Below are 113,453 nucleotides of genomic sequence, written 5' to 3'. Positions count from 1 at the left end.
ACCCTTGGGAAGGCTGGTCGCCTCTCCGGCGTCACCAAGAGCCCAGAGTTCGTGCGCCAGTTCACGAAGTTCTGGCTGCCGATGGGCAAGGACGTCGTGGTGATCGGCGGGTCACTGGTGGGCCTGGAGCTCGCGGAGTTCCTCGCCGAGCGCGGCCGCAACGTCACCCTGCTGCACGAAAAGCAGCAGCTCGGCCTGCCGCTGGCCATGCCGCGACGCTGGACTGCGGTCAAGGATTCGCTGGCTCACGGTGTCAAGATCCACCGCAACGTCGCGATCACGCGCATCACGCCGAAGAGCGTCGAGTGGACAGAGGGTGAGGAGAACTTCTCTGCCCCCGCCGCCATGGTGGTCTACGCAGACGGCACCACGGCAGCGGCGCCCCTCGCCGACGGGCTTCGCGAAGCCGGTCTCACCGTGGATGTGATCGGCGACGCCAAGGAGGTCAACTACATCCATGGCGCCATCCACTCGTCATGGGAGGTCACGACCGAGCTTTAAGCCGGTCAGTCAGCTGACACGACGACGCCGCCCGGTCGACATGACCGGGCGGCGTCGTGCTGTCACGACGGAATGGTGAGACGAACTGGGCCAGCTTCACCGGGTCCGCCACATTCCTCGCTGCCACCCACGCGCTGCCATTCGAGCACGACCTCTCGTTCGGCGAGCAGTTCACCGTCCGACGACAGCGCACGAATCGTGAGCACATCCGGCGTCGTCATCCCCACCGAGACCGTCCAGCTGCTGTCGTCGGCGCGTGAAATGAAGAATGGAAAGGGAACAGCGGATGACGCCGAGGGAGTCGATAGCTCTGCCGGGGTCAGCGTCGAGAGCTGCTGCAACGGCTCATCTGATTCCTGTTGAACGGATGCCGACGACGAACAGGCACCGTCTTCGCACACCTCGATGACGGCTGCGGCGCCCGCATCCCCGTCGAGGTGAATGTTGACGATGTTGTTCCACCCGATGGCGGGGCAGGCGAACTCAGGGAGCGAACATCCCGTGACAACCAACCCCGAGAGCAGTACGGCCACAAGACCGAATGATCGAATCTTCCCCATGCCGGCCAACCATAACAGCAGGCCTGGCGGGTGATCCGCCTCAAACGTGTTAAAAGAAGAAGCGCGCCGGCCCCCCACATAATGTTCCCCGGTTTCCGGCGCACTTCCGTCCTTATCCCCCCTTGGACATGTCTAAGCCTAGCGCTATTAAACGAAAATAATCACATCGTCTACCCTCTGCTCGACTTTGTGCTCGCAGCTTCTGGACCGATCTCTGAGAGGTCGTACCCGTGGGGGTACGACGACGATGAACCGGCAGCACCGGGCACGAACCGTGCGGTGACGGGCAACGGCCTCCTGGCCGCTCTGGCGGCCCGAAGCCGGACGGTCCCTCTCACCAGAGCCGTCATGACTCTGTTGGGTTTCGGCAGCCCGACAGCGTCGCAGAACCGCCGGTCGTCGATGAGGCCACTGAGGATGCTGGGCACGAAGGGCCGAAGTGGCGCCGGCAGCCGCACCGCGGTGAGCTGCGCTGCTGCAGCCATCAACACGTGGTTCGCTGGTGCCGGGCGCACGTTCGCTGCTTCGTAGCGGTCGAAGAATTCGGCAGCTGCCTCGTAGGTGGGCGGAATATTCGTCAGGCCCATCCGCTGTCCGAGCTCCTGGTAGAACCGGTGTGCAGCGTGCACCTCAGCCGGTTCCAGCTGGCGCCATCCGTTCGTCATCATCCAACGAACCGGCAGAACGAGCAAGGAGATCAGAATGTAGAGGAAGTCGTCGCCGGTTCCCGGAACTGTGCGATGAACTCGTCGCAGAAGTCCGATCATCCGTTCACCGCGTTCGCTCTCCATCCCGTTCGCGATGATCTCGTAGATGACGATGCCGGTGTCTGAAGCCCGCTTCTGTGGACGGCCGGTCACTTCCCCCGAGCCGACCAGGACGTCCGAGATGTGCGGGACACCGAAACTGCGGTAGTAGGCGAGGAGGAACCCCACCCTCATCTCGGAGTCGAAGTGGACGAGGGCCAACGCGCGGAACGTCGCCTCCCAATCCTCTGGTGAGGCGTGTCGCACCTCGTGGAGTTGCTGGGTGCGTGTGCGGTGAATGGCGCTACTCGCCTGTCTGGCCTGGGCTGTCTGGCAGCCCGCCCTCGAGAAGCTTCGTGATCTCTCGAAGAGCGTCTGGGGAGGTGTCGCCGAGGGTTCGGGCTGCGAAGTTGATCACTCGTTTGACGCGGATCATGCGCACCAGCTCCAACTGCGAGTCGATGCGCTCCGGAAGGTCGTCGTCGGACCCCAGCAGGTACTCGGGTGCAATCCCGAAGAAGTTGGCGATCTCGGTGAGCAGTACGACGTCGCTGACCAGTGGGCCTTCGCCCCTGACCATGTACTGCCATCGGGCACGCGACAGCGAAACCTTCTTGGCTTTGAGGCCGGCGGCGATCTCGCGGTAGGTGTACGGGGTGTTTCCCTCGGCCACGACGACGTCGAGCAGCAGGTTCAGCTTGCGCGCGAGTTCTTGTTGTGGCGTGGTCTGCGGAGTTCCGGCCCCGGCAGCGTCATCGGGCGTCTTGGTACTCATTGATCCTCGAATCGCTTGTGGTCCCGGTTCGTGTATCTGATGCGTGTTGAATATGCGCTTCCACCATGCGGATGAGTTTCGCTTCGCGATCTGAGAGCGGCTGCTCTGGATGGAGAAGAAGGCTGTCACGAACCTCGACGTAACGACGGTGAAGGTGGTGAGTGTGGTTCCTGCGGAAGTAGAGGTTTACCCGTGATGTTGGTGCTTCCATACTGAGCTCAGGCACGTCAGCAAGCAGCCGCTCCCAGAGCGGGGTGAGCTGCCACAACAGTCGTCGGCTCCTGGCTGCGTCGATCATGTTCTTGACGACTCCGACCAGCAAGCGGAGGCCGAGGCCAACTGCCAAGAGAACGGATGCGACGAGCGGGCACGTCACCGACAGGAAATCAACTATCGGGCTCACGTAGGTGTCACCCGAAACACGAGCGATCGCCACGCCCATCTGCACTACGACGTAGAGGGAGATGACAACCCAACCGAGGGAGATGATCACGAGCGCTGTCTTGATCGTTCCGTCCCGCTGGCGTGTGAAGTCTGATGCGCACGCGACGATTGTCGAGATCGCAAGAACGATCAGAGCAACCCAGGTCGTGAAGCTGTAGACCAGCTGACTCCAGTCGCCAGGACCGATGAACTGGATGTTATCGATTTCCCAGCCGCTAGTGAAGAAGAGCGCAGCCTGAACAAGGATGAGTCCGGTCGAGCCCCAGAAGGCAACCCGCTTCCTGGCCCTGGTCAACCCGACCTTGGAGACAGCCGTCTGGATGAGGCCGTCGAACAGGGCCACGCAGATGATCGCCGTCGCATGGAAGATGAAGTACGTGAGGTCGACTCCCCCCAGGAGCTGGTCGACGAATGCATATGGGCCGTCGCTGATCAGCGTTATCGTGACGGCGAAAGCCAACATGAACCAGAAGAGCAGACGCCGTGTGCCGCGGAGCGCGCTGGGCACCAGGAGAAGGGTCGTGCCCCAGAGAGCCGCAAGCACCGCGTATTCAATAAGCGCGAACATCAGAGCACCTGCCCAAATCCGGTTTCGACTCCACGCCTGCTGAGTGACGCGTCCTTCCGCAGGATCATCGCGAGTTCGTCTCCAATGGCCTCAGCCAGCGCTTCTTCCTCATCGGTGAAGCTGCTTCTGGAGAGCGCTGAGACGATGGCGTTCATCGGGATGAGGGGCGCAAGAAGCGCGATCCTCTCGGCCGGCATCGTCACCTTCTTGTGGTTGAGGATCATGTGGCCGAACTCATGGTTCACGAACTGCTGGCGGTGTACAGCGGAGTCTGTGGGGGCGTAGTGGATCCGCTCGAACCCTTCACCGGCCACCTCAAGCCAGAGCGCGCAGATTCCGCTGTCGACCATCCCAGGGGGCGCCTGCATGATGACGATCTTTTTCTTGCGAACCTGCTCCATGTGGTGGTGCAAAGTCTCTGAGGTCAGGGGGCGAGGAAGGCCGATCTCCTGCACCAGTTGCTGAGCGCGTTGCTGCCGTGCTGCGTAGTTCACGTATGAATCCGATTTTCGTGGCGATCCGCTGCGTCCCCCATAACCGGATCCAGCGCACCTGAGACATGTCTGACTGCCGTCAGTATGTGATTCTTCAAGGTGCCCCATGATAGCCAGAAAAGGCGGTGACCGGCACATGTGCCGGTCACCGCCGTCAGATTCTGGGTGCGGTTTCGAGGTGAGCCGTCCGCCCCGGTCTTGTCCCGTCCTGTCTTACTTGGCCGAAACCAATTCCGGTTGCGCATCAGCTGTGACCGACATCCGCTTAGCGGCTGCGGGAATGCATGCGGCCAGGATTGCGGCGATGACAGAGATGCCAGCGCCCAGAATCAGGGCAACCCGGAATCCAGCTTCAGACGGGACAGAAACCCCGCCGAAGTCGATAGTCATCTGCGCCAGTACCAACCCGATCACGGCGGCGCCCGTGGTGGTACCCAGCGAGCGCATCAGCGTGTTGAAACCGTTGGCGGCAGCGGTTTCGCTGAGCGGAACCGCACCCATGATGATGGCTGGCATGGCGCCGTACGCCAGAGCCACGCCACCATTGACGACGAGACCCGAGGCCATCAGACCCCACGTGCTCCCCATGCCCAGCAGGCTGACACCATAGCCGAGCGCAATAACCGCAACGCCCAACACCAGGGTGAACTTGGGACCGCGCGCATCGGTGAGTCGGCCACCCACAGGAGCGAGCACCAACATCATCAATCCCGCAGGGGCCATCCAGAGACCGGCGGCGAGGATCGACTGGCCCAGACCGTAGCCGGTCTCCGCGGGCAGCTGCAGGAGCTGCGGCATGACCAGCATGCTCGCGTACATTCCGAAACCAACGAAGATTGACGCGATATTTGTCAGCAGCACGCGCGGGATTACTGCGGTGCGCAGGTCAACCAGTGGATCCTTGGTACGTGTTTCCCAGATTCCCCACAGCAGCAGAACGACCACCGAGACGCCCAGCAGACCCAGGGTCAATGGCGAAGCCCACCCCCAGGATGATCCCTTGGAAACAGCGAGGATGAGCGAGACCAGCCCGATGGTCAGCCCGATGGCACCCAACCAGTCGAAGCGCTGTCCTGCCGCACCCGCGGGCAGTACCGGAATGAACTTCCAAATGGCCACTACAACGAGCAGCGTGACGACCGCGCTGCCGAAGAACAGCGCCCGCCAGTCTGCGAATTCAACGACTGCCGCTGAGATCGGCATGCCGAGCGCACCACCAACACCCAGCGTGGCACTCACCGTGGCAATCGCCGCGGAGAGTCGCTCCTTCGGCACAAGATCACGCAGCATGGCGATGCCGAGCGGCACCATTCCCGAACCCAGGCCCTGCATGGCACGTCCAACGATCATGACTTCCACCGTGGGGGCGATGGCACACACAATGGCGCCGAGCATCAGCGGCATAGCCAAGATCAGGATCATGCGGCGTTTGCCGAACAGGTCACCCAAGCGGCCTGAAATGGGCACTGCCACCGCTGCCGCGAGAAGCGTGGCCGTGATGATCCATGCCGTGTTTGTTGCCGGGGTGTTGAAGATGGCAGGCAGCTGAGGGATGAGCGGCGTGACCATGGTCTGGGTAATAGACGAGGCGATACCGGCACTGGCGAGGATGCCAACGACTACTCCTGAGCCGGGGACGCCGGCAGAGGTTTTCTTGGACAAGTTGGCCCTTCAGAACGAATGTGCAGAGTGCACAAAATGTTCATCATACACGCGTGAAGTAGGATGTTAAGGGCCGAGGGAGGAATCCATTTAATGGAACGTCGCATCGCTGACATTGAATACGAGCAGACACTGCTCAGCCGCTATACGATCGCCCAGCATCGCGCCGAGGACGGGCTTGACCGGAGCGTCTATCTCCTGATGAGCCGGATCGATGGGGAGGGACCCATGTCGATCGGCGAGCTGAGCACGGCCTTTCTTCTCGATGTCTCGACCTTGCAGCGCCAGACGACCGTGGCGGTGCGTGAGGGTTTGCTTGAACGGATCCTCGATCCGGCCGGCAGCGCAGCGCGAAAATTCACACTGAGCGACCTGGGGAGAGCGCGGCTGGCAGAGGCACGCGGACGCTCTGTGCACGCCCTCGACAGAATTCTGGCCGACTGGCCTACTGATGACGTCAACGCCTTCGCTGACTTGATGCACAAGTTCAACGTCTCGATCGAGGAGTTCCGGGAAACACGGGCCCCGTAGCAGCGCGCTCGCTGCGACCAATCGGTGCCGGGCGCCGAGATCTATCCGGGCAGCGAACTCACCGGCCGGTTCTCCGCAGTGGCACCGTCAGCGGCCTCCAGTGCTGCAACCAGTCGCCCCAAAGCCGGCAGCGATTCTTCAAGCGCAATACGGTCGGCGTCAGAAAGCTCTTCAACGACACTGGTCAGAGCAGCCGAACTGGCCCGGTCGTAACGCTTCAGCAGCTGCAGCGCTTCTGCTGAAGCCGTGAGTACCACCGTGCGCTGATCGTGTTCGGGGCGAATCCGTTCCACCAGGCGCGCAGCGGACATCGTCCTGGCGAGGTTGCTCACCGTGGACGGCGCAACCCGTATGAGGGCAGCCGCAGAACTTGGGCTGAGCCCATCGGCAGAAGTGGAGAGCGCCCTGAGGAGTTCGATCTGCGCCTCCGGCAAGTCCGGCAGGCCCTCCGCGTTGCGGGTCGATCGAAGCACTGCTCGCCGCAAAGGACCCAGCAATCCGCCGAGTCCCGCAGCAACCCGAGCGGAAGTCGTCTTTCTGGATGCCTCATCCGACCCGACCTTGCCCGCGTTGTTCATGGCTTCAGTGTAAACCTATCAAAAGACTTTTGTCTCAAAGCTATTTTGTGACGTACTATTTTTGTGACAGTGATTGACTCGCCCCGTCCGAGGCGGGCAAACGCTGTTTGATCTCAGCAAGGAGCTTCACCATGACCACCGAGAACGCCGCTACGACCATTGAGAATCCAGTTCCTCCGCAGGATCTCTCTGGAATCGTCGGACACCGGTTCATCTACACCTACGCCAACGGCTGGCAGTACGAGATGTACCTGAAGAACGCCACCACCATGGACTACCGCATCCACACCGGAATGGTCGGAGGCCGCTGGGTGCGAGACCAAACGGTCGATCTGGTTCAGCTTGCCGACGACGTCTACAAGGTCTCCTGGAACGAGCCGACCGGCACCTCGGTCGTCGTCAACGTCTTGCCAGGACGACGCGTCCTGCACGGCACCATCTTCTTCCCGCAGTGGATCGAGCAGGACGGCAGCAAGACCGTTCTCTTCCAGAATGATCACTTGGACGAAATGCGGGCCTACCGCGATGCTGGCCCGACCTACCCGATCTACGTCGTTCCGGAGTTCGCTCGCATCACGCTCTTCGAAAACGTCGGTGAAAACAACGAGAGCGTTGTTGAAGTTGGACCGAACGAACTGCCATCGGGATTCGCCGACCGCGCAAACTGATCGGACTGCCCATTGAGCGAACGAGCTGCCCTGCGATTGCGGGCAGCTCGTCTCTGGTTGAACGTTGAACCTAAACTCCACGACGTTCCCGCACAGAACACACTCGGGGCACACACTCTGGGCCCGGTCATCACGAATTCCTCCACCGACCGGCGCAAGCGCCAAGAATCTAGGATGCTCATCATGAACGTTTCAGAAGTGAGTCACGCGTACGGTGCGCGATCGGCGGAGTACATCGAGCTGTTCGGCACGATCGACGCCGCCGCCGAAGCAGACCGGAACGCTGTTCTCACCTGGGCGCGTGGACTCACCGGACCGATCATTGATGTCGGCTGCGGTCCGGGGCAATGGACGCACTTTCTGTCCGAGCACAATCTCGAGATCGAGGGCATCGATCCCACCCCGGAGTTCGTCGCCGCCGCACAGCGTCGATATCCAGACATCCGCTTCCGAATCGGGGAAGCCGAGCACCTCGACATCGATGGCCAAAGTCTCGGCGGCATCCTCTCGTGGTACTCCCTCATTCACACGGATCCAGAGCTCATCGACTCCGCCCTGACCGAGTTCGCGCGTTGCCTGCGCCCGGGCGGCGGCCTGGCGCTCGGCTTCTTCGAGGGGCCTGAACTCATACCGTTCGACCACGCCGTGACGACGGCGTACTACTGGCCGCTGGAGCTCTTGTCCGCGCGCGTCGAGGCGTGCGGGTTTACCATCACCGGGACGGATAGACGCACCGATCCCGGAGTGCGGACGCATGGATTCATTACCGCCGCACGGAAGTCGCAGTAGGGCAGCGCCACTGACGACGCGTCTAGCGTGGCCGTAGTCCCGTCAGGACCATGGCGAGCACGCCATCGGCGAATTGGTCGTCCAGCTCACCGGTGCGCAACAGCCAACGGTGGAAAACCGGTCCGAACAGCAATTCAGTCGCAAGCCCCGGGTCCACGGACTCGTCGACCTGGCCGGCCCGGATACCGGCCGCGATCCGTGCGGCGGTCGCATCGAGCTGAGGGCGAAGCAACCGTTGCACCAGTTCTTCGGCGACGACGACATCGGTCTGGATCTCTGCGGTGATCGCGCGTTGAAGGCGGTCGTTGGCCGGCTCGGTCAGTGCGGCGACGGTTTCCCGCAGCATCAGCCGCAGGTCGGATTCGAGATCTCCGGTATCCGGCAGCGCGACTGCGCCCTCCCCTTGTGAGTTGGCATCCAGAATTGCGTCGAAGAGCACGGCAGCCTTGGATCGCCACCATCGATAGATCGTTTGCTTGCCCACACCCGCTGCGGCGGCGATTCCCTCGATGGTCAGCCTGGTGTATCCCACCTCCCCAACGAGGTCGCGCGCAGCGACGAGAATCGCCCGACGGGCTCGATCGCTTCGCCGGGCGGCATCGGGGCCCGGCGCATCGGAACGCGCGGAGCCCGAAGGAGTGGAAGTCATGGAGACATGCTACATCTCGGCGAGACGAGACGCACCGTCTTGACAGTGCGATTGGCCACATATAGCCTGACGAGACGCACCGCATCGCTGAAGGGATCTGCACCATGACCGAATCATCACGCCCTCCTCGCACATGGCTTATCACCGGAGCCGGCCGCGGGCTCGGCCGGGCATTCGCGCATGCCGCCCTGAAACTAGGAGATCGCGTCGTCGGAACCGTTCGCCGCCGCGGAGCGATGGCGGATCTGCAACGTGATCACCCGAACGCGGTGCGGGAGATCCTGCTCGATGTCCGCGACGCCGCCGCAGTCGCCACTGCTGTCGATAACGCCGCGCAGGCCTTCGGCGGCATCGACATCGTCGTGAATAACGCGGGCGGCGGGCTCGTCGGGGCTATCGAAGAGCTCGACGAACAGCAGGCCCGCGATCATCTCGACCTGAATGTGTTCGGCGTGATCTGGGTCTGTCAGGCTGCGATCCCCCACCTGCGGGCCCGTGGTGGTGGCGATATTGTGCAGATTTCGACGGTTGGTGCCATCGGCTCGATGCCGACATTTGGCCTGTACAACGCGGGTAAGTGGGCACTCGAAGGGTTCAGCGAAGCACTGTCTGCCGAGGTTGCACAGTTCAATATCCACGTAACAATCGCCCAATTGGGCGGATTCGCAACCGACTGGGCAGGGTCAAGCATGTCATTCGCGACCCCGAAACCGGAGTACGACGATCTACGCACTGCCATGTTCGGCTCTGCGGAGATACCGTGGCCGACCGTCGACCCCGATGCGCCGTCGTCGGATGGAGATCCGCGCGCTGCGGCCGACGCACTGGTCGCACACCTCTCAGACGCCAACCGCCCGCTGCGGGTGCTAATCGGTGACGATGCACGAGAGCACGCGGCCCTTGCCTACACCTCCCGCCGAGATTCCTACGGCACAGGCAGAGACTTCAACTGGCCGTCGTGACCGACCCGATCCTGCGCCCATGATCTTCACAGGGCCGGTCGAATAACGGATGCCGAACCCGATTGTGCCTGGTGTTCATTGGGTACTCTGGGGCGAGGAACCCAAGTTCCGAAGTCAACGGCGTTGAGGGCAACAGCTTTCACAGGAGCTCCTGGTCCTCGCTCATCATGAGTTCAGCCGTCCTCAGACCTCTGAAGGAAGCCATGCCCGACTCGTCACGTCCACTACGTAAGCTCGGATTCCTCACTATTGGCATGTTCGATCCGGCGAGCCCAGCCGTGGGTCACGAATCTACGTTGCAGGTCATCGAACTGGGCGAACGACTTGGATTCGATAGCGCCTGGCTGCGCCACCGCCATCTGCAGTTCGGGATCTCCTCCCCCATTGCGGTCATGGCTGCGGCCAGCCAGCGCACATCCCGGATCGAGCTAGGAACCGCGGTAACCCCGATGGGCTGGGAAAACCCGCTGCGGCTGGCCGAAGACCTGGCCACGGTAGACCTGCTCGCCGGCGGACGAATCAATCCGGGAGTGAGCGTGGGCGAACCAATGCACTACTACACCGTGCAGCACGAGCTGTACCCCGATTCCGCCGAGCTGGAGGATTTCAGCTACGAACGCGTAGCGCGGCTTGCCCGTTTGATTGCTGGGGAACCGGTGCGGGAATTTTCCGGCAAGCAGGGTGTCGTGGAGGAGTTTTCCAACCGCGTTGAGCCACACTCGCCCGGGCTGCGCGAACGCCTCTGGTATGGAGCGGCAAGCAAGAATTCGGCCATTTGGGCCGGGGCAAACGGATTCAATCTGCTCACCAGCAGCGTGATCTTCCCCGAGGTGGATCAGGAGCCGTCCTTTGCCGACATCCAGCAATCGCAGATTCGCGCCTACCGTGAAGCCGCCTCGACATCCGCTCACGCGCGCGGACCCGCCCGGGTCTCGCAAGGCCTGGTGGTGATTCCGACAGATTCGGCCTCAGCGAAACAGCAGGAAAAGTACCAGCGGTACGTCGATGAACGCACTCCCCGCACCAGTTCGCCACAGGGACCGAAGCGGATGCTGTTCGCCCCGGATCTCATCGGCACCAGCGACCAGATCGCCGAACAGCTCTACGCGCATGCCGGATTTCAGGAGGTCGACGAAGTGGCGTTCGCGCTGCCCTTCAGCTTCGACCATGAGGACTACGTGCAGATCCTCACCGACATCGCCACCAGATTGGGGCCAGCGCTGGGATGGGCACCGGTCGGCTAGGCGTCGCCCATCAGCGCGCGGCCGTCGCGTGCAGACCCGTGGATCGAAAGGTCCGCGCCGTCGTGTGGACGGATACTTAATCGTGGTTCAGAGCGGCCTACCATTGGCGCATGGCCGAAATCCAAGGACTCGACGACCTCCTGACTGCCCTGAACGCCGGGGAGACGATCCCGGGCGGATCGCCGCACCACAAGGCGATGCACGCTGCAAGCCAGGAGTCGCTGCGTATTGCAGCCGAGCTCAACGGGCGCTACAACTCCCCCGATGAAGTGCGGGCACTGCTGAGTGAGCTGACCGGGCGAGACGTCCCCGACTCTTTACAACTCTTCCCGCCGTTCACCGCCGACTTCGGTAAGAACATCCATTTCGGCGAGAGCGTTTTCGTGAACAGCGGCTGCCGATTCCAAGATCAGGGCGGAATCGAGATCGGCGACGGCTCCCTCATCGGCCACAACGCTGTCATCACGACGCTGAACCACGACATGGTGCCGAGCCGACGGGCCGATATGCACCCGGCCCGCGTCGTGATCGGCCAGGGTGTGTGGCTTGGGGCCAACGTGACGGTCTTGCCCGGCGTGACGATCGGCGACGGGGCTGTGGTGGGCGCGGGGGCGGTCGTCACGAAGGACATTCCGGCGCGGGCAGTGGTCGTCGGAGTACCGGCGAAGCAGGTAAGTACAGTTCCGGAGGAGTGATTGCCAGCAGGGACACCCTACCCAGACGGGCCCTGTCGTCCACCCCACGAGCAACTAGGCGCGCACACAGAAACGGCCCTGCCTGCCGGCGCAGGCGAGGCCGTGGACCCTTCAATAGACGTCGCGGAGCTTGACTCAATGCGTGACATCCGTCATGCCCCGTGCGGGAACCCACGCGACAGTCGGTTCCGTAATGAACGGGCGCAGGAGCACGCGTTGAAGGAAAGCGATCAGGTTCACGTCGTACCAGGCGAGACACCCGCCCAGCGCCGCCCTCTGAATCCGTGAGTGGAAAAACAACCACGCGACAAATCCAACGGGCATGACAATCCACAGAAGAACGCCGCGGATGGTAAGCAGCACCAATGCCGTTGCCCAATAGAGCTGAGGCCTCATGCGTCACCCCCAATCCACGTGGCCAATCCGAGTCCGCGAGCGAACACACTGAATATCGAACGCAAGATCGACCGGTCAGTCGCTCATGACCCTCATCGTAGGTCAGCCAAGTCCACATCGTGGAGAAACCGCCTACCCGCATACTCAGTGATCATGTTCAGACTGGAACCGTTCAGGAAGGGCGCGCTCAGGCATCCGAAGGGGCGTCGCTCGATTCCGGCACTCCGAGAGCACGCAGGGCGATCATCGCGCCGGCCTAAGCGACATCGACATCGACATCGACATCGACATCGACATCGACGGTGGCTGGAATGACATCCCACTATCGTAGATCCGCAAGGATCAGGCGTTTAGCGACTTAATCGCCGAAATCAGCGATACCGCGAGCGCGAGATGCGTTTCCAATTAGCACACGGTTGGGTCGAGCCCCGTCGCGTCGTCCCGCATAAGGGCATCGTGTCGGGTGCCTGAGGGCCCACCCACTCGTCAATTCCATCCCCGTCGACAGCCACCTGTTCCTGTGCCTGTGCCCACATCTTCTTGACGGGCTTGAAGCTGTTCATAAACATTTCGCAGTCGCAACAACAGGCACCCATCGCGGAGAGGTGCCGGAGCAGTGCCGTCGCGCGAGGTGCAACACTGTCTCGATAGTGCAATGCGAATCGATGGGTGCCATCGCACCCGAACTCGTCGAGTTGGCGAGCCACGAAGCAGACGAGACATTCGCCGGCCTTGGGAGTCATGAGCATCGTGGCGGCATCCTGAAGAATCCGCTCTGCCCGTTCGGTGATCGCTACGCGTTCCATGTCGCCACCGTGCCACGAACCACAGACATCGTTTCAGATGGGCGCGTGCGGTTCCGCTGAGCAGGCGGAAATACTGCCGCCCAAGGGCTAAACGCTAAATCCAAATTCCAAATTCCAAATTCCACCACGTTCAGTCGCCAAACAACCCCTACGACAAACTCAGCCGGCCTCGCGCGGTGGGTTGTGCATGAACTCAATCCGGATGCCGTTGTCATCCTCGACGAAGGAGGCGTAGTACCGGTCCGTGAACCGGGGGTACTCCTTCGGGTCACGCACGACCGTCCACCCGGTGTCCGTCGCGATCCGATGCAGGCGGTCCACCTCCTCGCGTGAGTCGACGGCGAACGCCAGGTGCTGCCACCCGACTCGACCGTGACGGTGCGGCCCGGTACCCGAATCCCGAGCCGGCAGCAGGATGAGCTCCGGCTCACCGTCAAGGTTCCAGGAGACCGACCCGTTGGCGTCGTGCCGGGCGAAGCCGAGCGCCGCCAGCACGGGATCGAACTGCCTGACCGCCCGCGGGACGTCGTCGACCGTGATGCCGAGATGATCAAAAATGGCCATGGTCACACGCTATCGGATGCATCCGACCGGGATCAGGAACCCCATCTGGCGAGCTGATTGACTCAACAGTGGGAGTTCATCACGCGGTGCGCACCGGACCTCTACTCCCTGCCGTCCTCGAGCGGGATGAGCATGGTGCGGAACGGCCCCGCGGCGGCGTGGAGATCCCAGATGCGAGAGGCGACGTCGTCGATGCCGTTGGGCAGCTGAAGCTTGGGAATGCCTCCCGGGATGACGAGCTGACGGACACGGATGCCCTCGTCCTCGAGCGCGTCGTGAAGCATCTCGCCGTAGGCGCTCTCAGCAGGAAAGGCCACCGATGTTCCCGCGAAGCCGGCGCGTGCTTTCACCGAGGTGCCGCCGTTGATCAGGATGATGCTGCCGTCACCTGTCTCACGCATTGACGGCAACACTGTGCGTACCGCACGAATGAGACCGAGCGCCGAGAACTGCAGCGCTTCCATCGCCAGCTCGGGAGTCAAGTCAAGAACCGGCTTCAGGTAGTCGGGCGACGGGAGTGGGCTGTACTGCAGCGTGGCGACTGGACCCAATTCGGCGGCGGCACGCGCGAGCGCGCCTTCGAGCGCCGACGGCTCCAGCACGTCCGCGGCGTAACCGCGAGCCGTCACACCATCCGCTTCAAGTTCTGCTGCCAAAGCGTCGAGCTTCAACTGGTCCCTCGAAATCAGCGCAACAGAGAAGCCCTCACGCCCGAACTTACGAGCGACCGCTGCTCCGAGACCCGGTCCAGCTCCGATGATTGCGATGACTGGCATTGTGAGCTTCCTTACGGTCGATGATGTCGGCGGGTACGCCATTCGAAAGCCTACCGGGACGCGATTTGGCGAGCGTCGCGGGCGCGCAGAAACGGCCCCGCCTGCCGAAGCAGAAGAGGCCGTCTCCGAAGTGCGCGTGACTACACGTTGAAGCGGAACTCCACCGCGTTTCGTTACGGAAACGGATGATGATTCGAGACATGACTGCACTACGGAGATATATCTGGTGTGCAGCTCCAGTGCCATCACGGCGAGGTACCGTGGGTACATGGTTGGAATTCCCGGACTCGACGCGCTTCTCACGGCATTGAACTCCGGGGAGACAATCCCCGGAGGTTCGCCACACCACGCGGCGATGCATGCCGCGAGCCAAGAGTCGCTACGCATCACGGCCGAGCTCAACGGGCGCTGTCGTCCACCCCACGAGCAACTAGGCGCGCACACAGAAACGGCCCTGCCTGCCTGCCAACGCAGGCGGGGCCGTCCTGAGAGCTCACGAGTTAGACGTTGAAGCGGAACTCCACCACGTTCCGGGTGATGGCGAACAGCGCAGGTCCGTCACTCCACTCCGACTTAGTCGAGTGAACTCAAACGCTGCGACGTTCTCGGCATTGGAGAACTAGATCAACATCGCGGCCTTGAACTGCGCTCAAGACTCACGGAACTCCGGGCAGCCACCTGGCCACGCGGTCTCTGCCGCCACCAATTAAACGATCAAGCCATGTGCGAGTCAGCCCGTCGCGCGCAAGCTGAATAATTGCTTCAACGATTCGCGAAACCTGGTCATCTTCCGTACCGGCCATAGGCTCCATGTCATAAACGCGGAAACGCCCGACCTGAAGGTCGAATGACCAGTCGGAGTTAGCGCACAGCGACACTATTACGCCGTCACTATTGGGAGGTGTGAATGTCGCCGTGGTGAACCACCGACCACTCGCCCACGGAACGAACTCGACCACGGCAGCCGGATAGCGGGCCATGACCGCGAGCGCTACGCGCTTGGCTAGACGCTCGCCAAAGTCATTCTCATCGATCACACTGCAATACAACCATGGCTTGTGAGCCGAAAGGCGGAGCACCACCGCGCTCCAAAGCTTGTCTACTCCACGGACTAATGACTGAAGTCAGGCCGAGCAAGCCAAAACAAATCCTTGATCAAGAGCGAGCTACACGTTGAATCTAAACTCCACGACGTCGCCATCCTGCATGACGTACTCTTTGCCTTCCATGCGGGCCTTGCCCTTGGCACGGGCCTCGGCAACGGAACCGGTCTCGATCAGGTCATCGAACGAGACGATCTCGGCCTTGATGAAGCCCTTCTGGAAGTCGGTGTGGATGACGCCGGCAGCCTGCGGCGCCGTGGCACCCTTCGGGATCGTCCAGGCGCGAGTTTCCTTCGGGCCGGCCGTCAGGTAGGTCTGCAGGCCAAGCGTGTCGAAGCCGATGCGGGCGAGCTGGTCGAGGCCGCTCTCCGTCTGGCCGGTGGATGCCAGCATCTCAGCGGCATCCTCGTCGTCGAGTTCTGCCAGCTCGGACTCGAGCTTCGCGTCGAGGAAGACAGCGTGCGCTGGGGCAACGAGGTCGGCCAGGGTCTTCAGCTTGCCGGCATCCTGCAGCACTGACTCGTCGACGTTGAAAACGTAGATGAACGGCTTGACCGTCAGCAGACCGAGCTCCTTGATGGGCTCCAGGTCGATGTTTGAGGCCGACAGCGGCTTGCCGGCGTCGAGGAATTCCTGCGCCTTCTTGGCCGTCTCGAGCACGATCGGCTCAGCCTTGCGTCCCTTGACCTCTTTCTCGAAGCGCGCGACGGCCTTCTCGAGGGTCTGCAGGTCGGCGAGGATCAGCTCGGTGTTGATGGTCTCCATGTCGCTGGCCGGGTTCACGGCTCCGTCGACGTGTACGACATCGGGGTCTTCGAATCCACGGATGACCTGGGCGATGGCATCCGCTTCACGGATGTTCGCCAGGAACTTGTTGCCGAGACCCTCTCCCTCACTCGCACCGCGCACGATGCCGGCGATGTCGACGAACGACACCGGTGCAGGCAGCAGGCGTTCGCTGCCGAAGACTTCGGCCAGCGCGGCGAGACGCTTGTCAGGCAGGTTGACCACACCAACGTTTGGCTCGATCGTGGCGAACGGGTAGTTCGCTGCGAGCACGTTGTTCTTGGTGAGTGCGTTAAAGAGGGTGGACTTGCCAACATTGGGCAGACCGACGATTGCAATAGTAAGAGCCACGAGGGTCCATCGTACCGGCTGAGAGTGAGGGAGCGCTGAACGCCACCACCCGCACGGCGCGCTTCCTACCTGAACGGGACTGTCAGTGCCGCGTGAGACGATAAATATGTGCCACTGAACTTCACTGCAATCGATTTCGAAACCGCCAACTCCTCAAGTGCTTCTGCCTGCTCCGTCGGGCTCGTGAAGGTTCACGACGGCAAAGTCGTCGATCGGGCGTCGTGGTTCATCCAACCCGCACCAGGACACGACGCATTCTTGGAATGGAATATCAAGATTCATGGCATCACCCCAGCGGATGTCGTCGGCGCGGCCACCTGGGGCGACCAGCTCCCCGACCTCGTCGCTTTCGCCGACGGCGATCACCTTGTCGCTCACAATGCCGGCTTCGACCTCGGCGTGATCTCGAAGGCGTCGACCGTCGCTGGACTCAGCGTGCCTGATTTCAACTACGTCTGCAGCCTGCAGGTCGCTCGCCGCACATACCACCTCGACTCCTACCGACTGCCCGTCGCCGCCATGGCCGCCGGCTTCGAAGACTTCGCGCACCACGACGCACTCGCCGACTCTGAGGCCTGCGCAGCGATCATGATCCACGCGGCCCAGCGTCACGAGGTCGACACGATCGAGCAGCTGGCCCACGTCACCCGCGTGAAGATCGGCGCCATCGGCCCGGTCGCCACCAAGGAGCACGCCTCGACGCACGGCCCCATGGCTCTGGGGTAACTCCCCGCTCCCGAGCTTCCCCGAAGCCCGACGCACTGCGCGCTTCGCGCCATGAACGCAGCTGCGCGGTAGCTGCAACACCCGCGTAGCTGCGTTCGACCCGCGTGGCTGGATTCGCGGCTAGTCGTGCTGCCCGCGCGGCTCTGTCGGTGGTCGCTGCGAGGATAGAACCATGGATCCCGTACTCAGTCTTCTCCTCGGCCTGGTCATCGGCGCGCTCGTCGGCGCGCTGCTCACCGTCGTGATCGTGCAGCGCCGGCACGGGTCAGGTGCGCACGGTGCTGGCGCCAGCGAGGCTCCGGCCGTCGTCGAGGCTCGGCACCAGCTCGAGCTGGCAGCGGTGCGCTCCAATGAGGCCGCCGTCGCCTCGCTGCTGCGCGAAGAACTCGCAGCCATCCAGGCCACCTCGGATGGTCTCCGCAGCCAGGTCATCGCCGCGCAGCAGCAGTACAGGGAACTGATCGAACGCCAGCGCGCCGAGCAGGAGAAGGCTGCCGCCCAGGGCGAGCAGGAGAGCCGGGTGCTGCAGGCACTCGCCCCCGTTCGCGAGAGCCTGCACGACATGCAGAAGAAGGTCACTGACCTCGAGGCGCAGCGCAGCTTGCAGCACGGCGAGCTCAGTCAGCAGCTGCGCTCTGCCACAGAGTCAGAGGAACGGCTGCGGAGCACGGCGGAGTCGTTGGCGTCAGCCCTCCGCGCAAACAGCACGCGCGGGGTCTGGGGCGAGACCCAGCTGCGCAGCGTCGTTGAAGCGGCCGGGCTCATCGAGCGGGTCGACTTCGACCTGCAGTCCAGCATCACCTCCGATGCCGGCGCCGGGCGCCCAGACATGGTTGTCCATCTCCCCGGCGGCAAGAACATCGCTGTCGATGCGAAGGTTCCGTTCACGGCATACCTCGAAGCCAGCCAGATTCCGGCCACGGCCACCGGCGTGGAAGGCGCCCAGCGCGCGGTGCTCATGAAGGCTCACGTCAAGGCCGTACGCGACCACATCACCGCGCTCGGCAGCAAGGCGTACTGGCAGGGCCTCGACGCATCCCCTGAGCTGGTCATCGCCTTCATCCCCAGTGAGTCGCTGGTGTCGTCGGCGCTTGAGGCCGACCCGTCCATCATGGAGTTCGCCTTCAGCAAGCGCGTCGCGCTGTCCTCCCCCGTCACGCTGTGGTCGGTGCTGAAGACTGTCGCCTTCAGCTGGCAGCAAGACGTACTCACCCAGGACGCGCAGGTCTTGTTCGACCTCAGCCGCGAGCTCTACTCACGGCTGGCCACCACGGCCACCCACATTGAGAAGCTGGGTCGCTCGATCGAACGCACGGTGAAGGACTACAACGGCTTCGTCGGCTCCATGGAACGCCAGGTGCTGCCAACCGCCCGCAAGCTCAACGCTCTCGACGAGTCGAAGGTGCTGGCTCCCCTGGTCGGCATCGAGGAAACACCACGCGAGATGGTCGCCTATGAGTTCGTGGCCGAGCTCGGGACAGAGTTCGTGGCAGAGCTCGGGACTGAGCTCGGGACTGAGAACGGAACGGAGAACGACTACCTACCGGTAGCGGTGGCGGCCGCCGAGTAATTCTCCTGGCAAAAGCGTCTCGTCGCGCACCCGCCGTCCGGGGATCGCGTCCAGCAACTCACGCGTGTACTGCTCGACCGGATTCGACAGAATCTGGTCGGCGCTGCCCAGCTCGATCAGCTTGCCGAACTTCATGACGGCAATCTGATCAGAGACCTGCCGGATCACGCCGAGGTCGTGCGAGATGAAGAGATAGCTGAGCCCGAATTCAACCTGCAGGTCGACGAGCAACTGCAGGATCTGCTCCTGCACCGACACGTCTAGAGCCGACACCGGTTCGTCCAGAACCAGCAGTTCCGGCCCCAGGGCCAATGCCCTGGCGATAGCGATGCGCTGGCGCTGTCCGCCAGAGAGCTGAACCGGCTTGCGCTCGGCCAGTGCCGGGTCGAGGCGCACCGCGTGCAGCAGCGCTCGAACCGTCTCAGCACGCTCAGCGCGGGTACCAATTCCGAATGCGCGCAGGGGCTCTGCGATGATGCGCTCGACTGACATTCTCGGATCAAGCGAACCGAACGGGTTCTGGTAGACGACCTGCACGCGGCGACGCAGCTGGCGCAGCTCCTCGCCGCGCAATCCGCTGATGTCGACACCGTCGAAGTGGATGGTGCCGGAATCGGGCGAGATGATGCGGGCAGCAATCCGCGCGGTCGTGGTCTTGCCTGAGCCGGACTCCCCCACGATCGAGAATGTGCTGCCGCGCGGCACGGCGAACGACACTGCATCCACGGCCGTCAACGTCGAGGCAGGCGCTCCACTGGGGCGCAGCGTGTAGGTCTTGGTCAGTTTGTCGACGACGAGAATGTTCTCCGAAGCCGTCACGACGGATGCTGTCGGTGCGGCGGCCCGGAAGCCGAGGGTGAGACCGGTGCGTGCTGCGTTGGCTGCGACGTCGTCACCGTCGATGACAGTCGGAACCAGGCGCTTGCTCGAGAGTCCGGGCGCTGCGGCCACCAGTTCCCTGGTGTAGCTGTGGCTCGGCGACCCGAGCACATCGGCCGGGGTGCCCTGTTCGACGATGCGACCCTGCTGCATCACGATGATGTGGTCGGCGCGGTCTGCGGCAACGGCCAGGTCGTGCGTGACCAGGATCACGGCGGTGCCGTGGTCGCGGGCGAGCGTCTCGATTCGGTCGAGAACCTGTCGCTGCACTGTCACGTCGAGAGCGCTCGTCGGCTCGTCGGCGATGACGAGGCGTGGCGTGCACGCCCAGGCGATGCCGATGAGCACCCGCTGCTTCATTCCGCCTGAGAGCTCATGCGGGTACTGCCCCGCCCGGCTTTCGGCGTCCTGGATTCCGACCTGGTCGAGGATCCGCACCGCCTCTGCTGCGGCATCCTGCTTGCTCAGCTTCAGGTGCAACCGCAGGGTCTCTGCAATCTGCTCCCCCACTTTGAGCAGGGGGTTCAGCGAGTTGCTCGGGTCCTGGGGAACGAACCCGATCTCGGCCCCGCGGATGCGACGCAGCATCCGCTCTGGCATCTCCGTCAGGTCGTGTCCATCGAATTCGATCGACCCTGAAACGATGCGCCCGCCCTCAGGAAGGCGACGTACCAATGCCTGAGACAGGGTGCTCTTTCCCGAACCCGATTCACCGACGATCGCGACAATCGAGCCCCTGGCCACCGTGAAGTCGAGGCCACGCACGGCCTGCGTGATGGTGCGGCCGTTCGAGTATTCGATCTGGAGGCCACTGACCCGAAGCAACGGGGAACCGGTGGCATCACTCTTCTGCACGATCATCGTTCTTCTCCGATCAAACGCGCCAGCCGATTGACGGCGAGGACAACGACCAAAATCACAGCGCCTGGGATCAGGCTCAGCCACCATGCCGTCGCGACGTAGTCACGGCCAGATGAGACGAGCGCGCCCCACTCCGGCGTCGGCGGCTGGGCGCCGAAACCGAGGAAGCTCAACGCAGACACCGAGAGGATTGCCGTGCCGAGTTCGAGGGCTGCCAGTGCGATGACCGGCTTCGCCGAGTTCGGCAGTACATGTTCGAACACGATGTACGGCCACCGCACGCCGAGGGTGCGCGCCGCCTCGACGTATTCTTCGTTGCGAATGCGCACGACTTGCGAACGCATGATGCGGGTGAACGATCCTGCAGCGCCGAGACCGACGCCGAGCGCCACCGACCAGGGGCCGAAGCCGAGGCCGGCCACCACGATGAGGGCGAGCAGCACGCCGGGGACGGCGATGAGAACATCGACGAAACGCATGACGACGAAGTCGAGCTTGCCGCCGATGAAGCCGGAGATCAGGCCGACGACCGCTCCGATAGTCACACCCACGAGAACGGCGGCACCCGCCGACGAGAGTGAGAGGAATGCGCCATGCACCACGCGGGAGAAGACGTCACGGCCGAGGTGGTCGGTTCCGAACAGGTACGTCGAACTCGGGGGAAGCAGCTTGTCGGCGGCGACACCCTCGAACGGATCCTGGGTGGCGATCAACGACGGGAAGAACATGGCAGCCAGGGCGGCCAGGATCACCAGGGCGGCGATGATGACGCCGGGCTTCTGCAGATTTCTCATGACTCAATCCCCGCCTGGGCGCGAGCGGTTTCAGTGGCGGATGCTGGTGCAGGTGCAGGTGCAGGTGCAGGTGCAGGTGCAGGTGCAGCAGGTGCAACAGGTGCAGCCGTGCGGCGACCGAGCGCACCACGCGTGCGCGGGTCGATGATGCCGTACGACACGTCGACGATCAGGTTCACGACCGAGTAGACGAGGGCGACGACGATGACGACCCCCTGGATCACCGTCGCGTCGCGAGCAAGCACGGCGTCAACGGTGAGGCGACCGATTCCATCTCGGGAGAACACGGTCTCGACGACCGCGGTGCCGCCGGCGAGGTAGCCGATCAGCAGGCCGAGGATGGTGATCGACGGCAGTAGGGAGTTACGCAGCACGTGGCGCAGGAAGATGTTGCGCGGCGAGACTCCCTTGGTCACTGCCGTGAAGACATAGGGACTTCTCATCGCGTCGAGGACCGCGGCGGAGAACACCTGGAAGAAGATGGCGCCAATGGGAAGAGCGAGGGTGATCGCGGGCAGGATCACCGCTGTCGGGTTGCGCGTGCCTGAGGCCGGCAACCACCCCAGCCAGAACGAGAACACGCTGACCAGGATGAGTCCGCTGAGGAACGCGGGAATCGCCACACCGAGCGGCGGAATCTGCAGCAGCGTCTGGCGCAGCCAGCGCGACGGTGTGAGGAAGGCCAGGAAGGTGAGCACCACGGAGGTGACCACGCCGAAGATCAACGCGAGCACGGCAACGGATGCCGTGTTGGGGAGCGCCCTGGCGATCATCTGGTCAACCGGCTGACCGGTGGCGATGGACGTGCCGAGGTCGCCACGGAGAGCGGACAGCAAGTTTCCGATGTACTGGTCCCAGAGCGTGCCGTCGAGGCCGAATTTCTCGCGCAGCACGGCGAGTGTCGCTGGGTCGGTGGTTGTCCCGTCCCCGCCCTTCACCGAGAGCGCGGCGAGCAACGGGTCTCCTGGCAGGAGATGGATCAGCAGGAACGTCACCGTGTATGTCGCCCAAATCACGAAGGCGAATTGAACGAGCTTGGGCGCTACGTATCGCAGCACCGCCAGAATTCTCTGCACGGGTGACGTTCCTACTGATTCCATGAGTTACCGAATGGGTGCGGCGTTACTCAGCGACGCGAACGTCGTAGAGCAGCACGCGGGAGGCGGAGTCGAACGTGAGGCCTTCGACATTGGCCCGTGAGGCGTGCAGCTGCACGGTCTCAAGGGTCGGGATGAGGTACGCGTTGTCCACGATGATCTTCTGCGCCTGGGCGACGAGCTTCGAGCGCGCGTCGGGGTCAGCTGTCGTCGCCTGCTCGGCGAGCACGGATTCCAGTTCGGCATCGTCGACTATTGCCCAGCGGGCCTGCGAGTCGGCGGAGAACAGCACACGCAGCGCATCGGGGTCGGTGCGGGTGAGGGCTGCACCGAGGAAGTCGTAGTCGCCAGACGCGACGGCGCCGAAGAAGTCTCCAGCGGTCACCATGTTCAGCTGCAGGTCGATGCCGATCTTCTTGAGCTGCATCTGGGTCGCCTCCAGCACGTCCTGTGCGTAGAAGGCGGTCACCGCGACGGAGAGCTTTGTGCCGTCCTTTTCACGGATGCCGTCGGCCCCCATCGTCCAGCCTGCCGCCTCGAGCACGGCCTCGGCCTTCTTCGGGTCGTACTCCATGGCATCCGCCTGGCTGGCAAATCCCGGCGTCGTCGAGGTCAGCGCGCTCGTCGGTGCCACGCCGCTGGTCGAGCCGGCCACCTCGTTGATCTCTGCACGGTCGGTGCCGAGCAGCATCGCGGTACGAACAGCGATGTCGGAAACGATCGGACGTGACGTGTTCGGAATGAGGCTGTTCGGGATGCCGGGGTTGGCCTTCGAGTACACGTTGAAGTCGTCGGTCGTGAAGCGAGCCTCATCGGCGTACGGGAGGTCCTGGATGATGTCGAACTCGCCGGAGTCCAGTCCACCGGTACGCACGCCGTTCTCGACGATGATCGGGAATTCGATGGTGTTGACCAGAGCTTCGCCGGTGTGCTCGCGCAGGCTCGATGCCCAGTCGTAGCCGACGCGCTTCTCGATCACGACGGAGTCGTTCGGCACGTACGACTGGTAAACGAACGGGCCTGCGCCGGTGACGGTCTGGCAGCGCTCTTCGGGCGTCATTTCCGTGGTCGCCTCTGAGACCAGGCCAAGTGTCATGGTCGATGCACCCTGCAGGAACTGCGCGTTCGGCTGCGAGAACAAGACGGTGAAGGTCTTGTCGTCGGTCACGTCGACGCTGTCATAGCCCGAGAGGTACTGCGAGGCCAGCGATGCCGCTGAGCCCATGTCGTACAGGGCGTCCAGGTTCGCCTTGACCACGCCGCTGGTCAGCGCGGTGTCATCGCTGAACGTGACACCGTCCTTCAGCGTGAAGGTGAATGCCGTGAGGTCAGAGTTGGATTCGAAGCTCTCCGCGAGCCATGGCACGATCTCGCCCGTCTCCACGTCCTGGTCGACCAGGGAGTCGACCACCTGACGGCCGATGTTGAGCGCCGTCGTCACCGTCGTCTGCTGCGGGTCGAGGCAGGTGGGGTCTTCCTTGAGGGCGAAGATGACGTTGTCCTTGGACGACTCGATGCCGGCGCTGCACGACGCGAGGAGGCTGACAGCCACCAGTGCGCCAATCGGGGCGGCCGTCAAACGCATGATTCGGTTGGTCTTGCTACTCACTATGGTTCCCTCCGAGGGACTGGATGTGTGACGTGTGATGCGTGATTGGTGGGGAATGCGAGGCGACACGCGCTGTGTGGCGCTCCGTGGGTAGCGCTGGATCAGGATGCGCGTCGCGTTGGCAATGCGCCGGAGATGACGACGCCGCGGGAGACGACGGCCACGATGTTCTCCGGACGAAGAGTGTCGAGATCTTCCCAGGGGCGTCCGGCGATGACGACGAAATCGGCGCCGAAGGACGGCGCGATGGTGCCGACCGTGTCGCCCATTCGGATCGCATCCGCTGCATCTGACGTGGCGGAGACGAGCGCGCGCTCATCGCTCCAGCCGAACATCTCCTTCATCAACCGCACCTCTTCGAGCTGGTCGCCGAACTGCACGAAGACACCGTTGGCGTCGGTGCCGAGAACAAAGCGCACTCCGGCCTGCCCCGCAGCGGTGAAGTTGCGGTTGCGCTCTGCGACAACGTCGGTGGCCTTCTCCTGCGCTTCAGCGCTGACGGCGACGCGGCCCTCTGCGATGACATCGTTGATCATCAAGGTCGGGGCGACGGGGATGTTGCGCTCCAGCAGGCGCGCCCAGTGCGCTTCAACGATTCCCGTGCCGTGCTCGAGGGAGTCGACGCCGTGGTTCAACGCGATCTCGACGCCGATCTCGGTGTGCGTATGCGCTGCGACCAGCATTCCAAGGGCATGTGCCTCGTCGACAGTGGTGCTGATCTCCGCATCGGTCTGGTTGCGCCAGCCCACCTTGTCGCCCATGGAGAGGACGCCGCCGCTGGTGTAGATCTTCACGCCGTCGGCGCCGGATCTGGCCAATTCACGCACGCGCTTGCGGCATTCGTCAGGGCTGTCTGCGACAGGGTCGCGGTGCGGGTAGTGGGGCGGAATGAACAGGTCGCCGTGCCCTGCTGTCATGCCGACCTGGCCGTGTACGACAACGCGGGGACCCTGCTGGATTCCCTCGTTGAACACCCGGGCGACCGCCATCTGGTGCTGGTCTCCGGCCAGGTCGCGCAGGGTGGTGACCCCGGCACGGGCTGCACGCTGCGCATTGGCGGCAATGTGGAAGACCCGCTCTTCACTGGGCGTGATCAGCGGCCAGCTCGACCAGTCGACGGTGCGCTCACCGGCGTACGCGCCGAGGTGAACGTGCGTGTCAACGAGGCCGGGAATGACGCTGTACTCGCTGAACTCCGGCAGAGCCTCTGCAGGTTCGACCGAGACAATGCTGTCGCCACTCCAGCGGAGCGCGCTGGCTCCCAATGCGGTGTGGCCATCCCAGACCTGGATGCCGTCGAGTTCGCTCAGCACGCTCACGACAGGCGGCCGGGGGCGTGCACGAGTGGCGTGTTCGAGAGCATGGGGGAACCTCCGCGGTTGTCTGCTGACTCAGTGTGAGAACTGGTACGGCGACCCTGCCGCGAAAAAGGAAAATGGTGTCGGCCTTGGGCCGCTCTTTCAGTAAAGCCGTCGCGGGTGTCAATCTCTACGACAGCACCTACGAAGAATGGGGGCCGGATGCCCCGTTGGTTTGGTGGATCATCCGAAAGGCCCTTCTCTATTGTTTCAAACTCTGGCCGACGTCTTGTCCTTTGTCGGATTCGCCAGCGCGGACACACCGATGAGCGCCGAACCTTGGCGGATCATCCGTGTACCGCTGCATGCGCCTGTGATTAGCTCGGAACAATGCCTCATCGACGCTGATGTGCCGGGCATTCATCCGCACTCGTCAATGTCAATCATCAAGAGGAATCAGCACCGTGTCGCACCGTGTCACCCCGCCCGTCCCGTCGATCCACCCCCTCCAGGTCGCTGATGTTCAGCGCTGAGATCACGACCGGCCGCCGATTTGCCGTTGTACTGCAGCCCGGAGACGACGTGATGGACTGCCTGGCGCGGTTCTGCCGCGACAACGATGTGGAGCAGGGCTATCTTCCGGTCTTCCTCGGCGCGTTCAGCGAGCTGTCGATGATCGGCACCTGCGAGCACGTCGAGGACGAGTTCGAACCGATGCCGAAGGCGGTCGATCTCGGCAACGTCGAGGGAATCGGCTCTGGCACCATCGCCTGGGATGCTGATGCAGGGCGCGTGCTTCCGCACCTGCATGTGGCCGTTGGCCTCAAGTCGTACTCCGCGACCGCCTATGCGGGTCACCTGCTGTCCGCAACGGTCCAGTACGTCACTGAGGTCATCATCGAGGAGGTCACGGCACCGCGATTCAGCCGTGTGCCAGACCCCGCAGCGCGGGGCATCCCGAATCTCAGCTTTCAGGCGTAGCGACGGACTCTGGGTTCAGGATCGACAGGGCGAGGTAGAGGTCAACGCGATCTCGCATGGTCGAGAGGTCGCGATCGGTCAGCGCCTCGATGCGTCCGATGCGGTACCGCAACGTGTTCACGTGCACGTGCAGGAGACCCGCGGCCTGCTGCCAGGCTCCCCCTGAATCGAGGAACACGCGCAACGTCAGCACGAAGTCCGAGCCGTGGCTGGTGTCGTAGTCCAAGAGCGGGGCCAGCAGGCTCTCGGCGAACGAGCGCCGCGCCCGTTCGGGGAGCATGGCGAGCAACGCCTCATGCGACGGTGGCGTCGAGCCGGTACCCCAGGTGATGGTTCCCGTTCCGGTGACCGACAGCATCCGCCCCCTGGCCGTTGACACGGCCAACGCCAGCTGGTCGATCGATGTGACCTGCTCGCTCACTCCGAGACGCATCCGGCGTGAGCCGAGCATCACGCTCTGCTCGCCTGTGCGTGTGTCAGCGAGCTGGATCAGCCCTTCCGGAGTCGCATCATCCCCACTGATCAGTGCGATCGCCTCCGAACCGCGCTCTGCGCCAAGCAGGGTGTGCGTCTCATCGGCGACCAGGGCTGTGACCGCCCCAAGCACGGCGCGGGGCGACGAGAAGCGGTCGTCGATAGTCGCGGCGACCACGACCATCGGGTTCGACGGGTCGATGCCGAGCAGCCGGAGGCGGGCAGAGGCCTCCCCCGGCGATACTGCGTCGTCGATGAGCATCGAGACGAGCTCGCCGACCTGCTCGAGTTCGATGGAGCGGCGGTAGTTGGCCAGCTCCAGTTCAACGCGCACCACGGCAATCAGAGTGCGGATGACGCGCTCCAGGTCGGCAGGCCACTCACGATGATCGCCAGAACAGACCAGGTACCCAGCGGGGTGATCGCCGTCGGCGATGATCGGCCAGACGGAGGACGGGCGACCCTCCTCGTCGGGGACGACGGCGACTCCCCTGCCAGATCCGAGCATCCGGTTCCAGACCGCGGCGCGCCACTCAACGCTGGGATCAGCACCGACGACAGCCGTGATGGCGCCACCGGCTTCCAGCACCCAGCATCCGACGGCGAAGTCCTGGTAGAAGAGGTCCAGTGCCCCCTGGGCGCCTGGGCCAGACGCGAGCGTGTCGAGCAGTTTCCGGTCGAAGCCAACGCCGCGGGAGAATTCCGGCCAGTGCCCGGTCGCCACCGAGGATTCGATGAACTGGGCGATCGATTTGAACGACACGGTCTTCGAGACCGTCAGCAAGGCCACACCCCAGCGACGGCAGGCGCTCTCGACGTACTCGGGCACCTCACCGATCACGATGCGTCCGACGACGACGGCCGGTACCTTCTTGCCGGCCAACTCCGAGATGAAGAGCTCTGCGCTCTCCGGTCCCTGCGCCCACAGCGCGCCGGTGAGCACGAGATCGCCTGCAGTCAGGAAGTTCCCCGGGCTTGGCAGGTCGACGATGTACGCGCCGTCGACCGACAGCGCGAGCAGGTCTGGGGTCGCCCAGATCAGGCTCAACCCCAGCTCTGCTCGCTCCAGGAGATCGGAGACGTTCACCGGCTCGCACTCATCTCGGGCCGGTTCCCGCCTCCGGTCATTCTGGGGTTACAGCCACTTCTCGGCGAGGTGCTCCGCGATAACGCGACGCTGTGTGCCTGAACGCGAACGCAGCACGATGCTCTCGGTGCGAATCATCGGGCCGACGCGGCGAACACCCTCGACCAGGGCGCCGTCCGTGACGCCGGTGGCGACGAAGAAGGTGTTGTCTCCACTGACCATGTCGTTGATCTCGAGCAGCTTGTCGACGTCGAGCCCTGCAGCCTTGGCGTTGGCACGCTCGATGTCGGTGCCCGGCGCCAGACGCGCCTGCATGTATCCGCCCATGGCCTTCAGAGCGCAGGCGGTGGTGATGCCCTCAGGGCTGCCACCGATACCGATGCACATGTCGATGCGGCTCTCGTAGCGGGCGGCGTTGATGCCACCGGCCACATCGCCGTCGAGCATCAGCAGCGTGCCGGCGCCGGCAGAGCGGATCTCGTCGATCAGGCCCATGTGACGCGGACGGTCGAGCACAGCAACGACAATCTCACCGACCGGCTTTCCAGCGGCCTTGGCGAACTCGCGGATGTTGTCGCCCACCGACTGGTCGAGGCTCACGACGCCACGGCCGATGGAACCGGTGGCGATCTTGTCCATGTAGAAGACGGATGACGCGTCAAGCATGGTGCCGCGGTCAGAGACGGCGATCACCGAGAGGGCGTTCTGTCGACCGGCGGCGGTCAAGCTGGTGCCGTCGATCGGGTCGACAGCGATATCGCAGGACGGGCCGCGGCCGTTGCCGACGTGCTCGCCGTTGTAAAGCATGGGCGCCTTGTCTTTTTCGCCCTCGCCGATGACGATGACGCCGTCGAAGTTGACGGTGCCGAGGAACTTGCGCATGGCGTCGACGGCAGCGCCGTCAGCGGCGTTCTTGTCGCCACGGCCAATGAATGGCACCGCGCGAATGGCTGCGGCCTCTGTGGCACGCACCAATTCCATCGCAAGGTTGCGGTCGGGGTGCTCGAAGAGCGTGGCGGAGTCTGAGCTGGTCACTAAATGGTCCTTCCCGGACGAGTCGTGTGATGTGGCGGAGCCCTTCGTTGGGCCGGCGCTGAGCTCTCAGTGCCGCCAGGATCAGCCTACTCGCCCGCCCTCTCGGGGCCCCGACTGGAATCAAACCGTGCACATGCGTGCAGGTATATCGCGCTCAGGTGTCGAGAGCTCAGGTGTCGAAAACTCAGAGCGACGATCCCATCCGCTGCCTAGAGACCAGACGGATGCCGCCACCCGGCGAGATCATCACAGATTCTGTATGCGCACGCTCGCCGTGCAGGCGCACTTCCCGCAGGTCGATGCCGGGGGTGATCCCCGTCGTCTCTGTGACAGCAGTAAGGAAGAAGTACCCGTCGGCCGACACGAGGTCGTCGAGTCGGAGAACCCGGCCGATGTCGAACCCGCGTTCGGTGGCCAGCCGCGTCTCCTCCTCGGATTGCGGCGCGAGCCTGCCTTCCATCTGACCGCCAAGCGCACGAACGGCGACAGCGGTCAGCACTCCCTCCGGCGCACCGCCGATGCCCACCTGGAGATCGATGCCGCCATCCGGCTGCGCAGCGCGCAGCGCGGTGACCACGTCACCGTCACGGAAGGTGACGACGTGCGCGCCGACGGAACGCACGGCATCCGCATAGGGCTTGTTCCGTGCCCGTTCCTGGATTGCGACACGGAGCGACGTGAGCGGCCGGTCCAGTTGAACCGCCATCATCTGCAGCGTCTCCGTGAGCGGCACATCCAGTGTCAGCGAATGGGTGTCGCGTGAGCTGATCAACTTCTCCAGGTAGAAGACGGGGCCTGGGTCGAAGAGCGTTCCGCGCGGCGCCAGCGACATGACGGCGATCGCCCCTGTCTGCTCGTAGGCGGCCAGCGCCGTGCCATCGACGGGATCAACGGCGATATCGACGAGCGGCCCGGCCTTCGTTCCGACACGGTCGCCCGTGAACAGCATCGGCGCCTTGTCCTTCTCCCCCTCGCCCACCACGATCACACCGTCGATGGGCACCGATTCGAAGGCGAGTCGCATTGCGGCAACGGCCGCGCCGTCAACCGCGTTCTTGTCGCCGCCGCCGACGAAGGGGGTCGCCGCTATCGCTGCGGCCTCCGTCACGGCAAGCACCTGCAGCAGGAGTTCATTTGGCATCGTCAGCTCTGGCACAGTCCTATCATTCCCGCTACTCGGCCTTTCGGCAGGCGTAAGGCTTCCACGATCAATAGAATTTGAACAGTAGGCACTTTAAAAGCGCGTGATAACAGCGCACGTTCGCACTTCAGAGGAGAAGCAATGCCCATCGCAACCCCCGACCAGTACGCAGAAATGCTGAACAAGGCCAAGGACAAGGGCTTTGCATACCCCGCCTTCAACGTCTCGTCGTCGCAGTCGATCAACGCCGTGCTACAGGGACTCACCGAAGCCGGCTCAGACGGCATCATCCAGGTCACGACGGGTGGCGCTGACTACTTCGCCGGCCACACCGTGAAGAACCGCGCATCAGGCGCGCTGGCATTCGCTCGTTTCGTGCACTCCGTTGCCGACAACTACCCCATCACCGTCGCGCTGCACACCGACCACTGCCCGAAGGGCGCGCTCGACGACTTCGTGCTTCCGCTCATCGCCGCCTCAGAAGAAGAGGTCAAGGCCGGTCGCAACCCGATCTTCCAGTCGCACATGTGGGACGGGTCCTCCGTGCCGCTGGCTGAGAACCTGGAAATCGCTGAGCAGATGATCAAGCGCACCCAGGCGATCAACGCCATCCTCGAGGTTGAGATCGGTGTCGTCGGCGGCGAAGAAGACGGTGTCAGCCACGACATCAACGACAAGCTCTACACAACCCTTGACGACGCCATCGCCATGGTCGAGGCGCTCGGCCTCGGCGAGAAGGGCCGCTACATGGCAGCCCTCACCTTCGGCAACGTGCACGGTGTGTACAAGCCGGGCAACGTGAAGCTGCGCCCAGAGCTGCTGAAGGGCATCCAGGACGGCATCCAGGCCAAGTACGGCACAGCTGCCAAGCCGCTCGACCTCGTTTTCCACGGTGGATCAGGCTCAACGGATGCCGAGATCGCCGAAGCAGTCGCCAACGGCGTCGTGAAGATGAACGTCGACACCGACACCCAGTACGCCTTCACTCGCTCCATCGCTGACTACATGTTCAAGAACTACGATGGCGTACTGAAGGTCGACGGCGAGGTCGGCAACAAGAAGTTGTACGACCCGCGCGCCTGGGGCAAGGTCGCAGAATCGGCCATGGCCGCTCGCGTCGTCGAATCGACACGCCAGCTCGGCTCTGCCGGGCACTCAAACAGCTAACGGATGACTATGACACAGAACCCAGGATCGTCAGGGCCAGACAAGCCCCCGGCAGATTCCCGCCCGCAACCACGCTACGGCGAGCTCGCACCAGAAGGGTGGACCTGGCAGCCACCGGCGCCCGCCGCTCCGGCAGCGGATGCCACGGATGCGCCCTCTTCGGCGCACCCGGATCGGGTTCCCGTGTCAGCGCCGAGCGCGCCGAACGGTGTGGCGTCTCACGCCGCACCGTTCGGCGGCGTCCAGGCCGCAAAGCCCGCTGCACCAGCCTGGGATCGGCCGGTCACGCTGGCGCTCCTGGTACTCGGACTGTTCGGCACCTTCTTCACCGTCGCGGTGCTGAATTCCATTCCGCAGGCGTTGCAGATGCTGTACACGCAGGAAGGCCTCGGCACATACACAGCTGCGGCATCCGTCGCGACTCTGATCCTGGCCGGCGTCATCACACAGGGCGCCCTCTGGGTCGTCACTGCTGTGGTGTCAGTACTGGTCACGCTGCGTCGCCGACGGGCGTTCTACATTCCGCTGATCGGCGGGGTGGTGTCGTTCATCGCCATCTTCGTGTTCCTCACGTTTGTGCTGACCACGGATTCGACGCTGCTGGACTTCTACGGCCAGCTGTAGATCTGGTTTCGAGACGGCCTGGCGGCCTCCTCAACCAACGGAGACCCGTTGGTCGAGGAGGCCGTTCACGGCCGTCTCGAGACCCGGTGACCGCTAGTCGTTGCAGCCAGGAGCGCTGCTGGTGCGGCCACCGAGAGCACGCTCATCCGTTGCGCCGCTGCGCGTCTTCCGCAGTTCCTTGGGGAGCGAGAAGATCAGGTCTTCCTCTGCGGTCTTGACTTCCTGTACGTCGCCGTAGCCGGCGTCCGCGAGGTCGCGCAGCAGTTCCTGCACCAGTTCGTCTGGCACGGATGCCCCGCTGGTCACACCGACAGTCTCAACGCCGTCGAGCCATTCCTGCTTGACCTCGCTGGAGTAGTCAACGCGGTATGCGGCCTTCGCACCGTACTCGAGTGCAACCTCAACGAGGCGCACGGAGTTCGACGAGTTGGCCGACCCAACGACGATCACCAGATCGGCATCCTTCGCGACCTTCTTGATGGCAACCTGACGGTTCTGGGTGGCGTAGCAGATGTCATCGCTCGGCGGGTCCTGCAGGTTCGGGAACCTGGCGCGCAGCCGGCGAACCGTCTCCATGGTCTCGTCGACGCTGAGGGTGGTCTGTGACAGCCAGACGACCCTGTTCGGGTCGCGCACGACAATGGTGTCTGCTTCGTCCGGGCTGCCGACGAGCGTCGTGTGTTCGGGGGCTTCACCGGCGGTACCCTCGACCTCTTCATGGCCTTCGTGGCCGATGAGCAGGATCTCGAAGTCGTCACGGGCGAAGCGCACGGCTTCGCGGTGCACCTTGGTGACGAGCGGGCAGGTGGCGTCGATGGCCTGCAGGCCGCGGTCTGCAGCAGCATTGACCACGGCGGGCGACACCCCGTGCGCGCTGAAAACGATGTGGGAGCCGGCGGGCACCTCATCGACCTCGTCGACGAAGATCGCGCCCTGCTTCTCCAGCTCGGTCACCACGTGGATGTTGTGCACAATCTGTTTGCGCACGTAGACGGGCGAGCCATAGTGCTCAAGGGCTTTCTCGACGGCGATGACCGCGCGGTCGACGCCGGCGCAGTAACCGCGGGGCGCTGCGAGCAGCACCCGCTTGTGTCCGACGACCGGGGTATCCTTGAGTCTGCCTGGCGCGCTCATAATTCGGGGCATGCCAAGGCCGATCACTGGCGAATTTGTACTGATGCTCACAACCCCAGTCTATGCGGGCACGCCTGAACAGCCCGTGGGAGGAAGACCGTATGACAGACGCACCACCCACCCTCGATGCGCCATGGCCGGTCGCGCTCCTCTCCAACAAGATTCGCGGCTACATCGACCGCCTCGGCACCGCATGGGTGGAGGGTGAAGTCACCCAGTGGGGCGTGAGCGGCGGCAACGTCTACGGCAAGCTCAAAGACCTGAACGAAGACGCGACGGTGAGCTTCACCATCTGGTCGTCGGTCAAGGCGAAGCTCTCTGAGAACTTCAAGCAGGGCGACAGGGTCATCGCCCTCGTCAAGCCCAACTACTGGGTCAAGGGCGGCTCGCTCACCATGCAGGTGTTCGAGCTGCGGCACGTCGGCCTCGGTGACCTGCTCGAGCGACTCGAGCGTCTCAGGGCACAGCTGAAGAGCGAGGGCCTGTTCGACGCGTCGCGCAAGCAGCCGCTGCCGTTCCTGCCGCACTGCATCGGCCTCATCACCGGCAAGGACTCCGACGCGGAGAAAGACGTCATCCGCAACGCCCAGCTGCGCTGGCCTGCCGTGAACTTCCGGGTGGTGCACGCCGCCGTGCAGGGTGACCGCACGGTCGGCGAAGTGACCGCCGCCATCCGTCAATTGGATGCAGACCCCGAGGTTGACGTCATCATCATCGCCCGCGGTGGCGGAGACTTCCAGAATCTGCTTGGCTTCAGCGACGAGACCCTGGTGCGTGCCGCTGCGGCCTGCACGACACCCATCGTCAGCGCAATCGGACACGAAGCCGACCGCCCGCTGCTCGACGATGTCGCCGATTTGCGTGCATCCACTCCAACGGATGCCGCCAAGCGCGTCGTTCCAGATGTCTCAGATGAGCTCAACCGCGTGCAGCAGGCGAAGGCACGTCTGTCCAACCGGCTCACCAGCTTCCTGTCGTCGGAGATCGATCGCATCTCACAGCTGCGTAGCCGCCCCGTGCTGAGCAACACCACGTGGATCGTTGACTCGCGCTCCGAAGAGCTCACCCGCACGGTTGCTCGCGGAACCGAGCTGGTCGAACGCATCGTCGACCGCGCAGGCACCCAGATCGTTGAGCTCAGGTCGCAGCTGCGCGCGTTGTCACCGCAGGGAACGCTGGATCGCGGCTACGCGATCGTGCAGCTGCCGAGCGGCCATGTGTTGCAAGACCCCGCAGAGGCGCCGAGTGGCACAGACCTCAGGCTCACGCTCGCTGCGGGAACCCTTACAGCTACGTCGAAATAGAATGGATCCCATGAGTAAGCCTGCAGACGACATCACCGCCCTGAGCTACGAGCAGGCGCGTGACGAACTGGTCCGCGTGGTCAACGAGCTGGAACAGGGTTCTTCGACACTTGAGCAGTCGCTGGCCCTGTGGGAACGCGGCGAGGCACTGGCCAGTCGCTGTGAGGAATGGCTGATCGGCGCCAAGGCCCGTCTCGACGCCGCGCGCGCCGGCCAGGCGGCCGCAGCGGAATGAGCACGGTGAAAGCACCCAAGCCCCCTCGCGTTGTTGCAGAACTCGGTCGACCTGAGACGCCGGACGAAACCGCAGCGCGCCTGACAGAGAACTCGCGCAAGTACCGCGCACACAAGACGATCAACAATCTGGTCCTGTCGCTGCTGGTCACTGTCGGCATGGTGTTCATCATCGTGCTCGCCGTTCCCCGCAGCGACACCCCGATCGACCGCGACGTCGATTACTCGGCCACCGCGTCCCAGCTGCAGCCCGGTGTCGAAGAGCCCATTGCCGATCCGACCCTGCCAGACGGATGGCGAGCCAACTCGGCAGACTGGCGCACGGCATCCGGTTCAGGCGGCGTCGAGTCGTGGAACATTGGCTTCCTCACCCCGACCGACCAGTTCATCGGGCTGACCCAGGCGTTCGACGCCGACCCCAGCTGGATCGCCGACCAGCTGCAGCGCCAGGCCGCTGTCGAGACAACCGTCATCGACGGCATCACCTGGGACGTTTACCGCAACACGGTTCCGGCGAAAGACCGCGGCAATTTCGACTACGCCCTGGTGACCCAGGCCGGCACCACCACCTACCTGCTGATCGGCACCGCCGTCGAAGAGGAGTTCGCCGTGCTGGCGAGTTCACTCACCGCCGACATTGCCGCGGCCGAATAATTGAGAGAGAGCAATGCCTGATCAGGAAGAGACCTCCACTCCGCAACGAACTCCCGCCCAGGTGTGGGAGGAGATGCGTCGTGGCAACGAGCGCTTCGTTGCCGGCGAGCCGCGCCATCCGCGCCAGGACGTCGACCGCCGCGAAGAGCTCGGCCACTTCCAGGCCCCCCATGCCGCGCTGTTCGGCTGCAGCGACTCGCGACTAGCTGCAGAGATCATCTTCGACAAGGGCCTCGGCGACCTGTTCGTCGTGCGCAACGCCGGCCAGGTCATTTCAGACTCCGTACTCGGCTCGCTCGAATACGCCGTCGGTGTGCTTCAGGTTCCCCTCATCGTGGTGCTCGGCCACGACGAATGCGGTGCGGTGCGTGCCGCCATCGACTCGCAGGCAGCGGATGCCCCTCAACTGCCCGTGCACATCGGCACCATCATCGAGAAGATCGTGCCGGCCGTTCGACGGGTGACGGGTGCAACCGACACCGTGCACATCGATGCAGCCACGGTCGACGCCTCAGCAGTGGGCCGCGAACACCTGCGCGACACCGTCGCCGAGCTGCTGGAGAAATCAGAGCTCATCAGCGCCGCGATCGCAGAAGGTACATTGGCTATCGTCGGCGCGAACTACCGACTCGTCGAAGGACGTGCCGACACAGACATCGTCATCGGCGATATCCAGGCGCGCTAGCGCCGCCTACAAAACGCGCTACAACCGAAAGGGAAATCACACCGTGGTGGACAACTCCTCACAAGCCGGATACCGGATCGAGCACGACACGATGGGCGAGGTGCGTGTTCCCGTCGACGCGCTGTACGGCGCCCAGACGCAGCGTGCCGTCGAGAACTTCCCGATCTCCGGATCGGTGCTTGAATCAGCCCAGATCGCGGCCCTGGCTCGCATCAAGAAGGCTGCAGCCCAGGCCAACGCGCGTCTCGGCGTGCTCGACGCGGCCATTGCCGACGCCATCGCAACGGCAGCGGATGACGTCATCTCCGGCCGCTACGACAGCCAGTTCCCGATCGACGTCTACCAGACCGGCAGCGGAACCTCCTCGAACATGAACATGAACGAGGTGCTCGCGACGCTGGCGTCACGCATCCTCGGCAGCAGCGTTCACCCGAACGACCACGTCAACGCCTCGCAGTCGTCGAACGATGTCTTCCCGACATCCGTTCACATCGCGGTGACCGCCGCACTGATCGACGATCTGGTCCCGGCGCTCGACCACCTCGCTGTGGCCTTCGAGGCCAAGGCCGTACTGTGGGCCGAGGTCGTCAAGGCCGGTCGCACCCACCTAATGGATGCCACCCCTGTGACCCTCGGGCAGGAGTTCGGCGGCTACGCCAGGCAGATCAGGCTCGGCATTGAGCGCGTGCGCACCGCTCTCCCCCGCGTCGCTGAGGTTCCGCTCGGCGGCACCGCCGTCGGTACCGGAATCAACACTCCGGCCGGCTTCCCGCAGCTCGTCATCCAGCTGCTCTGCGACGAAACAGAGCTGCCGATCACCGAGGCACGCGACCACTTCGAGGCGCAGGCCAACCGCGATGGCCTCGTCGACGCATCCGGTGCCCTTCGCACCATCGCCGTCAGCCTCACGAAGATCTGCAATGACCTCCGCTGGATGGGCTCAGGCCCGAACACCGGCCTCGGCGAGCTGTCGATCCCCGACCTGCAGCCTGGGTCGTCGATCATGCCTGGCAAGGTGAACCCGGTCATCCCTGAGGCAGTCCTCATGGTGGCCTCCCGCGTCATCGGCAACGACGCCACCATCGCGTGGTCCGGCGCATCAGGCTCGTTCGAGCTGAACGTCGCCATCCCGGTGATGGGTACAGCGCTGCTCGAGTCGATCCGCCTGCTCTCCAACGCCACCCGCGTGCTGGCTGACAAGACTGTCGACGGCCTCGAGGCCAACGTGGAGCGTGCGCGTGCCCTCGCAGAGTCGTCGCCGTCAATCGTGACGCCGCTGAACCGCGTGATCGGCTACGAGGCTGCAGCCAAGGTCGCCAAGCACTCCGTTGCCGCCGGCCTGACCGTGCGTGAGGCCGTCATCGACCTCGGCTTCGTCGAGCGCGGCGAGGTCACGCTCGAGCAGCTCGACACGGCGCTCGACGTGCTGAGCATGACGCGTCCGCCGCAGGCCAAGTAGTCACCAACGCACCACACACGTCGAGCCTGTCGAGATCCCGGAAGGGAGTCGGCAGGCTCGATTCGTGTGTGGTGGTCTACGCCAGCTCGTTGCCCTCCAGCATCTCAGTGACGAGGGCTGCAATGGCGCTCCGCTCCGAGCGGGTGAGCGTCATGTGGGCGAACAGCGCATGCCCCTTCAACGCCTCGATGACCGAGGCGACCCCGTCGAAGCGGCCGACACGCAGATTGTCGCGCTGGGCCACATCGTGGGTGAGCACCACCCGCGAGTTCTGGCCGATGCGGCTGAGCACCGTGAGCAAGACGTTCCGCTCCAGCGATTGCGCTTCATCCACGATCACGAAGGCATCGTGCAGGGAACGACCGCGGATGTGCGTGAGCGGCAGCACCTCGAGAATGCCACGCTCCACCACCTCGTTCAGCACGTTGTCAGACACCACGGAGCCCAGCGTGTCGAAGATCGCCTGACCCCACGGGTTCATCTTCTCGCTGGCGTCCCCAGGCAGGTAACCGAGGTCCTGGCCGCCCACCGCGTAGAGCGGGCGGAACACCATGATCTTCTTGTACTGCTGGCGTTCGAGCACGGCCTCAAGTCCTGCACAGAGTGCGAGCGCGGACTTCCCCGTCCCTGCGCTTCCTCCCAGCGACAGGATGCCGATCTCCGGGTCGAGCAGCAGGTCGATGGCCAGCCGTTGCTCGGCGGAGCGGCCGTGCAGCCCGAAGACATCTCTGTCGCCGCGAACGAGCTTCACCTCTCCCCTGCCCGTCACGCGTCCGAGCGCAGAGCCGCGGTCGGAGTGGATGACGAGGCCGGTGTTGATCGGCATGTCCTGTACGAGCCGGGTGTGGATCATCTCGTTGTCGTACAGCTCGTTGATCTGGTTGGAGCCGAGCGTGATCTCGTCGAGGCCCGTCCAGCCGGAGTCAACGGCGAGCTCATGCCGGTACTCCTCCGCCGCCAGGCCGATGGATGCTGCCTTGACGCGCAGCGGGAGGTCTTTCGAGACCACGGTGACGTTCAGCCCGTCATGGGCCAGGTTCATCGCAACCGCGAGGATGCGTGAGTCGTTGTCACCCAGCTGCAGACCGGACGGCAACACTGACATGTTCGAGTGGTTCAGTTCCACCCGCAGGCTACCGCCGTCGCCGACGGGGATCGGGAAGTCGAGTCGCTCATGCTTGATGCGCAGTTCATCGAGATTGCGCAACGCCTGCCTGGCGAAATAGCCGATCTCAGGGTCGTGCCGTTTGGACTCCAGTTCGGTGATTATGACAACGGGAAGCACCACTGAATGTTCGGCGAATCGGAAGATCGCCTGCGGGTCAGAAAGCAGGACAGACGTGTCGAGCACGTATGTGCGCTCGATAGTGCCAACATCCGCTGTTGACGAGTCAGCGTTCTGGTAGTCGGTTCGATTCGAGGCCACAACCACTCCCACCCCGCGCTCTGCGCGGATCCTTCGGCGAGCTGGCCACGGGCGGGTTATCGAGCCGTACTTATGTGGCCGTCTCGATCAGGCGCCATACCTGATGTGCACGACGCTAAAGCCGCGGGCCCGGAATGTCGAGAGCGACACGCCAACCGCAACAAGAGATTCACATTCACGGCATGAACCGTTAGTAGGTCACGGCCGACGAGAACGACATCAGCGCGCTCCGCAGCATCTCCAGGGTCTCGCGCGACGTGCCGGCGTGCACGGAGAGGCGCACAGCGCCGAACCGGGACGTGACGTTGATGCCATGGTTGTGCAGCGAGGCGACCAGCAGCGTGAGGTGCTCAGCCGGCGGCTCGAGCACTACGATTCCGGCGCGCTCACGCAAGTCCCTCGATGAGACAACGGGAATCCCGAACTCATCGGCCAGGTCGATGACCTGGGTCACCGTGTCAGCGATCACAGCGGCGATCGCCTGGACGCCGACCGACTCGATCTCTTCCAGTGCGGTGGAGAAGCGTGCCTGGGCGATGGCGTCGCCATTGCTGACCTGGAAAGCCTTCGCGCCGTTGGCGGGCGGCGGCACCTCGTCCCACGGATCTTCGACGCTGCTGGCGTTGAATCCGGAGAACACCGGTGTCAGCTGCTCAGTGGCGCGGTCGCTGAGGGCAAGGAACCCCGTGCCCCAGCCGGAACGGACCCATTTCTGACCGCCGGACACCACGACATCCGCGAGCTCGAATGGCGCGTCGACGACGCCGAACCCCTGGATCGCATCGACGATCAGCAGCCGGTCGCCGATGACCTGCCTGATGCCCTCAAGGTCTGCGAGATAGCCGGTACGGGAATCGACCAAACACACTGCGACAGCGGTGATGCTCGACCCCAGCTGGTCTTTAATTTCGCCCGGTGTGACCCGGCCGTGGTCGGTCTGCAGCCAGGTCGGGGTGAGCACGTGCAGCGATTCTGCGGCGCGCATCGCCGCGAACGGCACGCTGGGAAAGTCAGCAAGAGACAGCAGTACGCCGCCGGTGAGACCGAACATGGCGTGCATGAGCCCTGAGCTGGCATTGGGCTGGGCGACGACCTGGTCTGCACGGAACCCGGTGACGGCCGCAACGGCGTTCTCGAGGCGCACGTTCTGTCGGAAGAGATTGTCGAGACTGCCGAACCTGGCGCGCGCAAGCACATCGGTTTGCGCTCTGTCCTCAGCGACGACCGCAGCCGACAGCGGGCCGACCCGCCCGTAGTCGAGATAGCCCGGCTCTTCAGTAAAGCCGTCAATGAACTGCTGCGTTGATGTCATGCTGCCCAACCTCTCCGCACTCATTCTTACAGAGAGCCCGTTTTCTTACAGAGAGCCCCGTGCCAACGCAGGTGCTAGCCGCCGTAGCGGCGGTGCCTGCGCGCGTAATCGCGCAGTGCGCGCAGGAAGTCGACCTGGCGCAGATCAGGCCCGAGTGCCTCCACAAAGTAGAACTCGCTGTGCGCGCTCTGCCACAGCATGAAGTCACTCAGCCGCTGCTCTCCAGACGTACGGATGACCAGATCAGGATCCGGCTGCCCTCCCGTGTAGAGATGCTTGCCGATCAGCTCTGGCGTGAGCGTCTCCGCGAGGTCTTCCAGCGTGCCGCCGTCTGCGTGGTGGGACGCCACGATACTGCGCATGGCATCCGTTATCTCTGCACGACCGCCGTACCCGACGGCCAGGTTGATGTGGAGGCCCTTGTTGCCTGCCGTGCGCGCCTCTGCGGCGTCGAGGGCCTGGACCAGTGGTTCAGGCAGCCCCTTCTTCGAACCAACGTGCTGCACGCGCCAGTTGCGATAGTGGGAAAGGTCTTCTGCGAGGTCGGCAATGATCTCAAACAGGTCGGACAGTTCGTCGCTGTCGCGCTGCAGGAGGTTGTCGTACGAGAGCAGGTAGAGCGTGACGACGGAGATGCCGAGGTCGTCGCACCACTCCAGAAACTCGCGCATCTTCGCGGCACCGGCGCGGTGACCGTGCGATACGGAATCGTAGCCGAGCTGCTTGGCCCAGCGTCGATTGCCGTCGATGATCATGGCGACGTGCCGTGGCACGACATCCGGTGTCAGGCCGCGACGAATACGGCGCTGGTACACCTCGTAGAGGAGACCGCGCCCGAGAGGTATTTGCCGCTTCTGCACGTATTTACGGTAGCCCCATTCGGCTCCTTCCGCGCACACAGTGGCGGATGCTGCTGTCGTAGTCTTGCTCTATGAGCACAGAGCGCGACATTCCAGCACTGCCTCTGCATGAGGCAGACGACCTCAGTCAGGCCGATGTGAAGCCCACCTGGCGCGGATGGATTCACGCTGGAATCTTCCCCGTGACAGTCGTCACCGGTGTCATCCTGCTCATCGTCGCCGATGGTCCTGCCGCGAAATGGTCGAGCGCCGTCTTCGTCGCGACGTCGATGCTGCTGTTCGGCAATTCAGCGCTGTATCACCGCTTCAACTGGTCGCCACGGACGAAGCTCATCCTGAAGCGGATCGACCACGCCAACATCTTCCTGCTCATCGCCGGCTCGTACACGCCCATCGCAGTGCTCGCCCTGCCGCCTGAGAAGTCGACTCTGCTGCTGTCGCTGGTCTGGGCCGGCGCGATCCTTGGGATCGCGTTCCGCGTGTTCTGGATCGGCGCCCCGCGCTGGCTCTACGTTCCGCTGTACGTGCTGCTTGGCTGGGGCTCGCTCATGTACATCGTCGACTTCTTCCAGGCCAACGCCGCGATGATGACGCTCATCCTGGTCGGTGGCCTCTTCTACACGATTGGAGCCGTCGTCTACGGTCTCAAGAAGCCGAACCCCGTTCCCGGCGTGTTCGGCTTCCATGAGATCTTCCACAGCCTCACGGTTCTGGCGTTCCTGTGCCACTGGGTCGCGATCCTGATCATCGCCACCCACCCGCTCTATCCCTAGGCGAGGAGTCAGCCCCTAGTCGAGGAGTCAGCCCCTAGTCGAGGAGTCAGCCCTGATCGGGCTTGGTACCGCTGCCATCCTGTGCCGCGTTCTTCTCGGCCAACTCAGCCTCAAGGCGTGCCGAAATCTCAGCGCGGTAGTTGGTGCGGCGAATGCGGCGAATCATGTCGATCGCGAGGAGCACGACAGCTACAACGACGAAGAAGAACAGGAAGAAGCCCCCAGGACCCGGTGTGACCGTGTCAGGGTTGAACTCCGGCGGAGGGGTTGTCGCCGCGATGAAGCCAAGAAGCGGGCTCATGCGTCATCCCGTACGCCGGCGAAAAGGTCTGATTCTGGCACGATGGATGTCACTTTCGATTCGATGAGTTGAAAATCTTCATAGGGCCAGGCTTTGCGAACGAGCCAGTTGGGCCAGAAGAAGAAACCGCTGTCAGGGGCGACCTGGCTGGCGTGGGCGCGCAGCGCTGCGTCTCGCACCTCCAGGAAGTCGCCGACCGGGATGTGGGTGGTTGCGGTGTGCGGGTAGTCCTTCATCCAGTCCCTGGCCTCCCCCAGCGGCTCGAGGAGTTCCGAATCCGGCTCGGTGGCGCTGAGTTCCAGGTACATCGCGTCGACGCGCTGCAGGTTGAAAATGCGGTCGTAGTACACCTTGTCGATCTGCCACGGTTCGCCGGCCTCTGGGTAGGCCGTCGCATCCGCTGCCGCCCGGTAGGCGGCCATCGACACGTCGTGGGTGCGAATGTGATCGGGGTGCGGATAGCCACCCTTCTCGTCATACGTGATCAGCACCTGTGGCTTGAACTCGCGGATGATTCGCACCAGTGGCTCGGCAGAAATCTCGACAGGGATGTCAGCGAAGGAATTGGGCGGCACCGAGCCGTCGTCGTTCATGCCGGAATCCTGGTAGCCCAGCCAGCGGTGCTCGACTCCGAGGATGCGCTGCGCTTCGGCCATTTCGAGTCGGCGAAGGCCGGGCAGATCCCGTTCAGCCAATGCCCGATTCGGGACGGCCTCATTCAGGATGCTGCCGCGTTCACCGCCCGTGCAGCTCACAATCAGCACTTCAGCGCCCTTGCTTCGATATGAGGCATAGGTCGCAGCGCCCTTACTCGACTCGTCGTCGGGATGGGCGTGCACCGCCAATAGACGCAGTGTCACGTAACTCCTCAGGAATGCCAGCTAATCTTGAGAGCAAGCCTAATCGTTGAACATGAGTGTGGAGTCCTGAGTGAGTGAGAACGCCGAACTCGAGTCTCGCTATGGGCGCTCGAAGCAACGGATGAAGCGTGACCGACGCCTGTACTGGCTCGTCGGCGGGGTATTCGCCGTCATCCTGGTCGCCTGGGTTGTTTGGGCAGGACTGGACGCATCCGGTCCACAGATCGAGACCCGCGACATCGGCTACACAATCATCGACGACTCAGCCGTCAGCATCACGTTCGAGCTCTCCGTGCCGAGCGGCACGGCCACGGCATGTGCCGTCCAGTCCCTGAACGAGAGCTTCACCGTCATCGGCTGGAAGGTCATCGACGTTCCCCCCTCAGACACCTACACTCGCTCATTCACCGAGGTCGTGCGCACCAGCGAACTCGCGAACACTGGATTGATTTACCGCTGCTGGCTGACCTAGACTGTTGTATTCGCCTCGACGATCATCGTCGGGGCGTCGACTGTATCTCTGGACGCTGTTCACTTTGAACAGAACCAATCTGGGGCGAAGCACCAATCTGGTACGAAGAAGCAGAGGAGAAGTATCCATGGCTACCGACACGACAGTCACCTGGCTCACCGAAGAGGCTTACAAGCGTCTCGAGACGGAACTGGAAACTCTCAGCACGACCGGACGTGATGACATCACGAAGAAGATCGAGTCAGCGCGGGAAGAGGGCGACCTCAAGGAGAACAGCGGCTACCACGCCGCGAAGGATGAACAGGGCAAGATCGAGGCCCGCATCCGCACCCTCACGCTGCTGCTGCGAAACGCTGAGGTCGGCAGCGCGCCCGAAAGCCACGGCGTCGTACAGCCGGGAACGGTCATCACGGCCACCATCGCCGGAGACGAGACCCGCTTCCTCCTGGGCAGCCGTGAGATCGCCGGCAACAGCGACCTGGACGTCTACAGCGAGCAGAGCCCGCTCGGCGCTGCGATCATCGGCCTCGCCGTCGGTGCGTCCACCAGCTACACGGCTCCGAACGGCAAGGAGATCACCGTTGTGATCTCTGAGGTCGAGACCTTCACCGGCGCCTAAAACGTACAGGCGCCTAAAACGTACAGGCGCCTAAAACGTCGCGTCACCACACGCACACTGCGGTTGTCCCACCTGAATCATTCAGGCAGGACAACCGCAGTTCTGGTTAAGCGTGCTGACGCGTGATGATTTAGGAGAAACGCGGGTCGTAGCCCGCCGAACGCAAGAGCTCGACGACCTGCTCACGATGTTCTGTCCCGCGGGTCTCGACGCTGATGTCGATCTCAACTTCGCTCAACTGGATACCGACGCCATGACGGGTGTGCAGCACTTCGATGACATTGGCGCGCGCCTGGGCAAGCAGCTCTGAGATGCGGGCGAGCTGGCCGGGGCGGTCAGGCAGCATGATGCGGAGCGTCAGGTACCGGTCGGAGGCAGCGAGGCCGTGGCTGATCACGCGCTGCATGAGCAACGGGTCGATGTTGCCGCCAGAGAGGATGGCCACCGTCCGCCCTGTCGGGGCGATCTTGCCCGCAAGGATTGCGGCAACGCCAACGGCGCCGGCGGGTTCGACCACAAGCTTCGCGCGCTCGAGCAGCACGAGCAGCGCACGCGCGATGTCGTCTTCACTCACCGTGACGATCTCATCGACGAGCTCGCGGATGATGGCGAAGTTCAGCACGCCAGGCTTGGCAACGGCGATACCGTCAGCGATCGTCGGCTGGATGACGATCTCCGTCAAGACCCCCGCGGCGATCGACACCGGATACGGGGCAGCGTGCTCCGACTGGACGCCGATCACACGAATCTCGCGTCCCTCACGGGCCGCCCGTTGCTTCACGGCGCTGGCCACGCCGGAGATCAATCCACCGCCACCGATCGGCACGATCACTGTCTCGACGTCTGGCACCTGGTCGAGGATCTCCAGGCCCAACGTGCCCTGGCCGACGACGACATCCTCGTGGTCGAACGGTGGGATCAGGATTGCGCCGGTCTCTGCGGCGAATTCAGCAGCTGCCAGCAACGGCTCGGTTACCGTGTGCCCACGCAGCATCACGTCTGCGCCGTAGTCACGCGTCGCCTGCAACTTGGGCAGCGCGACGCCGATCGGCATGAAGATCGTGGCCTTGATGCCCAGCTCCCGCGCGGCGAAGGCCACACCCTGGGCGTGGTTTCCGGCTGATGCCGCCACGACGCCCTGTGCGCGCTCGGCTGCGGTGAGCTTGGAGAGCCGGTTGTACGCCCCACGAATCTTGTATGACCCCGTTCGCTGCAGGTTCTCGCATTTCAGGAAGACCGGCATCCCGAGCACCTCTTCGAGGTACCGCGAGCTTTCCATGGGCGTCACCTGCGCCACTTGGCCCACAATGTCGCGGGCGGCTTCGATCTCGGCAAGTGACGGACCGGCGACGTGGGTTTCAGTCATTCGTGGTTCTCTCTGTATCGGCGGCGCCCTCACTGGGCGATGAATCGGGGGATGTGGCAGCGGAGGTGGCGGGAGGTGACTTCTGGTCAGGCTTCGACACGAGCACGCGGCGACGGTACCGGGGTGGTTGTTGCGGCACCGTTTGCCAGAGGTTGGATTGTGGCAGTCCGCTCGACAAGGGGGCATCGCCTCGCCAGACCCCGCTTGCGATGTAGTTGATCATCACGTTCAGCACGGCGGCGACAGGGACCGCGAACAGGGCGCCTGGGATGCCGGCCAGCAACGACCCTGCAGCTACGACGAGCACGACCGCCAGCGGGTGCACCTTGACGGCGGTGCCCATGATGAGCGGCTGCAACACGTGACCCTCCACCTGCTGCACCAGCAGTACCACCCCGAGCATTGCCAGCGCGACTATCCAGTTGTTGAAGATAAGGGCGATGACCACCGCGATTGCCCCCGTCGCGACGGCACCGACAATCGGAATAAAAGCGCCGAGGAAGACGAGTATGCCGATCGGAATGGCCATCGGAACACCAAGGAGCGCGGCGCCGACCCCGATGCCAACGGCATCGATGGAGGCCACGAGAATCTGCACCCTGACGAAGTTGCCCAGTGTCTCCCAGCCTGCCCGCCCTGCGCCATCGAGGGCGACTCGTGCACGCTTGGGGAAGATCCGGACGATCCAGCCCCAAATGCCTTTACCGTCAATGAGGATGAACAGGAGACTGAACAGAGTGAGCAGCAAGCCGGCCAGGAAGTGCCCAAGCGACGAGCCCACCGACAGTGCGCCACTGATGAAGACCTGGCTATCGGCCTGGATCGCATCCCATATTTGGCTGACGAAACCGTTGAGCTGGGATTCGGAGAATTGGAACGGCGGCGCAAGCAGCGCATCCCTCAGGCTCACATACGAGGACTGGAGTCGGGACGTGAGCCCCACGGATCCGCTGGCGATCTGGGTGGCAGCCAGGGTGATCAGACCGGCGACCACGGCAATCGTCAAGATCAACGCTGTCGCGACAGCGAGACCCTTTGGCCATCTATGCCGCGTCAGGAATGTAACGAGCGGAACGAGCAGGGCAGAGAGCAGCACGGCAACCAGCACGGGAATGACAATGAGCCGCAGCTGGATGACGAGGTAGATGAAAACGGCGATGGCGGCGGCGATAACGAGCAGCCGCCACGACCACGCTCCGGCCAGACGCACGCCCTTCGGCATGGACTCCTCGACGGTCTCAGGCACAGGTTCTCCCTTGGAGCGCGCTGTGCCGCCGTTGGTTCCCGTGGAATCCGTCACGTGCTCAGTCTAGAACTGTGATGGCCATGCTCCGTTCAGTTCCTTGCTCCGTTCAGCTGCTGAGACGCACAGACACCGGGTTGCCCCGAAGTCGGAGGTGGACGAGCTCACCCACCGTCGGAACGGTTCTCACGTCGTGTTGCACGAGTACGTGCTGGCCGTCGTTCATGGCGATAGTCGTGCGCCGCAGCGATCCATGAAAGCTCGACGCGGTGACGATCCCGCTGACGACCGCGTCGCCATATTCGCCGTCCGCCGGCAGCAACTCGATATCCTCAGGGCGCACGAAGACGGCACACTCACCGTCATCCTGCGAGGGGTCCAACAGCGGCAGCCGAGTGCCGTAGACCTCGGCCGTGCCGTGTGCGACCGAGCCGCGGATGGCGTTGCTGAGCCCAACGAATTCAGCGACGAAGGCCGTCGCCGGGCGGGCATACAGTTCCTCAGGGCTTCCGATCTGCTCGATCACGCCCGCTTTCATCACCGCGACCCTGTCGGCGACGGCGAGCGCCTCGTCCTGATCGTGGGTGACGAACAGGGTCGTGATGCCGAGATCAGACTGGATGCGCTTGATCTCATCCCGCAGCTGTACACGCACCTGTGCATCGAGGGCAGACAGTGGTTCGTCAAGCAGCAGGACGCGTGGCTCCGTGACGAGGGCGCGCGCCAACGCAACGCGTTGCTGCTGGCCGCCGGAGAGCTGATGGGCATAGCGATCGGCGTGCGCTTCCAAACCGACCATGGCCAGCGCCTCCCGTGCGCGCTGACGTCGTTCATCGGCGCCGACCCCGCGCATCCGCAACCCGAACTCAACGTTCTTGCCCACACTCAGGTGGGGGAACAGCGAATAGGACTGGAAGACCATGCCCATGTCGCGCTTGCTGCTCGGCAGCTGAGAGACGTCGCGGCCGTCGAGTGTGATCGTGCCGGCATCCGTTGATTCAAGCCCGGCCAGCACCCGAAGGGCCGTGGTCTTTCCGCACCCGCTTGGCCCGAGCAGGGCAACGAATTCACCGGAATGCAGCGTGAGGTCCACACCGTTCAGCGCCGGGTGACCGGCGAAGTCTTTCACCACGCCAGAGAACTGCACGGCTGCTCCCATACGCCGCGGTTCAGAGTGTTGCGGTTCACGGTGTTGCAGTTCGCTGTGTTGCAGTTCGCTGTGTTTCAGTTCACTGTGTCGTTGCGTGGTCATCGGGTGCCTTTCATGGTGAAAACGGATGCCGCACGCCGCGCCCGCGTTGCGCGCGACACACGCCTGGTGCCGGGAGTGATGGCGCCGAGACGTCCGATCACGAGCAGCAGGACGAAGGCGAACAACAGAGCCAGCAGTGACAGGATCACGGCGGTGTACGGGTCGTTCTTGCTGACCACGACCAGCGCCGTCTGCAGGTTGGTGCGGTTCAGCAGCGAGGCAATTGTGAATTCACCGAGCACGACGGCGACGGCGATGAACGACGCAGCCAGGACGCCGCGCTTCAGGTTCGGCAACAGCACTGAGAGGAAGACCGTGCGCGGCCCTGCACCGAGCGTCTGCGCCGCCTCACTGAGGGTTCTGACATCGACCGCATCGAGGTTCGACTGGATCGCCCGGTATGCGTACGGCAACACCGTGATTCCGTACGCGAATGCCAGCGTCCACACGCCGCTGCCGAACATCCGTGAGACCACCGAGTAGACCGGCGCCAGGCCGACCACGAGCACGATCGCCGGGATGCTGATCGGCAGCACACAGATGATCTCAAGGGCCCGTCGCAGGCGAGGGAACCGTACCTGTACCAGCACCATGGTCGGCACAAGTATGAGCAGCATGATCGCCACCGTGCCGATGGCCAGCGCCACGGAGTTTCCGAGAGCGGTGAGCACCGGCCGGTACTCCCCCGTCAGCCCACCACCGAACAGGGCTTGCCAGCGCGAGAAGTCGTAGCCGCCACCGAGCCCCTTGCGCAGGGTGAATTCGAGCATTGCCACGAAGGGGATCACGAACACCAGTCCGAGCAGACTGAGGATCAGGCGTTGAGTGCGCGATGTCGGCGCGTGCGCGACACCGTTCTGCATACCGAGCCCTGGCTGGCGTGCCTGCGGCGTAGTGCGGCTCATCGCTGCCACCTCGATGCCCGTGATGTCAGCATGGAGTAGCCGAACATGACGACGGCCACCACGATGACCATACCGAGCGCGAGCGCCCCTGCGAGGTTCTCCCTGCCGAGCATTGTCTCGCTTGTGAGCGCAGCCCTGATCTGCAGTGGAACGATCTGCGAGCCCTGGCTGGTGAGAGCCGCTGCCGTGGCATATGAGGAGAACGCGTTGGCGAACAGCAGGAGCAGGCTGCCGAGGAACGAGGGTGCAAGCACCGGGAACGCGATGCGCAACCAGTATGAGGCCCTGCTGCCGCCCAGGGTGGCATTCGCTTCGGCCCACTGCGGCTTCAACGCGTGCAGCGCCGGCATGAAGGTGATGATCATCAGCGGAACCTGGAAGTACAGGTAGGGCAGGATGAGGCCCGGTAGTTCATACAGCCACACTCCGTCGGCGTAGATGTCGATTCCCATCGTGTCGCGCAGGAGCACGGTGACCATGCCCTGGATGCCGATGGTCGCCACGAAGGCGAACGCGAGCATGACACCGCCGAACTGGGCGAGTACCCCGCTCAGCGAGTCAACAGCTGATCGGAGCGCACCGTCGGGGGCGGATCCGAGCAGGGCGTAGCAGGCGACGGCGCCGGTGATCGCACCGACGATCGCGGTCAATGCCGATAGCCAGAATGAATTGAAGAAGGTCTGCAGGATCAGCGGATCGGCCAGTGCGGCGACCGTGTCCCAGGTGAAGGCGCCGGACGCATCGAAAAACCCCGTGCTGATCGCGATCAGCGTCGGGATGGCGAGGAAGAGTACGACGTAGGCCGCGAACGGCAGCAGCCAGAGGGCTGCTGCCGCATCGCGGGACTTACTGGACAGCCGCCGCCCACTTGTTGCCGAGCAGCGTTGCTGCAGCGTCGCTCTGTGCCGCCGTTGGCACGACTGTCTCCTCCGGAGCGGCGGGGAGAGCATCAAAGAGCTTGGCGTCGATGGTTCCGGCCTTGGCCATTGCCTCTGCGCGCACCGGGCGGGCGCCACCCTCGAGCCACAGGTTCTGCGCGTCGTCGCTGTAGAGGAACTCCTGCCAGAGTCGTGCAGCGGCCGGGTGCGGGGCGTCGACGTTGATGGCCTGGTTGTAGTACCCGGCGTAGCCGGTTCCGGGGAACACGACTACTTCCCAGTTGCGCTGACCATCGAGCTGTGCGCCGTAGCCGACGTTCAGGTAATCCCAGTCAAAGACGACAGGGGTCTCACCCGACGCAATGGTCGCGGTGGTCGGGTCGATCTTGACCAGGTTTCCCGCCGCATTGAGCTTCTGGAAGAAGTCGATACCGTCCTGGAAGTCATCGACTGTGCCACCGCTCTGCACTGTCGCAAGGCCGACAGCGGCGAATGCCGCACCGGCCTGGGTGGGGTCGCCGTTGATGGAGACCTTGCCCTTGTACTTCGCGCCCAGGAGATCATCGAGCGAGGTCGGTGCCGGAACTGCATCCGGGTCATAGCCAACGGCCATGTATCCGCCGTAGTCGCCGACGTAGAGGCCGCTCTCTTCCTTCAGGGCATCCGGGATGTCGGCCCACGTCGCGACCTGGTACGGCGCAAAGTGATCCGTGCTCGACAGCGCGACGGCAAGCCCGAGGTCGAAGACGTCCGGGGCCGTGTCCTGGCCGGCGAGGTTCTCTGCCGCCTGGATCTCCTCTGCACTTGATCCGTCTGGCGATGCCTCTGTGATGGTGATCTCAGGGTACTTCTCTGCGAAGGCGTCGAGGACTGCGCCGTAGTTCGCCCAGTTGCGCGGCAATGCGATGACGTTCAGTGCGCCTTCGGCTTTGGCGGCTTCCTCGAGCCCTGCCAGATCGCCGAACGCGCTCAGGCTGGTAGCGGATGCTGCATCGACGCCGTCTCCGCTAGATGCAGTCGTAGCACTCGCGCATCCTGTGAGCGTGAGGGCGAGTGCAGCAGTGGCAGCGAGTGTCGCGACCAGGGTGCGTGTGGTGATCACAGTTCCTCCAGACCCACGCCTGGCCGTTCGCGCTGTGGAGCGAACTGTTGGATGCCGAGTTGTCGGGTCGATCAGAGGTTAGGAAGCACAGGCATCCAGTTGGAGCCCACCTGCTGAACGGCACATGAACGTCAGTGGTCAGCGCTACTCTCGAAGCGATGACACAGACAACGGAGTTGCGCCCCGCAACGCAGAGCATTTCACCCGCGCTGGCACGGCGTATTGCGCTGGCCGCGCAGGGCTTTGACCGACCCACCGCGCCTGCGCTCGGTGTTCGCCAGCCCAGTGTTCGCCAGCTCGGCGTTCGCCAGCTCGACGCACTGGTGAACCGACTGCAGCTCCTGCAAATCGACTCTGTCAACGTCTTCGAGCGCAGCCACTATATGCCGGCCTTCAGTCGACTCGGCACCTACGACAAGGCGCTGCTCGACCGGCTCACGTATGGCACTGGCACGTCGTCAGGCGGCGCCAAATTCACCGAGTACTGGGCGCATGAGGCCTCGTTCGTGCCGCTCGACACCTGGCCACTCCTCCGCTGGCGGATGCAGCACTATCGCGACAAATGGTCTGTCGACGCCGACTCCTGGGCGAGTACACACCGGCCGATGCTTGAGTGGCTGCGTGCCGAACTCGCGGAGAAGGGGCCGCTCCGTGCGAGCGAGATTGAGCACGACTCCAACAAGCGCAGTGGCCCGTGGTGGGGATGGTCAGACGTCAAGACCGGACTGGAAGTGCTGTTCCGCTGGGGCGACGTCGTCAGCGCCGGCCGCACGCGCTTCGAACGGGTCTATGCCCTGCCAGAACAGGTCTTCCCTGCGGCAATCCTCAATCGGGACGTGAATGCAGCGGATGCCCACCGCGAGCTCATTCGCAGGTCGGCTCTCGCCCACGGCATCGGAACAGCCGCCGACTTCGCCGACTACTTCCGGCTGAAGAGCGTGCCGGCTCTGGCTGCGATCCGGGATCTCGAAGACAGCGGTGAGCTGCTGCCGGTCACGGTGCCCGGCTGGGGAAAGAACGACAGGCCGGTGCAGGCGTGGTTGCATTCCGCGGCCAGGCTCCCCCGCCGCATGGATGCCGCGGCAGTGCTCTCGCCGTTCGACCCCGTGGTCTGGGAACGAGCCAGGGCGCTCCGCATATTCAACTTTCACTATCGCATCGAGATCTACACCCCGGCTCCGAAGCGGGTCTTCGGCTACTACGTGCTGCCCGTCCTGATCGGCGATTCCATCGTCGGTCGAGTCGATCTCAAGAACGATCGGCAGGCGGGCGTGCTGCGCGTACAGGCAGCCTGGGCCGAAGACGACGCCCCGCCAGAGACCGCGGCCCGCCTGGCTGCTGTGCTTCGAGAGACAGCAACCTGGCAGGGACTCGCCGATATCGAAGTCATGCAGCGCGGCAACCTGGCGACGGCCCTGGCCGCAGAGCTCAGCTGACCTGGATGTTCGCTAGAACTTCCGGCCCATCGTGTGCAGACGCTCGATGCGCTCTGCAATCGGCGGGTGGGTGCTGAACAGCTTGTCGACCAGACCCGGCTTCAGCGGGTCGGCGATCCAGAGGTGCGACATCGAGGTGTTCTGCTTTTGCATCGGACGGCCATACGCTTCGAGCTTTGCGAGGGCGCTGGCCAGTGCATCCGGGTGCCTGGTCGTCATCGCGCTCGTGGCGTCGGCGAGGTACTCGCGCTGACGGGACACCGCCAGCTGCACCATCGTGGCCACCAAAGGGGCAACGATCATCGCGGCGAGACCGAACACCAGCACCACTGGGTTGCTGTTGTTGTTATTGCGCCCGAAGAACGCCATGCGCATGAACATGTCGGCGATGAAGCCGACGGCGACAACCAGCCCAAACACGATGGTGGAGACCCTGATGTCATAGTTCTGCACGTGGCCCAGCTCGTGAGCCATGACACCCTGGAGTTCAGAGTCGTCCATGATGTCGAGCAGACCGGTGGTCGCTGCGACGATGGCGTGCTCAGGATCGCGCCCTGTCGCAAAAGCGTTGGGAGCTGGGTCGTTGATGATGTAGATCTCCGGCATGGGTGTTCCGGTGGTGATCGACAGGTTTTCAACGGTGCGCCACAATCGCGGGTGATCCGCCTGGCTTTCGAGCTTGATCCCGCCACTCATCGCCACGGCCTGCTTGCCTGCCATGTAGTACTGGAACAGCGCGTACAGCGCGGCGATCACGATCGTCGAGATCATGATTCCGTAGCTGCCTGGTCCATAGACCACCTGGGCCAGCCAGCCAAGGGCGCCGATCAGGACGAAGAAGAACAGCAGGATGAAGACCGTGTTGCGCTTGTTGCGCGCGATCGCGCTATACATCTGCGCCCGCCGCTAGAACTGGACGCGCGGGGGCTCCGCGATCGCTGCAGAGTCGGAGACCTCGAAGAAGTCGTGCTCTGTGAAGCCGAGGTTGCGAGCGAACAGGTTGTTCGGGAACGTCTTGATCTTGGTGTTGAGCTCACGAACGCCGCCGTTGTAGAACCGGCGCGACGCCTGGATCTTGTCTTCGGTGTCGACCAGCTCTGACTGCAGGTGCAGGAAGTTCTGGCTCGCCTGCAGCTGCGGGTAAGCCTCAGCCACGGCGAAGATGCTCTTCAGCGCGTTCTGCATGTGGTTCTCAGCGACGGATGCGTCGGCCGGCCCCTGTGCGGACAGGGTCTCAGCCCTGGCCTTCGTGACGTTTTCGAAGACGCCCTTCTCATGAGCCGCGTAGCCCTTGACCGCCTCGATGAGGTTCGGGATCAGATCAGCCCGTCGCTTCAGCTGCACCGTGATGTCACTCCACGCCTCTTCAACGCGAACGTTGAGCGTGACCAGGGAGTTGTACGTCGCCCACAGGTAGATACCGACGATGACGATGAGTGCCACAACAATGATGACCGGGATGAGCCATTCCATGGCAGCTGTCTCCTTGCGATTGAGCGAACTTGTACTGTGCGAAACGGGTGATCGAAACCGTGGTCTCGACGTATTCAGCACTATCCTAACGGGGCAGCTTGAGCCTCCCATCCGCTTCCCACCACACTCAAAGCTAAGTCAAGGCTGGCATCCGCCTACCTCTCCGCCTACCTCTCCGCCGACCGGCGACGTAGGCTCTGCAGATATGAGCGATCGACCGGCCGCGGTGGTGGTCACAGACCTGACGGTGCGACGCGGTCCGAACCTGGTTCTGGACGGTCTAACGCTCACGGTTCCAAGCGGACAGGTGATTGGGTTGCTCGGGCCGAGCGGCTGTGGCAAGACGACGCTGATGCGGGCGATCGTTGGCGTTCAGGTGGTGAAGTCAGGCACGGTGACCGTGCTTGGCCGGCCAGCGGGCAGCAAGTCACGGCGTGGCCGCGTCGGGTACGTCACCCAGTCCCCCAGCATCTACGACGACCTGACGGTGCGCGAGAACCTGGCGTATTTCCGCACCGTGCTTGCGGCTCCCCGCTCCGACGTCGACCGGGTGATCACCGAGACCGACCTCGGCTCCGTGACCGGGCAGCTGGTTGGCTCCCTGTCAGGAGGCCAGCGCAGCCGGGTGTCGCTGGCCGGCGCCCTCCTCGGTTCGCCAGACCTGCTGGTGCTCGATGAGCCCACCGTCGGACTCGATCCAGTGCTGCGCGTCGAACTGTGGTCGATGTTCCATCGGCTGGCCGCCACCGGCACCAGTCTCCTCGTCTCCAGCCACGTCATGGATGAGGCCACCCGCTGCGACCAGCTGTTGCTGATGCGCGACGGCGAGATCCTCGCTGACGACACCCCGGCCGGCATCCTGCTGAAAACAGGGGCAGGAGATGTCGAGAGCGCCTTTCTGACGCTCATCCGTCGTCGGCCGAGACCGCCTGCAGGCGATCTGTCATGAACCTGCAGCGCACGTTCGCCACCACGGGGCGAATCCTCACCCAGATCAGGCACGATCCACGCACGATCGTGTTGCTGCTTATCGTGCCGAGCCTGCTCATCGGGCTCGTCGCGTGGATCTTTTCCGACACCGACACGTTCCAGGTCATCGGGCCGTCGATGATCGCGCTGTTCCCGTTCATCGTGATGTTCCTGGTCACCAGCATCACCACGCTGCGCGAGCGGCGCACCGGCACCCTGGAGCGCCTCCTGTCGATGCCGCTCGGCAAGGGAGACCTGATCCTCGGCTACACGCTCGCCTTCGGGCTGCTCGCGGTTGTGCAGTCGGCCATTGCCGTGGCCTTCGCGACCTGGGTGTGCGGCCTGGAGATCGAGGGATCCATCTGGCTCCTGTTCGCCGTTGCCGTAGCGGATGCCCTGCTCGGCACAACCCTGGGCCTGCTGGCCAGCGCCTTCGCACGCACCGAATTCCAGGTTGTGCAGTTCATGCCGCTGCTGGTCTTTCCGCAGATCCTGCTCGGCGGCATCTTTCTGCCGCGCGACCAGCTGCCGCCCGGCCTGAAGGAGATCAGCGACTGGCTGCCGCTGTCGCACGCCATCGACGCGCTGCAGGCCGTCGCCACCAATTCAGAGGATGCCGGATACATCGCGGGCGAACTGCTCATCATTCTCGCCTGGGTGGTGGGCGCCGTCATCCTCGGGTCGATCACCCTGCGCCGACGGACGCCCTGACCTGCTCGCTGCGTCAGCGCGCGGACAGCACCTGCTGCAGCCAGCGGTACGACGACTTGGGCGTGCGCTTCTGGTCGGCGAAGTCAACGTGCACCAGGCCGAACCGCTGCGTGTAGCCGGCAGCCCACTCGAAGTTGTCGAGCAGCGACCACACGAAGTAGCCACGGAGGTCAACGCCATCCGCTACCTTGCCGGGAGCCACGGCGTCCACGGCGGCGAGCACGTGCTCTGCGAGGTAGTCAATGCGCGCTGGGTCGTCGACGTTGTCCCGGATGTCAACGACGTCTGGGAAGCTTGCGCCGCCCTCTGTGATGTAGACAGGGGGCAGCGAATCTCCGTACCGCTCCTTCATCTCCGCCAGGCTCACGGCGAGGAATTCGGGCGCGATGGGCCAGCCGAATCCGGTGACCGGGTACTCGGGGAAGGGCTCGAGACTGAAGGGCAGCGCCGCCATGGCTGCGGATTCGCCGTCTGGCGTCGCCAGGCTGCGTGAGCTGGCGCTGCCGCTCGCCGCTTTGACGCGGGACGGCATGTAGTAGTTGAGGCCGTAGAAATCCAGCGGCTGGGAAATGGTGGCCAGGTCGTCCTGGTCGACCTCATCGAGGAAACGGCCGAGTGCGTCGAACGGCTCTGGCAGGGTCGGGTAGCGCCCAAGCAGCACTGGGTCGGCGAAGATCCGGTTGTGCAGCGCATCGAACAGGTCGGCGACGACGACATCCTCATCGCGGTCGCTGTACGGCAACACCGGGGAGTGCACATTGGTGATGCCGATCTGACCGCTGACCCCGACAGAGCGGAGCGCCTGCACCGCAATTCCGTGGCCGAGGAGCTGGTGGTGCGCGCTCGGCAGTGCGTCGAAGAGCAGCGGATCGCCGGGGGCGTGCAGGCCGAGTGCGTAGCCGTTCAGCGTCACCGTGGCCGGCTCGTTGATGGTGATCCAGGAGTCGATGCGGTCGCCGAAGACCTCACCGACGCTGTGCGCATAGTCGCCGAAGCGCATAGCCGTGTCACGGTTCATCCAGCCGCCACGGAGGGCCAGCGGGGTGTCCCAGTGGAACAGCGTGGCCATCGGGCTGATGCCGGCGGCCAGGAGTCCGTCGAGAAGCTGGTCGTAGAAGGCGATTCCTGCCTGATTCAGCCGGCCACGGCCATCCGGTTGCAGGCGAGGCCAGGCAAACGAGAACCGGTACGCATCGACGCCGAGATTGCGGAGCAACGCCACGTCTTCGGCGTACCGGTGGTAGTGATCGGTGGCCACTGAGGCGTTGCTGCCGTCGAGCACGCGACCAGGCTGGGCGGTGAACCAGTCCCAGATCGACTCAGACCGACCGCCATCACGCGCACCGCCCTCGATCTGGAATGCCGCCGTCGATGTACCCATGACGAAACCAGCGGGCAGCCTGTCTCCGAGTTCACCCGCGCGGTGCTGCCAGGCCCTCGCCTGGCGCTTCGACACGCTGCCGTTGTTCGTGTTGCGTGGACCTGGGGCCTGTGGCGTTGTGGTCATCGACCGAGTACTCGTTCCAAATAGGGGTTTGCGAATCGGCGCTCGGGGTCGAGCCGATCGCGCACAGCCAGGAAGTCGTCGAAGCGGGGGTAGACCTCACGCAACGCGTCAGCATCCTGAGTGTGCATCTTTCCCCAGTGTGGGCGACCACCGTGGGATCGCATAATCGCCTCGACGTCCCTGAAGTACGCCGTGTGGTCCTCCCGGTAGTAACGGTGCACGGCGATGTAGCCGGTCTCCCTGCCGTGCGCCGTCGACATCCACACGTCATCGGCCGCAGCGGCACGCACCTCGATCGGGAATGAGACATTCCACCCGCGACGCTCAATCAGCGCCTTGACCTCTCGCAGGGCGTCTGGAATCACCGCGCGGGGCAGGGCGTACTCCATCTCACGGAACCGCACAGTGCGATTCGTGATGAAGACCCGGGGAGAGACGTCGGTGAACTCGCGCCTGCCGCTCAGCTTCTCCGCCATGCGGCTGAAGCTGGGAACGAGAGGCGGTACGACGGTGCCGACGGCGCAGGTGACACGATAGAGCCCGTTGGCGAGCACCTCGTCGTCAACCCATCGCGACACCCGGCCAAGGGGTGCGCGTTGCGCGCCGATCGGCAGCCGGGTATTGGTCTTGGTGAGCGCGGTTTCGGTGTGCGGGAACCAGTAGAACTCGAAGTGGTCGTTGGCGAGTACCCGCTCCTGGAACGACGCGAGGGTCTCCTCAAGGGGTTCAGCGGCTTCCACCGCGTGCAACAGATAGGCGGGAACACACTGGATGGTCACGTCGACGATGATGCCGAGAGACCCGAGACCGAGGCGTGCGGCCGGGAGCAGCTCCGCGTTCTCTGTCTCGCTGATGTGCAGCAGGGAGCCGTCGCCGACGACAAGGGTGAGGGCAACGATCTGGGTGGCGAGCCCGCCGAATTCCCCTCCGGTGCCGTGGGTGCCCGTCGACGTGGCGCCGCTGATCGTCTGCCGGTCGATGTCGCCCATATTGGCGAGGGCCAGCCCGTATGGCGCGAGCAAAGCCGGCAGCCGGTGCAGGCGTGTTCCGGCGGCCAGCGTCACCCGATGCGTCGACTCGTCAACGCTGAGCACGCCGGTGAGGTCGGTGAGGTCGAGCTGCACTCCAGGGGCCACCGCGATGCCGCTGAAACTGTGCCCGGCACCGACCGCCTTGATGCGAAGATTGCCTCGCCCAGCTGCGGCGACCGCGCGCTGCACCGCGGCGGCACTCGTCGGTCGTTCGACCCGCTTCGGTCGCACCAATTCGGTGCGGGCCCAGTTGCGCCACACTCCGCCATTTGCTGTCACAGGAATGCCTTTCCTTCGCCCCGATACGTCGGAACGATTCCAATGAGCTGGTCGCCATCGACCAGTGCGAATTCGTTGACGCGTTCGCTGAGCTCCCCCGATTTGGTGTGGCGCAGCCACACCCGGTCACCCACGGTGAGGTGCCTCGCCGCGGCTCCGGTCAGCGGCGTCTGTACCTCACCGGCCATCTCTCTGGGCATCATCGCCAGGCCCTGCGGCCAGACGATCTGCGGCAGGCGGTCGGCGTGCGGCGGCCCTGAGGCGATCCAGCCGCCGCCGAGCATGGTGGCGATTTCTGGTGCGGGCTTCCGCACAACGGAGAGCGCGAACGCGGCGGCCGGTGCCGGCTGGAATTCGGAGTAGTTGTCGAACAGGTGGCCGCCGAAGAATCCGCTGCCCGCAGCGATGTCGGTCACGGAGGCATCGGCCCCCGTGCTCTCCAACGACCCTGTGCCGCCGCCGTTCACGAACTCGAGGTCGGCGACCTGCCGCACGGCAGCGACAGCGGCGCCGCGCCGTTCGGCCAGCTCCGTGATCGAGTGCTTGCGCATCCACCGGTTGAGGCCGCCCTCAACGGGCCGGCCGATGGGGTTGTCTCCTCGCCCGGCGATCTGCGCTTCGTAGCCCATCATTCCCACGAGGGCGAACCCGGGCCTGGCCACAATCCGGAGTGCGAGTGACACCGCTTGCTCTGGCGTGTACACGGGTGACCGCCGCACCCCGAGGTGGCCAAGCACCGGTGCCTGCCAGGCCGAGTCCAGTTCGATGGCGACCCTGATGGTCTCCCGCTCGCCCGGCGCCACAACCGAGTCGATGAAGTCGAGTTGCTCGATGGAGTCCACCATGAGGGTGATGTTGGCGGCGGCCTGCGGCGAGCGCGCCAGCTGCATGGTTGCGTGCCGTTCTGCGCCGGGGTACCCGACGACGATGTCTGACACGGTGTCGGTGAGCCAGAGCGCTTCAGCCAGCGTGAATGCCAGCACCCCCTCATAGCCGGGAAGCGTGAGGATCTGTTCGATGATGCTCCGCACGCGCAGCGACTTGGTCGCCACCCTGATGGGCTTGCCCGTAGCTCTCCGCAGCATGTCGTGCGTGTTGTACCGGAGAGCATCGAGGTTGAGCGCGGCAACCGGGGTGTCGAGATCTGCCGTGGCCGTCGTCATCTGCGACCAGTAGCGTTCGGGCATCAGCCACGGCTGGGCCAGCGGCGCGGTCTCCAGGTCGATCTGCATTACCGCACGCCTTTCACTCGCGACACAGCCAGCGCGCCCGCGAATGCGAAGACACCGGCGAGGATGAAGAGCCCGGTGAAACCGCCGAGAGCGGCGACCGTGATCGCTCCGATCAGAGGAGCGATCGCCTGGGGAACTGCGGTGGCGATGTTCATGATTCCGAGGTCCTTGCCCCTGGCTGCGGGGTCTGGCAGCACCTGGGTTGCCAGCGCCTGGTCAACGGAGAGGAAGCATCCGTAGCCCAGCCCCAGGATGCCAGCGGCGATCATGGCGACGGTCAGGTCGGGGATGAAGGCGAGCATCAGCGCCGCAATACCCTGCAGGGCGGATGCCACGAACACGAACGCCTTGCGACGTTCCAGCTTGTCGCTGAGCGCACCGAGGAACAGGGAGGCGAGGATCACGAACACCATGTAAATGAGAGTCAGGATGATGAGGTCGTCTTCGGCGTTTGAATCGTTGAGCCCGAACATCAGGAAGTACAGCAGCATTGTCGTGCCGAAGGCGTTGCCGAAGTTCACCAGCACCCGGCTGAGCAGGGTCCAGCCGAAGTCTGGATAGGCCCGCGGACTGATCCACAGGCTCTCCAGGATTCCCCGCAGGCTGAGCTTCGGACGCTGGTCTGGCCGGAGCACCGCGTCTGGCTGGAAAAGGAATGGGACGATGAGCACCACCAACAGCACCGCGACGACCGCGTAGCCGGCGAACTGGCCGGTGAAGAGCATGGTGACGAGCAGCAGACCGAAGATGATGCCGATTGCCTGCGGGGCCGACAACCAGCCAGACACCAGTCCGCGCTGATTGACGGGCACCTGGTCGGAGATGGTCGCCGTCAACGCGGCCGTCAGCACACAGAACCCGGTGAGCGCCAGCGCCCAGAAGATGCCGATCCCCACCATGGTGTCCTGCACCCCGAGGGCCAGCAGCGAGAGCGCGAAGACGACGGTGCCGCCGGCGATCCAGGGGCGCCTCCGCCCGAAGCGCGAGGTCGTGCGGTCTGACAACGCGCCGGTCAGCGGGTACGCGACGACCGCGCACAGTCCAGCGATCCCGGAGATGATGCCGAAGGCGACCACGCTGTCCACCCAGTTCTCCGGGTGCAGCTGCGCGTCAATCTGGGCGGGCAGCAGGAGCTGCACCGGGGTGAGCTGCGCCATCCAGATACCGAGCCAGGCCGAGGCGAATGCTGCGATCCACCGGCCTGGCACGCGTCTGGTTGGTTCGGCGAATACAGCAACAACGGTCTGCGTACTCATACGTGTCTCGACAATCCAGCAACCGTGTCGGCCGCAAAATCAATGACGGATGCCGCGGCTGCGTCATCCCTGTTCACCAGCCAGGCAATGGTGAGCCCGTCTGTCAACGCGACGAGGATCCGCGCGACGTCGGCAACCGGGCGGTCCCAGCTGCAGCTGGTCCACTCTGCGGCCTGCTCAAGTGCAGCGGCGGCCAGAGTGAAGTAGTGGTCGTACTGCTCCTCGGCAAGGGGAGTCATACCCGGTGAGCGGAGCGCGAAGTGGGTGAGTTCGAACATCGCCTTTTCGCGCTGTGGGTCGCGGCGGAGCAGATCGAGGTAGTTGCGAAGGCCCGCAGCGATGTAGTCGCGCATGCTGCCACCGGCCGGCAGCTCCGTGACCCCACCGAGGATCGCCACCTCTTCCTGGCTGACGACGTAGCGGATGAGCTCGGCCATCATGTCGTCCCGTGACGCGAAAGCGTAGTGGAAGCTCGCCAGCGACATCCCGGCTTCTGCGACGATCGCGCGCGTGGTCGCTGCGGCCACTCCGTGTTCGGCGACAACGGTCAACGCAGCATGAACCAGCGCGATACGTCGCTCTGGTGCGGGGATGCGTGGCACGCGGCCTCCTCACGCTGTTCACGACACGAAGAAGTGGGACATCTGACCCAGTCGCAAGTATGCCCTATCGCAGGTTAACGAACGATAACGATTCCCGCAGATTACTCTCCGCGCCGCGCAGGAAGTTGACTTCACGCGTTCTACCCCGTGAAATGGAGGAGGGGTGAATGTGGCAATCATGATCAAACGCGGTCTCTTTGTCTCGCGACCTCGCACGCACGCACCGGGCCGACTCGCGGCATCCGTTGCAGTCTTCGCGCTTCTTGTCGTCGGCCTGTTGGCCGGCGGAATACTCGTCGGCACCCCTGGCGATTCGCCGGCGTACGCCGAGACGGTTCCTCCGAGCGACGTCGCCACTCCCTTGTCGACGGCCACTACCCCAGCGACAGATGCGCCCGCCAGCGCCCCGACCATCACAGCGCCCACAGCCGGCACCTTCATCGGACGCAGCACCACGAGTGTTTCCGGCACCCGCGACGCCGATCAGGAAATTCAGATCTTCGTGGCGAATGGCGCAGAACCGTCGTGCATCGTCGCCGCCGACGGTACCGGCACCTGGAGCTGCGACGAGGTGCGCCTCCCAAGCGGATCTGCCGTGCCGATCCGCGTCGTGGTGTCAGGCGATTCCAGCCTCAGCACCACCATCGCTGTCGCGGTGCTCGGCGCGCCGGTTGTAGTTGGCGGCCCGACCGGCCAGGCATCGTCCAACGGCACGGTACGCGGCACCGGATACCCGGGGGCAACAGTCTCCGCGACCCTGGCGACAGGGGCCCAGTGCTACGCGGTGGTCGACAGCGCTGGGAACTGGTCGTGCGCACTCACCGGGTCCGTTCCGAGCGGCAACCAGTCGGTCAGCGCCAGCCAGAAGTCAGACTTCAGCTCGCCATCCTCATCGAACACGAGCGCGGCGACCACCGTGCATTTCGACCTGGAACGCCCGGCCAGCCCCGTGATCCTGAGCCCAGCCACCGGCACCATCGTCGCGCTGGCCGGTAGTTCGTACTCTGGCACGGGAGAAGACGGCGCAACGGTCTCGGTCTACGCCGGCCCGTACCTGGCGTGCACGACCACCGTTTCGGCCGGCAGCTGGGCCTGCAGCACCACGAGCGTCGCTGCAGGGGCATACAAGGTGATCGCCGTGCAGCAGGACGCGGCCGGCAACCTGAGCAGCGGCTCTGAAGCCGTCACCCTCACCTTCGCCAACACGACGACGCCGCCGGCATCCGCTTCGCCAGCGCCGTCTGCGGGTGCAGGTGCGGGTACGGAGCCGCCCGCTGCCATCGTCCCCCTCGTTCCGGCGCCCGCGCCTGCCCCTGCGGAGTCGGCGGACCCTGGCACCCACAGCCCGTTTGCGACTCCCCTCCCCCGTCCGGACAGCGATGCACAGGCAGGGGCAGCGCCTGCGTTCCGCCCGCCGGGCAGCTGGACTGATCCGACCAGGTTCGCCACGGCCATCGTTCCGTTCAGCTTCACGCAGGCCATTCCGTGGCTGCAGGCCATAGCGCTCACCTTCGGCGTGCTGCTGCTGGTCGTTCTCCCTGCCCTGATGCTCGCCGGCACGATCTCCCGTGCGCGGGGCGGACGGCCGCTCTGGAGGCCGACCCGCATCGCCGGGCGCAACCGTGCGTCAGTGGAGTTTGAAACCGCGCCGACGCTGCACGTCAACCGGTGGTTCGTGGAGGTGTCGGCCGTGCTGGCCGCTGCGGCGCTTGTCGTGCTCTCCGGCCCTGTCACCGACCAGCCGGCCTACCTGCGACTGCTCATCGCTTCAGTACTCGGCGTCGCCGTCGTCAACGTCGTGAGCGTTGCGGTGCCGCTGTGGTGGAGTACCCGCGTGCTGAACACGCCGGCGAGCTACCGTTTCGTGCCAGGGTCGCTGATCCTCATCGCGGTTGCGGCTCTGGGCTCCCGGTTCCTTGACCTGCACCCGGCGTTCCTGTTCGGGCTGCTCAGTACCATCACCGTCGGGCTGGCATCAACGGATGCCGATGCGCTGCCAGACCCGGTCGCCGAAGCCCGCGCCGTCATCGCCCGTGGTCGTATTGGAGCTGTGCGCACGATCAGCCTGATCCTTGTTGGCGCACTTGCCTGGGTCGCGCTGGCGATCCTGCCTCCGGCGACCGGCGTGGTCGGCACCTTCGCCGCCGAGTTCATGAACATCGTGGCGCTCACATCGATCGGCTCAGCAGCAGTGATTCTGGCTCCCCTGGCGTGGACGAGCGGGCGCAGCGTGCTGAACTGGTCCCCGCCCGTGTGGGTCGGCCTGTCGGTGCTCGCTCTCACCGCGTTGTTCCTGGTGATGCTGCCGTCGGTCAACGCGGCCAACGCGAACGGAACCGCAGCCATCGTGTGGTTCAGCGCAATCGGGTTTGCAGCTCTCAGCGTGTGTGTCTGGGCCTGGCAGAAGTACATCGCCCCTATCATCCGCTGAATTCAGCGAGCGGATGCCTGGCCATGCGCCTGCGGCCACGAGTGCCACGCCGCATAAATGGCAACGAGTGCCACGCGTAAATAGTGGTGCCCCCACTGGGACTCGAACCCAGACTGTGACGATTTTAAGTCGTCTGCCTCTGCCAATTGGGCTACGGGGGCGGTAAATTCCTGAGCTTAGAAATTCCTAAGCGTAAGGGCTGCGGTCAAACGACCGCAGCCCTTACTCAGGAGGTGTGTCTCTTAGGAAGCGGACACCGAGTCAGACGACGGAGCGTCGGTGGCCGGTGCTGCAGCCTTCTTGACTGCAGGCCTGCGCGGAGCCCTGGCAGCAGCCGGTGCCTTCGCAGCCGGAGCCTTGACGGTCGCGGCCTTCTCGGTCACGACGGCCTTCTCGGTCACAGCCTTCTCGACGGGAGCCTTGGCAGCAGCCTTGGCTGCAGGAGCCTTGGCCGCAGGGGCCTTCGCCGTAGATGCGCGCGCTGCGGGTGCCTTGGCGACCGGTGCGGCGACAGCAGGAGCTGCCTCAACCGGGGGCTTCGGACGCGATGCGAACTCTTCGAACACGGCGCGTGGGTTCTGCACAGCAGCGATCGACACAATGTCGCGACCGAGGAAGAAGTTGTTCACCCAGCCCCAGACGACGCGAAGCTTGCGCTCCCAGCTCGGCATTGCCAGGCCGTGGTATCCGCGGTGCGCAACCCAGGCCGGGAAGCCCTTCAGCGCGAACTTGCCGGACTGGAAGACACCAATACCAATACCAAGGCCTGCAACAGCGCCGAGGTTCTTGTGCAGGTATTCCTTGGGGCCCTCGCCACGAAGAACGGCAACGATGTTCTTGGCCATGAGCTTGCCCTGGCGAACAGCGTGCTGTGCGTTCGGCACGCAGAAGCCGCCGACTCCACCACCGCTGAGGTCGGGGACTGCGGTCACGTCGCCGGCGCCCCATGCGCCCTCGATGATCTCGTCGTCGGTGCCGACGCGGAGGTCGGCGCGCACGCGGAGGCGACCGCGCTCTTCGATCGGCAGGTCGGTGTGACGCACGATCGTGGGGTTGGCCATGACGCCGGCAGTCCACACGATGAGGTCGGTGTAGAAGCTCTCACCGGTGGAGAGCTCGATCTTGCCGTCGACAGCCGAGGTGAGCTGGGTGTCGAGGTGGATCGTTGCGCCACGCTGGTCGAGGTTGTTGATGACCCACTTGCTGGTCTCCAGCGACACCTCTGGCATGATGCGGCCCATTGCCTCAATGAGGTGGAAGTGGGTGTCTTCGAAGCTGATCTCCGGGTAGCGCTTCAGCAGGTCGCTGGCGAATGAACGCAGCTCTGCGAAGACCTCGATGCCGGCGAAGCCGCCACCGACGACAACGAACGTCAGCAGGCGGTCGCGCTCTGGGCCGGCAGGCAGGTTGGCTGCCTTGTCGAAGTTGGTGAGAACGCGGTCGCGGATGGCGACTGCCTCTTCAATGGTCTTGAGGCCGATGGCCTGGTCTGCAACACCCGGGATCGGGAACGTGCGTGACACTGCACCAGCGGTGACAACGACAATGTCGTACTCGAAGTCGTATGCATCGCCGATGGGCGGCTGGATGGTCGCCTTCTTCTCCGCGTGGTTCACGTTGGTGACCTTCGCGGTGACGATGTTCGTCTTCTTCAGGTGACGACGGTGTGCAACGACAGCGTGACGCGCCTCGATGGAGCCTGCAGCGACCTCCGGAAGGAAGGGCTGGTACGTCATGTAGGGCAGCGGGTCGACGATCGTTACGTCAGCCTCCCCCTTGCGCAGCCACTTCTCAAGCTTCCAAGCGGTGTAGAAACCGGCGTAGCCGCCACCGACGATGAGAATTTTGGGCACGATGAAAAGGCCTCCTACATGAATTTTTATGCGCTTACGATCCGTGATTGCGACGTGCACGCTTGAGATGCCGAGAGGCGCCGATGCCGAACAGCGTTACTAGGATACCAAATCCCAGAAGTACACCGAGCGGAACGCTGATATAGGTCAGAGTGAACTGGTTCGGAACCCACAGGGCCGCGACATTGCTCACCGGCAGTGGTGGGTCCTGCTGCGGGGGGACGGGCGCGATCGACGTTGGAGTGTCGGTTGCGCCTGGGGATGTGTCCATGCGCCTGTGCAGGTGAATCCAGTCCTGTAACAGCTGGGCTGGGGTCTGACCAGAGGCTGCCGGAACCGAGGCCGTCACTGCGGCATAGGCGTCGATCAGTCCGTTGCCGTAGATGGGGCTTGGGACATTCTGCCCGTTCGGGTTTGCCGTCGCGATGACCCTGTTCATCACCTGGGCCGCATCGAGTTCCGGGTGTGCAGCTCGCACCAGTGCGACCAGCCCCGACACGATGGGTGTCGCTGCACTCGTGCCGTCCCAGACCATGTATTCACTCCGGGAATTGACACCCACGAGTTCCTCGCTCGGTGCAGCGACAGAGATGGTGATGCCCTGTGACGACGCATCGAAGCTTGCCTTCTTGTTCCGGTCAACACCAGCAACGGTCAGGACGCCGGGGATCGTGGCAGGGGCCCCGACCTCGGTGGTCCCGCTGCCGCGGTTGCCGGCTGCCGCTACGACGACGACATCGTTCTCGAAGGCGTACAGGAAGGCGTCGTCCCAGCTCTCAGGCCAGTCGAGCGTGTTGCGAGTGAGCGACATGTTGATCACGTCGGCGCCATTGTCCACGGCCCAGCGCACAGCCTGGGCGATCTGGTCGTCATTGCTCACCGGAGAATTCGAATTGCCGAAGGCGACGGAGATCGAGAGCAGCGAGGCAGCAGGAGCGACGCCGATGACGCCATTCCCGTTGCCCGTTCCGCGCCCGGCCAACAGCGAGGCCACCATGGTGCCGTGGTCGCTGTCTTCACCGACGGGCGTGCGGCCATCCGCTGAACCGATGCCGGAGACGTCCGTGCCGCCTGAGACGGCGCCGGACAGGTCGGCCACTCCCCTGGCAATGCCGGTGTCGATCACGGCGACCGTGACGCCGTCGCCCTGGGTCGTGTTCCATGCCTGCGCAAAGCCATAGTCGTTCAACCAGTATTCGAGGTCACGAACCTGGTCGGCCTGGGCTGGGGCAGCGACAACGGCCACCGAACTGAACAGCATCGCTCCCGCGATCACCACTCCGATTCCGAGGCCCCTGCGCCGCATGCCCGGTTTCACTCGCGCGCCGACCCCGTCGGGTTCACGTCATCCAATTCGTAGTCGAGGCACTCGCACACCAGCGGTGACCAGTTCGCGCGTTCGAGCGCCAGGTCGCCGATGGGGTTCACGCCAGGACCGGTGGCCAAAGCGTGCCCGGCCAGCGCGTGCAGGCACTTCACCCGTTGCGGCATACCGCCGGAGGAGATCCCGGCGATCTCAGGGACAGTGCCCAGGGTCTCGCGATCAGCGAGGAAGCTCTGGTGGGCGGCCAGGTATGCAGCCTTCACGTCGGCGTCTTCGGCCAGCAGCTCGTTGTACTCGTTCATGACCTGGGTGGCCTCAAGGAAGGAGATCGCCGCGGTCGCCGCCGGGTGCGTCAGGTAGTACAGCGTCGGGAACGGCGTTCCATCGCTCAGGCGGGGAGCTGTCGCGACCACGGTCGGAGCGCCGCAGGCACAGCGTGCGGCAATACCGGCGACGTCGCGCGCCGGGCGTCCGAGCTGGGCGGAGACGATGGCGATGTCGCGCTCAGTGGGCGCATCGAAGGGGGGTCTGGTCACTGGGCGGCCGCCTCTGGAACGAGGCCGGCTGTCATGACAGAGGCAAACATTGATTTGAGCCAATCGACTTGGGTGTCTTGAATATCTTTGCTCACCGGGGCGGTATCGGCCGCCTCGGTGGTCGGCAGGGCGAGGTCGTTGATCACGAGGAACGAGATATCGCCCGGCTGCACATAGGAGAGCCGATCGCGAGCCTGCGTCTCGATATAGGTACGGTCATTCCATCGCTCACGCTCCGACGTGAGCTTGTCGACCGCGGCCTGTGCGGCCTGCACGCTGTCTTGCAGCTCATCGATCTGCTGCCGTTGTTCAGCGTACGTGCGCAGGCTGGGAGCGAGCACGACGACGGCCAGCACCAGGATTCCCATCATCACGAAGGAGAAGCCAGACAAGCGGATGCCGCGCAGCCACCCCCCGGCTGCCGATTCCGCGCCGTCGAGGGCGATGGGCTGCTTCTGCGGACGAGTCCTGGCCACCGTTCTCCCCTCACGTACGTTGTTGTGCATTCGTTGCGTTGTTTCTAACAAAAAGAAGGCTCTCGAAGCGCGGATCACCGCGCTTCGAGAGCCTTACAGAGTACTTAGCCCTTGAATCGCGGGAAAGCGGAACGGCCGGCGTAGACCGCAGCCTCGCCCAGCTCTTCTTCGATCCTCAGCAACTGATTGTACTTAGCGACTCGCTCGCTGCGGGCAGGCGCACCGGTCTTGATCTGACCGGCATCCGTTGCCACAGACAGGTCGGCGATGGTGGTGTCTTCGGTCTCACCTGAGCGGTGCGACATGACCACCGTGTAGCCGGCGCGCTGCGCGAGGGAAACGGCGTCGAGCGTCTCGGTGAGCGTACCGATCTGGTTGACCTTCACCAGGATCGAGTTGGCTGCACCGATTGCGAGGCCCTTGGCCAGGCGAACCGGGTTGGTGACGAACAGGTCGTCTCCGACGATCTGCACCTTGTCGCCGAGCTGCTCGGTGAGGTGAACGTAGCCGTCCCAGTCCTCTTCCTCGAGCGGGTCTTCGATCGAGACGAGCGGGTATGCCTCAACGAGCTCTGCGTAGTACGCGACGATCTCGGTTGCGGAGAGCTTCTTGCCCTCGAAGTTGTATGCACCGTCGGAGTAGAACTCGGTTGCAGCGCAGTCGAGTGCCAGTGCGATGTCCTTGCCGGGCGTGTAGCCGGCGAGGGTGATGGCTTCGACGATGAGGTCGAGTGCCGCACGGTTGCTCGGCAGGTTGGGAGCGAATCCACCCTCGTCGCCGAGGCCGGTGGAGAGGCCCTTCGACTTCAGCAGGCCCTTCAGAGCGTGGTAGGTCTCGACGCCCCAGCGAAGTCCTTCGCTGAAGGACTCTGCACCCAGCGGCACGATCATGAATTCCTGGATGTCAACGTCGTTGTCTGCGTGCGAGCCACCGTTGATGATGTTCATCAGCGGCACGGGCAGGGTGTGCGCGTTCGGGCCACCGAGGTAGCGGAACAGCGGCAGGTTAGCGGAGTGCGCAGCTGCCTTGGCGACGGCCAGGCTGACGCCGAGGATGGAGTTGGCGCCGAGGCGCTCCTTGTTCTCGGTGCCATCGGCCGCGATGAGTGCGGCGTCCACGATGCGCTGGTCGGTGGCGTCGAGGTCTTCGATTGCCGGTCCGAGGTCGTCGATAACGGCGTCAACTGCCTTGAGCACGCCCTTGCCGAGGTAGCGACCCTTGTCGCCGTCGCGCAGTTCGTATGCTTCGAATGCGCCGGTCGATGCGCCGGATGGGACTGCAGCACGGCTGACCGTGCCATCCTCCAGCAAAACCTCGACCTCGACCGTTGGGTTGCCCCGTGAGTCGAGAATTTCGCGGGCGTCTACTGCCTCAATGAGAGCCACAACTATCTCCTGTGTTCTGGTGTGGATGGTTTGACGGAAACGACGCTGTAATCCATAGCCAGTCTAGTAAGGCCTTATCCGAGCGACTTGAACTCGAGTGAAACGGCATCCGTCGTCTCGGCGTTCACGAAGGCGAAGCGGCCGTAGCCGGCCTCCGCCGCTCGTTCGAGAAGTGCCTTCATGTTCTTCGCCCTGCGCTCAAGGCGCACCCGCAGGCCCTGGGCGATGAGCTGGCCCTTCAGCGCCACCAGCTGGGCAGGGTCTGCATCTTTTTCGTGCACGAGAACGACCGCATTCTGAGCGGATGCCGCATCTTCTTCGAGCAGGTCGACGATGCGTTCGAAGCCGATCGAGAAACCACACGCTGGAACATCTGTGCCGAGGAAGCGGCCGATCATGCCGTCGTAGCGTCCGCCACCACCGAGCGAGTAGCCGCGGGTGGGGTGGGCGATCTCGAAGATGGTGCCCGTGTAGTAGCCCATGCCGCGTACGAGGGTCGGGTCGAAAACGAGTGCGACACCGGGCAGCGCGCTCTTCAGGGCGAGCAGGTCTGCGTATGCCTCGAGGTCGAGCCAAGCCGGGGCTGGGACCTCACCGTCCGTGAGGTTCCAGCCTGCAGTGCCGATGGAGTTCAGCGTCTCTGCGATGCCGGCGGTCTCGACACCCAGCGTGCCGAGTTCGGTGACGACGCCGTCGACGCCGATCTTGTCGAGCTTGTCGATGGTGATGAGCGCGCGCTCGTTGAGCTCAACTGGCACACCCCAGTGGGCCAGCAGCGTGCTGAGGATGCGGCGGTCGTTGATGCGAATGGAACATCCGGTGAGGCCGAGTGCATCCAGCGTTGCAGCGGTGGCCGTGATCAGCTCGATCTCTGCGAGGGCGCTCGGTTCACCAATGATGTCGATGTCGCACTGCATGAACTGGCGGTAGCGACCCTTCTGCGGGCGCTCTGCACGCCAGACGGGCGCGATCTGGATCGACCGGAACACGGTGGGAAGGTTGGCGCGGTGCGTCGCGTAGAAGCGGGCCAGCGGCACGGTGAGGTCGAAGCGCAGCCCAAGGTCGGCCAGCGACAGGACATCGCCGGTCTCGGCCGCGGCGGTGAGGTCGTCTGCGCCGAGTCCGCGCTTCATCACGGCGAAGGCGAGCTTCTCGTTGTCGCCACCCAGGCCGGAGTGCAGGCGAGCTGAGTCTTCCATCACGGGCGTTTCGATCTCGTCGAAACCGTGGGCAGCGAAGTTCGTCCGGATGATCCCGAGAGCATGTTCCCTGGTTGCCTTCTCGGCTGGAAGGAAGTCACGCATGCCACGGGGAGGAGTCACAGAAGTCGCCATGACTCAATTCTGCCAGCTTGCCGCGATGCAGAATTGCGACAAGCTGGCAGACGTGGTGCGGTGTAGGCGCGCGTCGCTTAGAGAGCGCCGCCTGCGGCTCCTGGGGCATCCGCTTCAAGCCCGCCGTCACCGACGTTTTCGCGAGCGACGAAATTCTCCAGGTCAAACCAGTTGTCGTCGGCGCGCTTGGCGACGGTCAGCAGTGTCGACATGGAGGCGACCTCTTCGATCTGCTCCTTGAGGAACCACAGCATGGCCTGCTCGCCGAGGGCATCGCCATCTGCGCGAGCCGCCTTGAACATGGCCTCGATCTGGTTGGTGACCTGCTTTTCCTGTTCAAGAGCGAGCGCAATCGGCTCTACCGTGTTCAGGAAGTCGTTGCGGACGGCCGGGATGCCGGGGATCACGATGTCGAGACCGCGGTCGAGGCGGTACTGCACCAGCATCATGGCGTGATTGCGCTCTTCAATCGACTGGCGGTAGAAGTGGGCGGCCAGCTGCGGAAGGTCTTGGTTGTCGAACCAGACGGCGATGGCAATGTACTGCTGCGATGCAGCAAACTCGTTCCCGATCTGGGCGGCCAGAAGTTCGTTGAATGACGTTTCGCTCATGATCAGACGCTAACGGCAACGGAGCGCAAGCACCAGTGAGGTAAGGCTCCACGAACTTGCTTCGCTCCAACTAGACTCGCAGCCAGTATGCCGGTGACGGCAGCACCACAAGGGGGTCATGCATGAGCAGCACCGTGAGCAGCACCACATCGGGCGGCATTCACGTCGTCGGAGTCAGTCGCAGTTTCGGATCGGTGCATGCCGTGCAGGATGCCACGCTGAGCGTGGCGCCAGGATCGGTCACGGCGCTCATCGGCCCCAACGGGTCTGGCAAGACCACGCTGATGCTCATGCTGGCCACGCTGCTCGCCCCCGACACCGGAACCATCACGGTCGCCGGCCACAACCCGGTGACGGACCCCGCTGCGGTTCGCGCGTCGATGGGCTGGATGCCCGACGTGCTGGGCGCCTGGCCAAGCCTGAGCGTGCGCGCCGCACTCGAGGTGACGGGGCGGATGTATCGGCTGAGCCGCGCCCAGGCCGAAGTGCGTGCATCGGAGCTGATCGTGCTGACCGGGCTCTCCCCGTTGGCCGACCAGCCGTCGCGCGTGCTGTCCCGTGGCCAGAAGCAGCGTCTCAGCCTCGCTCGGGCGCTTGTGCACAATCCGTCGGTGTTGCTGCTCGATGAGCCGGCATCCGGCCTTGACCCCGTTGCCCGCGCCGCCCTGCGTGACCTCGTGAAGCATCTCGCCGCTGAAGGCACCGCAATCCTGGTCTCGAGCCACGTGCTCGCCGAGCTCGACGAGATGGCGGATGCCGCTGTCTACGTGACCGAGGGTCGTACGGTCAGCGCTGACCGCGTGGCCAAAGCCGGGGCGAGTGCCAGGGCGTGGCGCATCCGCTCACTGGATCCCGCCGCGTTGGCTGCAGCGCTTGGCAGCGTTGGGGTCGGACCAGAGATCAGCAGCATCGACAACCTCGGCACGCTGGTGCAGATTGCCCACGAGGCCGCAGCGGCTGACTTGTTGGCCCAGCTGGTGAGCCGAGGCGTTCCGATCACGGCGTTCGGCCCGGCCGTCGGCAACCTGGAGCACACCTTCCTCGACCTCAGCAGAACCGACCTCAGCAGAACCAGCGCAACCGGAGAGGCTGCACTGTGAGCCGCGTAGACCTGACAGAAACCCAGCCGGCAGAGCGTCCGGGATCCGTGCCGGATTCGGCGCTTCGGACATACCTCTCCGGGCTGTGGCTGATCGTCACGCTGGAACTTCGCCAGCGTGTGCGCGGAGTCGCCTGGTACGTGTTGCTCGGGATCTTTGTGCTGCTGGTCGGCGCGGTGACCGCGCTGCTGTGGGTGTCGACCAACGCGTGGGACAGCGGCGGAGGCGGCGTCTTCTCCACGATCGTGTTCTTCGTGCTGCTGCTCGGAACGCTGGTCTCCCCTGCGCTCTCCGGAAATGCGATCAACGGCGATCGGGAGGCCGGCACCCTTGCCACCACCCAGGTCACTCTCGTCACCACAGGACAGCTGGTGTTCGGCAAGTTCCTGGCTGCCTGGATCACGGCGCTGGCGTTCCTCGCCGCTGCCGTGCCGTTCCTCATCCTTGCCGTCGTACTCGGCGGGGTCTCAGCCGCGACCATCGCGATGTCGACGCTGATGCTCGCCATCGAACTCGGCGTGGTTGCGGCCGTCGGAGTGGGACTGTCCGGCGTACTGACCAGGGGCCTGTTCTCCATCGTCGTGACGTACCTCGTCGTCGCCGCACTGAGCGTTGGCACGCTCATCGCGTTCGCCCTGCTCGGCACGGCCACCAAGACCGAAACGACATATGTGAGCATCGACGTCGCGTCGGCAACCTACGACGAGCAAAGCGGGGCCGCTTCTGATGTGATCTGTGCAGCGCCCGTAACACGCACGCAGGATGTTCCGCGTTTCGACCTCTACTGGTGGATCCTCGCCGCCAATCCCTACGTCGTGGTGGCCGACGCGTCTCCTGGCGTCTTTGACGCTAGCGGCTACCCTGAGGACCTCTTCGGCTGGATTTCCGTGGGCGTTCGTACTGCCCAGGAACCGCCCGAACTCAACCAGGTGAACGACTACTGCGCGCAAACCAAGGCGAACTACCCGCCAACCGACTACCCGACCTCGCAGGAGATCTACGACGCAGCAGTGCCGTCGTGGTTCGTTGGCCTCGGCATCCACCTGCTGCTCGGTGCCGGTGCGCTCACGTGGGCGTGGCGCCGTACCCGGACGCCGGCGCGCACCCTCGCATCGGGGAGCCGGATCGCCTAGCGGCACTCGGTCCGTTCGGTCCGTTCGGTCCGTTCGGTCCGTTCGGTCGAGGAGCGAGTGTCAGCGAGCGTCTCGAGACCCCGGCTGCCGACCCTCTGGCGCGCGCACAGCATCCGCTCGCAAGAAATCGACCCGAAACTGATGCTTTGGGTCGATTTCTTGCGAGTCGAGCGCTTGAACGCTCACTACGCCTGGCGACCGATGATGCCGGCGTCGAACGGGTCGGTGTCGAACTGGTCGGCGTCGCCCTGGTACTCCCCCGATTCGCCTGCAGCGGATGCCGTCGACTCCGCTTCCGCTTCAGCTTCCGCTTCCCTGATCTCATCCTGCAGGTCGCGCAGCGCACTCCGCAGAGCACGCTCTGAATCGAGTCCAGCCGACTTGGCCGATGACACGATCGCCAGAAGCAACGGACCGAGTTCGTCTTCACTCGCAATGGGCATCGCCTGCGGCGCACTCGGGTCGAGCAATCCGATCTTGTGGGCACGCCCCAGCACCTTGTCGGCGAGCGAGAGCGCCGGCATTCCTTGCGGGATGCCATCGAGCACGCTCGTGCGATGCGGCTTCTCCGCAGCCTTGTAGCCGTCCCAGGCCTGGGCGACCTCGTCGGCGGTCTCTAGTTGGGTGCCGCCGAAAACGTGGGGATGACGGCCGACCATTTTCGCCGTCATGTGGGCGGCGACATCCTGAATATCAAAGTCTTCGCCGCTCGTGTGCGCGGCGATATCAGCATGGAAGAGCACCTGGTACAGCACGTCGCCGAGCTCTTCGAGCATCTCTTCCCGGCTGCCGGCTTCGATCGCATCGATCAGCTCGTGGCTTTCCTCGATGAGGTACTGCACGAGTGAGGCGTGGGTCTGCTCTGCATCCCACGGGCAGCCGCCTGGCGCTCTGAGCTGGGCGACCGTATCGATCAGGATCTCGAGCTGGCTCTTGCCTGACTCATCGGTCATAAAAATGCCTCCACGCTTTCGCTGTTCACAACATCGTAGACTGCCTCGCTAAGCTTGATTTTTGGTGAGCCGGGAAGTCTGGTCGGCGGGTGGAGGATTCCACTCTCGATCTCTACTCGAACCTTGACGGTTTGGAACAGGCACTCATGAAAGCCACCCGCACGAATATCTTCCGCACGAACTTCTTCCGATCAGAGCGCTACGCTGCAGCACTGCTGCTCATCGCGGCCGTCGTCGGACTCCTCATCGCAAACCTGTCATTCGGCGCCGATGTCATCACCTTCTTCGATGAACATCGCGATCTCGGCATCCTCGGACTCGATCTCTCGATCTCCCACTGGATCAGCGACGGCATCCTCGCCCTCTTCTTCTTCAACGTGGCCGTCGAGCTGAAGCGTGAACTCGTGATCGGCGACCTCAACAGTGCCGGCAAAGCCGCGCTGCCGGCCTTCGCCGCTCTCGGCGGCGTCATCGTGCCTGCTGCGATCTACCTGGTCGTGACCCGTGGCACCGACCTCGCCGCCGGTTGGCCTGTACCAACTGCAACGGATATCGCCTTCGCCCTCGGCGTGCTCGCGGTCTTCGGGCGCGGCCTCCCGACCAGGGTGCGGGTCTTCCTGCTCGCCCTCGCCGTGCTCGACGACCTCGTCGCCATCCTCATCATCGCGTTCTTCTTCACCCAGGATGCCCAGCTGGCCTACATCGGGTACGCCGCCATCACGGCCACCCTCTTCGGCATGATCAGCCGGCTGCTGAAGCCCCGATCCGGCTGGATCCTCTCCCGCAGGCCGCAGTGGCCGCTCGTGCTCACGTTGAGCGTGCTCGGAGTGCTCACCTGGTACTTCACTTACCAGTCAGGCGTGCACGCGACAATCGCCGGCGTCGTGCTCGGCCTGGTCATGGCCCGCATCCCCGCCGGGCGCGCGCACCAGGTCATCGAGCCGTACTCCAACGGCATCATCCTGCCGCTCTTCGCCTTCTCTGCCGCCCTGGTTGTCATCCCAGCGGTCAGCATCGGCGAGCTCAGCCCTGCGTTCTGGGGCATCCTCATCGCGCTGCCCGTCGGCAAGTTCATCGGCATCACGCTCGCCGGCTGGCTCGGTGCGTCGATCTCCAGAAAACGTGGAGGCGCCGTGCTGACGCTGCCCGATGTGATCGTCGTCGCCTGCCTCGGCGGCATCGGCTTCACGGTGTCACTACTCATGGGCGAGCTCGCGTTCCGCGGACACGACGTCGTCATCGACGAGGCGACCCTGGCCGTTCTGCTCGGCTCAGGCGTCTCCATCGTCGTGTCTGCGCTGGTGGTTACCGCGCGGGCTCGGCAGTACCGGTCGACTCAGCGACAACCACAGGTGGCGGGAAAATAGCACCAAGGAAGGTGCCGGTCCACTCGATGAGGGTCGCGTCATCCGGTGCCTCGCCGTGCACCCGCGGCAACGGGACAATCATCGAACCCGTCTGGGCGACGTAGCGGGTACCCGGGTACATCCGCTGCAGGCGCACCTGCATGGAGTCGGCCAGGTCGGCCGGTGCGACGCGCAGGTTCGAACCCATCGCGACGACCTCGCCGAGGCCGGCGCGCTGCGCCTGGCGGCGAAGACGCGACACTGCGATGAGGTTCTTCACCGGCAGCGGCGGCTCACCGTAGCGGTCGGTGAGTTCCTCGAGTACGAGGTCGATCTGGTCGTCCTTGGCGGCCGGCGAACTGGCACTCGACAGCTTCTGGTACGCCTCGAGACGCAGACGCTCGCTGTCGACGTAGTCTTCGGGAATGTGAGCGTCGACCGGCAGCTCAAGGCGCAGCTCGGTCTGGCCCTCAGCCACGTCGCCCCTGAAGGTCGACACGGCCTCACCGATCATGCGCAGGTACAGGTCGAAGCCGACGCCGGCGATGTGGCCGGCCTGCTCACCACCGAGCAGGTTTCCCGCTCCACGGATCTCCAGGTCTTTCAGAGCCACCTGCATGCCGCTGCCGAGTTCGTTGTTGGCAGCGATGGTCGACAGCCGCTCGTGCGCGGTCTCTGACAGTGGCTTGTTCTCGTCGTAGAGGAAGTAGGCATACGCCCGCTCGCGGCCACGACCGACACGGCCGCGCAGCTGGTGCAGCTGGCTGAGCCCGTACTTGTCTGCCCGGTCGATGATGATGGTGTTCGCGTTCGCGATGTCGAGGCCGGTCTCGATAATCGTCGTCGAGACGAGCACGTCGAACTTGCGCTCCCAGAAGTCAACGACAACCTGTTCGAGCTGGGCCTCAGGCAGCTGCCCGTGCGCGACGGCGATGCGCGCCTCTGGCACGAGCTCCTTGAGCTGCGCTGCGATCCGGTTGATGCTCGACACCCGGTTGTGCACGAAGAAGATCTGGCCTTCCCGCAGCAGCTCGCGCCGGATGGCGGCCCCCACCTGACGGTCGGAATACGGGCCGACGAACGTGAGGATCGGGTGCCGGTCTTCTGGCGGGGTGGCCAGTGTCGACATCTCACGGATGCCGGTCACGGCCATCTCCAGCGTGCGTGGGATCGGGGTCGCGCTCATGGCCAGGATGTCGACGTTGGTCTTCAGCTTCTTCAGCGAATCCTTGTGCTCAACGCCAAAGCGCTGCTCCTCATCGATGATGACCAGGCCGAGATCCTTGATGATGATCGAGTCCGACAGCAGCCGGTGCGTACCGATGACCATGTCGACGGTGCCGTCGAGAAGGCCGGCCAGGGTTTCCCGCGACTCCTTCTCGGTCTGGAAGCGTGACAGGGCCCGCAGGTGCACCGGGAACCCGGCGAAGCGTTCCTGGAACGTCTCCATGTGCTGGCGCACCAGCAGCGTCGTCGGCACGAGCATGACGACCTGCTTGCCGTCCTGGATCGCTTTGAACGCGGCACGCACGGCGACCTCGGTCTTACCGAAGCCCACGTCGCCTGACAGCAGGCGGTCCATCGGGATGGGCCGCTCCATGTCGGCCTTCACCTCGTCGATGGTCGTGAGCTGGTCTGGCGTTTCCGCGAACGGGAATGCCTCTTCGAGCTCACGCTGCCAGGGGGTGTCAGGCCCGAAGGCGTGACCCTTGCTCGCCATCCGCGCAGAGTAGAGCTTCACCAGTTCGACAGCGATGTCGCGCACGGCCTTGCGCGCCTTGGTCTTGGCCGCAGACCAGTCACTGCCGCCCATCTTGCTGAGCGCTGGGGCCTCACCGCCGACGTAACGGCTGAGCAGGTCGAGCTGGTCTGTGGGCACAAACAGCTTGTCGCCCGGATGTCCGCGCTTGGACGGCGCGTACTCAAGCACCAGGTACTCGCGCTTCGACTTCACCGGATTCCGCCCGCCGCTCGACACCTCCCGCTGTGTCAGTTCGACGAACTTGCCGATACCGTGCGTCTGGTGCACGACGAAGTCGCCGGCTTTCAGCTGCAGCGGGTCGACGACGTTCTTGCGCCTCGTCGCCAGTTTCTTCACCTGGCGGGCGTCGTAGCCAATGGTGCGGCCGTAGAACTCGGTCTCGCTCACCAGGGTGAGCATGGTCTCCGGCAGCTCAAAGCCGTGTTCAACGGATGCCTTCACCACGTACGCGATGCCGGGTTCGGCATCCGCTGGGAACTCATCGACGATACGGGCCGGCAGCTCGTAGCCGGCCAGCACGTCGGCCGCGCGCTCCACCAGGCCGATGCCACGCGCGGTGATGACGACGGTCCAGCCGTCTTTCAACCGGGTGGCCAGGTGCCCGACGGCGCCTTCGACGCTGCCCTGGAAGCTCGGCACGGCATCCGCTTGGATGCGCACCGTCAGCAGGTCGTCCATCTCGCGGTGTTCTGGCAAGACGGGCGCGTCGTCGGGTGCAGCCTGGAACGTGCTGAGCGTCCACCATGGATGATTCGGGGCACTCTGGCCAGGGGCGGAGAACGTGACAGATTCACGCAGCGCGCCGAGGGTGAGGAAGTCCCCGGAATCGAGGTCGATCGGCGCCTCTGCGCCGGCCGTCGCGGCATTCCAGGCAGCGGAGAGGAACTCGCGGTTCGTCTCGGCGAGGCTGATCGCCCTCGAGGCCACCCGCTCAGGCGAGATGACCGCAACGGCGGCGCCCTCAGGCAGGTAGTGCGTGACAGGCACCAGGCGTTCAAGCAGCGCGGGGGCCAGGCTCTCCATACCCTCGACCGGGATGCCCTCTGCGATCTTGGCGAGCATGCCAGACAAACTCGGGAACTCATGCTGCATCTCGGCGGCGCGCTGGCGCACAGCGGGGCTCAGCAGCAGTTCGCGACTGGGCGGCAGGGTGACGGATGCGATGGGCTCGGCCATCGAGCGCTGGTCGGCCACCGAGAATGCGCGGATCTGCTCGACCTCATCGCCGAAGAACTCCACGCGGTACGGGTGCGGGGCAATGGCGGGGAACACATCGAGGATGCCACCGCGCACGGCAAATTCGCCGCGCCTGGTCACCATGTCGACGCGGGAGTAGGCCACATTCACCAGTTGCAGGGCAATCTGGGCCAGGTCGTGTCCACGGCCGCCGGCCACCAGTTCAATGGGCTCATAGTCGGTGAGGTTGTCGGCCACCGGCTGCAGGGCGGCGCGAACGGATGCCACCACGATCAGCGGACGACGCGTCGCCGGGTCTGATTTCTCCCACTCGCGCATGCGGCGCAGGGCGTAGAGCCGGCGGCCCACGATCTCGGCGCTCGGGCTCAACCGCTCGTGCGGCAGTGTCTCCCACGCCGGGAAGTCGACAATCTCGGCGTGATTCTCACCGGTGGGCGTCGAACCGGGTGCGAAGCACGCCAGGTTCTCGCGGAGCGCCTCTGAGTCGCGCCCGGTTGCGGTGATGACGAAGAGCGACTGGGTGGCGCCCAGCGTGCGCCGTCGCCCGAGCAGAGCCGCAAGCAGCGGAGCACGCAGTCCCTCTGTCAGGGAGAAATCGGCGTCCCGTGCGGCGAAGCCGAGGGCCTTTTCGAACGTGGAGGCGCCAGAAAGCGCATTGATTAGGCCCTGGAGGATCACTCGACAAGTCTAAACGTCAGCACCGACACAGTCTGAGCGTTCGCTTACCGCGCGCTGGTAGGCCCTAGGCCGGGGAGTGGAACTTCTGTTGCGCAGAGGCGAGACCTTCTGCGGCAATGAGCTCAACGGCATCCGCTGAATCTGCCAGCAGGTTGGGCAGGGTGGTTCGTTCTGTCGACGCGAAGTCGTGCAGCACGAAGTCCGCAGGGCTCTGTCGCCCCGGCGGACGCCCGATGCCGACGCGCACCCGCGTGAAGTCGCCGGTGCCCGTTGCGGCGATGATGTCGCGCAGGCCGTTGTGACCGCCGTGACCGCCACCGAACTTGAGTTTGAGGGTGTCGAATGGCACGTCGAGCTCATCGTGAACGACGATGAGGCGCGACGGATCGATTGAGTAGAAGCGCAAGAGCGCAGCGACCGGCCCGCCGGACACATTCATGAACGTGTTGGGCTTGGCCAGGACCAGCTTGGGCCCACCGGGGAAACTGCGTCCCTCTGCGACCGTCGCGTTGGTCTTGTGCGACTTGAAGTTCGCCGACATGCGATCGGCGAGTTCGGCCAGAACCATCTGACCGACATTGTGTCTATTACCGGCGTAGCCGGGCCCGGGGTTACCGAGCCCGACTACGAGCCAGAGATTCTCGTCCAGGGGATTCCTCCGCTTACGACGAAACCAGTGGGGGATGACTACTCGGCAGCTGCTGCCGGAGCTTCCTCAGCGGCGTCTTCTTCGGTCTCGCCACGCGGGGTGTGTACGTAGAGCACCAGGGCGTCAGCGTCGGTGATGAGCGAAGCGCCGGCCGGGAGGGTGATGTCCTTGGCGTGGATCTGCGCGCCGTCTTCGAGTCCGTCAACGTTGACAACAACGTTCTCCGGGATGTTGACAGCTTCGACCTCGAGGAGCAGGGTCTTGGTGTCGAAGTCGACGTTGGTGCCCGCAGCTGCTTCGCCCTCAACGTGGATTGCAACTTCAACCTGAACCTTTTCGCCCTTGCGGACGACGATGAGGTCGATGTGCTCGATGATCTGGCGAACGGGGTCCTTCTGGACATCCTTCACCAGGGTCAGGTGGCTTTCGCCGTCGAGCTTGATCTCGATGATGGCGTTTGCCTTACGGAGAACCAGTGCGGTCTGGTGTGCCGGAACGGCAACGTGGACCGGGTTGGTGCCGTGGCCGTAGATGACGGCGGGGATCTTGCCTGCAACGCGAAGGCGGCGGGCGAAGCCCTTGCCGAAGTTTTCGCGCAGCTCTGCGTCGAGAGCGAAGTTGTCAGCCATGAGGTTTCTCCTTGCGGGCCTTTCGACCCAGATGATGTTCGCAGGCGGAGCCTCGCGAATCGGTGTACTGGTTCAACTCGAACGCATGTCAGCGTGAGGAAAGTCCGAAAGGGTCTTCTCGCCGCGTCGATAACGGAGCCGCATCCACTGTTTCCAGGGGTCGCGATTCCCTCGCCGAAGTTCAGTGTGCCAGTCTAGCGCAGGTTTCTGCTCATGCATTCCGGTTTCGCGGCATGGGACGAAGCGCTCCCCTCCGGCGCCCGATACAGTACGAACATGCCGTCAAGCCTCCACACCCGTGTGCTCGACGACATCGGTACCTCAATCGTCGACGGCACCTATCCCCCAGGGTCGATCATCCGCTCAGATGAGATCGGGCAGCGCCTCGGCGTCAGCCGGTCTGTGGCCAGGGAGGCGGTACGAGTACTGCAGTCGATCGGCCTCGTCGAGTCGGTCAAGCGGCTCGGCATCAGGGTGCTCCCGCAGTCGGCGTGGAACGCATACGACCCGACGCTCATCAGCTGGCGCCTGGCCGGTGCAGGGCGTGCAGCCCAGCTGCGCTCACTCACCGAGTTGCGTGCGGCCGTTGAACCCATAGCTGCGGAGCTTGCCGCAACGCACAGCCCACAGAGCCTGTCGGGTGAGCTCATGGCCGTTGCAGCCCAGATGCGCACCGTCGGCCGCTCAGGCGACCTCGAACACTTTCTTCAGCTCGACATCCTGTTCCACAAGCTCGTGTTGCACGGCTCCGGAAACGAGATGTTCGCCAAACTCGACGAACCCATCGCCGCGGTGCTCTCCGGTCGCACCGAACTCGGCCTGATGCCGACCCACCCCCACGAGACCGCGCTGCAGTGGCACGTGGATGTCGCCGATGCGATCCAGGGCGGGCACCCGTCGGCCGCGCGGGAGTCGATGGAGCTCATCATGCGACGCACGGTGAGCGAGGTCGAGTCCACCTGGGCAGACACCGCGCGGCCGTTCTTCAGTTAGAGCCCGAGCTCTCGAGCTCGGCGCCCGACGTGTAGCTCAGCGCCCGACGTGTAGCGAATACAGGATGAATCGACCATGTGTCGTCGAAAACAGGAAAAATCAGCCCAATCCAGGGCGCGCATCCTGTATTCGCTACACCCGGTCTGACGATCGCGAACGGGTTTAGAAGAGCCCGGCGATCAGGAAGATCGCGAGCGCAATCACGAAGCCGACGACGGCAACCAGGGCCTGGCCGACCGTCCACGTCTTCAGCGTGGTCTTGGTGTCCATCTCGAAGAAGCGGCTTACCAGCCAGAATCCAGAGTCGTTCACGTGACCGGCAAATACCGAACCGGCAGCGAGGGCGAGCACGATCGCAGCGAGCTGGATCGGGCTGTAGTCGCTGTTTCCCATCACGACGGGCTGCATGAGCGCCGCTGCGGTGGTGAGCGCGACGGTTGCCGACCCCTGGGCGACACGCACGACGGCTGCGATCACGAAGCCGGCGACGATGACGGGGAGGCCGATCGCATCGAGTGAGTCAGCAACAGCGTTGCCGATGCCGCTTGAGCGCAGGACGCCACCGAACATTCCACCTGCACCGGTGATGAGGATGACCGAACACACAGGGCCGAGCGCGCTGTCAACCACGGAGTCGATGAGGCTGGCCGACTTGCCCTTCCTCCAGCCGAGCAGGATCATCGCGAGCAGCACGGTGATCAGCAGGGCGACAGGGGTCTCACCGAGCGTGCGGAGCACCTGGACCCAGCCGTTGTCGAGCGAGACGAGTCCTGCGGTTGCGGCCATGTTCAGGCCGGTGTTCAGGAAGATCAGTCCGAGCGGCAACAGCAGCAGGATGAGGATGGTGCCGAGCTTCGGCTTGGACGCGAAGTCGGCGAAGTCGCCGGTGCTTCCGCGCAGAATCGACGGCACTGGAAGGTTGTACTTCTTGCCGACGTAGCGGCCGAACAGGTGTCCGACGACGTACCAGGTGGGCAGCGCGACGATGAGACCGAAGATCAGCACGAGTCCGACATCCGCCCCCAGCAGGCCTGTCGCGGCAACGGGACCGGGGTGCGGCGGAACGAAGATGTGCATCACAGAGAATGCGACAGCCGACGGGAATGCATACAAGAGGAACGATCCGCCGAGGCGACGTGCGACCGCGAAGATGATGGGCAGCATCACGACGAGCCCTGCGTCGAAGAAGATCGGGAACCCGAACATCAGCGAGGCGACGGCGAGGGCGAGTGGAGCACGCTTCTCACCGAACTTGTTGATCAGTGCATCGGTGAGCACCTGTGCGCCACCGCTGGTCTCCAGCATCCGGCCGAGCATCGCGCCGAGACCGACGAGAAGCGCCACGCTTCCGAGTGTGCTGCCAAAGCCGCCGAGCAGTGTGGGCATGAGGCTCGCGGTGGGAATACCGGTCGCCACTGCCGTGAGCAGGCTCACGATGATGAGTGACAGGAACGCGTGCACCTTGAACTTCATGATCAGCACGAGCAGTAGCCCGATGGCTGCTACGGCGATTCCGAGAAGGGCGGGTGTTGAGAGCACCCAGTTCATCTCTAGGTCGGTCATCATTGTCCTATCTGAGTGGTGATCAGCCCGACGATTTCGGCTGGGCTGCGTGTGAGATCAACCCGGGCGCCGGCCTCAGCTGGGGTCAGCGGCTCGAGCGTCGCGAATTGCGAATCGAGCAATGTGGGGGGCATGTACTCGTGGTTGCGGTGAGAGAGTCGCTCGGCGATCAGGGCCTGGCTGCCTTCGAGCTGTACGAAGTAGAGGCTGGGCACGATGTCGCGCATCAGGTCGCGGTAGCTCACCTTGAGGGCTGAGCATGCGACGACCAGCGGGTCGCCGTTCTCCAGCGCCTCTGCGATGGTCTGGGCGATCAGGGTGAGCCATGGCAGCCGGTCGACATCGGTGAGCGGATGCCCGGACGCCATCTTTTCCTTGGCTTCTGCGCTGTGCAGTGAATCGCCATCGAGGAAACGCATTCCGCGGGAATCCGCGAGTGCCTGCCCGACGGTGGATTTCCCACAGCCTTGGACGCCCATCACAATGATGGGCTGAATTACATCAGTCATTGACGCTCCGCCACTCTTATCAGACGCTTCTTTACATCAGATCATTGGGCGGTGTCGCACTCAATAAATCAGATTTCAATGAGTAAAGCTATCAGTTACGTCTGCCGTGTCAAAATGAGCGGAACCCGGCGTCGAGTGCGGGATTCGTCTTCTACCGATAGCCTTGAAAACGGTCTGGAATCCATCGACCCAAGGGAGTGAATGTGTCAGATAGCAGCGCAGCTCAGGCAAATATCGGCGTGGTCGGATTGGCGGTGATGGGCTCGAACCTGGCCCGCAACCTCGCCAGCCGCGAAGGCAACACCGTCGCCGTATACAACCGCTCCCCCGGGCGCACTCGCCAGCTCGTGAGCGAGCACCCTGAGGCCGGCTTCGTCGCTTCAGAGACCATCGAGGACTTCGTCGCATCACTGGCCAAGCCGCGCACCGCGATCATCATGGTGCAGGCCGGCAAGGGCACGGATGCCGTTATCGACCAGCTCACCGAGCTCTTTGAACCCGGCGACATCATTGTTGATGGCGGGAATGCCGACTTCCACGACACCATCCGTCGCGAGAAAGCCGTCAGCGCAACCGGCGTGAACTTCGTCGGCGCCGGCATCTCCGGCGGTGAAGAGGGCGCGCTCAAGGGTCCGAGCATCATGCCGGGTGGCTCAGCAGAGGCATACGTCACGCTCGGCCCGATCCTCGAATCGATCGCGGCGGTCGTTGACGGCGTTCCGTGCGTCACGCACGTCGGCACCGATGGTGCAGGTCACTTCGTCAAGATGATCCACAACGGCATCGAGTACGCCGACATGCAGCTCATCGCCGAGGCGTACGACCTGCTGCGCCAGGTCGGCGGCCACTCCCCCACAGCCATCGCTGACATCTTCTCCGAGTGGAACCAGGGCGAGCTCGAGAGCTACCTCATCGAGATCACCGCTGAAGTGCTGCGCCAGGTCGACGCGAAGACGGGCAAGCCGTTCGTTGACATCGTGCTCGACGAGGCCGGCTCAAAGGGCACCGGCGTCTGGACAGTGCAGAACGCACTCGACCTCGGCGTTCCCGTCGGCGGCATCGCAGAAGCCGTCTTCGCACGCGCCGTCTCCAGCCACCCCGAGCAGCGTGGACCGGTTCGCGCCGGCATCACCGCGCGTCCAGAAATCGCTGTCGTCGGCCACACCTTCCAGGAGGATGTGCGCGCTGCGCTCTACGCCTCAAAGATCGTCGCGTACGCCCAGGGCTTCGACGCGATCATCGCTGGGGCCGAGAAGTACAACTGGAACATCGACAAGGGTGCGATCGCCACGATCTGGCGCGGCGGCTGCATCATCCGCGCCCAGTTCCTGAACCGCATCAAGGACGCGTACGCGAACGACGAGACGATCACCACGCTGCTGGTCGACCCGTACTTCGCCCAGGCTGTCACCGACGGTGAAGCGGCCTGGCGTCGGATCGTTTCGACGGCCGCGCTGTCTGGCATCCCGGCCCCCGGCTTCTCGTCTGCGCTCAGCTACTACGACTCGCTCGCGAGCGAGCACCTGCCGGCCGCACTCGTTCAGGGACAGCGCGACTTCTTCGGAGCGCACACCTACAAGCGCGTCGACATGCCTGGCACGTTCCACACACTGTGGTCTGGCGACCGCAGTGAGATCGAGACAGAGGGATCGAGCCACTAGGCGCGAGCACTCACCCCTGCGTCACACGAAACCCCGCCTGCACTGGCGGGGTTTCGTCGTTAGGGCGCCGGCTGGTCTGACGCTAGAGATTCGACGACCGAGCCATCATCTGGCATCCCCCTGTCCCTCTTCAGCGGTGCACTGCCCAGCGCGGCACCACCGTCACCTCTGGAACCTGCCCGCCGTGGCCATTCGCGAAAATCACGGAAGACCATCGGGACTCCCTGCGCCACAGTCATGTCGAGACTGTCCATGACCTGCACGTGAACGTGCGGTTGGGTCGAGTTGCCGGAGTTGCCGCACTCGGCGATCCGGTCGCCAACACTGACCTGGTCTCCGACGGCCACCCGCACCGAGCGGTTGCGCAGGTGAACGAGCACGACGAAGAGTCCTGTGCCCCCGTCGGCGATGATCACGTGGTTGCCTGCGATGGCAGCGACGCCCTGCCGCATCCGCGATGCCTGCCCCAATGCATAGGACGCGAGCGCCAGCTGCGACCGCCGCGCACCGTGGTCTGGCTCACCGTCATGCACCGCAACGACGGTGCCGCCTGTCGGTGCCAGGATGGGCCGGCCGAACGACACGAACCGCTCAGGAGGTTCGGTGCCGAAAAGGGTGCGCCAGTCTTTAGCGGATGCCGCCCTGCCGGCGTCGTCCACCCCGACGAAGTCGATGGCATAACGCTGGCCGAGCAGGTCGACGCCATGACTCGGCACCCGACGCGCCGGGCTGTTTTGTACCGCCCACCGTCCCTTGAACGGCAGCGACAGGGTAACGGTCTCGCTCACGCTTGCTCCTCCCGATGGCGCCAGACTATCCGGACGCCGCGCGGCGAAGCCGGAGTGCCCGCACCACGATGCCCACCGAAAGCCAGAGGGCCGCGGCCAGGATTCCTTGCCATGGCAGGGTGAACGCGAGCAGGAGGCATCCGCCCAGTCCGACAATCTGAACGACCCGCGGCAGCCAGCGCTCATTCGGCGGTTGCCGAAACGCTGCCAGCTGCGCGATTGCGTAGTACACGAGCACTGCACAGGAGGAGAAGCCGATGAGTCGGGTGGGGTCAAGCACCAGGATGCCGAGGACGACGAGTGCGGCCACGGTGATTTCCGCGGCCATCGGAGCGCCGCGCTCCGCCGAAACTCGATTGAGCCGGCCGGGAAGGTCGTGCTCCCTGGCCATTGCCAGCGACGTACGGCTGAGGCCCGCGAGAATACCGAGCAGCGATCCTACGCTGGCGATCACCGCGATGACCCGCGTGAGAGTACTCCATTCGCCACCGACGAGATCGGCGAGAGGTGCCGCGGAATCAGCAAGTGCGCGTGGGCCGAGCACGCCAACGCACAGCACCCCGATCGCGCCATAGACGACGAGTGCGATGGCCAGGGCCAGGATGATGGCCCTGGGCAGCGTGTGGCGAGGCCGAACTGCTTCTTCACCGAGCGTCGCCATCCGCGCGTACCCGGCGAAGCAGAAAAACAGCAGACCGGCCGATTGCAGGATGCCATACCAACCACCGGCAGCCCCTGTTTCCACAACCGAGTGCGATGATTCGAGCGAACCATCACCGACCGTCACCGCAATGACAAGCAGCAGCCCGCCGATGACGATGAGCACGATCACGGAACTCACGAGCGCCGTCGAGCGGATGCCGGCAGCATTGATCGCGGCGAGGCCGACCACGATCACGACGGCGACGGGCGTGGCGGCACCAGGCCAGAGGTAGCTGCCTGCAACGAGGGCAATCGCACCAGCCGACGCTGTTTTGCCCGCCAGGAACAGCCAGCCGGCCGAGAAGCCCCACCACGGGCCGAGCGTGGCCCGACCGTACGCGTACGCGCCGCCTGAGACCGGATGAGCCATGGCCAGCTGAGCAGAACTCACGGCGTTGAGGGTCGCGATGATGCCGGCGATGAGGAGCCCGAGCAGAAGTCCTGAGCCCGCTACGGCGGCAGCGGGGGCCCAGACGTAGAAGACGCCGGCACCGATCATCGCAGCCAGGCCAACGCTGGTCGCGCTCCACACGCCGAGGCGTCGATGCAGGGCTGGCTCTGACGCGGTCATGGCGAAACACTATCGCTGCCGTGTAAACAGCAGGCGCGCTCGCGAGGCGCCCGGCGCCACAGTGAATGGCGCCGTATCGAATACAGGGCGGATTGCGACTTTGTCGCCGAATACAGGACAGATTCGCCACTCTCGAGGCGAGCATCCGGTTTTCGCGACACGACCCGACGCGAGCTGGTCTAGAGCGGTTGGCCGCTGCGCCGCTTTGTGGTGAACGCACATGCTCGACTTGTTGATCGCACCTCGTACCTCGTACCTCGGCCGGCGGATGTCGCGAAAACCGGAAACGTTGCCGCAGAGAGCGCGATCCGTCCTGTATTCGGTGACAGTGGCTCGATTCATCCTGTACTCGCTACTGGTTGAGCGCTGCGCGACCTCATGGTGACTGGATATCGCGTCGCGCTGGCGTTCTCGGCCGGCGAGGCCGGCGGCGGGACCCTCGTGCTCGTACGCATCGTGCGCTCGGAAGTGAGACTTTTGCCCAATGGCCGGCCTGGCGGATTCCCGGCACAAACGAAAAAACCCGCTGGTCGAGCGCCGAGACGGGGGTCTCAGCGGCCGAACCAGCGGGCTCGTTACACACGGACGACTACGCGTCCAGGAGAACTGTTACGCGGCGCCGTCGAACATTGACGTGACGGACGCGTCCTCGAAGACCGCGTGAATGGCCTTGGCCAGCAGCGGCGCGATCGGCAACACGGTCAGTGTCGGGAAACGCTTCTCTTCTGGGATGGGCAACGTGTCGGTGACGACAACAGAGTCGATGGCATCGCACTGCAGCAGCTCGATGGCCGGGTCGCTGAACACGGCGTGTGTCGCAGCGACGACGACGCCGATAGCGCCGGCGGCCTTCAGTGCCTCTGCGGCCTTGACGATGGTGCGACCTGTGTCGATGAGGTCATCGACGAGCAGGCAGACGCGGCCCTCGACCTGGCCAACGATCTCGTGCACGGAGACCTGGTTCGGTACCAGCGGGTCGCGACGCTTGTGGATGATGGCCAGCGGGGCCCCGAGCTTGTCGCTCCAGATATCGGCAACGCGAACGCGGCCCATGTCAGGAGACACGACGGTGATCGTAGACGGGTCGAGCTTCTGCTGCATGTGCTCGAGCAGCACAGGCATGGCGAAGAGGTGGTCGACGGGGCCGTCGAAGAAGCCCTGGATCTGCGCGGCGTGCAGGTCGACCGACATGATGCGGTCAGCGCCGGCGACCTTGAACAGGTCGGCGACGAGACGGGCAGAGATCGGCTCGCGACCGCGACCCTTCTTGTCCTGGCGTGCATACGGGTAGAAGGGGGCGACAACGGTGATCCGCTTGGCGGATGCACGCTTCAGCGCGTCGACCATGATGAGCTGCTCCATGAGCCACTCGTTGATCGGTGCGGTGTGTGACTGGATGACGAATGCGTCGCTTCCGCGAACGCTCTCGTCAAAACGGGCGTAAATCTCGCCGTTGGCGAATGTACGCGCATCGGTGGGAACGAGGTCGGATCCCAGCTCAGCGGCAATGTCTTCTGCCAGTTGGGGGTGCGCTCGTCCTGAAACCAGTACGAGTCGTTTCTCACCCTTGGCCTTGATGCCAGACAATTAGTCTCCGCTCTCTGACGCAGCGTTCGCCGCGTCTGTTCCGGGGCGGTTGGCCTGTACCCAGCCGTCCATGTTGCGCTGTGGAGCGACGTTGATAGCCAACGCCCCGGCAGGGACGCTCTTGCGAACGACAGTGCCAGCTCCTGAATACGCTCCGTCACCAATTGTAATCGGCGCGACGAAGACGTTGTGCGATCCGGTGCGCACGTACGAGCCAACGGTGGAGTGATGCTTGTTCACTCCGTCGTAGTTGGCAAAAATCGTACCGGCACCGATGTTTGAGTGCACCCCGATGACGGCATCGCCGACATAGCTGAGGTGGGGAACCTTGCTGCCTTCACCGATCGTGGCGTTCTTCGTCTCAACGAACGCGCCGATCTTGCCGTCAGCACCGAGGTGCGTTCCCGGCCTGAGGAAGGAGAACGGCCCGACGGTGGCACCGGCATCGACGACGGCGAGTGTGCCGTCTGTGCGGCGCACCGTTGCGTTCTCGCCGATCTCGCAGTCGAGCAGCGTGGTGTCTGGCCCGATGGTCGAACCGGTGCCGATAACCGTCGCACCGCGAAGCTGCGTGCCTGGCAGCACGGTGACATCGGGAGCCAGCGTGACCTTCAGGTCAATCCAGGTGGTTGCAGGGTCTTGCACCGTCACGCCGGCGAGCTGCCAGCCGCGCACGATGAGCGCGTTCAGCTTGAGGGCCGCCTCACTCAGCTGGGCACGGTCGTTGATTCCGGCGACGATCCATGGTTCTGCGACCGGAACGGCGCTCACCTCAGAGCCAGCTGCACGCAGCAGCTCAATGACATCCGTCAGGTATTTCTCGCCCTGGGCGTTGTCGGTGGTGAGGTTGGCCAGCTGGTCGCGCAGCGCGGAGGCACCGAACAGGTACACGCCGGCGTTCACTTCATTGACCGCGAGTTCGTCTGGCGTCGCATCCTTCTGCTCGACGATGCGGTCGAAGTCTCCGCCTGCAGAGCGGATGATGCGGCCATAGCCGGTTGCATCGTCCGGTACCGCAGAGAGCACGGTGGCCGCAGCATTGTGAGCGCGGTGCGCGGCGATGAAGCCGGAGAGGGTGGCGGCATCCAGCAGGGGAACGTCACCGTTGATGACGAGGACATCGCCCTCGAAATCGGCGGGCAGCGCGTCGACGGCCTGCTCGACGGCGCGGCCTGTGCCTGCGATGTCGTCCTGGTCGACGATGATGCTCTCTGGCAGCTCGGTTTCGACGACGGCGGCGAGCTTGTCGCGCTCATGCCGCACGACCGTCACGATGTGCGCGGCGCCGAGCTCATGTGCGGTCGCCAGCACGTGGCTGATGACCGGCATTCCCGCCAGTGGATGCAGAAGCTTGGGCAAGCTCGATTTCATCCGTGTGCCCTGCCCTGCGGCAAGGATGATGATGGCGAGTGTACTGTCGGTCACGTATTCTCCCTGGTGTCATTTCTCACAGCTCCGCCGCCAGGACTCGAACCTAGACCTAACAGCTCCAAAGGCTGTCGTGCTGCCATTACACCACGGCGGATTGCGTCGACTCTTGGCCGAGCGCCGCAGTCAAGTCTGCCAGATGCGAGCACCTACCCACGCGCGTTTTGCATACTCAGGGCGAGATACACAGGAGATAATAGACGGATGCCCGCCCATGATGAAGTCGACCGTATCGTTGACTCCTGGCTGCGCGAACGCCCCGACCTTGATTTTGCGCCGCTGCAGGTACTTTCTCGGGTCGGCCGCCTGTCGAAGCACCTCGACCGGGCACGGCGAAGTGCGTTTTCTCGCTCAGAGCTGGATTCCTGGGAATTCGACGTACTTTCGGCCCTGCGCCGGGCAGGTACCCCCTATGAACTGAGCCCGAAGGCGCTGCTGCAGCAGACCCTCGTCTCGAGCGGCACCATGACGAACCGCATCGATCGGCTCGTCGAGCGAGGCCTTGTCACCCGCCGCACCGACCCCAACGATGGTCGCGGTGTGCTCGTCGGGATGACAGAGAGCGGGCTCACCAGAGTGGATGCCGCCATCACGCGACTCCTTGACGCCGAGGAAGAGCTCCTGTCGACGCTGTCGTCGTCCGACCAGGAACGCCTGGCCGGACTGCTGCGAAAACTCTCGCTCGACTTCGACTAGTTCACGTCGGCAGGCATCCGCTGCTAGCGCCGCATGGCCTTTCGTGCCAGCCAGTTGCCGAGGAACTGCACGACCTGCACCAACAGGATGATCACCAGGAGAGCCGCCCAGGTTGCGATGGGGTTGAACTGCCTGAACCCGTACGTCAGCGCGAACTTACCGAGCCCGCCCGCACCGACGGCACCGACGATGGCCGCCATGTCGACGAGGGCGACGAACACGAACGTGTAGCCGAGGATCAGCGGCCCGAGCGCCTCTGGCAGCAGCACGGTGAAGATGATCCGCAGCGGGCTTGCGCCCACAGCCCTGGCCGCCTCAATCACGCCGGGTGAGACGGTGACCAGGTTCTGCTCGACCACACGGCCGATGGCGAAGCACGCCGCGAGCGAGATGGCGAAGATGGCTGCGGGGTTTCCGATTCCCGTGCCGACGACGATGCGCGACAGCGGCTGGATCGCCACGATGAAGATGATGAACGGGATCGGCCGGAAGAAGTTGACCATCACGTTCAGGGTGAGGAACACCCCACGGTTTTCCAGGATGTTGCCCGCTCGTGACAGGTAGAGGCCCAGCCCGATCAGCAGGCCGCCGAGGCCACCGAACAACAGGGAAAGCGCGACGATGTAGAGAGTTTCGACGCTGGCGGTCCAGAACTCCGGCATGAGGTTCAGCAGGTCATCCATCAGCGCACCTCCGTCACAGTCGTGAGTTGTCGTACCCGGTCGAGCGCGGTGTCGACGGTGGCGTCATCCGCTGTCAGGGCCAGGGTGAGATGGCCGAACGGCCTGCCCTGGATCTCGTTGATGCCGCCGTAGATCACCTCGAATGCAATGCCGGCAGACGCGAAGACACCGAACACCTCCGACTGGCTGACGACGCTGTCGCGGAACGACAGCGTCACGATGCGTCCGCTGTGACGCTCGCGCAGCACGGCCAGTTCCTGAGTCGTCGGCACCCCACGGATCACCGTTGACACAAAGCGAGCGGATGCCGGCTGCTGAGGATTCGAGAACACCTCGAACACGTCGCCGTTCTCGATCACCTTGCCGTTGTCCATGACGGCCACCTTCGTGGCGATGGTCTGGATGACGTCCATCTCATGCGTGATGACGATGATCGTCACGCCGAATTCCTCATTGACTCGCTTCAGGAGCGCGAGCACCTCGTGGGTTGTCTCGGGGTCGAGGGCGCTGGTGGCCTCATCGGCGAGCAGGATGTCTGGCTGGGTGGCCAGCGCCCGTGCGATGCCGACCCGCTGCTTCTGGCCACCGGAGAGCTGGTCGGGATAGGCGCGCGCCTTGTCGCTGAGACCCACGAACTCGAGCAGCTCTGCGACACGGGCGACACGCTCGGCCTTGGGCATCCGCGCGACTTCGAGCGGATACGACACGTTGCCGGCGACGGTGCGCGAGTTCAGCAGGTTGAACTGCTGGAAGATCATGCCGATGCCGAGGCGCACGGGGCGAAGCTGTCGCTCTGGCAGGCCGGCGATGTCTTGCCCGTTGACGAAGATCTGGCCGCCGGTAGAACGCTCCAGCGCATTGATGAGACGAACCAGGGTGCTTTTCCCCGCCCCTGAGTAGCCGATGATGCCGTAGACATCGCCGGCCGCAATGTCGAGGCTGACGCCGTCGATGGCGATGACAGGGCTGCCGCCCTTGCTCGTCGGCGGGTAGACCTTGCTGACGTCTCTCAAACTGACAACGGGGTGGGTAGTGCCTGTCATGCGGGGGTTTCCTGACTCAAACGGCGAAGCGGTGGTCGCGATGTTCCCTGAACACCGCGACCACCGACTCACTACAACTGGGTGCTGCTACTTCTGCGCCTTGGTGTCTGCCTGCACCTTGGCCAGCGAGGCCTCAAGGTCGGAGACGGGGGTCTTCAGCAGTACAGCGGAGCCACCGGATACCTCGAGGACGCCATCCTGCACGGCCTTCGAGTTCTGGTAGATCTCGACGAGCTTCTTGTACGTCTCGTTGTCCTTGTCCTCTGCGCGTGCCGCGAAGATGTTGACGTAGGGCAGCGCGTTTGCATCGCTGGGGTCGTCCTGCGCGATGGCGTCTTCGAAGCTGAGTCCGGCCTTCTCTACGAAGTCGTTGTTGATGACGGCCGCGGCAACGTCGGGCAGCGACGTCGCGGTGAGGGCTGCCTCGAGGGCGGTGACCTTCACCTTGGACTTGTCGGCGTCGATGTCAGACAGGTCGGAGAAGATCGTTCCGCCCGACTTCAGCGTGACCAGGCCAGCGGACTGCAGGACGAGGAGTGCGCGAGCCTGGTTGCTGACGTCATCGGGAACGGCGATGGTGTCGCCTTCCTTGATGTCGGCGACGCTGTCGTACTGCGTGGAGTACAGGCCGAGCGGGTAGATCGCGGTTGACCCGATCGGAACCAGGTCATCGCCACTCGACACGTTGTAGTCGGCGAGGTAGACGATGTGCTGGAACTGGTTAAGGTCGAGCTCCCCAGCGGAAACTGCCGGGTTCGGCAGCTGGTAGTCGGTGAAGTCAACGATCTCGACGTTGATTCCCTCGTCGGCTGCTGCCGTCTTGTAGTCGGCCCAGTACGGGTCGCTGGCTCCGACGACGCCGATCTTGACGACGTCGTCTCCACCGGCACCTGCGGCGCAACCGGACAGGGCGGCAATAAGCGGTACGACTGCGAGGGCAGCCAAAATCTTCTTGTTCACGTGTGTTTCCCTTTCGCTGTGTGCGCCTGGGCCGCACCGGAATCGGTGAGTGGGCAAGAGGGCACAGAAAAACCACGAAGACATGCAGTGGGGGTCTGTGCCGCTGCGTTGCGAGGCACGTTTTCTACGTTAGCGGGAGATTCTTCGGCACGCTGACCGTTACGTCACATGAAGTCACAGCTTCTGCGAGCGGATGTCGCCAGATCGCAGCATCACCGCAAAAAGGCGGTTTTCGACCTTTCGCAGCAGGCGGCAATTCTGCGGTGATGCAGAATTGCACCGGTTTCGAGACGGCCTGGCGGCCTCCTCAACCAACGGACACGCCGGTGGTTGAGGAGCGCCCGAGGCACGAGGACGCGTCTCGAAACCCGCGCTTAGCCGTTGATCAGTTCGGAGAGTTCAAGCCAGCGCGTCTCCAGCGCCACAACAGCGCTTTCGATGTCCTGCAGCTGCGTGGTCAGTGCGCCGAGGCCGGCGTAGTCCGACTGGTCGTGAGTGGCGATCTTCTCGTGCAGTGCCGCGATCTCGGCCTGGCGCTTCTGCACCTTGCGCTCCGTTGACGCGAGCTCCTTCTGGGCGTTGCGGAGATCCGCTCCCCCGACTGCAAGCTTCTTCGATGCGGGGGCAGAACCTGATGCCTCTGTCGGTGAGCCGGTGGCACCCAGGGCGCCGCCCTTGCTCAATGTGAGGTACTGGTCGACGCCGCCCGGCAGGTGGCGGAAGGCGCCATCCGCTACGGCGTACTGGTTGTCGGTCACGCGCTCGATGAGGTACCGGTCGTGCGAGACGACGAGCAGCGTGCCGGGGAAGGAGTCGAGCAGGTCTTCCATGGCGGCGAGCATGTCGGTGTCGAGGTCGTTAGTCGGTTCGTCGAGGATCAGCACGTTCGGCTCGTCGAGCACGATGAGCAACAGCTGCAGGCGACGCTTCTGTCCACCGGAGAGGTCTTTGACCTGGGTGGAGAGCTGCGCGCTCATGAAGCCCATGCGTTCCAGCATCTGGCCGGGCGTGATTTCCTTGCCACCGGCGACATACGAGCTCTTCTGGCGGGCAATGACGTCGCTGACGCGGTCGTTCTGGATACCGGCGAGCTCCTGGAGCTGCTGGGTGAGCACGGCGACCTTGATGGTCTGGCCGCGCTTGACCGTACCCTTGGTCGGCTTCACCGTGCCAGCGACGAGGCCGAGCAGCGTGCTCTTGCCTGCGCCGTTGACGCCGAGGATTCCGGTGCGCTCACCGGGCGCAATACGCCAGGTGATGTCGTTCAGCACCGTCTTCTCGCCGGTCTTGGTCGGGTAGGTGACGGTGACGTCGATGAGGTCGACGACGTCCTTGCCGAGGCGCTGCATGGCCATCGACTGCATCGTGACCGTGTCGCGGGGCGGCGGCTCGTTCTCGATGAGCTCGTTGGCCGCATCGATGCGGAACTTGGGCTTGGCCGTGCGGGCAGGAGCTCCGCGGCGGAGCCAGGCCAGCTCCTTCTTCATGAGGTTCTGGCGCTTGGCCTCTGAGACGGCGCTCATGCGGTCACGCTCAACGCGCTGCAGGATGTACGCCGCGTAGCCACCTTCGAAGGGCTCGATCAGGCGGTCGTGCACCTCCCAGGTCTGGTTGCAGACCTCATCGAGGAACCACCTGTCGTGGGTGACGACCAGCAGCCCGCCGGAGTTCTGGGCCCAGCGGGTCTTCAGGTGACCGGCAAGCCAGGAGATGCCTTCAACGTCGAGGTGGTTGGTGGGCTCATCGAGGAAGACGATGTCGTGGTCGCCGACGAGAACCGCGGCCAGGGCGACGCGGCGGCGCTGGCCACCAGACAGGTCGTCGACGAGCGCATCCCAGGGGATGTCGCGGACGAGTCCCCCGATGACGTCGCGCACCTTGGAGTCGCCTGCCCAGACGTGCTCATCGATGCCGCCGACGATCGCGTGACCGACGGTGACACCCTGGACGAGGTCGTCTGACTGGTCAAGGACGCCCATCGTGACGCCGCGGCGGCGGGTGACGCGGCCGGAGTCCGGCTCCATGCGGCCGGCGAGCAGCTTCAGCAGGGTTGACTTGCCGTCGCCATTGCGGCCGACGATGCCAATGCGGTCGCCCTCATCGATGCCGGCGGTGACGCTGTCAAAGATAACGCGGGTGGGAAATTCGAGGTGCAGGGACTCAGCCCCGAGCAAATGTGCCATTGTACCTTCGAGCCTACCGGCACCAGCTGGGAGGTCGGTCGCGCTCAGTCGTGGATGAGGCGGGCGCCGTGAACGGGGCCAACCGCGCGCACCACGTTCAGACGGGCGGCGGAGAGTGCGACCTGCAGGTCAAACGAGCTGTCGGAGTCCGGTACCAGGAAGGCAATCGTCGGTCCTGAGCCCGAAACGATACCGGCAAGGGCACCATGCTCCTCGCCGAGTTCGAGCACGGCGCCAAGGCCAGGCGCCATGTGCAGCGCAGGCGCCTGCAGGTCGTTGTGCATCGACTCCGCCAACATCACGGGGTCTCCTGCGCGGAGCGCCTGCAAGACATTCGGATCGACCGTCGGCTGCACTGATGCTGGGAAGATGTCCTGGGCGTGACGCTCACGATGCCGATCGAGTTCCGTGTAGACGCCGGGCGTCGACAGGCCGAAATCCGCCAGCGCGAACACCCAATGAAATTGACCCTGGGCAAGGGCAGGGCTGAGTTCATCGCCGCGCCCGGTTCCGACAGCGGTTCCGCCGGTCATGGCAAACGGGATGTCAGCGCCGAGCGTCGCGGCGATCGCGAGCAGTTCGTCCTTGGTGGCCTCAGTGCCCCAGAGCGCGTCGCAGGCGAGCAGGGTGGCGGCGGCATCCGCTGACCCGCCGCCCATGCCGCCGGCAATGGGAACATTCTTGTCGACCTCGAGTCGGACTCCCCCGCGAAACCCGGCCTTCCTGGCCAGGGCTCGTGCTGCCTTAATGGCCAGGTTGCTGCCGTCTGTCTGGAGGCCTGAGGTGTCGATCGAACCCGAGAACGACACGGAGAAGTCGTCTGCCGGGTATGCACGTACGTCTTCGAAGAGAGAAACGGCCTGGTACGCGGTTGCGACTTCGTGGTAGCCGTCTTCGAGCACGGCGCCCACCTTGAGGAAGACATTGATCTTTCCTGGAGCCCTCGCGTGCACCACCTGTGAGGAAGCCGAGACAGTCATATTTCTAACCTAGTCCAGCGCACAGGGGACGATCGACGCATGGGCTACTCCTGCTGCCAGGCCCGTGCAATAGCGAGGAAGTCGTGAACGGTGAGCTGCTCACCGCGCGCGGTGGGCTCAATCCCGGCCTTCTGCATGATGTCTGTGGCCGTCGCAGAATCGCCGAGCACGACCGACAACGCCTGGCGCAGCATCTTGCGACGCTGCTGGAACGCAGCGTCAACGAGCGCGAAGGTTGCCAGTCTGAGGTCTTCGGATTCGAGCTGGTCGGCTCGACGCTCGAACCCGACGAGGATCGAGTCGACGTTCGGCACCGGCCAGAACACCTGGCGGCTCACCTTGCCCACCGTCTTGAAGTCCCCGTACCAGGCGGCCTTCACGCTCGGGCTGCCGTAGACCTTGGATCCGGGAGGGGCAGCGAGACGCTCGCCGACCTCTGCCTGCACCATGACGACACCGGCACGAATCAGCGGGAAGTGCTCCAGCAGGTGCAGCAGCACCGGAACAGACACGTTGTACGGCAGGTTCGCCACCAGCCGGTTCGGGTCACCAGGCAGGTCCATGATGCGCAAGGCGTCTTCACGGATGACGGTGAGCGGCGCCCCAGGCTGCATCAGCTCAACGGTCAGCGGTAGCTGCTCTGCGAGGCGGTTGTCGATCTCGACGGCGACGACGCGTGCGCCTGTCTCCAGCAGGCCGAGGGTCAGCGACCCGAGCCCAGGACCGACCTCGACGACAGTGTCCCCCGCACCGACCGACGCCGACTTCACGATGCGTCGCACGGTGTTCGGGTCGATCACGAAGTTCTGGCCGAGCTTCTTGGTCGGGTTGACGCCCAGCATTTCGGCCAGGTCGCGGATCTCGGCCGGGCCGAGGAGCGCGCCGGTTGGCTTTGCGGCAGCGGACTCCGGAGTGGGCTCACTCATGCGAGACCGCCTTCGGGACCCGACGCGTGCTGAACGGGTGAGGGCAGCACCGTGACCGGCTCAGCATCCCACCGCCCGTACACGAGTTCTGTGTTTGACGAGATCTGGGCGGCGAGCACAGTGACATCCGTTTCGAGGTGTTCAGCCATGGCGCGAAGCGTGTTCGGCAGCAGGTATGGCGCATTGGGGCGGCCGCGGAACGGCGTTGGGGTGAGGTAGGGGGCGTCGGTCTCGACGAGGAGCAGGTTGCGCGGCATCACGGACAGCGCCTCGCGGAGCTCCGACGCGTTCTTGAAGGTGACGGTGCCGGAGAACGAGAGGTACCAGCCGTTCCTGGCGCAGATCCTGGCCATCTCTGCATCGCCTGAGAAGCAGTGGAACACCGTGCGTTCCGGCGCTCCGACGCGAAGCAGGGTGGAGATCACGGCGGCGTGGGCATCGCGGTCGTGGATCTGGAGCGCCAGGTTGTGTGCCTTGGCGATCTCAATGTGCGCTTCGAAGGAACGCTGCTGCGCGGCACGGCCCTCTTCCGGCGTGCGGAAGTAGTCGAGTCCGGTTTCACCGATCGCCACGACGCGGGGCAGGGCTGCCAGCAACGCGATCTCGGCGAGTGCGTCGTCGAGCGTTCCAGCCAGCTCCAGCTCAGGTGCATCGTTGGGGTGGATGGCGACGGCAGCGAGCATGCGCGGCTCGAGCGCCGCCTGTTCGGCTGCCCAGCGCGAACTCTCCACGTCTGTACCGACCTGGACGATGCCACGGACACCGACGCTCGACGCACGGTCGAGCTGTTCAGCCACCGACAGGGTTCCCTCGCCGGCTGCGTAGTTCACATGGGTGTGGTTGTCATAGACACCAACGACCAGCGGAATCGGCAGCGGCGGGTAGCTCTGGTCCCTGGTGTCAGTCAAACGTCGCCTCGATGCGCGGGAACAGTGCCTCGAGAGGAGCGACGGTGTCGCCTCCCGTCCACTGCCAGGCCTGGTCGATGCGCTGGTCTGCAACGGCTCCGGTACCACCAAGGGCGGTCCACAGTTTGGTTGTTGCCTCAGGCACGACAGGCGACAGCAGCACGGCGAGGGTGCCGAGGCCACGAAGGGCCGTGTACAGCACGGTCTCGAGGCGCTCACGGTCGGCTGGATCCTTGGCGAGTCCCCACGGCTCCTGGCTGGTGATGTAGCCGTTCAGTTCGTCGACGAGCTCCCACACGGTGGCGATGGCCTCGTGGATGGCGAGCCGGGAGATGGCCTCCCCGGCGGCATCCGTCACGCGCTTTTCGGTGGCGATGATCGCCAGGTCGTCAGCGGTGAACGCGCCAGGCGTCGGGATGGCCCCGCCGCAGTAGCGCACGACCATGGCAATGACGCGGGACGCCAGGTTGCCGAAACCGTTGGCCAGCTCTGCCTGGTACCTGGCCGACAGGTCTTCCCAGGAGAAGGAGCCGTCCTGGCCGAAGGTGATGGCGCTCATGAAGTAGTAGCGGAACGCGTCTGAACCGAACGTGTCGGTGATCTGCTGCGGCGCGATGCCGGTGAGCTTCGACTTCGACATCTTCTCGCCGCCGACGAGCAGCCAGCCGTGACCGAAGACCTGCTTGGGCACCTCGATGCCGGCGGCCATCAGCATGGCGGGCCAGATGACGGCGTGGAAACGCAGGATGTCTTTTCCGACGACGTGCGTTGCCGGCCAGAGCGAGGCGAACTTCTCGTCGTCCTGGCCGTAGCCGGCAGCGGTGATGTAGTTGAGGAGCGCGTCGAACCAGACGTAGACGACGTGGCTTTCGTCCCACGGGACCTTGATTCCCCAGTCGAAGCTGGAGCGGGAGATCGACAGGTCGGCAAGGCCGCGCTTGACGAACGACAACACCTCGTTGCGCGCCGACTCTGGCTGCACGAAGTCGGGGTTCGTCTCGTAAAGCTCAAGCAGGCGGTCGGCGAACGCGCTCATCCGGAAGAAGTAGTTCTTCTCGTGCAGCAGTTCGACAGGCTTGGAGTGGATGGCACAGACCTGCTGGCCGAGGTACTCGCCCGTGCCGTCGACCAGATCGCTCGGCTGCTTGTATTCCTCGCACCCGACGCAGTAGTAGCCCTCGTACTCGCCCGTGTAGATGTGGCCCTCGTCGTGCAGGTGCTGCAGGAACTTCTGGGTGTTGACCTCGTGGCGCTCTTCCGTGGTGCGGATGAAGTCGTCGTTGGCGATGTTCACCGTCTCGAGCAGCGGCTTCCATGCCGTCTCAACCAGGCGGTCAGCCCAGGCCTGCGGCGTGGTGCCGTTGGCGGTAGCCGTGCGCAGGATCTTCTGTCCGTGCTCGTCCGTACCGGTGAGCAGCCACGTCTTCTCGCCGGACTGGCGGTGCCAGCGCGCCAGGACGTCGGCTGCGACCTCCGTGTACGCGTGCCCAATGTGCGGGACGTCGTTGACATAGAAAATCGGGGTGGTGATGTAGAAAGAGGAGCCGTCGGACATGCTCATATCTTATTGGGAGCCGAGGCCCTTCTTCTGCGTGTTACTCCCCGTCGTGCGTGCCTGCCTGCGCATCATGACCGCCTCAACGATGTTTCTCGTCGCGCTCACGCGGTGTGAAGTGCCCGATGACCGGGGGAAGCGCTTCTTCCTGGTGCGGAACGGGAGCCCGATTCGGGCTGTCCCTTGTCGCCTCAACTTCGCGGATGTCGACGCCGTGCACCTTCTGGTGCGCATAGCCGACAGGAAGCATGCTGAGCAGGATCTTGCCGTGCGCATGGCCCGTTTCCAACTCCAGGTAGGCGTCCTGGACCAGTGCCAGGGGGTAGATCGCAGCAATGGGCAGCTTGAGCTGGCGGTTGGCGATGGCCGCCGCCACCCGACTGAGAGCCATCATGTCGGTGGAATTGACGATGCCGAGGGTTTCGTTCACATCGTGGGCCAGCTCCATGTCGATCCCCTGCGGCGCGACGGCGGCCAGGCGCTCCTCGAAACCGGGTCCGTGCTCGACGGGGATGACGCCCCACTGGCGCAGGTAGTCAAAGTTCTCTGGGAGCGCGGTGCCGATCACCGTTGCGCCCGTGGCCCGCGCGAGCTGAGCGGCCAGGGCGCCGACGCCGCCGGCGGCCGCGTGCACGAGCACGGTCGTGCCCGGCCGAGGCCGCGCGTCGTCAATCGCCTTCGTGGCTGTGGCCGCTGAGACAAAGAGGCTGCCGGCAACCTCCCACGACAGGCGCTCCGGCTTGACGATTATATTCGCGGCTGGCACGACGACAAATGTTGCCTGTGCACCCCGCACGACGTGGCCGATGACGGCGTCGTTGATCGCCCAGTCCACCACCCCGACACCGACATCCGTAATGAAACCAGCGAAGTCGCTGCCCACAGCCTCTGGGAAGTGAGCGGGCAATCGCTCTGCGAAATGGCCCTCGCGGATGCTCGAATCGATGGGATTGAGCCCGGCGGCCATCACTTGGACGACCACTTCACCGGGGCCGGGAGAGGGCTTCGTCGCGTCGACAACGTCGAGAACGTCGGGTCCGCCGTACCGCGAATACTGAACCATATGTGCCATGTCGCTGCCCCACACTCCCGAATGCGTGAGATTTACTCACATTGCCAGTGTATGCCAGCGGCGGAAGTAGGCCAGTGAGAGGCAGCAGACCAGTCGCTACGAGCTGAGCGGTGGAACGACCTTCTTGGGCTTCAGCGCTTCTTTGCTCTTCAGCGCTTCCTTGTTCTTGAGTGCTTCCTCGTAGAGGTCGCGCTTGCTCAAGCCCGTTGCGGCAGAGACATCGGATGCCGCATCCTTCAGTCGAGCGCCGCCCTCGACGAGCGAGAGCACCTCTGCAACTCCGGTGGCGATGTCCATGATCCGCGGCTCTGCGCCGGCGACAACCACGCAGATCTCCCCGCGCACGCCCGCTGCGGCCCACTCGGCAAGCTCTGCTGCCGTTCCGCGCTTGACCTCTTCATAGAACTTCGTCAGTTCACGGCACACGACGACGCGACGCTCCTCACCGAGAACTGTCGCCATATCGGCCAGCGACGCAGCCAGCCGGTTTGGCGACTCGAAGAAGACCATGGTGCGGGCCTCGTTGGCCAGTCCGCGCAGTGTGCCGCGACGGTCACCTGGCTTGCGCGGCAGGAATCCTTCGAACGTGAAGCGGTCGGTTGGGAGCCCAGAGACGGCGAGCGCGGTGAGCACGGCGGATGGGCCAGGCAGTGCGGTGACGACGACGCCGGCCGCGGCCGCGGCATCCACGAGGTGAAAGCCGGGGTCTGACACGGTTGGCATGCCTGCGTCACTCAAGACCAGGACATCCGTTTCGCGAGCAAGCTCAACGAGCTCTGCCGCTTTATCGCGCTCGTTGTGGTCGTGCAGGCTGATGAGCTTCGGCCGGTTCTCGATGCCGAGCGCCTTCAGCAGGTGCACGGTCACCCTGGTGTCCTCCGCGGCAATGACGGTCGCCGTGCCCAATGCCTCTACCAGGCGCGTCGTGACGTCACCGAGGTTTCCGATGGGAGTGGCAGCCAGAATGATCATGTGTCCAGTCTCCCAGCCTCAGGGCCAGTCTGCTCTCACTACGATGGTCAGGTGCTTCGAACACAACCCTGGTTCCGCTGGGCAGGCCCCCTGTTTGTGATGGTGGTCGCCTCCGTTTTGCGACTGTGGAACCTGGGGAACCCGAACACCCTCATCTTTGATGAGACCTTCTACGTGAAGGATGCCTGGACGCTCTTCAACAACGGCTACGAATCGACGTGGCCAGAGAACACGGATCCCCAGTTCGCTGCCGGCGACACCCAGATCTTCTCGACCGACCCGTCGTTCGTCGTGCATCCGCCACTCGGCAAGTGGCTGATCGCACTCGGCATGGCGGCGTTCGGCGCCGACAACAGCTGGTCGTGGCGGATCGTCACGGCCATCATCGGCATCCTGGCCGTCGGTCTCATCATGGTGATCGCGCGCGTCCTGTTCAGCAGCACGCTGCTCGCCACCATCGCCGGCTTCCTTCTGGCCATTGACGGGCACGCCATCGTGATGTCGCGCGTCGCCCTGCTCGATAACTACGTGATGTTCTTCGCCCTGCTCGGCTTCGGCGCCGTCCTGATGGACAGGGCCTGGCATGCGAACCGACTGGCGGCCTGGCTGGCGGAGTCGCGGGAGCGCGGCGACGAACCAACGTGGGGCCCGACCCTGTGGTGGCGTCCGTGGCTGTTGGCCGCGGGACTCGCGTTCGGCCTGACGGCATCCGTGAAATGGTCTGGCCTCTACTTCCTGGCCGCATTCGGTATCTACGTTGTCGTTGTGGATGCGCTCGCCCGGCGACGCGCCGGCGTGCCGTTCTGGTTCAGTGCGGCGATCCTCAAGCAGGCACCGGCCAACTTCCTGCTCATGGTGCCCATTGCCATCGTGACCTTCCTGGTCTCGTGGACGGGCTGGTTCGTGACGAGCGGCGGCTACTACCGCAACTGGGCGGACACAGCGGGTGCAGCCTGGACCGGTGCGCTGGCCTGGGTCCCCCACTCGCTGCAGAGCTTCTGGCACTACCAGGTGGCCGCGTACACCTATCACGTCGGTTTGCAGACCCCGCATCCGTACCAGGCGAACCCGCTCACGTGGCTGTTCATGATCCGCCCGACGAGCATGTATTACCTCGGTACGACGCGCGGCCAGGATGGCTGCGAATTCGACAGCTGTTCGGCAGCGATCACCTCCGTCGGCAACCCGATCATTTGGTGGGCGGCTACCGCGGCGATCCTGTATCTCGTGTACCGCCTGGCGCGCTATCGGGAATGGCGAGTTGGCCTCATTCTGATGGGAATGGTCGCCGGGTACGTGCCATGGCTCATGTACCTGCACCGCACGGTTTTCCAGTTCTACACGATCGCCTTCGAGCCGTACATGCTCCTCGGCCTCACATTCGTCATTGGGTTGATCCTCGGCAAACGCACAGACACGCCGGATCGGCTGGCGGCGGGTCGTCGCCTCGTGGTGGTCTTCCTCGTGGTTGCCACTCTGGTCACCGCCTTCTTCTTCCCCATCTGGACAGGGATGCAGACGCCTTTCCTGTTCTGGCAGCTCCATATTTGGCTGCCAACCTGGCGATAGCCATAAGTGCATACATTCCATTTCGGGAATATTTCGGCTGTGAAACAGATGGGAATCGCCGCGCTATGAGGAGGATTTCCCCCTAGTATGGCGAGTATCTGCACCACGAGTAATCGCTCAATTTTCGACTGAGAAGTCACGGAATCCGGAGGCCTCGATGTCGGAAGTTTCGTCTGCCGCCCCCATTGTTCGAATCGTCAAAACGCGCCCAGGCGGCGACCGAAAGAACCCCACCAGCGAGTACTCATCGCTGCTGAACACGGTCCGTAACCTCGGTCTGCTCCAGCGTCGCACCGGCTTCTACTGGATGATGTTCGCCATCCTGGTCGTCGCACTCGGTGGCGCCGTCGCCGGCTTCGTCCTGCTTGGGGAGTCGTGGTACCAGCTCCTCATCGCCGGCGCGCTCGGGATCATCCTGACCCAGTTCGCGTTCCTGGCACACGAGGCATCGCACCGCGCAGTCTTTGAGTCCGGCAAGGCCAACGACCGTGCAGGTCGCATCCTCGCAAACCTGTTCGTCGGCATCAGCTATTCCTGGTGGATGACGAAGCACAGCCGTCACCACGCCAACCCGAACGTCATCGGCAAGGACCCTGACATCGAGGTTGACGTCATCCGCTTCACCGAAGAAGACGCCTCGAAGGTCAACCGCATGACCGCCCTGATCACGCGCAAGCAGGGCTACCTGTTCTTCCCACTGCTCATGCTCGAGGGCCTCAACCTGCACGCCCACGGTTTCCGCACCGTCTTCGGCCGCGGCAAGGTTGACAAGCGCTGGGTCGAGATCACCATGCTGACCGCCCGCATTGTGCTCTACGTCGCCGCGATCTTCTACTTCCTGCCGCTCGGCATGGCATTCGCCTTCATCGGCGTGCAGCTTGCCGTGTTCGGCGTCTACATGGGAGCGTCGTTTGCCCCCAACCACAAGGGCATGCCTCAGCTTCCGCACGACAGCAAGGTCGACTTCCTGCGTCGCCAGGTTCTCACTTCGCGCAACATTCGTGGCGGCGCGTTCATGGACACCTTCATGGGCGGCCTCAACTACCAGGTCGAGCACCACCTGTTCCCGAACATGGCTCGCCCGAACCTCCGCAAGGCGCAGGAAATCACCAAGGAATACTGCCAGTCGCACAACATCCTGTACACGGAGACGACGCTTTTCGAGTCGTACGGCATCGTCGTCGAGTACCTGAACCGGGTGGGCCTCGCAGCCCGCGACCCGTTCGACTGCCCCATGGTGCGGAGCTTCCGCACGCACTAGTAGGCCAGGCAGCACGCCGCGCGCCACACCTCGCTCGCGCAGGAAGCCACACGACGACACCGTAAGGTGGAAGTCATGTGGCTTCCTGGCGTTGGTGTCGCGGCCGGAGCTGCACTCGTCGCCTGGGGAATCCACCTGCTCTTTCCTGCTGTACCGCTGCTGACGGCCGCGGTGGCTCTCGGCATCATCGTCGCCCAGATCCCGGCGGCTCGGCCCGCCGTGACGGGCGTGCTGGCTCCCGGCCTCTCACTGGCTTCCAAGCGCATGATGAGAATCGGCATCGTGCTGCTCGGGCTAAAGCTCAGCCTCTTCGACATCGCCAGCCTGGGCTGGGTGGCTGTCGCCACCACCATCGCCATCGTGCTCATCACCTTCGCAGGCACATACGGGCTGGGCCGCTGGTTCGCTCTCCCCGGGCATCAGCCGCTGCTCATCGCCACCGGCTTCTCCATCTGCGGCGCGTCAGCAATCGGCGCTATGAGCGGCGTCGTGAAGGCGAAGGATGAGGAGACCGCCACGCCGGTCGCCCTTGTCACCCTGTGCGGCACGCTGGCGATCGGCGTGCTGCCGCTGCTCTGGTATCCGCTCGGCCTGACCACACTGCAATTCGGCCACTGGGTCGGGGCCGGCGTGCATGACGTCGGCCAGGTCGTAGCGACCGCCCAAATCGCCGGGTCTGCGGCGCTGGCCGTCGCAATCGTCGTCAAGCTCACCCGCGTGCTGATGCTGGCGCCGATCGTGGCTGTGGCATCCGTCGTCGAACGTCGGAAGCATGCTGTGCTGGTGGGCAACGGCACCATCACTGCAGCGGATGCGGCGCCGACGCGTCCGCCGATCGTGCCGCTGTTCGTGGCCGGCTTCATCGCCGCCGTGCTCGTACGCACCCTGCTTCCGGTGCCGGAGATTGTATTGGACGCGGCCGATACCCTGCAGACCGCGCTGCTCGCGATGGCGTTGTTCGGCCTTGGCTCTGCGGTACGTCTCGGCTCGTTGGTGCGTACCGGCTGGCGTGCGCTGCTGGTTGGCCTGCTCTCGTGGGCCATGATCGCGGCGCTCGCCTATGGCGCGGTGCAGCTGGGCTGACAGCTGCTTCAGTGACCGCCGTCGACCAGCTTCAGGCCGATGACGCAGCCGATGAGGCCCAGGATCAGCAGCACCTTGACCAGCGAGGCTGGTTCGCCGCCGAAGATCATGGCGTAGGTCACGGTGAGTGCTGCGCCGATTCCCACCCAGACGCCATAGGCGGTGCCGGTGGAGATATCGCGCATGGCCCAGGCGAGTCCGCCCATGCTGGCGACGAGCGCCACACCGAAGATGACGGATGGCCAAAGTTTGGTGAAGCCGTCGGATTTACCGAGGGCTGTTGCCCAGACGGCTTCGAGCACGCCGGACACAATAAGGATGATCCACGACATTAGTCACTCCCGTGGCCAGTCTTGTCGCGTTCCGGGTACTGATCCGTCGTCCGGGGTCGCGGCTGCGCGACCTGTGTCCAGAGTAGCGGGAGGGGCTGTGCAGGCACTGTGCAGTATGAGGGCACTGTGCAGTATGAGGGCACTGTGCAGTGCTAGCTGGGTTCCTCCGGCCGGCGGAACTGGCTGATGGTGAATTCGGCGCCCTGTGGGTCGCGAATGTCGGCGAGTAACGTCCACATCTGGTCGTCGGTGCCGAGCACCGTGCCGCCCAGCTCGCGGACGAGATCGAGGCTCGCTGCCCGGTCGGCAACGCTGAACTTCACCCGCCAGTGCGCGTTCTCTGCGCCTGCAGTCGCGCCGGCAGTCGCGCCGGCAGCACCAGTGTCTGGCACCTGCTCGATCGCACCGATGACATCGGCGAATCCCGCCGGCGCCCCCACCTGGCGTTCAAAGATGTCAGGGTCGGATGTCGCTGCGAGGTACTCGCCGTAGCCATCGACCGCGATCATTGCCTCGACCGTCTGGCCGAAGTCGAGGTAGGTCCAGCCGAAGACCGTCGTGTAGAACGCCTTGGCGGCGTGCTCGTCTGTGGTGCGCAGGTCGCTGAAGTTCCACGAACCAGGCCCGTTGACCGCCTGCGCGCCGAGGCGACGGTTCGCCTGCCACAGCCGAAACTGAGCGCCCTGCGGATCGGCGCAGAGTGCCATGCGGCCCGCCTGGGCGACGTCCTCAGGGCCGTGCAGCACCGTGCCGCCCGCGGCTGTGATCGCGACCGCTGTCTCCTCGGCGTCATCCGTGGCGATGTAGGTGTTCCAGACTGCGACGCCAACGCCCGTCGCGATGGCTGCGGCGTCCGTGCCGTCATGCTGCGCGATGAGGTAGACGGACTGGGCTGCTGGCGGCATCGCGTTCGAGAATGTCCAACCGAACAGGGCGCCGTAGAACCGCGCTGCTGCATCAGGGTCTGGTTGATCGGTGTCGATCCAGGAGGTGACCCCTGGCGGGTAGGTACGTGGAGGGATCTCGGTCATCTGCTTTCCCCTGTCGAACGTCATCTCTTGAACGTCGTCCTCGTCGTTGGTCACGATCAGGGTAGCGCTGGCCGCCGACAGGAGACAGGGGTCGGGTGGGCTGTGGAGCTCGACGAGGCGGGTGACGTCTGGGTCTGTTTCGAGATCCGTTTGACACAACCAGGTAGTTAGTGTTCAATCAGTCACATGGCTTCAACGCAGGCATCTGGCAGCGGTCGATCTACCGCGGAGGAGCAACGACCCCGGATCCTGGGGCATGCCGTCCATGTCTTCGCCAAAGCCGGCTACCACTCCACGCCGATCACCGACGTCGCCGCCGCCGCAAAAGTATCTCCCGCCTACGTCTTCCGCCTCTTCGGCGGCAAACAAGAACTGTTCATCGACGCCATCGACAGTTGCTACGACCAGGTCGCCGCAGCCCTTCAAGCTGGGGGAAAGAACACCTCGTCGACGAACCCAGCAGACGTTGCCGAAGCGATGACGGCGGCGTACATCGAATTGATCGCCGACCGGGATCTCATCGCCCTACAGGTGCACGCACAAAGCGCGTGCGACATCCCCGAGGTCCGGGACGCCGTCCAACGCGGCCTTGCCACCGTCACCCACGTCGTCGCAGCCATCCCGGGCATCACCGACGCCGACGTGCAACGATTCATCGCCTACGGGCAGCTCTGCCACCTCATCGTCCAGGCCGACCTCACCGGCATCGACTCACCGTGGGCCAAAGCACTCACGCACGGCATCCGACACCTCTAAACCCCAGCCCCCTTTCAGCCATCCTTCAACACATCGTCTCATCCCAAATTGTGATTGTTCAGTCAGTCACTCATAGAAAAAGGTTCTCATGAACGTCCTCCGTGTTGTTTCCTCTGGCGCTTTACTCGTCGGTTCGGCCATATATCTCGCGGCCGAAGCCATCGCCGCAGCTGCCTGGAAGTCGCCGACGTACAGTTACGCCCAGAACTGGATCAGCGACCTCGGATCCGCCTCGAAAGGCGTCTTCCAAGGGCGGGAACTGGATTCGCCGCTGCACGCGGTCATGAACGCCGGCTTCATCATCCAGGGGCTTCTGCTGGGTCTGGCTATTGTGCTGCTGTCTCGTACGGTGTCCGGTCGCTCTCGCCGATTCACCGCCGTCATGGCGGGCGTCGTCACTCTCGGGTACGTTCTGGTCGGCACCTTCCATGGCTCCCTACAGGCACAGCAGAACGGCACCCTGTGGCTACATTTCACCGGCGCCACCTTTGCAATCCTCGGAGCGAACACGCTGGCGCTCGTCCTCGGGCTGCACTGGCGGAAAACTCCGGACACCCGGACCCTCGGTGTCCTCAGCATCATCGCCGGTGTAGTCGGGCTGGTGGCGACTGTGGTGTTGTTGTCCACGTTCAACTCCGCCCTGCCCTCCGGTGCGATTGAACGGGGCTCGGTCTACCCGATCGTCCTCTGGGAAGTGCTCGTCGCGGTCACCCTCCTGCGCCGGCCCATCGCCGCGTCAATGCGGGCGGCTGCCAGCGCCGGGATTGTGCCAGCGCACGCCTGACCCCAGCTCAGCGCGACAGCGCGAAGATCGAGAGGTCGAGGTTGGCGCCGGCGGAAGCGGGTGGCGCGGCATCCGTTGCCAGGTCGGCCAGGATACGCCCGACGGAGGGCGTGAACTTGAAGCCGTGCCCACTGAAACCCGCGCCGACAACGACAGGGCCGACGCGATCGAGGATGAAGTTCTCATCTGGTGTCGTCGTGTACGTGCAGCTCACGGGTTCGAGCACATCGGCATCGGCGCCAGGCAACCAGTCGCGCACATAACGCTGCAATGCCGCGAGCTGGGTGGGCTCAGGCAGGAAGGTGCGCGCATCGGGGTCGGTGACCGGGCCGACGCCGTGCCAGCCCGCTTTGACGCCCTGGCCGGGCGTGTACATGCCGTACACCGCTGAGTACCAGTAGCCGGGGTTCGACGGGTCGATGGCGTGATTGAAACCTGGCCAGTCGAGGGCGGCGCGCGCGGCGGCATCCGCTGACTGATCGCGAAGAGCGAAGTGCGCCGGCTGCTCCTGCGTGACGACGAGGCGCGGCAGCGGAGTGCCGCTGAGAACACTGGCACCGTGCAGACTGTCGCCAAGCAGCTTGTTCGTCCAGGCGCCGGCCGTGACGACGACGCGCTTGGCGACGATCGTCTCTGGCGCAGCGTCATCCGCGCCCTCAACCGTCACGCGCACCTCGTCATCGCCGAGCACCTCGATGCTGAGCACGCGGGCGTCGTGGCGCACGTCGGCACCGTTGGCGCGCGCTGCCTGTTGCATGGCCGCCACGGCGGCGTCGGCGTTCAGGCGACCGGCATCGGGCGTGTAGAGCACGCGGCCATCGAAGCGGATGCCAGGCCAGCGCTCCCCCGCGGCATCCGGCGTCAGAAATTCAGCTCCAAAGCCGATCCCGGCGAGCGCCTCCGCCACGTCGTCGAACGCGGGGTTGCGGCCGTGGTTCACGATGCCGACCTGGTCGAACACGTGCGAGCCGGTCTCAGCCTCAAGGTCGCGCCAGAGCGGCAGTGCCTCAGCGAGCATCGCAACGTAGGTGGGGTCGGCATACGCCGTGTTGAAGTTTCGCGAGGCGCCGTGGGAGGCACCGTTCAGGTGTCCGGGGCCGAATCGCTCGAGCAGGGTGACGGATCGCCCGCGCCTGGCGAGCTGCCACGCTGTTGCGGAGCCCATGGCTCCCCCGCCGACGACGACCGTTTCCACCTGTGTGACCATGCCCTCAATCCTGCCGTACCCCGCGCATCCGCTTGACACTGGCAGCCCCAGGGTGGCGGCGGATTGCGCTCTGTTACACGCTCGCCGCCCGGCTGCGGCGTGGCAGCACTAGCGTGAGGCCATGGCAGATCGCGAGTACGGCTTCACCACGCGTGCAATTCACGCTGGCAACATTCCAGACCCGGTAACCGGAGCCCGCGCGCTGCCGATTTACCAAACGAGTGCGTACGTCTTCGACGACACAGCGGATGCCGCGGCGCGCTTCGCCCTGCAGAAGTACGGCAACGTCTACTCGCGGCTGGCCAACCCGACGGTGGCAGCATTCGAGGAGCGCATCGCCAGCCTGGAGGGTGGACTCGGCGCCGTCGCGACGGCCAGCGGACTCTCCGCGCAGTACATCACCTTCGCCAGCCTCGTCGGCACTGGGGACCACATCGTCTCCTCAGCAAACCTCTATGGCGGGTCGATCACCCAGCTCGACGTGACGCTCCGCCGCTTCGGTGTCGACACCACGTTCGTGCAGGGCTCTGACCCGGGCGACTACGCCGCGGCGATCACCGACAAGACGAAGTTGATCTTCGCCGAGACGGTGGCGAACCCGTCTGGCGATGTCGCTGACATCGAGGACCTGGCCGCTGTCGCCCATGCGGCCGGCATCCCCCTCATCATCGACTCCACCGTCGCCACCCCGTACCTCACCCGGCCCATCGAGTGGGGCGCAGACATCGTCATCCACTCGGCGACGAAGTTCCTCGGCGGGCACGGCACGACGCTCGGCGGCGTCGTGGTCGAGAGTGGCCGGTTCAACTGGCACAGCGACAAGTTCCCGCTGTTCGGCGAGCCGGTGCCGAGCTACGGCGGCCTGCAGTGGTCTGGCAACTTCGGCGAGTACGCCTTCCTCACGCGCCTCCGCGCTGAGCAGCTGCGCGACATCGGCCCTTCGCTGGCCCCGCACTCCGCCTTCCTGCTCGCGCAGGGCGTCGAGACACTGCCATACCGGATGCAGGCACACGTCAACAACGCACGCATCGTCGCAGAGTGGCTGGATGCCGACCCGCGCGTCGACTACGTCAACTGGGCCGGCCTGCCGACCCACCCGCACTATGAACGCGGGCTCAAGTACCTGCCGAAGGGACCTGGCTCTGTCTTCAGCTTCGGCGTGAAGGGTGGCAGGGATGCCGGCCGCACCTTCATCGAATCGCTCAACCTGGCCAGCCACCTCGCCAACATCGGCGATGCGAAGACCCTCGTCATCCACCCCGCGTCCACGACGCACGCGCAGCTGAGCGAGCAGCAGCTCATCGACGCCGGCGTGCTGCCAGGGCTCGTGCGCCTGAGCGTGGGCATCGAAGATGTCGACGACATCATCTACGATCTGGATCAGGGGCTTGCGAAGGCAGCGGGAGGCACCAAATGAGCGTCATAGAGACTGCGGAATCCCAGACCGTGCAGCTGGCCAATGGCTTGAGTTGTGATGTTCCGGCCGATTCCCCGCTGGCCAAGCTGCTGCGCTCCCAGCGCACCTGGGTCGGTCCTGACGCCAAGGCCCGCCTGAAACTGCTCCGCGAGGCGAAGTCGGTGGCCATCGTCGGCGCATCGCCGAATCCGGCCCGCTCCAGCTACTTCGTCGGCACCTACCTGCAGCAGTCGAGCGACTACCGGGTGTACTTCGTCAACCCGAACGCCGACACCATCCTCGGCGAGAAGGCGTACCCAGACCTCGCCTCGCTCCCAGAAGTTCCCGACATCGTGGATGTCTTCCGCCGCGGCAGCGACATCCCCGCCGTCATCGACGACGTCGTGACCATCGGCGCCCCCACCATCTGGGTGCAGCTGGGAATCTGGAACCAGGATGCCGCAGAGTACGGCGAGTCCAAGGGCTTGAACGTGGTCATGGACCGCTGCATCAAGATCGAGCACGCCCGGTTCAACGGCGGGCTGCACCTGCTCGGCTTCGACACCGGGCAGATCACGGCGCGGAAGACGATCCGCTAGCGACCCCGCTGATTGAGGAACGAGCGCCAGCGAGTGTCTCGAAATCCCGCGAGCCGGTCTCTGACATCGTGTGTCAGGAGACCGGCCTGCAGGGGTTTCGAGACGGCCTGGCGGCCTCCTCAACCAACGGTGTGGCGTACTACGCCCTGCGCATTCCCCTGATGCCCACGCAGAGGCCGAGGATCGCCGTGATGATCGCTGCGACGAACCCACCGGCCACCGCTGCCGTGGCCAGGTCGCCGGCGAACAGGTCGCGTTCGGCCTGCACGACATAGCTCAGCGGGTTCACGGAGGCGACCACCTTCATCCAGGTCGGACCGTTCTCCAGCGGCAGCAGCATGCCGGAGAGGATCATCAGCGGGAAGATGACCGTCTGGTGGATGACCCAGAACATCCAGTCACGCGAGCGGCAGGCCAGTGCCACCGCGTAACTCAGTGCGCCGAAGCCGATGCCGAAGATCGCCAACAGGATGAAGCCGATGAGCAGCCCCGGCACACTCACCGTGAAGCCGAACGGCAGCGACACCAGGCAAATCAGCAGCCCCTGCACGGTGAGCGGCACCACTTCTTTCAGTGCACGACCGATGAGCAAAGAGCTCCGCGACAGGGGCGCGACAAGCGTGCGCTCGTGCGAGCCCGTCTGCATCTCGGCCAACAGGCCCGCGCCGGTGCTTGCCGTTCCGAACAGGGCGACCATGACCAGGATGCCCGGCACGAACCACTGCAGGGTCTCCCCGGCCGGCAGGCCTGACGATGCGACTAGCAGTGGCCCGAACAGGCCAAGGAACACCAATGGCTGGACGAGGCTGAACAGCGCGCTGAACGGGTCACGCCAGACGGGACGCAGTTCCCGCACGAGCACGTTCCAGGTGTCGACCGCGACGTTGCTGCGATCGGCAGCGGTGTCGGCCGTGCGCAGGCCGGGGGTGGTG

At 64.3% G+C, this 113,453-nt stretch carries 109 protein-coding genes, 2 tRNA genes and 1 riboswitch (2 of these 112 cut by a window edge); of the genes, 38 read left to right on the top strand and 73 right to left on the bottom strand.

Annotation, left to right across the window (positions count from 1 at the left end; genetic code table 11):
• Positions 1-501, top strand: the final stretch of a protein-coding gene (locus AC25Z0_RS01585; protein ID WP_488132086.1) for an FAD-dependent oxidoreductase. Its footprint begins 1,611 nt before the window's first position; the window shows 501 of its 2,112 coding nt (coding positions 1,612-2,112); its start codon lies beyond the left edge, outside the window; it ends in the stop codon at positions 499-501.
• Positions 502-563: 62 nt separating this feature from the next.
• On the opposite strand, the gene AC25Z0_RS01580 is transcribed toward AC25Z0_RS01585, so the two are convergent.
• The 6 genes from AC25Z0_RS01580 to AC25Z0_RS01555 all read right to left on the bottom strand — a co-directional run bounded on the left by AC25Z0_RS01580 (position 564) and on the right by AC25Z0_RS01555 (position 5,750).
• Positions 564-1,061, bottom strand: coding sequence for a hypothetical protein (locus tag AC25Z0_RS01580; RefSeq protein ID WP_488132085.1), 498 nt, complete (start codon positions 1,059-1,061; stop codon positions 564-566).
• 170 nt (positions 1,062-1,231) lie between these two features.
• Complete coding sequence (locus tag AC25Z0_RS01575) at positions 1,232-2,074, bottom strand: oxygenase MpaB family protein (RefSeq protein ID WP_488132084.1); 843 nt, start codon at positions 2,072-2,074, stop codon at positions 1,232-1,234.
• Between the two features lie 37 nt (positions 2,075-2,111).
• Positions 2,112-2,582: a hypothetical protein gene (locus AC25Z0_RS01570; RefSeq protein WP_488132083.1), complete on the bottom strand. Its 471-nt coding sequence runs from the start codon at positions 2,580-2,582 to the stop codon at positions 2,112-2,114.
• Positions 2,560-3,594, bottom strand: a complete 1,035-nt coding sequence (locus AC25Z0_RS01565; RefSeq protein ID WP_488132082.1) for a DUF6545 domain-containing protein — start codon at positions 3,592-3,594, stop codon at positions 2,560-2,562. The genes AC25Z0_RS01570 and AC25Z0_RS01565 overlap by 23 nt, the downstream gene beginning before the upstream one ends.
• Complete coding sequence (locus AC25Z0_RS01560) at positions 3,594-4,088, bottom strand: hypothetical protein (RefSeq protein WP_488118510.1); 495 nt, start codon at positions 4,086-4,088, stop codon at positions 3,594-3,596. Before AC25Z0_RS01560 ends, AC25Z0_RS01565 begins: the two co-directional genes overlap by 1 nt.
• Before the next feature lie 213 nt (positions 4,089-4,301).
• Entirely contained in the window at positions 4,302-5,750 is a 1,449-nt protein-coding gene (locus AC25Z0_RS01555) for an MFS transporter (protein ID WP_488132081.1), read from the bottom strand.
• A 93-nt stretch (positions 5,751-5,843) separates the two neighbouring features.
• On the opposite strand from AC25Z0_RS01555, the gene AC25Z0_RS01550 reads away from it, so the two are divergent.
• The gene (locus tag AC25Z0_RS01550) at positions 5,844-6,281 is read left to right on the top strand and encodes a MarR family winged helix-turn-helix transcriptional regulator (protein ID WP_488132080.1); all 438 of its coding nucleotides are present in this window, start codon (positions 5,844-5,846) and stop codon (positions 6,279-6,281) included.
• A gap of 41 nt (positions 6,282-6,322) precedes the next feature.
• On the opposite strand, the gene AC25Z0_RS01545 is transcribed toward AC25Z0_RS01550, so the two are convergent.
• Complete coding sequence (locus tag AC25Z0_RS01545) at positions 6,323-6,859, bottom strand: MarR family winged helix-turn-helix transcriptional regulator (protein ID WP_488132079.1); 537 nt, start codon at positions 6,857-6,859, stop codon at positions 6,323-6,325.
• 131 nt (positions 6,860-6,990) lie between these two features.
• Here AC25Z0_RS01545 and AC25Z0_RS01540 point away from each other — a divergent pair, with 131 nt between their 5' ends.
• Together AC25Z0_RS01540 and AC25Z0_RS01535 are read left to right on the top strand one after the other, a co-directional pair.
• Positions 6,991-7,527 (top strand): phenolic acid decarboxylase, encoded by a 537-nt coding sequence (locus AC25Z0_RS01540; RefSeq protein WP_488118506.1) that lies wholly within the window; start codon positions 6,991-6,993, stop codon positions 7,525-7,527.
• Positions 7,528-7,710: 183 nt separating this feature from the next.
• Positions 7,711-8,316, top strand: coding sequence for a class I SAM-dependent methyltransferase (locus AC25Z0_RS01535; RefSeq protein WP_488132078.1), 606 nt, complete (start codon positions 7,711-7,713; stop codon positions 8,314-8,316).
• Between the two features lie 22 nt (positions 8,317-8,338).
• On the opposite strand, the gene AC25Z0_RS01530 is transcribed toward AC25Z0_RS01535, so the two are convergent.
• The gene (locus tag AC25Z0_RS01530; RefSeq protein WP_488132077.1) at positions 8,339-8,965 is read right to left on the bottom strand and encodes a TetR/AcrR family transcriptional regulator; all 627 of its coding nucleotides are present in this window, start codon (positions 8,963-8,965) and stop codon (positions 8,339-8,341) included.
• A 104-nt stretch (positions 8,966-9,069) separates the two neighbouring features.
• On the opposite strand from AC25Z0_RS01530, the gene AC25Z0_RS01525 reads away from it, so the two are divergent.
• The 3 genes from AC25Z0_RS01525 to AC25Z0_RS01515 all read left to right on the top strand — a co-directional run bounded on the left by AC25Z0_RS01525 (position 9,070) and on the right by AC25Z0_RS01515 (position 11,866).
• Entirely contained in the window at positions 9,070-9,927 is an 858-nt protein-coding gene (locus AC25Z0_RS01525) for an SDR family NAD(P)-dependent oxidoreductase (RefSeq protein ID WP_488132076.1), read from the top strand.
• A gap of 203 nt (positions 9,928-10,130) precedes the next feature.
• Positions 10,131-11,171, top strand: coding sequence for an LLM class flavin-dependent oxidoreductase (locus AC25Z0_RS01520; RefSeq protein ID WP_488133103.1), 1,041 nt, complete (start codon positions 10,131-10,133; stop codon positions 11,169-11,171).
• A 110-nt stretch (positions 11,172-11,281) separates the two neighbouring features.
• Complete coding sequence (locus AC25Z0_RS01515) at positions 11,282-11,866, top strand: DapH/DapD/GlmU-related protein (RefSeq protein WP_488132075.1); 585 nt, start codon at positions 11,282-11,284, stop codon at positions 11,864-11,866.
• A 767-nt stretch (positions 11,867-12,633) separates the two neighbouring features.
• On the opposite strand, the gene AC25Z0_RS01510 is transcribed toward AC25Z0_RS01515, so the two are convergent.
• Positions 12,634-13,005, bottom strand: a complete 372-nt coding sequence (locus tag AC25Z0_RS01510) for a DUF2695 domain-containing protein (protein ID WP_488133102.1) — start codon at positions 13,003-13,005, stop codon at positions 12,634-12,636.
• On the opposite strand from AC25Z0_RS01510, the gene AC25Z0_RS01505 reads away from it, so the two are divergent.
• The gene (locus tag AC25Z0_RS01505; protein ID WP_488133139.1) at positions 12,928-13,128 is read left to right on the top strand and encodes a hypothetical protein; all 201 of its coding nucleotides are present in this window, start codon (positions 12,928-12,930) and stop codon (positions 13,126-13,128) included. The genes AC25Z0_RS01510 and AC25Z0_RS01505 overlap by 78 nt on opposite strands.
• A gap of 99 nt (positions 13,129-13,227) precedes the next feature.
• Here the strand turns inward: AC25Z0_RS01505 and AC25Z0_RS01500 are convergent, their stop codons facing one another.
• From AC25Z0_RS01500 to ychF, 4 genes are all read right to left on the bottom strand, one after another.
• Positions 13,228-13,632 carry a VOC family protein gene (locus AC25Z0_RS01500; RefSeq protein ID WP_488118498.1) on the bottom strand — a complete coding sequence of 135 codons (405 nt, stop codon included), beginning with the start codon at positions 13,630-13,632 and terminating at the stop codon, positions 13,228-13,230.
• Between the two features lie 101 nt (positions 13,633-13,733).
• The gene (locus AC25Z0_RS01495) at positions 13,734-14,408 is read right to left on the bottom strand and encodes an SDR family NAD(P)-dependent oxidoreductase (protein WP_488132074.1); all 675 of its coding nucleotides are present in this window, start codon (positions 14,406-14,408) and stop codon (positions 13,734-13,736) included.
• 656 nt (positions 14,409-15,064) lie between these two features.
• Positions 15,065-15,445: a hypothetical protein gene (locus AC25Z0_RS01490; protein ID WP_488132073.1), complete on the bottom strand. Its 381-nt coding sequence runs from the start codon at positions 15,443-15,445 to the stop codon at positions 15,065-15,067.
• 129 nt (positions 15,446-15,574) lie between these two features.
• Complete coding sequence (ychF, locus tag AC25Z0_RS01485; RefSeq protein ID WP_488118495.1) at positions 15,575-16,648, bottom strand: redox-regulated ATPase YchF; 1,074 nt, start codon at positions 16,646-16,648, stop codon at positions 15,575-15,577.
• A gap of 108 nt (positions 16,649-16,756) precedes the next feature.
• Between ychF and AC25Z0_RS01480 the strand changes: the two genes are divergently transcribed.
• Both AC25Z0_RS01480 and AC25Z0_RS01475 read left to right on the top strand, forming a co-directional pair.
• Complete coding sequence (locus AC25Z0_RS01480; RefSeq protein WP_488132072.1) at positions 16,757-17,374, top strand: exonuclease domain-containing protein; 618 nt, start codon at positions 16,757-16,759, stop codon at positions 17,372-17,374.
• A gap of 172 nt (positions 17,375-17,546) precedes the next feature.
• Positions 17,547-18,944 (top strand): DNA recombination protein RmuC, encoded by a 1,398-nt coding sequence (locus tag AC25Z0_RS01475; protein ID WP_488132071.1) that lies wholly within the window; start codon positions 17,547-17,549, stop codon positions 18,942-18,944.
• Here AC25Z0_RS01475 and AC25Z0_RS01470 read toward each other — a convergent pair.
• The 5 genes from AC25Z0_RS01470 to AC25Z0_RS01450 all read right to left on the bottom strand — a co-directional run bounded on the left by AC25Z0_RS01470 (position 18,915) and on the right by AC25Z0_RS01450 (position 25,503).
• On the bottom strand, positions 18,915-20,684 hold the full coding sequence (locus AC25Z0_RS01470; protein WP_488132070.1) for a dipeptide ABC transporter ATP-binding protein: 1,770 nt from the start codon (positions 20,682-20,684) through the stop codon (positions 18,915-18,917). The two genes, AC25Z0_RS01475 and AC25Z0_RS01470, sit on opposite strands and share 30 nt — an antisense overlap.
• Positions 20,681-21,478 carry an ABC transporter permease gene (locus tag AC25Z0_RS01465; protein WP_488132069.1) on the bottom strand — a complete coding sequence of 266 codons (798 nt, stop codon included), beginning with the start codon at positions 21,476-21,478 and terminating at the stop codon, positions 20,681-20,683. The genes AC25Z0_RS01470 and AC25Z0_RS01465 overlap by 4 nt, the downstream gene beginning before the upstream one ends.
• Positions 21,475-22,554 (bottom strand): ABC transporter permease, encoded by a 1,080-nt coding sequence (locus AC25Z0_RS01460; protein WP_488132068.1) that lies wholly within the window; start codon positions 22,552-22,554, stop codon positions 21,475-21,477. The genes AC25Z0_RS01465 and AC25Z0_RS01460 overlap by 4 nt, the downstream gene beginning before the upstream one ends.
• A gap of 46 nt (positions 22,555-22,600) precedes the next feature.
• Positions 22,601-24,184 (bottom strand): ABC transporter substrate-binding protein, encoded by a 1,584-nt coding sequence (locus AC25Z0_RS01455; protein WP_488132067.1) that lies wholly within the window; start codon positions 24,182-24,184, stop codon positions 22,601-22,603.
• Positions 24,185-24,285: 101 nt separating this feature from the next.
• Positions 24,286-25,503, bottom strand: a complete 1,218-nt coding sequence (locus tag AC25Z0_RS01450) for an amidohydrolase family protein (protein WP_488132066.1) — start codon at positions 25,501-25,503, stop codon at positions 24,286-24,288.
• A 453-nt stretch (positions 25,504-25,956) separates the two neighbouring features.
• On the opposite strand from AC25Z0_RS01450, the gene AC25Z0_RS01445 reads away from it, so the two are divergent.
• Positions 25,957-26,463 carry a PPC domain-containing DNA-binding protein gene (locus AC25Z0_RS01445; RefSeq protein ID WP_488132065.1) on the top strand — a complete coding sequence of 169 codons (507 nt, stop codon included), beginning with the start codon at positions 25,957-25,959 and terminating at the stop codon, positions 26,461-26,463.
• Here AC25Z0_RS01445 and AC25Z0_RS01440 read toward each other — a convergent pair.
• The 3 genes from AC25Z0_RS01440 to glpX (AC25Z0_RS01430) all read right to left on the bottom strand — a co-directional run bounded on the left by AC25Z0_RS01440 (position 26,447) and on the right by glpX (AC25Z0_RS01430) (position 30,200).
• Positions 26,447-28,024: a helix-turn-helix domain-containing protein gene (locus AC25Z0_RS01440; RefSeq protein WP_488132064.1), complete on the bottom strand. Its 1,578-nt coding sequence runs from the start codon at positions 28,022-28,024 to the stop codon at positions 26,447-26,449. The two genes, AC25Z0_RS01445 and AC25Z0_RS01440, sit on opposite strands and share 17 nt — an antisense overlap.
• A gap of 48 nt (positions 28,025-28,072) precedes the next feature.
• A complete protein-coding gene (gene glpX, locus AC25Z0_RS01435; protein ID WP_488119501.1) occupies positions 28,073-29,005 on the bottom strand; it encodes a class II fructose-bisphosphatase in 933 nt (310 codons plus the stop codon).
• 238 nt (positions 29,006-29,243) lie between these two features.
• A complete protein-coding gene (gene glpX, locus AC25Z0_RS01430; protein WP_488132063.1) occupies positions 29,244-30,200 on the bottom strand; it encodes a class II fructose-bisphosphatase in 957 nt (318 codons plus the stop codon).
• Between the two features lie 141 nt (positions 30,201-30,341).
• On the opposite strand from glpX (AC25Z0_RS01430), the gene fbaA reads away from it, so the two are divergent.
• The gene (gene fbaA, locus AC25Z0_RS01425; RefSeq protein WP_488118484.1) at positions 30,342-31,367 is read left to right on the top strand and encodes a class II fructose-bisphosphate aldolase; all 1,026 of its coding nucleotides are present in this window, start codon (positions 30,342-30,344) and stop codon (positions 31,365-31,367) included.
• Positions 31,368-31,376: 9 nt separating this feature from the next.
• On the top strand, positions 31,377-31,991 hold the full coding sequence (locus AC25Z0_RS01420; protein WP_488118483.1) for a DUF6264 family protein: 615 nt from the start codon (positions 31,377-31,379) through the stop codon (positions 31,989-31,991).
• A 93-nt stretch (positions 31,992-32,084) separates the two neighbouring features.
• Here the strand turns inward: AC25Z0_RS01420 and AC25Z0_RS01415 are convergent, their stop codons facing one another.
• Complete coding sequence (locus tag AC25Z0_RS01415; protein ID WP_488133101.1) at positions 32,085-33,137, bottom strand: 4-hydroxy-3-methylbut-2-enyl diphosphate reductase; 1,053 nt, start codon at positions 33,135-33,137, stop codon at positions 32,085-32,087.
• Between the two features lie 89 nt (positions 33,138-33,226).
• Here AC25Z0_RS01415 and xseA point away from each other — a divergent pair, with 89 nt between their 5' ends.
• From xseA to AC25Z0_RS01390, 5 genes are read left to right on the top strand one after another with little or no spacing between them, the layout of a single operon-like run.
• Positions 33,227-34,429 carry an exodeoxyribonuclease VII large subunit gene (xseA, locus tag AC25Z0_RS01410; RefSeq protein WP_488132062.1) on the top strand — a complete coding sequence of 401 codons (1,203 nt, stop codon included), beginning with the start codon at positions 33,227-33,229 and terminating at the stop codon, positions 34,427-34,429.
• 1 nt (position 34,430) lies between these two features.
• On the top strand, positions 34,431-34,664 hold the full coding sequence (locus AC25Z0_RS01405) for an exodeoxyribonuclease VII small subunit (RefSeq protein WP_488118481.1): 234 nt from the start codon (positions 34,431-34,433) through the stop codon (positions 34,662-34,664).
• Complete coding sequence (locus AC25Z0_RS01400) at positions 34,661-35,317, top strand: DUF4245 domain-containing protein (protein ID WP_488118480.1); 657 nt, start codon at positions 34,661-34,663, stop codon at positions 35,315-35,317. The genes AC25Z0_RS01405 and AC25Z0_RS01400 overlap by 4 nt, the downstream gene beginning before the upstream one ends.
• Positions 35,318-35,330: 13 nt before the next feature.
• A complete protein-coding gene (locus AC25Z0_RS01395; protein WP_488118479.1) occupies positions 35,331-36,002 on the top strand; it encodes a carbonic anhydrase in 672 nt (223 codons plus the stop codon).
• Between the two features lie 43 nt (positions 36,003-36,045).
• Positions 36,046-37,461 (top strand): class II fumarate hydratase, encoded by a 1,416-nt coding sequence (locus tag AC25Z0_RS01390; RefSeq protein ID WP_488118478.1) that lies wholly within the window; start codon positions 36,046-36,048, stop codon positions 37,459-37,461.
• Positions 37,462-37,537: 76 nt separating this feature from the next.
• Here AC25Z0_RS01390 and phoH2 read toward each other — a convergent pair whose 3' ends face one another.
• From phoH2 to AC25Z0_RS01375, 3 genes are all read right to left on the bottom strand, one after another.
• The gene (gene phoH2 / locus AC25Z0_RS01385) at positions 37,538-38,827 is read right to left on the bottom strand and encodes an RNA 5'-3' helicase PhoH2 (protein WP_488119499.1); all 1,290 of its coding nucleotides are present in this window, start codon (positions 38,825-38,827) and stop codon (positions 37,538-37,540) included.
• 250 nt (positions 38,828-39,077) lie between these two features.
• The gene (locus AC25Z0_RS01380; RefSeq protein WP_488132061.1) at positions 39,078-40,199 is read right to left on the bottom strand and encodes an aminotransferase class V-fold PLP-dependent enzyme; all 1,122 of its coding nucleotides are present in this window, start codon (positions 40,197-40,199) and stop codon (positions 39,078-39,080) included.
• 74 nt (positions 40,200-40,273) lie between these two features.
• Entirely contained in the window at positions 40,274-41,059 is a 786-nt protein-coding gene (locus AC25Z0_RS01375; RefSeq protein WP_488132060.1) for an isoprenyl transferase, read from the bottom strand.
• A gap of 71 nt (positions 41,060-41,130) precedes the next feature.
• Here AC25Z0_RS01375 and trhA point away from each other — a divergent pair, with 71 nt between their 5' ends.
• Entirely contained in the window at positions 41,131-41,832 is a 702-nt protein-coding gene (trhA, locus tag AC25Z0_RS01370; RefSeq protein WP_488132059.1) for a PAQR family membrane homeostasis protein TrhA, read from the top strand.
• Between the two features lie 46 nt (positions 41,833-41,878).
• Here trhA and AC25Z0_RS01365 read toward each other — a convergent pair whose 3' ends face one another.
• Both AC25Z0_RS01365 and mca read right to left on the bottom strand, forming a co-directional pair.
• Positions 41,879-42,133: a hypothetical protein gene (locus tag AC25Z0_RS01365; protein ID WP_488132058.1), complete on the bottom strand. Its 255-nt coding sequence runs from the start codon at positions 42,131-42,133 to the stop codon at positions 41,879-41,881.
• Positions 42,130-42,993: a mycothiol conjugate amidase Mca gene (gene mca / locus AC25Z0_RS01360; RefSeq protein WP_488132057.1), complete on the bottom strand. Its 864-nt coding sequence runs from the start codon at positions 42,991-42,993 to the stop codon at positions 42,130-42,132. The genes AC25Z0_RS01365 and mca overlap by 4 nt, the downstream gene beginning before the upstream one ends.
• 70 nt (positions 42,994-43,063) lie before the next feature.
• On the opposite strand from mca, the gene AC25Z0_RS01355 reads away from it, so the two are divergent.
• Both AC25Z0_RS01355 and greA read left to right on the top strand, forming a co-directional pair.
• On the top strand, positions 43,064-43,465 hold the full coding sequence (locus AC25Z0_RS01355) for a DUF4307 domain-containing protein (RefSeq protein ID WP_488132056.1): 402 nt from the start codon (positions 43,064-43,066) through the stop codon (positions 43,463-43,465).
• 127 nt (positions 43,466-43,592) lie between these two features.
• On the top strand, positions 43,593-44,084 hold the full coding sequence (greA, locus tag AC25Z0_RS01350) for a transcription elongation factor GreA (RefSeq protein WP_488118471.1): 492 nt from the start codon (positions 43,593-43,595) through the stop codon (positions 44,082-44,084).
• A gap of 130 nt (positions 44,085-44,214) precedes the next feature.
• Here the strand turns inward: greA and ilvA are convergent, their stop codons facing one another.
• The 6 genes from ilvA to AC25Z0_RS01320 form a co-directional block, all read right to left on the bottom strand.
• On the bottom strand, positions 44,215-45,450 hold the full coding sequence (gene ilvA / locus AC25Z0_RS01345) for a threonine ammonia-lyase (protein WP_488118470.1): 1,236 nt from the start codon (positions 45,448-45,450) through the stop codon (positions 44,215-44,217).
• Complete coding sequence (locus tag AC25Z0_RS01340) at positions 45,443-46,750, bottom strand: AI-2E family transporter (RefSeq protein ID WP_488132055.1); 1,308 nt, start codon at positions 46,748-46,750, stop codon at positions 45,443-45,445. The genes ilvA and AC25Z0_RS01340 overlap by 8 nt, the downstream gene beginning before the upstream one ends.
• Before the next feature lie 52 nt (positions 46,751-46,802).
• Positions 46,803-47,852: an ABC transporter ATP-binding protein gene (locus AC25Z0_RS01335; protein ID WP_488132054.1), complete on the bottom strand. Its 1,050-nt coding sequence runs from the start codon at positions 47,850-47,852 to the stop codon at positions 46,803-46,805.
• Between the two features lie 89 nt (positions 47,853-47,941).
• Positions 47,942-48,808, bottom strand: coding sequence for an ABC transporter permease (locus AC25Z0_RS01330; RefSeq protein ID WP_488133100.1), 867 nt, complete (start codon positions 48,806-48,808; stop codon positions 47,942-47,944).
• 38 nt (positions 48,809-48,846) lie between these two features.
• Entirely contained in the window at positions 48,847-49,800 is a 954-nt protein-coding gene (locus AC25Z0_RS01325; protein ID WP_488132053.1) for an ABC transporter permease, read from the bottom strand.
• A complete protein-coding gene (locus AC25Z0_RS01320; RefSeq protein ID WP_488118466.1) occupies positions 49,697-50,830 on the bottom strand; it encodes an ABC transporter substrate-binding protein in 1,134 nt (377 codons plus the stop codon). The genes AC25Z0_RS01325 and AC25Z0_RS01320 overlap by 104 nt, the downstream gene beginning before the upstream one ends.
• Positions 50,831-50,988: 158 nt before the next feature.
• On the opposite strand from AC25Z0_RS01320, the gene AC25Z0_RS01315 reads away from it, so the two are divergent.
• Entirely contained in the window at positions 50,989-52,266 is a 1,278-nt protein-coding gene (locus AC25Z0_RS01315) for a winged helix-turn-helix domain-containing protein (RefSeq protein ID WP_488132052.1), read from the top strand.
• 12 nt (positions 52,267-52,278) lie between these two features.
• Here AC25Z0_RS01315 and AC25Z0_RS01310 read toward each other — a convergent pair whose 3' ends face one another.
• Positions 52,279-53,160: a M48 family metalloprotease gene (locus AC25Z0_RS01310; protein ID WP_488118464.1), complete on the bottom strand. Its 882-nt coding sequence runs from the start codon at positions 53,158-53,160 to the stop codon at positions 52,279-52,281.
• A gap of 12 nt (positions 53,161-53,172) precedes the next feature.
• A complete protein-coding gene (locus AC25Z0_RS01305; protein WP_488118463.1) occupies positions 53,173-53,739 on the bottom strand; it encodes a LemA family protein in 567 nt (188 codons plus the stop codon).
• A gap of 205 nt (positions 53,740-53,944) precedes the next feature.
• Here AC25Z0_RS01305 and AC25Z0_RS01300 point away from each other — a divergent pair, with 205 nt between their 5' ends.
• Together AC25Z0_RS01300 and AC25Z0_RS01295 are read left to right on the top strand one after the other, a co-directional pair.
• The gene (locus AC25Z0_RS01300) at positions 53,945-54,688 is read left to right on the top strand and encodes an ABC transporter ATP-binding protein (RefSeq protein ID WP_488132051.1); all 744 of its coding nucleotides are present in this window, start codon (positions 53,945-53,947) and stop codon (positions 54,686-54,688) included.
• Positions 54,685-55,419, top strand: a complete 735-nt coding sequence (locus AC25Z0_RS01295) for an ABC transporter permease (RefSeq protein ID WP_488118461.1) — start codon at positions 54,685-54,687, stop codon at positions 55,417-55,419. Before AC25Z0_RS01300 ends, AC25Z0_RS01295 begins: the two co-directional genes overlap by 4 nt.
• A 13-nt stretch (positions 55,420-55,432) precedes the next feature.
• On the opposite strand, the gene AC25Z0_RS01290 is transcribed toward AC25Z0_RS01295, so the two are convergent.
• Genes AC25Z0_RS01290 through AC25Z0_RS01270 form a run of 5 tightly spaced genes read right to left on the bottom strand, consistent with a single transcriptional unit; the run spans position 55,433 to position 61,326 of the window.
• Complete coding sequence (locus tag AC25Z0_RS01290; RefSeq protein ID WP_488132050.1) at positions 55,433-56,926, bottom strand: GH1 family beta-glucosidase; 1,494 nt, start codon at positions 56,924-56,926, stop codon at positions 55,433-55,435.
• Positions 56,923-58,236: a D-arabinono-1,4-lactone oxidase gene (locus tag AC25Z0_RS01285; protein WP_488132049.1), complete on the bottom strand. Its 1,314-nt coding sequence runs from the start codon at positions 58,234-58,236 to the stop codon at positions 56,923-56,925. The genes AC25Z0_RS01290 and AC25Z0_RS01285 overlap by 4 nt, the downstream gene beginning before the upstream one ends.
• Positions 58,233-59,468 carry an alanine racemase gene (locus AC25Z0_RS01280; protein WP_488118458.1) on the bottom strand — a complete coding sequence of 412 codons (1,236 nt, stop codon included), beginning with the start codon at positions 59,466-59,468 and terminating at the stop codon, positions 58,233-58,235. Before AC25Z0_RS01280 ends, AC25Z0_RS01285 begins: the two co-directional genes overlap by 4 nt.
• Positions 59,468-60,724 (bottom strand): MFS transporter, encoded by a 1,257-nt coding sequence (locus AC25Z0_RS01275; protein ID WP_488118457.1) that lies wholly within the window; start codon positions 60,722-60,724, stop codon positions 59,468-59,470. The genes AC25Z0_RS01280 and AC25Z0_RS01275 overlap by 1 nt, the downstream gene beginning before the upstream one ends.
• Positions 60,721-61,326 (bottom strand): TetR/AcrR family transcriptional regulator, encoded by a 606-nt coding sequence (locus AC25Z0_RS01270; RefSeq protein WP_488118456.1) that lies wholly within the window; start codon positions 61,324-61,326, stop codon positions 60,721-60,723. The genes AC25Z0_RS01275 and AC25Z0_RS01270 overlap by 4 nt, the downstream gene beginning before the upstream one ends.
• Positions 61,327-61,495: 169 nt before the next feature.
• Between AC25Z0_RS01270 and AC25Z0_RS01265 the strand changes: the two genes are divergently transcribed.
• Positions 61,496-63,757: a hypothetical protein gene (locus AC25Z0_RS01265; RefSeq protein WP_488132048.1), complete on the top strand. Its 2,262-nt coding sequence runs from the start codon at positions 61,496-61,498 to the stop codon at positions 63,755-63,757.
• Between the two features lie 84 nt (positions 63,758-63,841).
• Here AC25Z0_RS01265 and AC25Z0_RS01260 read toward each other — a convergent pair.
• The 8 genes from AC25Z0_RS01260 to AC25Z0_RS01225 all read right to left on the bottom strand — a co-directional run bounded on the left by AC25Z0_RS01260 (position 63,842) and on the right by AC25Z0_RS01225 (position 71,276).
• Positions 63,842-63,918, bottom strand: a tRNA-Leu gene (locus AC25Z0_RS01260).
• Positions 63,919-63,999: 81 nt separating this feature from the next.
• Complete coding sequence (locus AC25Z0_RS01255; protein WP_488118454.1) at positions 64,000-65,610, bottom strand: NAD(P)/FAD-dependent oxidoreductase; 1,611 nt, start codon at positions 65,608-65,610, stop codon at positions 64,000-64,002.
• A gap of 34 nt (positions 65,611-65,644) precedes the next feature.
• Positions 65,645-66,916: a S8 family serine peptidase gene (locus tag AC25Z0_RS01250; RefSeq protein WP_488132047.1), complete on the bottom strand. Its 1,272-nt coding sequence runs from the start codon at positions 66,914-66,916 to the stop codon at positions 65,645-65,647.
• A gap of 8 nt (positions 66,917-66,924) precedes the next feature.
• Positions 66,925-67,470, bottom strand: a complete 546-nt coding sequence (locus AC25Z0_RS01245; protein ID WP_488118452.1) for a DUF501 domain-containing protein — start codon at positions 67,468-67,470, stop codon at positions 66,925-66,927.
• The gene (locus tag AC25Z0_RS01240; protein ID WP_488118451.1) at positions 67,467-67,946 is read right to left on the bottom strand and encodes an FtsB family cell division protein; all 480 of its coding nucleotides are present in this window, start codon (positions 67,944-67,946) and stop codon (positions 67,467-67,469) included. The genes AC25Z0_RS01245 and AC25Z0_RS01240 overlap by 4 nt, the downstream gene beginning before the upstream one ends.
• A gap of 104 nt (positions 67,947-68,050) precedes the next feature.
• On the bottom strand, positions 68,051-69,331 hold the full coding sequence (gene eno, locus AC25Z0_RS01235; protein WP_488132046.1) for a phosphopyruvate hydratase: 1,281 nt from the start codon (positions 69,329-69,331) through the stop codon (positions 68,051-68,053).
• Between the two features lie 74 nt (positions 69,332-69,405).
• Positions 69,406-70,665: a histidine--tRNA ligase gene (gene hisS, locus AC25Z0_RS01230; RefSeq protein WP_488132045.1), complete on the bottom strand. Its 1,260-nt coding sequence runs from the start codon at positions 70,663-70,665 to the stop codon at positions 69,406-69,408.
• Between the two features lie 77 nt (positions 70,666-70,742).
• Positions 70,743-71,276 carry a ferritin gene (locus AC25Z0_RS01225; protein WP_488132044.1) on the bottom strand — a complete coding sequence of 178 codons (534 nt, stop codon included), beginning with the start codon at positions 71,274-71,276 and terminating at the stop codon, positions 70,743-70,745.
• Between the two features lie 122 nt (positions 71,277-71,398).
• Between AC25Z0_RS01225 and AC25Z0_RS01220 the strand changes: the two genes are divergently transcribed.
• Positions 71,399-72,376: an ABC transporter ATP-binding protein gene (locus AC25Z0_RS01220; protein ID WP_488132043.1), complete on the top strand. Its 978-nt coding sequence runs from the start codon at positions 71,399-71,401 to the stop codon at positions 72,374-72,376.
• Complete coding sequence (locus tag AC25Z0_RS01215) at positions 72,373-73,509, top strand: ABC transporter permease (RefSeq protein WP_488132042.1); 1,137 nt, start codon at positions 72,373-72,375, stop codon at positions 73,507-73,509. The genes AC25Z0_RS01220 and AC25Z0_RS01215 overlap by 4 nt, the downstream gene beginning before the upstream one ends.
• A 185-nt stretch (positions 73,510-73,694) precedes the next feature.
• Here the strand turns inward: AC25Z0_RS01215 and AC25Z0_RS01210 are convergent, their stop codons facing one another.
• On the bottom strand, positions 73,695-74,462 hold the full coding sequence (locus AC25Z0_RS01210) for a nucleoside triphosphate pyrophosphohydrolase (RefSeq protein ID WP_488132041.1): 768 nt from the start codon (positions 74,460-74,462) through the stop codon (positions 73,695-73,697).
• An 89-nt stretch (positions 74,463-74,551) separates the two neighbouring features.
• Here AC25Z0_RS01210 and AC25Z0_RS01205 point away from each other — a divergent pair, with 89 nt between their 5' ends.
• Entirely contained in the window at positions 74,552-75,829 is a 1,278-nt protein-coding gene (locus AC25Z0_RS01205) for a Na+/H+ antiporter NhaA (protein WP_488132040.1), read from the top strand.
• Here AC25Z0_RS01205 and mfd read toward each other — a convergent pair.
• The 3 genes from mfd to AC25Z0_RS01190 all read right to left on the bottom strand — a co-directional run bounded on the left by mfd (position 75,768) and on the right by AC25Z0_RS01190 (position 80,723).
• Positions 75,768-79,445 (bottom strand): transcription-repair coupling factor, encoded by a 3,678-nt coding sequence (mfd, locus tag AC25Z0_RS01200; RefSeq protein WP_488132039.1) that lies wholly within the window; start codon positions 79,443-79,445, stop codon positions 75,768-75,770. The genes AC25Z0_RS01205 and mfd overlap by 62 nt on opposite strands.
• A 64-nt stretch (positions 79,446-79,509) precedes the next feature.
• Entirely contained in the window at positions 79,510-80,094 is a 585-nt protein-coding gene (gene pth, locus AC25Z0_RS01195) for an aminoacyl-tRNA hydrolase (protein ID WP_488133099.1), read from the bottom strand.
• Between the two features lie 38 nt (positions 80,095-80,132).
• A complete protein-coding gene (locus tag AC25Z0_RS01190) occupies positions 80,133-80,723 on the bottom strand; it encodes a 50S ribosomal protein L25/general stress protein Ctc (protein ID WP_488118442.1) in 591 nt (196 codons plus the stop codon).
• 276 nt (positions 80,724-80,999) lie between these two features.
• Here AC25Z0_RS01190 and AC25Z0_RS01185 point away from each other — a divergent pair, with 276 nt between their 5' ends.
• Positions 81,000-81,716: a FadR/GntR family transcriptional regulator gene (locus tag AC25Z0_RS01185; RefSeq protein WP_488132038.1), complete on the top strand. Its 717-nt coding sequence runs from the start codon at positions 81,000-81,002 to the stop codon at positions 81,714-81,716.
• Between the two features lie 162 nt (positions 81,717-81,878).
• On the opposite strand, the gene AC25Z0_RS01180 is transcribed toward AC25Z0_RS01185, so the two are convergent.
• Both AC25Z0_RS01180 and AC25Z0_RS01175 read right to left on the bottom strand, forming a co-directional pair.
• Positions 81,879-83,282, bottom strand: coding sequence for a GntP family permease (locus AC25Z0_RS01180; RefSeq protein ID WP_488132037.1), 1,404 nt, complete (start codon positions 83,280-83,282; stop codon positions 81,879-81,881).
• Positions 83,279-83,788, bottom strand: coding sequence for a gluconokinase (locus tag AC25Z0_RS01175; RefSeq protein WP_488132036.1), 510 nt, complete (start codon positions 83,786-83,788; stop codon positions 83,279-83,281). Before AC25Z0_RS01175 ends, AC25Z0_RS01180 begins: the two co-directional genes overlap by 4 nt.
• A 203-nt stretch (positions 83,789-83,991) precedes the next feature.
• Here AC25Z0_RS01175 and gndA point away from each other — a divergent pair, with 203 nt between their 5' ends.
• Positions 83,992-85,449, top strand: coding sequence for an NADP-dependent phosphogluconate dehydrogenase (gene gndA / locus AC25Z0_RS01170; RefSeq protein WP_488132035.1), 1,458 nt, complete (start codon positions 83,992-83,994; stop codon positions 85,447-85,449).
• A 59-nt stretch (positions 85,450-85,508) separates the two neighbouring features.
• On the opposite strand, the gene AC25Z0_RS01165 is transcribed toward gndA, so the two are convergent.
• The 5 genes from AC25Z0_RS01165 to AC25Z0_RS01145 all read right to left on the bottom strand — a co-directional run bounded on the left by AC25Z0_RS01165 (position 85,509) and on the right by AC25Z0_RS01145 (position 90,622).
• Positions 85,509-86,237: a M23 family metallopeptidase gene (locus AC25Z0_RS01165; RefSeq protein ID WP_488132034.1), complete on the bottom strand. Its 729-nt coding sequence runs from the start codon at positions 86,235-86,237 to the stop codon at positions 85,509-85,511.
• A 25-nt stretch (positions 86,238-86,262) separates the two neighbouring features.
• On the bottom strand, positions 86,263-87,510 hold the full coding sequence (locus AC25Z0_RS01160) for an APC family permease (protein ID WP_488132033.1): 1,248 nt from the start codon (positions 87,508-87,510) through the stop codon (positions 86,263-86,265).
• A gap of 609 nt (positions 87,511-88,119) precedes the next feature.
• Positions 88,120-89,097 carry a ribose-phosphate diphosphokinase gene (locus tag AC25Z0_RS01155; protein WP_488132032.1) on the bottom strand — a complete coding sequence of 326 codons (978 nt, stop codon included), beginning with the start codon at positions 89,095-89,097 and terminating at the stop codon, positions 88,120-88,122.
• On the bottom strand, positions 89,098-90,522 hold the full coding sequence (gene glmU, locus AC25Z0_RS01150; protein WP_488132031.1) for a bifunctional UDP-N-acetylglucosamine diphosphorylase/glucosamine-1-phosphate N-acetyltransferase GlmU: 1,425 nt from the start codon (positions 90,520-90,522) through the stop codon (positions 89,098-89,100).
• A 28-nt stretch (positions 90,523-90,550) separates the two neighbouring features.
• Positions 90,551-90,622 (bottom strand) — tRNA-Gln (locus tag AC25Z0_RS01145).
• Between the two features lie 107 nt (positions 90,623-90,729).
• Here AC25Z0_RS01145 and AC25Z0_RS01140 point away from each other — a divergent pair.
• Positions 90,730-91,221, top strand: coding sequence for a MarR family winged helix-turn-helix transcriptional regulator (locus tag AC25Z0_RS01140; protein ID WP_488118433.1), 492 nt, complete (start codon positions 90,730-90,732; stop codon positions 91,219-91,221).
• A gap of 23 nt (positions 91,222-91,244) precedes the next feature.
• Here AC25Z0_RS01140 and AC25Z0_RS01135 read toward each other — a convergent pair whose 3' ends face one another.
• The 10 genes from AC25Z0_RS01135 to rsmI form a co-directional block, all read right to left on the bottom strand.
• Positions 91,245-91,904, bottom strand: coding sequence for a methionine ABC transporter permease (locus tag AC25Z0_RS01135; protein WP_488132030.1), 660 nt, complete (start codon positions 91,902-91,904; stop codon positions 91,245-91,247).
• Positions 91,904-92,947, bottom strand: a complete 1,044-nt coding sequence (locus tag AC25Z0_RS01130; protein ID WP_488132029.1) for a methionine ABC transporter ATP-binding protein — start codon at positions 92,945-92,947, stop codon at positions 91,904-91,906. The genes AC25Z0_RS01135 and AC25Z0_RS01130 overlap by 1 nt, the downstream gene beginning before the upstream one ends.
• Before the next feature lie 87 nt (positions 92,948-93,034).
• Entirely contained in the window at positions 93,035-93,907 is an 873-nt protein-coding gene (locus AC25Z0_RS01125; RefSeq protein WP_488132028.1) for a MetQ/NlpA family ABC transporter substrate-binding protein, read from the bottom strand.
• Between the two features lie 374 nt (positions 93,908-94,281).
• Positions 94,282-96,090 carry an ABC-F family ATP-binding cassette domain-containing protein gene (locus tag AC25Z0_RS01120; protein WP_488132027.1) on the bottom strand — a complete coding sequence of 603 codons (1,809 nt, stop codon included), beginning with the start codon at positions 96,088-96,090 and terminating at the stop codon, positions 94,282-94,284.
• Between the two features lie 44 nt (positions 96,091-96,134).
• Complete coding sequence (locus AC25Z0_RS01115) at positions 96,135-97,070, bottom strand: 4-(cytidine 5'-diphospho)-2-C-methyl-D-erythritol kinase (RefSeq protein WP_488132026.1); 936 nt, start codon at positions 97,068-97,070, stop codon at positions 96,135-96,137.
• Between the two features lie 44 nt (positions 97,071-97,114).
• Entirely contained in the window at positions 97,115-97,996 is an 882-nt protein-coding gene (gene rsmA / locus AC25Z0_RS01110; RefSeq protein ID WP_488132025.1) for a 16S rRNA (adenine(1518)-N(6)/adenine(1519)-N(6))-dimethyltransferase RsmA, read from the bottom strand.
• A complete protein-coding gene (locus AC25Z0_RS01105; protein ID WP_488132024.1) occupies positions 97,993-98,904 on the bottom strand; it encodes a TatD family hydrolase in 912 nt (303 codons plus the stop codon). Before AC25Z0_RS01105 ends, rsmA begins: the two co-directional genes overlap by 4 nt.
• Entirely contained in the window at positions 98,897-100,459 is a 1,563-nt protein-coding gene (gene metG / locus AC25Z0_RS01100) for a methionine--tRNA ligase (RefSeq protein WP_488132023.1), read from the bottom strand. Before metG ends, AC25Z0_RS01105 begins: the two co-directional genes overlap by 8 nt.
• Positions 100,460-100,541: 82 nt before the next feature.
• The gene (locus AC25Z0_RS01095; protein ID WP_488132022.1) at positions 100,542-101,531 is read right to left on the bottom strand and encodes an NADP-dependent oxidoreductase; all 990 of its coding nucleotides are present in this window, start codon (positions 101,529-101,531) and stop codon (positions 100,542-100,544) included.
• A gap of 96 nt (positions 101,532-101,627) precedes the next feature.
• Entirely contained in the window at positions 101,628-102,503 is an 876-nt protein-coding gene (rsmI, locus tag AC25Z0_RS01090) for a 16S rRNA (cytidine(1402)-2'-O)-methyltransferase (protein WP_488132021.1), read from the bottom strand.
• 51 nt (positions 102,504-102,554) lie between these two features.
• On the opposite strand from rsmI, the gene AC25Z0_RS01085 reads away from it, so the two are divergent.
• The 3 genes from AC25Z0_RS01085 (at position 102,555) to AC25Z0_RS01075 (ending at position 106,416) form a co-directional block, all read left to right on the top strand.
• Positions 102,555-104,072, top strand: a complete 1,518-nt coding sequence (locus AC25Z0_RS01085) for a dolichyl-phosphate-mannose--protein mannosyltransferase (protein ID WP_488118422.1) — start codon at positions 102,555-102,557, stop codon at positions 104,070-104,072.
• Between the two features lie 157 nt (positions 104,073-104,229).
• Positions 104,230-105,333, top strand: coding sequence for a fatty acid desaturase family protein (locus AC25Z0_RS01080; RefSeq protein WP_488132020.1), 1,104 nt, complete (start codon positions 104,230-104,232; stop codon positions 105,331-105,333).
• Between the two features lie 75 nt (positions 105,334-105,408).
• Positions 105,409-106,416 carry a YeiH family protein gene (locus tag AC25Z0_RS01075; RefSeq protein WP_488132019.1) on the top strand — a complete coding sequence of 336 codons (1,008 nt, stop codon included), beginning with the start codon at positions 105,409-105,411 and terminating at the stop codon, positions 106,414-106,416.
• An 8-nt stretch (positions 106,417-106,424) separates the two neighbouring features.
• Here AC25Z0_RS01075 and AC25Z0_RS01070 read toward each other — a convergent pair whose 3' ends face one another.
• Positions 106,425-106,748: a DMT family transporter gene (locus tag AC25Z0_RS01070; protein WP_488132018.1), complete on the bottom strand. Its 324-nt coding sequence runs from the start codon at positions 106,746-106,748 to the stop codon at positions 106,425-106,427.
• 10 nt (positions 106,749-106,758) lie between these two features.
• A riboswitch (guanidine-III (ykkC-III) riboswitch) is annotated at positions 106,759-106,823 on the bottom strand.
• A 77-nt stretch (positions 106,824-106,900) separates the two neighbouring features.
• Complete coding sequence (locus tag AC25Z0_RS01065; protein ID WP_488132017.1) at positions 106,901-107,833, bottom strand: VOC family protein; 933 nt, start codon at positions 107,831-107,833, stop codon at positions 106,901-106,903.
• A gap of 132 nt (positions 107,834-107,965) precedes the next feature.
• Here AC25Z0_RS01065 and AC25Z0_RS01060 point away from each other — a divergent pair, with 132 nt between their 5' ends.
• Complete coding sequence (locus tag AC25Z0_RS01060; protein WP_488132016.1) at positions 107,966-108,535, top strand: TetR/AcrR family transcriptional regulator; 570 nt, start codon at positions 107,966-107,968, stop codon at positions 108,533-108,535.
• A gap of 88 nt (positions 108,536-108,623) precedes the next feature.
• Positions 108,624-109,319 carry a DUF998 domain-containing protein gene (locus AC25Z0_RS01055; RefSeq protein ID WP_488132015.1) on the top strand — a complete coding sequence of 232 codons (696 nt, stop codon included), beginning with the start codon at positions 108,624-108,626 and terminating at the stop codon, positions 109,317-109,319.
• Positions 109,320-109,326: 7 nt separating this feature from the next.
• Here the strand turns inward: AC25Z0_RS01055 and AC25Z0_RS01050 are convergent, their stop codons facing one another.
• Positions 109,327-110,526 carry an FAD-dependent oxidoreductase gene (locus tag AC25Z0_RS01050; protein ID WP_488132014.1) on the bottom strand — a complete coding sequence of 400 codons (1,200 nt, stop codon included), beginning with the start codon at positions 110,524-110,526 and terminating at the stop codon, positions 109,327-109,329.
• A 121-nt stretch (positions 110,527-110,647) separates the two neighbouring features.
• On the opposite strand from AC25Z0_RS01050, the gene AC25Z0_RS01045 reads away from it, so the two are divergent.
• Both AC25Z0_RS01045 and AC25Z0_RS01040 read left to right on the top strand, forming a co-directional pair.
• The gene (locus AC25Z0_RS01045) at positions 110,648-111,943 is read left to right on the top strand and encodes an O-acetylhomoserine aminocarboxypropyltransferase/cysteine synthase family protein (protein ID WP_488132013.1); all 1,296 of its coding nucleotides are present in this window, start codon (positions 110,648-110,650) and stop codon (positions 111,941-111,943) included.
• Entirely contained in the window at positions 111,940-112,521 is a 582-nt protein-coding gene (locus AC25Z0_RS01040) for a CoA-binding protein (protein ID WP_488132012.1), read from the top strand. The genes AC25Z0_RS01045 and AC25Z0_RS01040 overlap by 4 nt, the downstream gene beginning before the upstream one ends.
• A gap of 139 nt (positions 112,522-112,660) precedes the next feature.
• Here AC25Z0_RS01040 and AC25Z0_RS01035 read toward each other — a convergent pair whose 3' ends face one another.
• Positions 112,661-113,453 carry the 3' portion of an ABC transporter permease gene (locus AC25Z0_RS01035; RefSeq protein ID WP_488132011.1) on the bottom strand. Its footprint extends 17 nt past the window's final position, so 793 of the gene's 810 nt are visible here — the last part of the coding sequence; the start codon falls outside the window, past its right edge; it ends in the stop codon at positions 112,661-112,663.

The sequence above is a fragment of the Leifsonia sp. Y862 genome, assembly GCF_057669585.1.
Note: the sequence above shows the minus strand (reverse complement) of the source record. Positions and strands in the feature narration are given on the sequence as shown.

What these genes read in the sequence shown, in the direction of transcription:
- AC25Z0_RS01580 (WP_488132085.1), bottom strand. Translation starts at nt 1,061, where the DNA reads ATGGGGAAGATTCGATCATTCGGTCTTGTGGCCGTACTGCTCTCGGGG.
- AC25Z0_RS01570 (WP_488132083.1), bottom strand. Translation starts at nt 2,582, where the DNA reads ATGAGTACCAAGACGCCCGATGACGCTGCCGGGGCCGGAACTCCGCAG.
- AC25Z0_RS01565 (WP_488132082.1), bottom strand. Translation starts at nt 3,594, where the DNA reads ATGTTCGCGCTTATTGAATACGCGGTGCTTGCGGCTCTCTGGGGCACG.
- AC25Z0_RS01550 (WP_488132080.1), top strand. Translation starts at nt 5,844, where the DNA reads ATGGAACGTCGCATCGCTGACATTGAATACGAGCAGACACTGCTCAGC.
- AC25Z0_RS01545 (WP_488132079.1), bottom strand. Translation starts at nt 6,859, where the DNA reads ATGAACAACGCGGGCAAGGTCGGGTCGGATGAGGCATCCAGAAAGACG.
- AC25Z0_RS01540 (WP_488118506.1), top strand. Translation starts at nt 6,991, where the DNA reads ATGACCACCGAGAACGCCGCTACGACCATTGAGAATCCAGTTCCTCCG.
- AC25Z0_RS01535 (WP_488132078.1), top strand. Translation starts at nt 7,711, where the DNA reads ATGAACGTTTCAGAAGTGAGTCACGCGTACGGTGCGCGATCGGCGGAG.
- AC25Z0_RS01530 (WP_488132077.1), bottom strand. Translation starts at nt 8,965, where the DNA reads ATGACTTCCACTCCTTCGGGCTCCGCGCGTTCCGATGCGCCGGGCCCC.
- AC25Z0_RS01525 (WP_488132076.1), top strand. Translation starts at nt 9,070, where the DNA reads ATGACCGAATCATCACGCCCTCCTCGCACATGGCTTATCACCGGAGCC.
- AC25Z0_RS01520 (WP_488133103.1), top strand. Translation starts at nt 10,131, where the DNA reads ATGCCCGACTCGTCACGTCCACTACGTAAGCTCGGATTCCTCACTATT.
- AC25Z0_RS01515 (WP_488132075.1), top strand. Translation starts at nt 11,282, where the DNA reads ATGGCCGAAATCCAAGGACTCGACGACCTCCTGACTGCCCTGAACGCC.
- AC25Z0_RS01505 (WP_488133139.1), top strand. Translation starts at nt 12,928, where the DNA reads ATGGGTGCCATCGCACCCGAACTCGTCGAGTTGGCGAGCCACGAAGCA.
- AC25Z0_RS01510 (WP_488133102.1), bottom strand. Translation starts at nt 13,005, where the DNA reads ATGACTCCCAAGGCCGGCGAATGTCTCGTCTGCTTCGTGGCTCGCCAA.
- AC25Z0_RS01500 (WP_488118498.1), bottom strand. Translation starts at nt 13,632, where the DNA reads ATGGCCATTTTTGATCATCTCGGCATCACGGTCGACGACGTCCCGCGG.
- AC25Z0_RS01495 (WP_488132074.1), bottom strand. Translation starts at nt 14,408, where the DNA reads ATGCCAGTCATCGCAATCATCGGAGCTGGACCGGGTCTCGGAGCAGCG.
- AC25Z0_RS01475 (WP_488132071.1), top strand. Translation starts at nt 17,547, where the DNA reads ATGGATCCCGTACTCAGTCTTCTCCTCGGCCTGGTCATCGGCGCGCTC.
- AC25Z0_RS01470 (WP_488132070.1), bottom strand. Translation starts at nt 20,684, where the DNA reads ATGATCGTGCAGAAGAGTGATGCCACCGGTTCCCCGTTGCTTCGGGTC.
- AC25Z0_RS01465 (WP_488132069.1), bottom strand. Translation starts at nt 21,478, where the DNA reads ATGAGAAATCTGCAGAAGCCCGGCGTCATCATCGCCGCCCTGGTGATC.
- glpX (WP_488119501.1), bottom strand. Translation starts at nt 29,005, where the DNA reads ATGGAATTGGTGCGTGCCACAGAGGCCGCAGCCATTCGCGCGGTGCCA.
- glpX (WP_488132063.1), bottom strand. Translation starts at nt 30,200, where the DNA reads ATGCCAAATGAACTCCTGCTGCAGGTGCTTGCCGTGACGGAGGCCGCA.
- fbaA (WP_488118484.1), top strand. Translation starts at nt 30,342, where the DNA reads ATGCCCATCGCAACCCCCGACCAGTACGCAGAAATGCTGAACAAGGCC.
- AC25Z0_RS01420 (WP_488118483.1), top strand. Translation starts at nt 31,377, where the DNA reads ATGACACAGAACCCAGGATCGTCAGGGCCAGACAAGCCCCCGGCAGAT.
- AC25Z0_RS01415 (WP_488133101.1), bottom strand. Translation starts at nt 33,137, where the DNA reads ATGCCCCGAATTATGAGCGCGCCAGGCAGACTCAAGGATACCCCGGTC.
- xseA (WP_488132062.1), top strand. Translation starts at nt 33,227, where the DNA reads ATGACAGACGCACCACCCACCCTCGATGCGCCATGGCCGGTCGCGCTC.
- AC25Z0_RS01405 (WP_488118481.1), top strand. Translation starts at nt 34,431, where the DNA reads ATGGATCCCATGAGTAAGCCTGCAGACGACATCACCGCCCTGAGCTAC.
- AC25Z0_RS01400 (WP_488118480.1), top strand. Translation starts at nt 34,661, where the DNA reads ATGAGCACGGTGAAAGCACCCAAGCCCCCTCGCGTTGTTGCAGAACTC.
- AC25Z0_RS01395 (WP_488118479.1), top strand. Translation starts at nt 35,331, where the DNA reads ATGCCTGATCAGGAAGAGACCTCCACTCCGCAACGAACTCCCGCCCAG.
- AC25Z0_RS01380 (WP_488132061.1), bottom strand. Translation starts at nt 40,199, where the DNA reads ATGACATCAACGCAGCAGTTCATTGACGGCTTTACTGAAGAGCCGGGC.
- trhA (WP_488132059.1), top strand. Translation starts at nt 41,131, where the DNA reads ATGAGCACAGAGCGCGACATTCCAGCACTGCCTCTGCATGAGGCAGAC.
- AC25Z0_RS01365 (WP_488132058.1), bottom strand. Translation starts at nt 42,133, where the DNA reads ATGAGCCCGCTTCTTGGCTTCATCGCGGCGACAACCCCTCCGCCGGAG.
- greA (WP_488118471.1), top strand. Translation starts at nt 43,593, where the DNA reads ATGGCTACCGACACGACAGTCACCTGGCTCACCGAAGAGGCTTACAAG.
- ilvA (WP_488118470.1), bottom strand. Translation starts at nt 45,450, where the DNA reads ATGACTGAAACCCACGTCGCCGGTCCGTCACTTGCCGAGATCGAAGCC.
- AC25Z0_RS01335 (WP_488132054.1), bottom strand. Translation starts at nt 47,852, where the DNA reads ATGGGAGCAGCCGTGCAGTTCTCTGGCGTGGTGAAAGACTTCGCCGGT.
- AC25Z0_RS01330 (WP_488133100.1), bottom strand. Translation starts at nt 48,808, where the DNA reads ATGCAGAACGGTGTCGCGCACGCGCCGACATCGCGCACTCAACGCCTG.
- AC25Z0_RS01325 (WP_488132053.1), bottom strand. Translation starts at nt 49,800, where the DNA reads ATGCTCTCCCCGCCGCTCCGGAGGAGACAGTCGTGCCAACGGCGGCAC.
- AC25Z0_RS01315 (WP_488132052.1), top strand. Translation starts at nt 50,989, where the DNA reads ATGACACAGACAACGGAGTTGCGCCCCGCAACGCAGAGCATTTCACCC.
- AC25Z0_RS01310 (WP_488118464.1), bottom strand. Translation starts at nt 53,160, where the DNA reads ATGTATAGCGCGATCGCGCGCAACAAGCGCAACACGGTCTTCATCCTG.
- AC25Z0_RS01305 (WP_488118463.1), bottom strand. Translation starts at nt 53,739, where the DNA reads ATGGAATGGCTCATCCCGGTCATCATTGTTGTGGCACTCATCGTCATC.
- AC25Z0_RS01300 (WP_488132051.1), top strand. Translation starts at nt 53,945, where the DNA reads ATGAGCGATCGACCGGCCGCGGTGGTGGTCACAGACCTGACGGTGCGA.
- AC25Z0_RS01295 (WP_488118461.1), top strand. Translation starts at nt 54,685, where the DNA reads ATGAACCTGCAGCGCACGTTCGCCACCACGGGGCGAATCCTCACCCAG.
- AC25Z0_RS01290 (WP_488132050.1), bottom strand. Translation starts at nt 56,926, where the DNA reads ATGACCACAACGCCACAGGCCCCAGGTCCACGCAACACGAACAACGGC.
- AC25Z0_RS01280 (WP_488118458.1), bottom strand. Translation starts at nt 59,468, where the DNA reads ATGCAGATCGACCTGGAGACCGCGCCGCTGGCCCAGCCGTGGCTGATG.
- AC25Z0_RS01275 (WP_488118457.1), bottom strand. Translation starts at nt 60,724, where the DNA reads ATGAGTACGCAGACCGTTGTTGCTGTATTCGCCGAACCAACCAGACGC.
- AC25Z0_RS01250 (WP_488132047.1), bottom strand. Translation starts at nt 66,916, where the DNA reads ATGCGGCGCAGGGGCCTCGGAATCGGAGTGGTGATCGCGGGAGCGATG.
- hisS (WP_488132045.1), bottom strand. Translation starts at nt 70,665, where the DNA reads ATGGCGACTTCTGTGACTCCTCCCCGTGGCATGCGTGACTTCCTTCCA.
- AC25Z0_RS01225 (WP_488132044.1), bottom strand. Translation starts at nt 71,276, where the DNA reads ATGAGCGAAACGTCATTCAACGAACTTCTGGCCGCCCAGATCGGGAAC.
- AC25Z0_RS01220 (WP_488132043.1), top strand. Translation starts at nt 71,399, where the DNA reads ATGAGCAGCACCGTGAGCAGCACCACATCGGGCGGCATTCACGTCGTC.
- AC25Z0_RS01210 (WP_488132041.1), bottom strand. Translation starts at nt 74,462, where the DNA reads ATGACCGATGAGTCAGGCAAGAGCCAGCTCGAGATCCTGATCGATACG.
- AC25Z0_RS01190 (WP_488118442.1), bottom strand. Translation starts at nt 80,723, where the DNA reads ATGGCTGACAACTTCGCTCTCGACGCAGAGCTGCGCGAAAACTTCGGC.
- AC25Z0_RS01185 (WP_488132038.1), top strand. Translation starts at nt 81,000, where the DNA reads ATGCCGTCAAGCCTCCACACCCGTGTGCTCGACGACATCGGTACCTCA.
- AC25Z0_RS01180 (WP_488132037.1), bottom strand. Translation starts at nt 83,282, where the DNA reads ATGATGACCGACCTAGAGATGAACTGGGTGCTCTCAACACCCGCCCTT.
- AC25Z0_RS01175 (WP_488132036.1), bottom strand. Translation starts at nt 83,788, where the DNA reads ATGACTGATGTAATTCAGCCCATCATTGTGATGGGCGTCCAAGGCTGT.
- AC25Z0_RS01160 (WP_488132033.1), bottom strand. Translation starts at nt 87,510, where the DNA reads ATGACCGCGTCAGAGCCAGCCCTGCATCGACGCCTCGGCGTGTGGAGC.
- AC25Z0_RS01140 (WP_488118433.1), top strand. Translation starts at nt 90,730, where the DNA reads ATGCCCGCCCATGATGAAGTCGACCGTATCGTTGACTCCTGGCTGCGC.
- AC25Z0_RS01135 (WP_488132030.1), bottom strand. Translation starts at nt 91,904, where the DNA reads ATGGATGACCTGCTGAACCTCATGCCGGAGTTCTGGACCGCCAGCGTC.
- AC25Z0_RS01130 (WP_488132029.1), bottom strand. Translation starts at nt 92,947, where the DNA reads ATGACAGGCACTACCCACCCCGTTGTCAGTTTGAGAGACGTCAGCAAG.
- AC25Z0_RS01120 (WP_488132027.1), bottom strand. Translation starts at nt 96,090, where the DNA reads ATGGCACATTTGCTCGGGGCTGAGTCCCTGCACCTCGAATTTCCCACC.
- AC25Z0_RS01115 (WP_488132026.1), bottom strand. Translation starts at nt 97,070, where the DNA reads ATGACTGTCTCGGCTTCCTCACAGGTGGTGCACGCGAGGGCTCCAGGA.
- rsmA (WP_488132025.1), bottom strand. Translation starts at nt 97,996, where the DNA reads ATGAGTGAGCCCACTCCGGAGTCCGCTGCCGCAAAGCCAACCGGCGCG.
- metG (WP_488132023.1), bottom strand. Translation starts at nt 100,459, where the DNA reads ATGTCCGACGGCTCCTCTTTCTACATCACCACCCCGATTTTCTATGTC.
- AC25Z0_RS01095 (WP_488132022.1), bottom strand. Translation starts at nt 101,531, where the DNA reads ATGGCACATATGGTTCAGTATTCGCGGTACGGCGGACCCGACGTTCTC.
- rsmI (WP_488132021.1), bottom strand. Translation starts at nt 102,503, where the DNA reads ATGATCATTCTGGCTGCCACTCCCATCGGAAACCTCGGTGACGTCACG.
- AC25Z0_RS01080 (WP_488132020.1), top strand. Translation starts at nt 104,230, where the DNA reads ATGTCGGAAGTTTCGTCTGCCGCCCCCATTGTTCGAATCGTCAAAACG.
- AC25Z0_RS01075 (WP_488132019.1), top strand. Translation starts at nt 105,409, where the DNA reads ATGTGGCTTCCTGGCGTTGGTGTCGCGGCCGGAGCTGCACTCGTCGCC.
- AC25Z0_RS01070 (WP_488132018.1), bottom strand. Translation starts at nt 106,748, where the DNA reads ATGTCGTGGATCATCCTTATTGTGTCCGGCGTGCTCGAAGCCGTCTGG.
- AC25Z0_RS01060 (WP_488132016.1), top strand. Translation starts at nt 107,966, where the DNA reads ATGGCTTCAACGCAGGCATCTGGCAGCGGTCGATCTACCGCGGAGGAG.
- AC25Z0_RS01055 (WP_488132015.1), top strand. Translation starts at nt 108,624, where the DNA reads ATGAACGTCCTCCGTGTTGTTTCCTCTGGCGCTTTACTCGTCGGTTCG.
- AC25Z0_RS01050 (WP_488132014.1), bottom strand. Translation starts at nt 110,526, where the DNA reads ATGGTCACACAGGTGGAAACGGTCGTCGTCGGCGGGGGAGCCATGGGC.
- AC25Z0_RS01045 (WP_488132013.1), top strand. Translation starts at nt 110,648, where the DNA reads ATGGCAGATCGCGAGTACGGCTTCACCACGCGTGCAATTCACGCTGGC.
- AC25Z0_RS01040 (WP_488132012.1), top strand. Translation starts at nt 111,940, where the DNA reads ATGAGCGTCATAGAGACTGCGGAATCCCAGACCGTGCAGCTGGCCAAT.